We start from the raw sequence: 109,471 nt of genomic DNA on the forward strand, positions 1-109,471 counted from the left end.
TGGCAGCCGCGCGAAGAACGCGCTCCGCGCCAGGACGGCGACGCGCCGCGCAAGCTGTTCTCCAAGCGCGAGGACGGCGAACGCGACAACCGCTTCCGCCGCGACGACAAGCCGCAATGGCAGCCGCGCGAAGACCGCGAGCCGCGCCAGGACGGCGACGCGCCGCGCAAACTGTTCTCCAAACGCGAGGACGGCGAGCGCGACAACCGCTTCAGCCGCGACGACAAGCCGCAATGGCAACCGCGCGAAGACCGCGGCCCGCGCGGCGACCGGCACGAGCATCGCCCGCGCGGCTTGCAGCCCTTCGGCGACACCCACCGCGTCGACCAGCCGCGCCGCGCTTTCGAACAGCGCCCGCATGACGGCGGCCACGGCCACGCGCCGGCCGCCCGCGCCGAAAACGTGATCACCAATCGCCTGGACAGCCGGCTGTCGCTGTTCGCCCCCTGCCCGCGCGGCCTGGAGCAGACCCTGGCCGACGAATTGCTGGCGCTGGGCGCCGGCGACATCGCGCCGACCGACGGCGGCGTGGCCTTCGCCGGCGACGCGCGGTTGATGATGGCAGTCAACCTGCACAGCCGCACCGCCAGCCGCGTGCTGCTGCGCCTGGCCCACGGCGGCTACCACGCCGACCAGGACATCTACCGGCTGGCGATGGGCGTGGACTGGCCGCGCTGGTTCGACGTGTCGCGCACCATCAAACTGAAGGCCGACGGCATCGCCGCCCGCGTCAAGAGCCTGGACTACATCGGCCTGACGGTGAAGGACGCGATCTGCGACCGCTTCCGCCAGACCCATCAGGGCCGCCCCAGCGTCGACACCCGCCACCCGGACGTGCGCGTCAATGTGTTCCTGACCGCCGACGAGGCGACCATCTATCTGGACACCAGCGGCGAGCCGCTGTTCAAGCGCGGCTGGCGCGAGGAAACCGGCGAAGCGCCGCTGCGCGAAAACCTGGCCGCCGGCATCCTGCTGCTGGCCGGCTATGACGGCAGCCAGCCGCTGCTGGACCCGATGTGCGGCAGCGGCACCTTCCTGGTGGAGGCCGCCGACATCGCGCTGAACCGCGCGCCGGGCCGCGCCCGCGGCTTCGGCTTCGAAGCGCTCTCCAACTTCGATTCCGCCGCCTGGGAAAAACTGCAACTCGACGCTCGCAAGGCCGAGCAGCCGGCCGCTTCGCTGGCCATCCGCGGCTCGGACCGCTCGCAAGCCATGATCAACATCGCCCGCGCCAACCTGGAGCGCGCCGGCCTGGCCGACCTGATCGAAGTCGCGGCCGCCGACGTAGCCGACACCCGCCCTCACGCTGAGCACGGCCTGATCGTCAGCAACCCGCCCTACGGCGTGCGGCTGGAAGAACAGGACCAGCTGGCGGCCTGGTACCCGGAGCTGGGCGACTGGCTGAAGGCCCACTTCGCCGGCTGGACCGCCTGCCTGTTCAGCGGCGACCTGCGCCTGGGCAAGCTGATCCACCTGGCGCCGAAGCGCCGCACGCCGCTGTTCAACGGCTCGCTGCAATGCCGCCTGTTCGTCATCAATATGGTGGAAGGCAGCGCGCGCAAGCAGAAGGACGGGGAAAACGGCGAGACCGAGTCCGAAAACGGCGAGCAGTAAACGCCCGCCCGCTCCGGCGACATGCCGCCCCGCCTATGGCCGGGCGGCATTTTTACGGACGTTCGCCGCCAGGAGCTGCGAGAACGGTTAATTTCCAGTCGCATCCCCGCTCGCCGCCATTCGGCCGGCATGAGATAATCGCAGCCGAACCCACCCAAGCCTCAAACCATGCAAACCTCGTTTCTATCCGCCACCATCCTGCTGATCCTGATCACCGACCCGCTCGGCAATATCCCGCTGTTCATCTCCGCGCTGAAGCAAGTGAAGCCCGAGCGCCGCAAGCGCGTGGTCTACCGCGAGTGCCTGATCGCCTTCCTGGTGCTGACCATCTTCATGCTGTTCGGCCGCAACTTCCTCGAGCTGATGCACCTGACCGACGAGTCGATGCGCATCGCCGGCGGCGTGATCCTGTTCCTGATCGCGATCAAGATGATCTTCCCCGGCGAAGGCAGCGTGTTCGGCGGCGACAAGCTGCACGGCGAGCCTTTCATCGTGCCGATCGCCATTCCGCTGATCGCCGGCCCGTCGGCGATGGCCACCGTGCTCTTGCTGTCCACCCGCGAGCCGGGCCGGATGCTGGAATGGATGGGCGCGCTGACCATCTGCATGCTGGTCACCACCGTGGTGTTCCTGTTCTCCGGCAAGCTGCAGAAGCTGCTGGGCGAACAGGCCATCACCGCGCTGGAGCGGCTGATGGGCCTGGTGCTGACCGCGATCTCGGTGGAAATGCTGCTCAGCGGCTTCGCGTCCTATCTGAAGCAGCTGCACTGAATATTCAAATCAGATACGGCATCAGGGTTATCCCCGATAGGGATATCGACAATGCTCCCGGCTGATGGCTGTTGTTAGCATCGGATGCAAATGGACCATCCAAGAGTCCGCATCCGAAGCAACCAACGCCAGTCGGGAGAACCATGCAAACCAAGACCCCCTTCTTTTCGCGCCTGTACGTCCAGGTGCTGATCGCCATCGCGCTGGGCGTCACGCTCGGCGCCCTCGCGCCTGACCTCGGCGCCAAGATGAAACCGCTGGGCGACGCCTTCATCAAGTTGATCAAGATGATGATCGCCCCCATCATTTTCGCCACCGTCGTGGTCGGCATCGCCAAGATGGGCGACATGAAGGAAGTGGGCCGCGTCGGCGTCAAGGCGCTGTTCTACTTCGAAGCCGTCACCACGCTGGCGCTGGTGATCGGCCTGGTCGTGGTCAACCTGCTGCAGCCCGGCTCCGGCCTCAACATCGACCCGCACACGCTGCACGCCAAGGACATCGCCAAATACACCGCCGGCGCCAAGGAAATGAACACCGTCGATTTCCTGCTGCACATCATCCCGGACACCGTCGTCGGCGCTTTCGCCAGCGGCGAGATCCTGCAGGTGCTGACCTTCTCGGTGCTGCTGGGCCTGGCGCTGACCAAGATGGGAGACAACGGCAAGAACATCGTCCACATCCTGGACGAGTTCTCCCACGCGTTGTTCGGCGTGATCAATATGCTGATGAAGCTGGCCCCGATCGGCGCTTTCGGCGCGATGGCCTTCACCATCGGCAAGTACGGCATCGGCTCCTTGAAGCAGTTGGGCTTTTTGATGGCCTGCGTGTATCTGACCTGCTTCGCCTTCGTCTTCATCGTGCTGGGCACCATCGCCCGCTTCTCCGGCTTCAGCCTGTGGCGCTTCCTGGTCTACATCAAGGAAGAAATCCTGCTGGTGCTGGGCACGTCTTCGTCCGAATCGGCGCTGCCGGGCATCATGAAGAAGCTGGAGAACCTGGGCTGCTCCAAGCCGGTGGTCGGCATGGTGGTGCCCACCGGCTACTCGTTCAACCTGGACGGCACTTCCATCTACCTGACCATGGCGGCGATCTTCATCGCCCAGGCCACCAATGTGAACCTGACGCTGGGCGAGGAGCTGGCCATCATCGGCGTGCTGCTCTTGACCTCCAAGGGCGCGGCGGCGGTGACCGGCGGCGGCTTCATCACGCTGGCCGCCACGCTGGCCACGCTGGGCGGCAAGCTGCCGGTGGAAGGCCTGGCGCTGCTGATAGGCATCGACCGCTTCATGTCCGAGGCCCGCGCCATCACCAACCTGATCGGCAACGGCGTCGCCACCGTGGTGATCGCCAAGTGGGAAAAAGCCTTGGATGTCGAACGGATGCGCCAGGTGCTGGAGGGCGCCGAGCCGCCCGCCCCGCCCAGAAGCCGGCAGGAAACCGCTCCGGAGCCGGCGCTGCAGACTTCCTGAGGCGCCCACTCCCGTTTCCGCCAACCCGCCGCCAGGCGGGTTTTTCGTTTCATTTAGGACGAAATTCTTGATTTCGCTGTCCGCTCGTCCACGATGAAAATGCTAGGAGGAGTGGAAATGGAAGACTTTTGGGTGCAATACGGCGATGAAATGCTGCCCGTCATCGGCGATTTCCCACGCCAAGGCAGCTATTTGCCCAGCTTCATGCTGGTGGACGACCAGAAGCGCGACGCCCCGCTGGAGGGCTTCTCCCACACGCCGAAGCTGATCGTCACCCTGTTGTCGGTCGACGAGGAAGAACACGCCGGCCTGTTGCTACTGCGGGAAACCCGGCGCTTTCTGGACAGCTGGCCCCATCTGAAGCTGATTGTGATAACCGTCGACTCGCCGTCGTCGCTGGCGCGCGCGCGGCACGAGCACGGCCTGCCCAATATCGCGCTGCTGTCCACGCTGCGCGGCCGCGACTTCCACAAGCGCTACGGCGTGCTGATCACCGAGTACCCGCTCAGCGGCTATACCTCGCCATCCATCATCCTTGCCGACGCCGCCAACGTGGTCCATTACTCGGAGCGGCTGGCGAATACCCGCGACTTCTTCAATTTCGACGCCATCGACGCCCTGCTGCAGGAAGGCGAGCAACAGGCGATGGCCGCCGAGCGCGAAGCCGCGGAGGCGCGGCAGGAGCAGGAGGCGGAGCGGGAAAAAGGCACCGAGCGGCTGCTGGAAAAGGCCAAGCTGATCCAGGATCAGCTGGGCCGGAACGGCGGCGCCGGAAGCTGAGCTCAGCCAGCGGCAGGCAAAGAAAAACCGCCCGTTTTCGGGCGGTTTCTCACTCACCGATGGATTGCCGTCAGCCTCAGCTGTTCAGTTCCTTGGCCAGGTACAGCCAGGTTTCCACCACGGTGTCCGGGTTCAGCGACACGGTCTCGATGCCTTCTTCCACCAGCCACTTGGCGAAATCCGGATGGTCGGACGGGCCCTGGCCGCAGATGCCCACATACTTGCCCAGCTTGCGGCAAGCCTGGATGGACATGTGCAGCATCGCCTTCACCGCCTCATTGCGCTCGTCGAAGGTGGAGGCGATCGGGCCGCCGGAGTCGCGGTCCACGCCCAGCGTCAGCTGGGTCATGTCGTTGGAGCCGATCGAGAAGCCGTCGAAATGCTGCAGGAACTTCTCGGCCAGCACCGCGTTGGTCGGCAGTTCGCACATCATGATCAGGCGCAGGCCGTTTTCGCCGCGCTTCAGGCCGTTTTCGGCCAGGATCTCGACCACCTTCTCGGCTTCGGCCAGCGTGCGGACGAAGGGGATCATCACTTCCACGTTGGTCAGGCCCATCACGTCGCGCACCTTCTTGATGGCGCGGCATTCCAGCTCGAAACAGTCGCGGAACGATTCGGCCACGTAGCGGGCGGCGCCGCGGAAGCCGATCATCGGGTTTTCTTCGTGCGGTTCGTACAGCTGGCCGCCGATCAGGTTGGCGTACTCGTTGGACTTGAAGTCCGACATGCGCACGATGACCTTCTTCGGGTAGAACGCCGCGGCCAGCGTGGACACGCCTTCGGCGATCTTGTCGACGTAGAAGTCAACCGGGCTGGCGTAGCCGGCGATGCGGTCGGAAATGGTTTCCTTCAGCTCCGGGCTCAGCTTGTCGAATTCCAGCAGCGCCTTCGGGTGGATGCCGATCTGGCGGTTGATGACGAACTCCATCCGCGCCAGGCCCACGCCTTCGTTCGGCAGCTGGGCGAAATCGAACGCCAGTTCCGGGTTGCCGACGTTCATCATGATCTTGACCGGCGCCTTGGGCATCTTGTCCAGTTCCAGATCGATGATTTCCACGTCCAGCAGTCCGTCGTAAATGTTGCCGGTGTCGCCCTCGGCGCAAGACACGGTCACCTGCATGCCTGCCTTCAACACGCGGGTGGCGTCGCCGCAGCCGACCACGGCCGGGATGCCCAATTCGCGCGCGATGATCGCCGCGTGGCAGGTGCGGCCGCCGCGGTTGGTGACGATGGCGGCTGCGCGCTTCATCACCGGTTCCCAATCCGGGTCGGTCATGTCGGTCACCAGCACGTCGCCCGGCTTGACCTGATCCATCTCGGACGCGTCGCGGATGGTGCGCACGGTGCCCTGGCCGATCTTCTGGCCGATGGCGCGGCCTTCGCACAGGATTTCGGACTTGCTGTTCAGGCGGTAGCGGCGCAGGGTGTCCTTGCGGTCTTCCTGCGACTTAACGGTTTCCGGACGCGCCTGCAGGATGTACAGCTTGCCGTCCACGCCGTCGCGGCCCCACTCGATGTCCATCGGACGGCCGTAATGCTTTTCGATGATCAGCGCGTACTCGGCCAGTTCGGCCACTTCTGCGTCGTTGATCGAGAATTCTTTGCGCAGCGCCGGCTCCACATCCACGGTTTTGACCGAACGGCCGGCTTGCGAGGCGTCGGTGAACTCCATCTTGATCAGCTTGGAGCCCATGGTCTTGCGCAGCACCGCCGGACGGCCGGCTTTCAGCGTCGGCTTGTGCACGTAGAACTCGTCCGGGTTCACGGCGCCCTGCACCACGGTCTCGCCCAGGCCATAGGAAGCGGTGATGAACACCACGTCTTCAAAACCGGATTCGGTGTCGATGGTGAACATCACGCCAGCCGCGCCCATGTCGGAACGCACCATGCGCTGCACGCCGGCGGACAAGGCCACCACGTCGTGGGCGAAGCCCTTGTGCACGCGGTAGGAGATGGCGCGGTCGTTGTAGAGGGAGGCGAAAACGTGCTTCATCGCATCCTTGACATTGTCAAGGCCGCGGATATTCAGGAAGGTTTCTTGCTGGCCTGCGAACGAGGCATCGGGAAGGTCCTCGGCGGTGGCGGAAGAGCGGACCGCTACGGAGATGTCGGCGCCGCCGGCGTCGGCCACCATCTTGTCCCAGGCTTCCTTGATGTCTGCATCCAGTTTGGCCGGGAACGGGGTGTCGATGATCCACTGGCGGATTTCCTTGCCCACCCGGGCCAGTTCGCTGACGTCGTCGATATCGAGTTTGGCCAGCGCGGCGCTGATCTTGTCGGCCAGGCCATTGTGCTGCAGGAAATCCCGGTACGCCTGGGCGGTGGTGGCAAAGCCGCCGGGAACACGAACGCCGGAACCCGCCAGCTGACTGATCATTTCGCCGAGGGAGGCGTTCTTGCCGCCTACCTCTTCCACGTCGGTCATACGCAGCTTCTCGAACCAGATGACGTAGTTGTCTGCCATCACTTCACTTCCTGTGTTGGGATTGGGACGATGGGCCGCATTCTAGCCGAATTACGTGCGAATTGCGTAGCATCTTTTGCGCTGCACAAGACTTTTTGCGACAGGCCCATCGACAAAATCAATACAATCAAACAGTTGTTTTGAGGATGACAGTCCTGAATAAGCAAACGTCATGTAATTTTATGATTACATGAAGAAAACGAACCGGCCCTCGCCATATCGCCGCCGCCCGCGCCGGTATACACTTTGCAGCAGGCAAATCCACCATCCGCAAGGTCATCCATGTCGCACCACCGTTCAGCCTTCTTCATCTCAGACCGCACCGGCATCACCGCCGAATCCCTGGGCCACACGCTGCTGACCCAATTCGACGCGCTGGATTTCCACCGCGAAACCGTGCCCTTCGTCGACACCGTGGAAAAGGCGCGGGCGCTGGCCGAGCGCATCAGCGAGGTGGCCGAGCGCGACCATCTGCGCCCGATGGTCTTCACCAGCATCGTCAATCCCGAAGTGCGCGAAGCGCTGCGGCTCAACAACGTGGTGCTGATCGACTTCTTCGAAACCTTCATCGGCCACCTGGAGGGCGAGCTCGGCCAGAAGGCGACGTTGACGGTGGGCAAGGCCCACGGCATGGTCAACGAGGAGAAATACGACCACCGGATCGAAGCGGTGAACTTCTCGCTGAACCACGACGACGGCGTCAAGCTGAAGGATCTGGACGAAGCCGATGTGATTCTGGTTGGCGTGTCCCGCTCCGGCAAGACCCCGACCTGCCTCTACCTGGCGCTGCAATACGGCATCCGCGCCGCCAACTATCCGCTGACGCCGGAAGACCTGGGCAGCCCGACCCTGCCCAAAATCCTGCTGCCGTTCAAGGACAAGATGTTCGGCCTCACCATCGATCCCAACCGGCTGCACCACATCCGCTCGGAGCGCCGGCCGGACTCCAAGTACGCCAGCATGGACAACTGCCGGCGCGAGGTGAATGAGGCGGAATCGATGTTCCGCCATCACGGCGTGCCCTTCATCAGCACCACGCACAAGTCGATCGAGGAGATCGCGTCCACCATCATGCACAAGGCGGCGCTGGGCCGGAAGTTCTGATCCGGCGCGGGCGGCGCCTAGCCGCCCGCCCGCTTGGCCTTGAAGCCCAGCCTGGCCAGCTCCGCGACCACGATCTCGACGTGGTCGCCCTGGATCTCCAACGTCCAGTCTTTCACCGTGCCGCCGCTGCCGCAACGCGCGCGCAGCTGCTTCCCCACCTTGGTCAGTTCGTCGGCCGCCAGTTGCAGCCCCTTCACCACCGTGACCGCCTTGCCGCCGCGGCCCTTGGTTTCCCTGGACACCCGGACCACGCCGTCCCCGGCAGGCGCGGCCAGCGCCTTGCAGCGACATTGCGTCACGGGCTGCCGGCATTCCGGGCACATCCGGCCATGCTCGGTGGAATACACCAGCCCGCCCGTTTTCTCTCTTCCCATTCCTGTTTCGCTCCCGGCATGGCCAACCATGCCATCATGGCAAGGCTAGGATTTGCGCTATGCCATTGTTTATTTGTAAATTTCCTGCAAATCGAAGAACAATAGCAACTATTCGCTCTCAAATAATGTGAATATTACCCAAAGAGAGCGTCATGAATCTGCCCGATCCCCATCTGCCGCCCATCGCGGCGCTGCGGCAGCCCTCCCCGCAACGGGTCGACGGCATCGCCGCCGCCAGCCAGGGACAAACACCGACCCAACGCGAACTGGCGGAAATGCTGTTCCGCCGGCTGCTGAACAGCCAGCAAACCGCGCCCAGTCCGGCGCAATCCCGCTCCGCCCCGTTGGACTCAAGCGCGGGCCTGAGCACGCTGGAATTCGCCCGGCGCCATACCCAGATGGCGACGGAACGCCGCGCCAAACGCGCTCAGGGACTGATAGCCTACCTGTAACGCGGTCTCCCCCACCGCCGCGCCGCCGCTGAGCAGGCGCACCGCCTCCAGCAGCCTGGCTTGTCCCAGCCAATTGCCGAACGACACCCCGGTTTCCCTGGCGAACGCCCGCGTCAGGCTGGCGCGGGAAAACCCATGCGCCGCCGCCAGCTCGTCCAGCAGCCATCCTCGCCCCAAATCCGCCAGCACTCGCCGACACAGCGCGCGCAAGCGGCGCTCGGCCGGCAAAGGCAGTTGCTGCGGCAAGGGCGCCAGTTGCAGCAGCTCGTCGACGATCACCCCGGCCAGCCGTTGCCGGCGGCCGCGCCACGGCTCCGCCTCGTAGCTCAGCTGCCTCTCCAGCAGCATGCCCATCATGCCGCCGGCCGGCACCACTCTCGCCTCGGCAGGGAGATCCGGGTAGGCGGCGCTGTCGGCATAGGCCGTCACGCCAGCCAGCTCCGCCAGCGGTTCGGCGCTGTGCGCCATGCCGGCGGGAATCCAGCCTACCTGCCCCGCCGCCATCAGCCAGCGCATGGTTTCGCTCTGGCACAGCATCGCGCCGCGGCGCAGATAAATCAGCTGGCCGACCTCATGGACATGGCTGGCGACCCCGCCGCGCGACACCCCTTGCACCGCCAGACAGCGAAACGGCAGATTAACGGTATCCATGATTGATCCGATTGAGACAATAATTGATACTTTGCCGCTAACGCATCAAACCGTAAAGCTCCTACAGTGTCGTCATCCACCATCGGCGCGGCGCGCCGCCTCAGGAGACTGCACCATGAGCTCTTCCCTCCGAGCCCCCGACAACCTCGCCATCGTCCGCGGCATGTTCGCCGAGCTGATCGAAGCCGGCCGCATCGACGACGACAGCATCGCCCGCTACATGGCGCCCGGCTACCGCCAGCGCGTCGACGGCCGCGAACTGGACCTCGCCGGCTTCAAGCGCCATCTGCGCATGCAACGTGAAGTTGTGGAAAAAATGGCGGTGCATTTCCTGGCCGTAGCCCAAGATCACGACTGCGTGCTGACCCACCATCAGGTGCATGTCGCCAAGAAAGACGGCAGCGCCGCCCGCTTCCAGGTGCAGGCCCACATTACGCTGCGCGACGGCAAAATCGTCGCCTGCGACGAGCTGACCCGCCTGCTGGCAGGCCCGGCCGCCGACCGCGACCTCGGCTCGCGCCACTGAAGCGCAAGGAGCTTGACGCGGCGCGCGGCGCCGTGTTTTGATGAAAGAATGAAAACCGCACCCGCATTCGCAATCCGATTTTGGTGGTGGCGCCTCTCCTAGGCGGCGCCGGCGAACGCATATGCAATAAAACCCGGAGGCTGCCGACAAGGCGCACCGGGTTTAGTTTTTTGGCGGTCCTTCCCAGTCCACCTTGTCGGCCTCCTCTCCAACCCGATGGAGATCGACATGAATCTGGACACTATCAGCTCGCAAGACATCATCCTCACCGGCGACCGGACCACCGGCCAGCTGCATCTGGGCCATTATGTCGGTTCGCTGCGCAACCGCGTGATCCTGCAGAACCGCTGCGTGCAGTTCCTGCTGCTGGCCGACGCCCAGGCGCTGACCGACAATATGGGCAACTACCTGAAGGTGCGCGACAATGTGCTGCAGGTGGCGCTGGACTACCTGGCCGTCGGCATTGATCCGGCCAAGAGCACCATCTTCATCCAGAGCCTGGTGCCGGAACTGACCGAGCTGGCGTCCTACTATCTGAATCTGGTGACGGTGGCGCGGCTGGAGCGCAACCCGACCATCAAGGACGAGATCAAGCAGCGCGGCTACGAGCGCGACATCCCGGCCGGCTTCCTCACCTATCCAGCCGCCCAGGCCGCCGACATCACCGCTTTCAAGGCCACCATCGTGCCGGTCGGCGACGACCAGATCCCGATGATCGAGCAAACCAACGAGATCGTCCGCCGCTTCAACGCCAGCGTCGAGCGGCCGGTGCTGGTGGAAACCCGGGCCGTGGTGCCGGAGGTGGGCTCCCGCCTGCCCGGCATAGACGGCAAGGCCAAAATGTCCAAATCGCTGGGCAACACCATCACCTTGTCCGCCACGCCGGATGACATCCGCCAGGCGGTGAAGATGATGTACACCGACCCGAACCACCTGCGGGTGGCCGACCCCGGCCAGGTGGAAGGCAATGTGGTGTTCACCTATCTGGATGCCTTCCACCCAGACCAGGAACTGGTGCGGGGCCTGAAGGAGCACTACCGCAGCGGCGGCCTGGGCGACACCGTGATCAAGAAACACCTGGAAGACTGCCTGCAGGAGATGCTGGCGCCGATCCGCGAGCGCCGCGAGCGCTACGCCCAGGATCCCGCAGCCGTGCTGGAAATGCTGAAGACCGGCACCCGCCGCGCCCGCGACGTGGCCGCCCGCACGCTGGCCGAAGTGAAGGCTGCGATGGGACTTAACTACTACTGACGCGCCGCGGGCTGGCGCGCTTCAGGGCTTCGCCAGCCGCTCATGCGCAGGAGACGATTCCGCGCTTTCAAGGAGACCATGAATGGACAGCGTTTTTCAATGCCAAGACCTGGCTGAAGTCAGGGAACAGATAGACCGCGTCGACCGCTCGCTGGTGGCGCTGATCGCCGAGCGCGGCATCTACGTGCGCCAGGCGGCCGCGTTCAAGCACAGCCGGGAAGAAGTGGAAGGCGGCAAGCGGGTGGACCAGGTGATTCGCCGCGTGGAGCGGCTGGCCGGCGAATTGGGCGCCGATCCGGCGCTGACCGCGGCGGTCTATCGCACCATGATAGAGTACTTCGTCGCCGACGAGATGGCCGCTTTCCGCGGCCGGGCCCCCGGAGATTGAGGCGGCGGGCGGCTTTGCCTACAATCGTCCCGTCCTGTGACCCTGTCCGGCCGCTCCAGGCGGCCGTCCCACGCCGGAGAAAACCGATGAAACAAGCCGCCCTGCTGCTGCTCGCCTGCCTGTCCCTGCCGGCCCTGGCCGAAGAGGTGGGCGAAGTGTCCACCACCTTCAAGCTGCTCAGCCCCAACGACAAGGTGGTGGTGGAAGCCTTTGACGATCCCTCGGTGCAAGGCGTTGCCTGCTACGTGTCGCGCGCCAAGACCGGCGGCTACAAGGGCGCGATGGGATTGGCCAAGGATCCGTCCCGCTTCTCCGTCGCCTGCCGCCAGGTGGGCGCGATCCGCTTCAACAAGCCGATCCCGCCGCAAGAACAGGTATTCAAGGAGGGCGCGTCCTTCGTGTTCAAGCACGTGCGCGTGGTGCGCATCGTCGACCCCAAGCGCAATGTGCTGACCTACCTCACCTACTCGGACAAGCTGGTGGACGGCAGTCCGGACAACGCGATCACCGCGGTGGCGGTGCTGGACCAAAAGATCCCGCTCAAGAAGTAAACATCACAAGCCATTGAAAAAGATCATGTTTCTTAACATGACAACCATCATTCCATGGCCACTTCGGCGCGCCAGCCATCGAAACCGACCTCCACGCCGGGCGGGCAGCGCTCGCTGAGATCGAGGTATTCCAGCTTGTGGGTCATGTGGATCAGCACTGTGCGGCGCGCGGCGATGCGTCCCGCCCATTCGAAAGCCTGGTCTACGCACAGGTGGGATGGATAGGGATCCTGGTTCAGGCAATCGAGGAACAACAGCTCCAGCCCTTCCAGCAAAGGCAGGCTGCTGTCGGGAATATGGGACAGATCGGTCAGCCAGGCCACGTCGCCGATGCGCCAGCCCAGACAGGGCCAGCTGCCGTGCAGCAAGGGAATGGGCGTCAGCTCCACGCCCTGGTGCCGGAACGGGCCGCTGACCACTTCCGGCAACAGCACCGGCTTGTCCCACATTTTGGACGGCGGCTGCAGCGCGTAGCCGAAGCGCTCGCGGATGTTGGAAATGGTGAAGTCGTTGCCGTACAGCGAGATCGGTCCCTTGTTCAGGTAACAGAAGGCGCGCAGGTCGTCGATGCCGTTCAGGTGGTCGGCGTGCGGATGGGTGTACAGCACCGCGTCCAGCCGGCTCACGCCCTCGCGCAGCGCCTGCTGGCGCAGATCCGGCCCGGTATCGATCAGGAAGCCCAGCTCTCCCACCCGCACGTAGGCGCTGGCGCGGGTGCGCTGGTTGCGGACATCGTCCGAGCGGCAGGTTGGACAGCCGCAGCCTATCGCCGGCGTGCCGGAGCTGGAGCCGCAGCCCAGGATGGTGACTTCTAGCGTATTCACGACTCTCCTTGCTTGATCACTGGCACAGCTGCGCCCGCGCCGCGGGCACGGCGACGGAGCCGCCTTCGCAAACCGGCTGGCCGCCCGGGCCGATCGCGCAGCTGCCGCCCGGCTGCGCCGCGCAGTTCGGCGCGCCGTCCGGCCCCAGCAAGCACAGGCCGGGCCCGGCGAAAAAGCCGCCCCGGGCGCGGACCACGCCGCCGCCGGGATACGGCGAGCAGAACAGATTGCCAAATTCGTCGGACACGCAGGCGCCGGCGCCGCAGTAGGGCTGGCCCTGGTGCAGCACCGCCTGGCCGCCCGGCGGCGCGCAGTAGCTGCGTCCGCCCAGGCTGACGCAATTGGCCAGCGCCGGCAGCGCGATCAACCATCCGATCAAACCCAATGCGGGCAGCCGCATATCCCTCTCCGTCTCAGCCCGCCGCCTTGGCGAACAGGCGGAAGAAGTTTTCCGTGGTGGCCTGCGCCACCTCCTCGAACGGGATGCCGCGCAAGCCGGCGATGAACTCCGCCACGTGGCGCACATAGGCCGGCTCGTTGGTCTTGCCGCGGAACGGCACCGGCGCTAGATAAGGCGAGTCGGTTTCGATCAGCATCCGCTCCAGCGGCACCTTCTGTGCCACTTCCTGCACCTGCTTGGCGTTCTTGAAGGTGACCACGCCGGAGAAGGAGATGTAGAAGCCCAGCGCCAGCGCGGCCTCGGCCACTTCCCAGGTTTCGGTGAAGCAATGCATCACGCCGCCGCATTGCTCGGCATGCTCTTCCCGCATGATGCGGATGGTGTCGGCTGCCGATTCGCGGGTATGAATCACCAGCGGCAGGCCGACGCGCCGGGCGGCGCGGATATGGGTGCGGAAACGCTCATGCTGCCAGTCCAGCTCGCCCTTGCACCAGTGGTAGTCGAGGCCGGTCTCGCCGATGCCGACCACGCGCGGGTGGGCGGCCAGCTCGACCAGTTCGTCCTCGCTGTATTCCTCTGCCTCCGGGTCATCCGGATGCACGCCCACGGTGGCGTACAGATTGGGATGCTCCTCGGCCAGAGCCAGCACTTGCGGGTACTTGGGGCGGCTGACGCCGATCACCAGCGCGTGCGTCACCTGGTTCTGGCGCATATTGGCCAGCACATCGGGCATGCGCTCGGCGAGGTCGGGAAAATTGATGTGGCAGTGGGAGTCGATCAACATGGTCGGTGGGCAGAAAAACGTGAATCCGGTCCACAGGATATCACGTCCTCTACCCGGACCTCACATGGTATGGGTGGGGCGGCTGGAGTTGAGCACCCCGCCCAGCAGCGTCTCTATCTTGTCCTTGGCCTGCTTGCCGGCCTCGCCGGAAACGAACTCCACGCCGACACCCTGCACGCGGCTGTTGTTGGCGCCCCCCGGCGTGATCCACACCACCTTGGCCTGCACCGCGATGCGCTGGGGATCCTCCATCAGCGTCAGCAGCAGGAACACCTCTTCGCCCAGCTGCATTTCCTTGTTGGTGGGAATGAAAATGCCGCCGTTGCGCAGAAAAGGCATGTAGGCGGCGAACAGCGCGCTGCGCTCCTTGATATGCAGCGACAGCACGCCGGGGCGATTGGGATTGTTCAGATCCGGCTTGGCGGCATCCATTCAGGCCCCTTTTGCTTAGCCGGCCCTGCCGCCGGCGAAGATCTTCAGGTAATCCATCAACACCGCCTCCAGTTGCAGGCGGATGTTCAAGGTATGCTGGGAGAACGGCGCCAGCGCGGTCAACGCCTGCTGGCAAGCCATCAGCAGAACGACGTCGCAGCGCGGCGCCAGCGCGGCGAGCGCCCTCTCCTGATCTGGATAATAGCGGACCCGGCCGGCCAGGCACAGCGCGGCTAGGTCGTGCAGCCATTTCTGCAGCCAGGCCAGCGGCTGCGCCAAAGACAGCTGCTTGTTCTTGTCGATCAACTCCGCCAGTTGCAGCATGCCGGCGAAACTGGGCTGGCCCAGGCCGCGGACGAACTGGGCGCGCAAGGCGGCGAGATCGGGATCGTGGTCGAACAACGGCGCGCCGCCGTTGTGCGCCAGCTCAGCCTCGGCATCGGCGACGCCCTGCTCCTTCAACCAGGCCAGCGCGGCCGGCTCCGACGGACGGGTCAGCGCGAACTGGCGGCAGCGGCTGCGGATGGTGGGCAGCAAGCGCTGCGGCGCGTGCGACACCAGCAGGAACAGCACGGCCTCCGGCGGCTCCTCCAGTATCTTCAGCAAGGCGTTGGCGGCGGCCAGGTTCAGGTTCTCGGCCGGCTCCACCAGGATCACGCGGCGGCCGGCGCGGTGCGCGGTCAGATGGGCGAAATCGATCACCTCGCGCACCGCTTCGATCTTGATCTGCGGCAGCTTGCGCGTGGTCTTGGCTTCCTTGCCCTCCTCCTCCTCGTCGGCGAACGGCGACAGGCGGCGGAAGTCCGGATGGGTGCCGCTGGCGAACCAGCGGCAGCCCTGGCATTGGCCGCAGGGCTGATGGTGGGCCGCGGGGCTCTCGCACAGCAGCGACAGCGACAGGTGTTCGGCGAAGGCCAGCTTGCCGATGCCGGCGCCGCCGGTGAACAGCCAGGCGCCCGGCATCCGCTCGCGTTCGGCGGACAGCCGCGCCCAGTCATCGCTCTGCCACGGATACAGCATCAGCCGCGCTCCAGCAGGCGCTGCAGATGGACGGCGATGTCGGCCTGGATGTCGGCGATGCCGCGGCCGGCGTCCAGCACCACGATGCGCTGCGGCGCTTCCTCGGCCCGGCGCAGGTAGGCCGCTCGCACGCGGCGGTGGAAATCGGCGGCCTCTTGCTCGAAACGGTCCGGTACCCGGGTGCCGGCCATGCGCCCGGCGGCCACTTCTGTAGGCAGGTCGAACAGCAAGGTCAGGTCCGGCTGCAGGCCGCGCTGCACCCAGTCTTCCAGCGCGCGGATGCGTTCGAACGGCACGCCGCGGCCGCCGCCCTGGAAAGCGTAGGTGGAGTCGGTGAAGCGGTCGGACACCAGCCAGCGGCCGGCGGCCAGCGCCGGCTCTATCACTTCGGCGATGTGCTGCTGGCGCGCGGCGAAGGCCAGCAGCGCCTCGGCGTCCAGCGAAGCCACCGTGCCGGGATCCAGCAGCAGGTCGCGTATCTTTTCCGACAGCGGGGTGCCGCCGGGCTCGCGGGTGAACGCGGCGTCGACATCGCGTCCGGACAGCCAGTCGCGGATGAAGGAGAGGTGGGTGCTCTTGCCCGCGCCGTCTATGCCTTCCAGCGTGATGAAACGGCCGCGTCGGACCTGCTGCGTGCTCATTGCTGGCCTTTCTTCAGGATATATTTGCGCACCGCCTGGTTGTGCTCCTCCAGGGTGCTGGAAAACTCGGAACTGCCGTCGCCGCGGGCGACGAAGTACAGCGCGTCGGTTTCGGCCGGCTGGGCCGCCGCGTACAGCGCGGCCTTGCCCGGCATCGAGATCGGCGTCGGCGTCAGGCCGGCGCGGGTATAGGTATTGTAAGGCGTATCGCGCCGCAGGTCGGCCTTGCCGATATTGCCTTGGTAGCTGGCGCCCATGCCGTAGATCACCGAGGGATCGGTCTGCAGCCGCATGCCCTTCTTCAAGCGATTGACGAACACCGCCGCCACCATAGACCGATCCGCCTCGCTGGAGGTTTCCTTCTCGATCAGGCTGGCCATGGTCAACAGCTCGTACGGCGAGGCGTAGGGCAAGCCGGGCTTGCGCGCCGCCCAAGCGGCGTCAAGCTGCTGCCGCATCGTGGCGTAGGCCTGGCGGTACAAGTCCAGATCGGACGTGCCCGGCGTGAACAGATAGGTGCTGGGGAAGAACAGGCCTTCGGGGCTGGCGTCTCCCAGACCGATGCGCGCCACCAGATCCGCATCGCTCAGTTGCCGCCCGTCATGGCGGATGTCCGGGTTGCGCTCCACCGCCTGGCGCACCTGGCGGAAGGTCCAGCCCTCGATCGTGGTCAGGCTCGCCTCGTCCGGATGCCCCTGCACCAGCCGATCGAGCACGTCCAGCATCGACTGGCTGCCGTCCAGACGGTACAGGCCGGCCTTCACCTTGCGGTCCGAGCCGGTGAGCCTGGCCAGCGCGACCATCAGCTGGCCGTCTCGTATCGCGCCGTCCTTCGCCAGCGAATGGGCGATCTGCTTCATCGTGCGGTTGGGGCCGACCAGCAGCTTGTAGCCGCCCGCCGGCATCTCGACCGGCAGCAGCAGCGCCCAGGCCAGCCACCCCGCCGCGCACAGCAGCAGCAACAACAGAACGCGGGAAATTTTCTTCATTTAAACGCTTCGCAAATCCAGATGTGACGGCCGCCACGGCGACGAAGGCGGAATCATACCAGCAAGCGAGGCTGTCCGACATGACAGCTTGCACTGGCCACAAGCCCGGTCGTTTGCGCCAAATCAATAGTCATTTGCCGGTTTTTGCCTATTTTTCAGCCTAGACAACCGGCTTCGCGCCGGGCGCTCCTTCACTTTATTCAACAAGATACGGCCAGGGTAGAACAAACGATGAAACCCTTCTTCAATCTCGGATGCGCGCTGGTCGCCTGGAACGAACTGTGCCGGGTGGCCCGCGGCGGCGACAGCGACCCGCAAACCATCCGCCCCGGCTTCTGCCAGGGCAGGCACAACCGCCAGTTCGTCTACGCCGAGTCCCCCCGGCTGCTCACCCCCTACCACGGCCTGCTGCTGGAGCCGCTGTGGCTGCTCGACACCCGCCGCGACGGGCGCTGGCAACTGGTGGCCACCGCGCTCGGACACAGCCTCAACCTTCGCTTGCAAACGCTGTTGCGCGCCTGGATGCCGGCCATTCCCCAGGTGGCGGAGCCGGCGCCCGGCATCGTCAGGCTGCGGCTGGTGGTCCCCGGCATCGATGCCGGTCCGACCCCCGGCCGGCCGATAGACGGCCAGTCGCCGCTGGTCCGCGGCATCGCGCCTTACCTGGAGCAGGTAGCCAGCGTCGCGCAGTTCGAGGACTCGCGCGACGGCCATCTGCTCGGCGGCGTGGTCAATCTGCAAAGCGCGGCCTCCCACCCCGCCGGCGTCCGCGGCGAAGGCTGGCAGGACCTGCTAGGCTGTGACTGGCAACAGTTGCTCCAGTTCAAGATCGCCGGCCGGGCGGCTGGCTAGCCGCCGGCCTTTGGCAGCATAATGGGCGGATGATCCAGTCCCCGGAGTCCGCCATGCCGCGCCTGCGCCTTGCCCTGCTGTGCCTGATCCTCTCCCCCCTCGCCCTAGCCGACACCGTCAATGTCGCCGTCGCCAGCAATTTCCAGCAGACCCTGGACAAGATCGCCAAATCCTTCAAGGCCGCCACCGGACACGACGTCAAGGCCAGCGCCGGCGCGTCCGGCAAGCTGGCCGCGCAAATCCGCCAGGGCGCGCCGTTCGAGGTGTTCCTGTCCGCCGACGACGAACGCCCGACCGAGTTGGCCAAGGCCGGCGTAGGCCAGGCCTCCAGCCAGTTCACCTATGCTTACGGCCAACTGGCGCTGTGGAGCAAGCAGCGCGACGACGCCGGCGAAGCGGCGCTGCGCCAGGGCAATTTCGCCAAGCTTGCCGTCGCCAACCCGGCCACCGCGCCCTACGGCCGCGCCGCGATGGAAACGCTGGCCGCGCTGAAGCTGGAAGCGGCGGTGAAATCCAGGCTGCTGACCGGCGACAATATCGGCCAGACCATGCAGTTCGCCGATGTCGGCGGCGCCGACTTCGCCTTCGTCGCCTATTCCCAATTGCTGGAGCAAGGCATACACAGCCGCTACTGGCTGGTGCCTGAAAAACTGCATCAGCCGATCCGCCAGGACGCGCTGCTGATCAAGCCCACCCCGGCCGCGACCGCGCTGATGGCCTTCCTCAAAAGCGAGCAGGCGCGCGCGCTGATGGCCCAGGCCGGCTATCGCTTCAAGCCGTGAGTCCCCAGGACTGGAGCGCGATCGCGCTGACATTGCGCCTGGCCGGCATCAGCACCCTGCTGCTGCTGGCCCTGTGCATTCCCTGCGCCTGGTGGCTGGCGCATAGCCGCTCCCGGCTGCGCCCATTCATGGAGGCCGGCGCCATGCTGCCGCTGGTGCTGCCGCCGACGGTGCTGGGCTTCTACCTGCTGCTGGCTTTCGGACCGCACGGGCCGGTCGGGAAGCTAACCTCCTCGCTGGGCCTGTCCGGCCTCGCCTTCACCTTTCCCGGCGTGGTGCTCGCCTCCATCCTGTACTCGCTGCCCTTCGTGCTGCAGCCCTTGCTGGCCAGTTTCCGCGCGGTGCGGCAGGAAGAGCTGGAAAGCGCCCTGCTGCTGGGAGCGGGGCGCTGGCAGCGGATGCGCCACGTGATCCTGCCATCCTGCCGCAGCGGCCTGTTGAGCGCGGCCTGCCTGGGTTTCGCGCATACGGTCGGCGAATTCGGCGTGGTGCTGATGATAGGCGGCAACATCGACGGCGAAACGCGCGTGATATCGATCGCGCTGTACAATCAAGTGGAGCAGGCCAACTATGGCGCGGCCCACCAGCTGGCGCTGATGTTGCTGCTGTTTTCACTGGCGGCGTTGAGCGCCGTTTATTGGCTGAACGCCAGACAAAAACAATCGGAATGACATCCGCCCGCGCCGCGGGCCTTCAATGGAGACCAACCATCATGCGCAAATCCGTGCTGATCGCCGTACTCGCCCTGTTCAGCGCCAATCTGGCGCTGGCCGACGCCGCCTGCGACGCCAAGGCCGCCGAAAAGAAACTGGCCGGCGCCGCCAAGCAAAGCTTCCTGAAAAAATGCGAAAAAGACACCGCCGCCGCCCAGACCAGCTGTGAAGCCAAGGCTGTGGAAAAGAAACTGGCCGGCGCAGCCAAGCAGAGCTTCGCCAAGAAATGCGTGAAGGACGCGATGGCCAAGTAAGCGCCCTCCCCCGCATACGGCATGCCGCCTCGCGCCATGCCGTTTTTTTGTGTCTCGCTTACGCCAAACCCCACATGCGGACACACGGCCAAAATCGACAAAAATACTGAATAAGCAATGACTTGAGCGATTTGATCTACACTTGAACAAGATGTGGCTTGTGAGTGTTGGCAATGAACTCCCTGTCCGGATACAACTCCTCTTTCTCGTCTTTCGACAGCCTGCTGCCAAACTTGAGCAGTTTGTTGTCGAGCGGGCTACTGCTGGGTTCGTCCAGCGCCGCCAGCCAGAGCAGCGCCAGCAGCAGCGCAACCGATCCGATCCAGATCGAGTTGTCCACGCTGGGCCAGCTGATGTCGATTCTCGGCACTTTCCAAAGCAGTCTGCAGCAGATTTACGCGCCGTCGATACAATTCGGCGGCGGCACCGCCAGCAGCAGCAATCCCGCCGTGGCCAGCGTCAGCACCTCCACCGGCGCGCAGAACGCCAGCTACCTGCTCAATGTTTCCCAACTGGCTCAAGCGCACAGCGCGACCACCAGCTTCTCGCTGTCCGACAGCGGCACCACCGTGGTGGGCAGCGGCAGCCTGACCATCGCCACCGGCAGCTATGCCTACACCAGCTCGACCTCGGCCACCAGCTTCACCGCCAACGACACGCCGGTGACCATCAGCATCAGCAACGGCACCCTGTCCAGCATCGCCAGCTCGATCAACGGCGCCAACGCCGGGGTGGTGGCCAACGTGGTGCAGAACGCGTCCGGCGCCTATCAATTGCAGATCAGCCAGGCCAGCACCGGCGCCAGCAACAATTTCAAGATCTCGGTCAGCGACAACGACGGCAACAACACCGACCAAAGCGGCCTGTCGCGGCTGGCCTTCGACCAGACCCTGGCCGTGGGCAGCGGCCAAAACCTGACCCAGACCCAGGCCGCGCTGAACGCCAGCTACACCGTCAACGGGGCATCCGGCTCCAACGCCAGCAATTTCGGCATTCAGCTGGGCAGCGGCGTTTCAGCCAACCTGCTGGCGACCGGCAGCAGCAACATCACGGTCAACGTCGACTTCGGCCAGCTCAATACCAACGCCCAGTCGCTGGCCAGCGCCTTCAATACCGCCCAGGGCTCCATCAACAGCCTGCTGGGCAACCAGGTGCTGCCGAGCAACGATCCGATCGCCGCCATGCTGCCGCGGATGCTGAATCAGCAGGTACAGAACAGCTACAGCAACGGCAGCTCGCTGCTTACCATGCTGAGCCAGGTCGGCCTCAGCTACCAGAGCCCGGCGCAATACGGACTGGGCGGCACGCTGAACCTCAACGTCAATTCGCTGCAGGCGGCGTACAACAGCGACTCCAGCGGCGCCGCCAACCTGCTGTACACGGCGGCGCAATCTCTGAATGCGCTCGCCAACAGCTACACCTCGCAGGGCAGCGGCTCGCTGGTCAATGAAACCCGCGCGCTGCAAGCCCAGCAACGCAACCGGCAACTGGTGATCCACACCCCGCAAACGCCCAATACCTTTCCGTTCAACTTGCAGAACCTGCTCAGTTACCCGTCCGGCAACAGCATGCTGTCCGCCCAGCAGATCAGCGGCCTCGCGATGTACGCGCTGGTGTATTCGATCGGCGCGCCCTACACGCTGAACGCGCTGCTGGTGGGCCAGGGACTGGGCCTGTCCAGCAGCGGTTTCTCCGCCACCGCCTGAACCGCGTTCCCCTTAGCTTTGCCCTTCTCGGCGTTTGCCGGTAAAATTCATCGGATGATTGGATGTTTAAGCCAGGATCTATGAATATTTCCGCCGCGAAACGCTCGCTGGTCGACATCGCCGTCGACAACCTTGGCCGCCAGCTGGAACAAGGCCGCTGGCCGGTGGGGAGCCGCATTCCCACCGAACCCGAACTGGCCGACGAGCTGGGCATCAGCCGCAACACCGTGCGCGAGGCGGTGCGGGTGCTGCTGTACGCCGGTCTGCTGGAAGTGCGCCAGGGCGATGGCACCTATGTGCGGGCCATCGTCAATCCGGGCGAGGCGATGCGCGCGATCAGCCGCGCCAGCCTGCGCGAACACCTGGAAGTGCGCTGCCTGCTGGAAGAAAGCGCCGCGCGGCTGGCCGCCGAGCGCGCCGGCGGCGCCGACATCGCCCGCATCGCCGCCACGCTGGAAGGGCTGCGGCCGCAGGACGGCGAAACGCCGGAAAGCTACGCCGAGCGGGACCTCGCCTTCCATGTCGCCATCGCCGACGCCAGCGGCAACCAGGCGCTGGCCGGCCTCTACCACTTTTTCTCGCGCGCGGTGCGGCAAAGCGTTCAGGACTCGATCCGCGACGAAGCGCTGCCCGACCCGGACTTGGCCGCCCACGCCGCCATCTTCGACGCGATCCGGCAAGGCCGGCCAGACGAAGCCGGCCAAGCTGCCGCCGCCATCACCCGCCCGCTGCTGGCCACGCTGGACCGGCTGCTGGACAAGCAACAATAAGAAGGAAGCACGATGCAAGAAAATACGGGTCGGCCCCAAGCCATCGCCGACGAACTGTTGATCGATGACGACACCCCCTCCGCCATGCCGCAAACCGGCAGCCGCAAGCGCGCGCTGCTGTTGCTGCTGGGACTGGTGCTGGTGGGGCTCAATCTGCGGCCGGCGCTGTCCAGCCTGGCGCCGGTGCTGGCCATGGTCAGCGCCGATACCGGCCTCAGCCCAGCCATGGCCGGCCTGCTGACCACCCTGCCGGTGGCCTGCCTGGGCATCTTCGGTCCGTTGGCGCCGCATCTGGCCCGCCGCCTGGGCAGCGAGAAAACCATCGCCGTCGTCCTGCTGGCCCTGGCCGCCGGCATCCTGCTGCGCACCCAGCTGGGCCTGTTCGGCCTGTTCGCCGGCTCGGCGCTGGCCGGCGCCGCCATCGGCGTGATCGGCGTGCTGTTGCCCGGCATCGTCAAACGCGACTTCGCCAGCCGGGCCGGCCTGATGACCGGCGTCTACACCATGGCGCTGTGCCTGGGCGCGGCGCTGGCCGCGGGCTTCACCGTTCCGGTGGCCGAGCACTTCAGCCACGACTGGCGGCCCGCGCTGGCCTTGTGGGCCTTGCCGGCGGCGCTGGCGCTGGCCGTCTGGTGGCCGCAGCTGAACACCCGCCACGCCGCCGGCCGCGGCCAGTGGCGGGTCAGCGGCCTGCTTCGCGACCCGCTGGCCTGGCAGGTGACGCTGTTCATGGGCCTGCAATCGTCGCTGGCCTACATCGTGTTCGGCTGGCTGCCCTCCATCCTGATGGACCGCGGCCTGACCGCGATGCAGGGCGGACTGATGCTGTCGCTGTCCACCATGGTGCAGGTGCCGGCGTCGCTGCTGGTGCCGATCCTGGCCCACCGCTGCCGCAACCAGCGCCCGCCGATCGCCATCACGCTGCTGGCGGTGATCGCCGGCTTGCTGGGCATGCTGTACGCGCCCACCGGCAGCCTGATGCTGTGGGCGGCGCTGCTGGGCTTCGGCCAGGGCGGCCTGTTCAGCACCGCGCTGAGCCTGCTGGCGCACCGCTCTCCCGACCAGCACGTGGCGGCCAGCCTGTCCGGCATGGCCCAGGGCATAGGCTATATGCTGGCCTCGATGGGCCCGTTCGCCGTCGGCCTGATCCGCGGCCACAGCCACGAAGCCTGGCCGCTGGCGCTGCTGTTCAGCCTGATCGCCGCCGCGGCCTTCTCCGTCGGCATGCTGGCAGGCCGCAAGCGGCTGGTCGGCGTCAAGGCCGAACCAGTCTGATCCTGCCGCGCCATGACAAAGCCCCGCCGTTTCGGCGGGGCTTTTTCTCATCCAGACAAACGACTTACCTGGGCCGGGCGACGATGCCGTAACGCGCCTGCAGCGCCGGCAAGGTCTCGGCCGCCAGCGGCAGGCCGGCGTCGCCCACCTGCAGCACGGCGGGCAGCGACGCCTCGTCGCCGTCCCAGTCCGGCAGCGCCTCCTCCAGCACCGCGGCCAAGTCGCGGTCGTCCACAGCGGCCAGCTCTCCGCCGATCTCCAGCAGCAGCATACCGTCCGGCGTCAGCCAGGCCGCGCGCGCCGGCACGTCGTCGTCGTAAGGCACGGTGCTCCAGCCCTTGGGCGTGCGCCGCGCCGCCAAGGGCGCGGCGTCCAGCTGCACATACACTTTCTGCGGGCCGTTCTGCACATAGCAGCGGCCCTGGCCGTCGCGGCTGTAATTGCGGTTGAAGAACTCCACCATCCCCTCATGCTGCAGCCTGGCGTCCTTGATCCACCACTGGCCCCGGGCATCCAGCCGCAGCCAGCCGAACACCGCCGGCACGTTCGGCCACTTGGCCAGCGCCGCCAACACCATTTCGTCCATCGCTTCTCCTTCCGCGGGTTCGTCCCGCTTGTTCCGCCGCTAGCCTATCGCGCGCAGCACCGTCAGCGGCGGCGTTCTCGTCACCTTGCCCACCAGCGGCCAGCCAGCGAGCGTCACCACCAGCACCCCGCCGGCCATCCCCAGCGGCAGCAGCCACCAGTTGAGCAGCAGGGGCAGGGAAAACAGTTTCACCGCCGCCAGCACGCCGATTCCCATCGCCCCCAGCGCCGCCAGCAGGCCGGACACCGCGCCCAGCCACACCAGCTCGGCCAGCACCACGCTGCGCACCTGCCTGCGCGACGCGCCCAGCGCCCGCATCAAACCCACGTCGGCCAGCCGCTCGTCGCGGGTGGCGGTCAGCGACGCCCACAACACCAGCACCCCGGCCGCCAGCGCCAACAGGAACATCGCCTCGATCGCGCGCGTCAGCTTGTCCACCATCGCCCTGACCTCGGCCAGGATGCTGCCCACGTCGATCACCGTCAGATTGGGGAAGCGCTCCACCAATTGATTGGCGAAGGCCTCGTCCGCCGGCTCCAGGCGGAAGCTGGTGATCCAGCTGGCCGGCTGCCGGCTGAACTGGCCCGGCGTGCCGATCACGAAGAAATTGACGCGGAAGCTGTCCCAGGGCACTTCGCGCAGGCTGGTCACCTTGGCGCGGTAGGCGGTGCCGGCCAAGTCGAAAGCCAGCGTGTCGCCCAGCCGGATGCCCAGGAGATTGGCCAGGCCCTTCTCCACCGAGAATTGCGGCTTCACCCGCTTGCCCTCGTCCCACCACTTGCCGGACACCACCTGGTTGCCCGGCGGCGGCTCGGCGCGCCAGGACAGATTGAACTCGCGTTCCGCCAGCCGCCGCGCCTGCTCGTTGTCGTAAGCAGCCGGGCGCACCGGCTGCTCGTTGATGGCGATCAGCCGGGCGCGCGCCATGGGCGCGAGCTCGGGCTGCGGCCGCCCGGCCGCGGCGAACGCGTCGCGCACGCCGTCCAGCTGGTTGCCCTGGATGTTGATCACGAACTTGTTCGGCGCGTCTGCCGGCACGCTGCGCTGCCAGGCGCCGATCAGGTCGTCGCGCACCACGGTAAGCGTCAGCAGCGCCATCAGCCCCACCGACAGCGAGGCGATCTGCAGCACCGCCAGCCAGCGCCTCCGGGCCAAATTGGCGATGCCGAAGCGCCAGCCCACCTTGCCGCCGCGCGGCAGCCGGCGCAACAGCAGCACCAGGCCCAGCGCCAGCGCGCCGGACACGCCGAGAAAACCCAGCATCGCCGCCAGCAGCCAGCCGGCCAGCGACCACTCGCCCACCTGCCACGAAGCCAGGCCCAGCAGCGTGGCCAGCGCCAGCACCGGCGAGATCACGCCCTGGCGCGTCGGCGGCAGCTCGTTGCGCAGCACCGCCGCCGGCGACACGTCGCGTATGCCCATCAGGGGCGGCAGCGCCAGGCCGGCCAGCAGCAGCTGCGCCGCCAGCGGGCCGATCAGCCACGGCTGCCAGCCCGGATCGGGCAGGATCTCGCCGACGTAGCCGCTGAACAGCCGCATCAGCCCCAGTTGCACGCCGAAGCCGGCCAGCGTGCCCAGCAGACCGGCCAACAGGCCCACCAGCGCGAACAGGCCGACGAACAGCCCCCATACCTCGCCGGAGCCCAGGCCCAGGCAGCGCAGCACCGCCACCTGCTGCCAATGGCGCTGCAGGTAGCGGCGCACCACCAGCGCCACCGCGGAAGCGGCCAGCGCCACGGTCAGCATCGCGGTCAAGCCGAGGAAGCGCCGCGCGCGCTCCAGGCCGGTGCGGATTTCCGGCCGCATCTCTTCCACGTTTTCCAGCCTGGCGCCCTTGGGCTTGTGCGCGCGCAGCCAGGCGCGGAAATCGGCGACCTGGCGGTCTTCGCCGGCGAACAGCAAGCGCCAGCGGATGCGGCTGCCCTCCTGCACCAGGCCGGTGGCCGGCAGGTCGGCGCTGTTGAACATCAGCCGCGGCACGAAATTGTAGATGTCCATGCTGCCGTCCGGCTCGCGGACGATGACGCCGGCCAGCTTCAACTGGGCGTTGCCGACGCCGATCTCGTCGCCCAGCTTCAGCTTGAGCCGGCTGATCAGCCTGGCGTCGGCCCAGGCGGTGCCGGGCGTAGGCTGCAGCCGGCCGCTTTTCTCGCCGCCGCCGATCAGCCGCACCGTAGTCTCGCCGCGCAGCGGGTAGCCCGAGCTCACCGCCTTGTACTGCGCCAGCGTCGCCTGTCCGCCGGCGAACACCATGGACGGGAAGGTGATGTTGTCGGCGGTCTGCAGGCCGCGGCGCTTCGCCTCGGCCCGCACCGCGTCCGGAGCCGTCTCGTTGCCGGAGAGCACCAGGTCTGCCGCCAGCAGCTGGGTGGCCTGAGTGGTCAGCGCCTTTTCCACCCGGTCGGAGAAGAAAGCGACGCTGCTCATCGCCGCCACCGCCACCAGCAGCGCCAGGCCGAGGATGGTCAGCTCCCCCGCCGCCAGCTCGCGGCGGATGAAGCGGGAAACGAAACGGAAACGTCCAAACGGAGTCATTCAGCGCGCGCTCCGTTCAGCTTGCCGTCCACCAGCCGGTAGATGGCGTCGCAGCGGCTGGCCAGCTCGTTGTCGTGGGTGACCAGCACCAGCGCCGTGCCCTGTTCGGCGTTCAGCTGGAACAGCAGGTCTATGATCTGGCGGCCGGTATGCGGATCGAGATTGCCAGTGGGCTCGTCAGCGAACAACAGGCCGGGATGGATGACGAAGGCGCGCGCCAGCGCCACCCGCTGCTGTTCGCCGCCGGACAGGTGGCGCGGGTAATGGCCAAGCCGCGCCGCCAGGCCGACGCGCTCCAGCATCCGCTGCGCCGCCTCTCGCGCGTCGTTGCGCCCGGCCAGCTCCAGTGGCAGCATGACGTTCTCCAGCGCGGTCAATTGCGGCAGCAGCTGGAAGTTCTGGAACACGAAGCCCACCTTGTCGCGCCTGAGCAGCGCGCGGGCGTCTTCGTTCAGCCGCGACAGCGGCTTGCCGAACAGCGCCACCTCGCCGTCGCTGGGGTGGTCGAGGCCGGCCAGCAGCGACAGCAGCGTGGACTTGCCCGAGCCCGAGGTGCCGACGATGGCCACGCTCTCGCCGGAATACAGGGTCAACGACGCGCTGCGCAGGATGTGCAGCACGTCGCCGCGGAAATGCACTTGTTTCGCCAACTCGCTGGCGGCCAATACCGCCTTCTTTTTCTCAGGATGATTCATGCGTTCTATCGTCTGCAAAATGCTGTTCCCCTTGTTGCTGCTGTGGCAGTTGCCCGCCTTGGCCGCCACGGTGCTGGTGTTCGGCGACAGCCTGTCGGCCGGCTACGGCCTGGCGCCGGGCCAGGGCTGGGCGGCGCTGCTGGCGCGCGACCTCGCGCCCAGGCATCTGGTCGTCAACGCCAGCGTCTCCGGCGAAACCAGCGCCGGCGGCCTGTCCAGGCTGCCCGACGCGCTCGCCCGCCACCGGCCCGACGTGCTGGTGCTGGAGCTGGGCGCCAACGACGGCCTGCGCGGCCTGCCGATGGCCGAGATGCGCCGCAACCTGCAGCGGATGATAGACCTGGCCCAGGCCCGCCAGGCCAAGGTGCTGCTGGTGGGCATGGCGCTGCCACCCAACTATGGCCCCCGCTACGGCGCCGAGTTCCGCGGCGTTTATGACGATTTGGCCCGGCGCAATCGCCTGGCCTACGTGCCGCTGCTGATCGAGGGCTTCGCCGGCGATCTGAGCGCCTTCCAGCCCGACGGCCTGCATCCCCGCGCGGAGAAGCAGGCCACCATGATGCGCACGGTCAAGGCAAAACTGCCAGTGAAATAATGCAACAGGGCCATTGACTGGTTATTGTTTTAAATAGAAGAATAAGCATATCGCATAATCATGCAGCGATCCGCCAATCTGCTTCCGCCGCGCAGCCGGAACCAGGCCGAACGGCCGTTGCCCCGCCATGCCCCAAACCGCTTTGCTTGACCGCCTCGCCCGCCCCTACCGCGGCCTGCCGCCCAGCGTCTACATCCAGGTCGTCTGTAGCTTCATCAATAATGTGGGCGGCATCTCCAAGCTGTTCCTGCCGCTTTACCTGCGCGAAAACTACCACCTGCCCTACAGCCAGATCGGCATGTTGATGGCCTTCTACGGCGCCGGCATGCTGGCCGGATCGCTGAAAGGCGGCAGCCTGACCGACCGCTTCGACAGCCGCGCGCTGGCGGTGCTGGCCCTGGCCGTATCCGGCCTGTGCATGGCCTTGCTGGCACTGCAGATTCCGGTGTGGATGTTCATGCCGCTGCTGGTGCTGTCCGGCATGGCCGACGGCGGTTTCCGGCCGATCAATCAGCGACTGGCGCTGGAGCCTTGCACGCCGCAGCAGCGGCCGGTGGCCCAAGGCATGATGCGGGTGGCCTTCAATCTAGGCGTGGCCATCGCCGGGGTCACCAGCGGTTTCCTCGCCGCCTACGGCTACCAATGGGTGTACGCGGCCAACGCCGCCGGCACGCTGCTGGGCGCGTCCTGGATGGCCTGGTCCTACGCCCGCCACGTGGAAAGCACCCGTCCGCAGCAGCGCCAGGCCGGCGACGACGGCTCGCTGGCCGGCCCCTGGCGCGACGCCAGCTTTCTGCGCAGCATCCTGGCCCTGGTGCTGGTCACGCTGGCTTTCGACCAGATGTACGTGACGCTGGCGCTGTTCCTGCGCGAGCACTACCAGCTGGGGCCACAATGGGTGGGCTATCTGTTCACCATCAACGGCCTGATGGTGGTGGCGCTGCAGATCCCGGTCAGCCGCCGCATCCTGCGCTGGGGGCTGGCGCGCAGCACCCAGCTGGGCGTGCTGCTGACCGGCTGTTCCTTCCTGTGGCTGAACGCCGGCCACGGCGCGCAATGGGCGGTGCTGATGATGGTGACGCTGACTTTCGGCGAGCTGTTGCTATCGCCCAGCTACGCGCAACTGGTGATGCACCGCTCGGAGGGCAGGCTGCGCGGCAGCTACCTGGGACTTTACAACGCCGCCTGGAACGGCCGGACGCTGGTGGCGCCGGCGCTGGGCACCGCGCTGTACGGCCAGCTGGGCGGCTCGGCGCTGTGGTGGCTGTGCGCGCTGGCCGCCTGCCTGAGCGTGGCCGTCCAGCACGGCGCGCTGAAAACCATGCTCGATCCCGCGGCGGAAACCCGCTAGACGGCTCGCGCTTCGGCCTTGCGGGAGCCTCGCAGCCATCGTGGGCCGGGACAGCCGATAAAACAACACCCCGCCGGCTTGCGCGGGCGGGGTGCGGAACAGAATCCGGATCAGTCGCGGATTACAGATCCTTGGCGTTCTCGGCCAGGTAGGAAGCCACGCCTTCGGCGGACGGCTTCATGCCCTTCTTGCCCTTGTTCCAGCCAGCCGGGCACACTTCGCCGTGCTCTTCGGTGAATTGCAGCGCGTCGACCATGCGCAGCATTTCGTCGACGTTGCGGCCCAGCGGCAGGTTGTTCACCACTTGGTGCTGCACCACGCCGGACTTGTCGATCAGGAAGGAGCCGCGGAACGCGACGCCGCCGTCGGCTTCAACGTCATAGGCCTTGCACAGCTCGTGCTGGATGTCGGCCACCAGGGTGTAGCCGACTTGGCCGATGCCGCCCTTGTCGACCGGGGTGTTGCGCCATGCGGCGTGGGTGAACTGGCTGTCGATGGACACGCCGATCACTTCCACGTTCTTGGCCTTGAACTCAGCCAGGCGGTGATCGAAGGCGATCAGTTCGGACGGGCAGACGAAGGTGAAGTCCAGCGGGTAGAAGAACACCACGGCGTACTTGCCGGCGGTGGCTTGCTTGAAGGAGTAGTTGTCTACGATCTCGCCATTGCCCAGCACGGCGGAGAAAGTCTTTTCACCAGCGAAGAACGGGGCTTGCTTGCCAACGAGTACGGCCATTTTGATCTCCTTAAGGGTCTTGATATGACGGCGCGTTCCTGATCGGGCATCGGAAAACGCCGTGGATTGCGGAGCTTTATAAAACACTGCGTCCGGACCCGGCAAATTGTAAATCGATATCGTTGCGATAAAGTTTTGCAATTGCCGGCCGCGGGACCGCCCCGGCTGAGCGGGGACTATCCAGTCAGATGGGGATGGCCGGCCGAAGTTTCAAGCCGACGACCGTCGGCAGGGACGGCGCGAAAAAAAACGGACAGCTAGCTGTCCGTTTTTCTACGCGACCCCAAAGGATCAGGCGCTCGGCTCGGCCTTCTGGCGCAGGCGCAGGTTCAGCTCGCGCAGCTGCTTGTCGTCCACAGCGTTCGGCGCGTTGGTCAGCAGGCACTGGGCGCGCTGGGTCTTGGGGAAGGCGATCACATCGCGGATGGACTCCGCGCCGCACATCAGCGTCACCAGACGGTCCAGGCCGAAAGCCAGGCCGCCGTGCGGCGGCGCGCCGAACTTCAGGTTGTCCAGCAGGAAGCCGAACTTGTTCTGCTGCTCTTCCGGGCTGATCTTCAGCGCGCCGAACACCTTCTCCTGGATCTCGGCGCGGTGGATACGGATGGAGCCGCCGCCGATTTCCCAGCCGTTCAGCACCATGTCGTAGGCGCGGGCCAGGCAGGCACCCGGATCGGTGGCCATCAGGTCCTCATGGCCCGGCTTCGGGCTGGTGAACGGATGGTGGCAGGCGGTCCAGCGGTCGGCTTCCTCGTCGTGCTCGAACATTGGGAAGTCCACCACCCACAGCGGGCGCCATTCCTTGACGAAGTAGCCGTTTTCCAGGCCGTGCTCGTGGCCGATCTTGATGCGCAGCGCGCCGATCGCCTCGTTCACCACCTTGGCCTTGTCCGCGCCGAAGAAGACGATGTCGCCGTTTTGCGCGCCGGTGCGCTCGATGATTTCCTTCAGGCCGTTGGCGGACAGGAACTTCACGATCGGGGACTGCAGGCCCTCTTCGTTCAGCTTGGTGACGTCGTTGACCTTGATGTAGGCCAGGCCCTTGGCGCCGTAGATGGATACGAACTGGGTGTAGTCGTCGATTTCCTTACGGCTGAACGACGCGCCGTTCGGCACGCGCAGGGCCACCACGCGACCGTTCGCCATGTCGGCGGCGCCGCGGAACACCTTGAACTCTTCCGACTTCATCACGTCGGTCAGTTCGGTGAATTTCAGCGAAACGCGCATGTCCGGCTTGTCGGAGCCGTAGTAGAACATGGCGTCGCCGTAGGTCATGCGCGGGAAGGTCGGCAGCGTCACGCCCAGCACGTCGCTGAAGATCTCACGGGTCATGGTCTCGGTGATGTCCATGATCTGGTCCTCGTTCAGGAACGAGGTCTCGATATCGATCTGGGTGAATTCAGGCTGGCGATCGGCGCGCAGGTCTTCGTCGCGGAAGCACTTTGTGATCTGGTAGTAGCGGTCGAAGCCGGCCACCATCAGCAGCTGCTTGAACAGCTGCGGCGATTGCGGCAGCGCGAAGAACTCGCCCGGATGCACGCGGGACGGCACCAGGTAGTCGCGGGCGCCTTCCGGGGTGGAGCGGGTCAGCATCGGGGTTTCGATGTCGATGAAGCCCTGCTTGTCCAGGTGGTTGCGCACGCCCATCGCCACCTTGTAGCGCAGGCGCAGGTTCTTCTGCATCGCCGGGCGGCGCAGGTCGATCACGCGGTTGGTCAGGCGGACGTTTTCCGACAGGTTCTCGTCGTCGATCTGGAACGGCGGCGTGGCCGCGGCGTTCAGGATCTCGATTTCCTTGGCCAGGATTTCGATCTCGCCGGAGATCATCTTGCTGTTGGCGGTGCCGGCCGGGCGCTCGCGCACGATGCCGCTGATGGACAGCACGTACTCGCCGCGGCTGCTGTCAGCCAGACGGAACGCTTCCGGGGTGTCCGGATCGATCACCACCTGCACCAGGCCTTCGCGATCGCGCAGGTCGATGAAGATCACGCCGCCATGGTCGCGGCGGCGGTGGGCCCAGCCTTTGACGGTCACGGTTTGACCGAGGTATTTCTTGTCGATGAGTCCGCAATAATCGGTGCGCATTGGGTAAACCTTTTTGATTGAATTCTTCGAAGTTCCCGCTAGGGGACGACATGCTTAGGGGCTAGACAGGGTGACGGCCTAGCCCTGCCGATTATGTTCATCATTCAGCCGCGGGCGTTGAGCCTGCGGCGGCGGGGTCGGAACCACCACGCCCATGGAAATGACGTACTTGAGCGCCTCGTCGACGCTCATGTTCAGCTCGCGGGTGTCGCTGCGCGGCACCACGATGAAATAGCCCGAGGTCGGGTTCGGCGTGGTCGGCACGTAGACGCTGACCAGTTCCTCGCCGTTCTCCGCGTGGCGCAGGATTTCCTGAGCCGGCGTGCCGGTCTGGAAAGCCACGGTCCAGGCATTTTGATGCGGCCAGCGCACCAAAAGCGCGTTCTTGAACGCGTTGCCCGAATCGGACAGCAGCGTGTCGCTGACCTGCTTGACGCTGTTGTAGATGGAATTGACCACCGGCGTGCGCGACAGCAGGCCGTGCCAGAACTCCACCAGGCGGCGGCCCAGCACGTTGGCGGCCAGCATGCCGGTGCCCATCACCACCAATACCGCGAACACCACCCCCAGGCCGGGGATGTGCATGCCGAACAGCTGCTCGGGGCGCCACTCGGCCGGCAGCAGCGTCAGCGTCTGGTCCAGCGAACCGATGATCAGGTTCAACACCCAAAGGGTGATCGCCAGCGGCAGCCAGATCAGCAGGCCGGCGATCAGATAGCCCTTCAGGGTCATTTTTATCTGCGGGGAAACCGACATCAGTCGCAACCGCAGCCAGCGCCGCAGCTATGGCCTCCGGAAGAATCGGAGCCGCTGGAGGAGGACGCGGAGGCTCCGCCCTTGAAGTCGGTGGCGTACCAGCCCGAGCCCTTCAGCTGGAAACCGGCGGCGGACAGCTGCTTGCGGTAGTCGGCGCTGCCGCATTCCGGACAGGCGGCCACCGGCGCGTCGCTCAGTTTCTGCAGGTGTTCCTTGGCGACGCCACAGGCGCCGCAACGATATTCATAGATCGGCATAGCTTTACTTTCCCGCCAATTGACCACGATGGCATAATACGCATGATTGCTGCACTGCACCACATCCGGAACTAAACTCAGGACAGGTCTGACTGTACAGATGCGGCCGCCAGCTTTCAAACACAAGTGCGCCGCCTGCAAACCAACCATTATATCCGACTGAAACGGCAATACAAAAACCACTTTTAATCATTCTGCTGCAACACCGCCCTGCAACGCTATCCCGGAGGTCCAAATGGTTTACCAAGAAGGTCAGATGGAAAGCATACGCAACATCCTCGCCGGCAAGAGAGGGCTCATCGTCGGCATCGCCAACGAAGACAGCATCGCCTACGGCTGCGCCAGCGTGCTGCATCAACTGGGCGCGGAATGCGCGGTCACCTACCTCAACGCCAAGGCCGAGAAATACGTGCGGCCGCTGGCCGAACAGCTGCAGGCCAAGCTGGTGCTGCCGCTGGACGTGGAGCAAGCCGGCCAGTTGGAGCGCGTGTTCGCCGAGATAGAAAAGCACTGGGGCGGGCTGGACTTCATCATCCACTCCATCGCCTATTGCCCGATGGAAGACTTGCACGGCCGCGTCACCGACTGTTCGCTGGCGGGCTTCCAGCAGGCGATGCGGGTATCGTGCTACTCGTTCATCGAGATGGCGCGGCTGGCCGAGCCGCTGATGAAGCGCGGCGGCAGTCTGATCACGATGAGCTATTACGGCGCCGACAAGGTGGTGGAAAACTACAACATCATGGGCCCGGTCAAGGCGGCGCTGGAAAGCGTGTCCCGCTACCTGGCCAACGAGCTCGGCCCCAAACGCATCCGCGTGCACGCGGTGTCGCCCGGCCCGCTGAAAACCCGCGCCGCCTCCGGCATCGCGCACTTCGACCAGTTGATCGAAGACGCCATCTCCCGCGCGCCGCAGAATCGCCTGGTGGAGATAGAAGAAGTGGGCATGACCTGCGCCTTCCTGATTTCCGACGCCGCCAGCGGCCTGACCGGCCAGACCATCTACGTCGACGGCGGACACCACATCAAGGCTTGAGGAGAACGGCATGATTCACGATACCCACGCATTCGACGACATCCTGCAACAGGCGCGCCAACTGGGCGCGCTGCCGATGGCGGTGGCCCACCCCTGCAGCAGGGATGCGCTGCTGGGCGCGGTCGAAGCGGCCGACAACGGCATCGCCACCCCGATCCTGGTGGCGCCGCTGGCCAAGCTGAAGAAGCTGGCGGACGAACTTGAAGTAGACCTCAAACGCTTCGAGTGCATAGACGTGGAACACAGCCACGCCGCCGCCGAACGCGCGGTGCAGCTGGCCCGCGACGGCTACGCCGACATCCTGATGAAGGGCAGCCTGCACACCGACGAGTTCATGAGCGCCGCGCTGGCCCGCGACACCGGCATCCGCACCGACCGCCGCATCAGCCACGTCTGGATCATGAAGGTGGAAAGCTATCCGCGCTACCTGTTCATCACCGACGCGGCGGTCAATATCGAGCCGGATCTGATCACCAAGCGCGACATCTGCCAGAACGCCATCGACCTCACTCACGCGCTGGGCATCGCCTGCCCCAAGGTAGCCATCCTGGCCGCGGTGGAAACCATCAACCCCGACATGCAGGCCACGCTGGACGCCGCCGCGCTGTGCAAAATGGCGGACCGCGGCCAGATCACCGGCGCCATCCTCGACGGCCCGCTGGCCTTCGACAACGCCATCTCCAAGGAAGCGGCCGACAGCAAGGGCATCGTCTCGACAGTGGCCGGCGATCCGGACATTCTGCTGGTTCCCAACCTGGAAGCCGGCAATATGCTGGGCAAACAGCTGACGTATCTGGCGCAGGCCGCCTCCGCCGGCATCGTGATGGGCGCCCGCGTGCCCATGGTGCTGACCAGCCGCTCCGACGACGCCAGCGGCCGCCTGGCCTCCAGCGCCATCGCCAGCCTGCTGGCCCACCAGAAACGCCGCCAGGGAGGACGTCCATGAACCGTTGCCTGCTGGCGATCAACGCTGGTTCCGCCACCCTGAAGTTCCGCGCGTTCTCGCTGGACGGCCAGACGCTGCTGGCGCGCGGCATGGTAGACCGCTTCGGCAGCCGCGAAGCCCTATTCTCGCTGGCCGACGCCAACGGCCAGAAGCTGGCCGAGCGCGGCCTGGCCGACGCCGCCCACGACACCGCGCTGGCGGCGGTGCTGAACGGCCTGGCCGATCAGGGGTTGGAGGCGCGGGCGGTGGCGCACCGGGTGGTGCATGGCGGCAACCGCTTCCGCCAGCCGGCGCGGGTGGATGCCGACACTCGGGCGGCGCTGGACGACTACATCGCGCTGGCGCCGCTGCACCAGCCGGTCAGCCTGGCGGTGATAGACGCCTTCAGCCGGATAGATCCGCAACTGCCGCAAATCGCCTGCTTCGACACCGCCTTCCACGCCACCCAGCCGACGGTGGCCACCCGCTTCGGAATCGCCCGCCACTGGCACGACGAGGGCGTGCGCCGCTACGGCTTCCACGGCCTGTCCTACGCCGCCATCGCGCGGCGGTTGCCGGAAATCGGCCTGGCCCACGGCAAGGTGGTGGTCTGCCATCTGGGCAGCGGCGCCAGCGCCTGCGCGATCGAATCCGGCAAGAGCGTGGCGTCCAGCATGGGGTTTTCGGCGGTGGACGGCCTGATGATGGGCAGCCGGCCCGGCTATATCGACCCGGAAGTGATCCTGTATTGGCAGGAACATGAAGGCATGGGAGTGAAGGACGTGCGGCGCGAGCTGTACAAAAACTCCGGCCTGCTGGGCGTGTCCGGCGTGTCGGCCGACATGCGCGAACTGCTGGACAGCGAACTGCCGGAGGCGCGCGAGGCGGTGGAGCTGTTCTGCTACCGGGCGGCGCGCGAGGCGGCCAGCCTGGCCGGGGCGATGCGCGGCCTGGACGGACTGATCTTCACCGCCGGCATAGGCGAACACTCTGCCGAGGTGAGGGCCAGGATATTGCAGCAGCTGTCCTGGCTGGGATTCGAGCTGGACCACGCGGCCAACCTCGCCCACGCGCGGCGGCTCACCGCAGCCGGCAGCCGTCTGCCGGCCTATATGCTGCCCACCGACGAGGAAGGCGAGATGGCCCGCCAGGCGGCACGGCTGCTGTAGGCCCCCTGGTCAGATGCTAACGCCGCTCAGCCAGCGGCTGAGCATCTGGGCGGCCAGCGCGGGCAAGGCCTCGCCGTGCCGCCGGTTCTGCTCGCGCAGCTCGCGCGGATCGATGCCCGCCGCCGCCAGCTCGCCGCTGTGGCCGATCAGCCAGCGTTCCAGCTGCGCCGGCTCCACCTCCGGATGGAATTGCAAGCCAAGCGCGTAATCCTCGACGGCGAAAGCCTGGTGCGGACACAGCTCGCTGCCCGCCAGGCACTGCGCGCCGTCGGGAATGGCGAACTGGTCGCCATGCCAGTGCAGCACCGGCGCGTCGGCAAGCGGCGCCAGCGGCGACGCCCGCCCGGCATCGGTCAGACGCAGCGACGCGTAGCCGATTTCCTTATGCCCCATCGGCGCCACCCGCGCGCCCAGCGCGCTCGCCATCAATTGCGCCCCCAGACAGATGCCCAGCGTCGGCCGACGCCGCCTCAGCCGCTGCTCCAGCAGCAACCGCTCCTGCTGGAGAAACGGATACAGATCGTCGTCACCGACGCCTATCGGGCCGCCCAGCACCACCAGCAGGTCGGCCTGCTCCAGCGCCGGACTGTCCAGCCGGTCCACGCCGGCCTCGCGGTATTCGATGCGGTAGCCGCGCATTTCCAGCTGGCGGCGCAAGGACCCGAGATCCTCGAATGCGACATGGCGAATCGCAATGGCGGTTTTCATCGGCGGCGCTCCCGTTTCACCGTGCGGATTCATCGAGTATGCATAAGCCCCTTTCCCTTGTCGACGCGGGAAAGGACAACGCCCCCGCCGCATCGCTGCGACGGGGGCGCGGATACACAAAAGGCCCCGCGATGCGGAGCCTTTGCGTATTCTTGCAGCCTGGGCTGTCGATCGATTAGGCCATGGCCTTGATCTGGGCGGACAGACGGCTCTTGTGACGAGCAGCCTTGTTCTTGTGGAACACGCCCTTGTCAGCGATGCGGTCGATGACTTTTTCGGAAGTCTGGAACACCACGCGAGCGGCGGCCTTGTCACCGGCTTCGATAGCCTTGAGCACTTTCTTCACTGCGGTACGGAACGCAGTACGCAGGCTGGCGTTGTGCGCGCGCTGCTTAAGGGCTGTGCGTGCACGCTTGCGAGCTTGTGCGCTGTTAGCCATGAATTTCTCCTGATAGCGGAATCTGAAACCCGCGATTCTAAGCCCTAAACTCAGGTTTTGCAACAATAAACCCGCCAGCGTAAACTAGCGGGCTTGCTCAATCCGCCTAGTATCGGCCGTCAAACCAAAATGAACCTGCTCAAGGCCCTGGCTGCAGTCAGCAGCATGACCATGGTGTCCCGCGTCCTCGGCCTGGTGCGCGACACCCTGGTCGCCCGCATCTTCGGCGCCGGCATGGCCGCCGACGCCTTCAACGCCGCCTTCAAGATTCCCAACATGCTGCGCCGGCTGTTCGCCGAAGGCGCGTTCTCGCAGGCTTTCGTGCCCATCCTCGGCGAGTACAAGCAGAACAAGACCCACGAGGAAACGCGCGAGTTCGTCGCCAAGGTGACCGGCGTGCTGGGCTCGGTGCTGCTGCTGGTGACGGCGATAGGCATGCTGGCCGCGCCGGCCATCATGTGGATCTCTGCCCCCGGCTTCTACCGCGAGCCGGCCAAGGCTGCCCTGTTCGCCGACATCCTGCGGGTGTCTTTCCCCTATATATTCTTCATCTCGCTGTCGTCGATGACCGGCAGCATCCTGAACAGCTGGGGCAAGTTTTCGATTCCGGCGTTCACCCCCACCTTTCTGAACCTCAGCTTCATCGTGTTCGCGCTGTGCTTCACCCACTATTTCCATCCGCCCATCATGGCAATGGCGTGGGCGGTGTTCGTCGGCGGCCTGATCCAGCTGGTGTGGCAGCTGCCCTTCCTGAAGCAGGTCGGCATGCTGGCCCGGCCCATCCTCGCCTTCCGCGACCCGGAGGTGTGGCGGGTGATCAGGCAGATGGGGCCGGCGATCTTCGGCGTGTCGGTGGCGCAGATCTCGCTGCTGATCAACTCCACCTTCGCCTCCTTCCTGCCCACCGGCAGCGTGTCGTGGATGTATTACGCCGACCGGCTGATGGAATTCCCGTCCGGCGTGTTGGGCGTGGCGCTCGGCACCATCCTGCTGCCGTCCTTGTCCAAGCACGCGGCCAGCAAGTCCGACGCCGAGTTCAGCGTGCTGCTGGACTGGGGCATCCGGCTGTCGCTGCTGCTGGCGGTGCCGGCCACCGTCGGCCTGGGCCTGCTGTCCGGCCCGCTGCTGTACACCATGTTCATGTACGGCAAGTTCAGCGCCCACGACGCGCTGATGTCGCAGCAGGCGGTGATCGCCTATTCCTTCGGCCTGCTCGGACTGATTCTGGTCAAGGTGCTGGCGCCGGGCTTTTACGCGCGCCAGGACATCAAGACGCCGGTCCGCATCGCGGTGACCACCTTGATCATCACCCAGGTGATGAACCTGGCCTTCGTGTTTCCGCTGAAGCACGCCGGCCTGGCGCTGTCGATCGGCCTCGCGTCCTGCATCAACGCCGGCCTGTTGATGTACACGCTGCAAAAGCGCGGCATCTACCGGCCCGAGGCGGGCTGGAAATCCTTCCTCGCCAAGCTGTTCATCGCCATCGCGGCGATGGCGGCCGCGCTGCTGGCCTGCCTGCAGTGGCTGCCGATAGACTGGCACGGCCACGCTTGGCAGCGCGCGCTGTGGCTGCTGCTGCTGGTCGGCGTCGGCGCGGCGGTCTACTTCGCCGCCTTGTTCGCGCAGGGCTTCCGCCCGCGCCAGTTCATGCGCCGCGAGCATTGAGCCGCCGGCCTATGATTCATCAGCATTCGGTTAGAAAGTCGCAACCATGAGCCATCTCACCCCCGAACATTCGCCGCTGGGCAAGACCGTCAGCTACCAGGACCAGTACGATCCTTCCCTGCTGTTCCCGATCGCGCGCAAAACCAAGCGCGACGAGATAGGCGTGGATGAAGCCGCGCTGCCCTTCGCCGGCATCGACATCTGGACCGGCTTCGAGCTGTCCTGGCTCAACGCCCGCGGCAAGCCGCAGGTCGGCATCGCCACCTTCCGCATCCCGGCGGCCAGCCCCAGGCTGATCGAGTCCAAATCGTTCAAGCTCTACCTGAACAGCTACAACCAGACGCGGATGGACGGCGTCGACGCCCTCTCAGCCCAACTGGCGCGCGATCTGTCCGCAGCCGCCGGCGCCGAGGTTTCGGTCTCCATCGCGCTGCCGCAGGCCTTCGCCGCCGAACAGGTACGCGAGCTGGCAGGCGAGTACATCGACGAGCTGGACATCGAGGTCGACCACTACTCGCCCTGCCCTGAGATTCTCAAAGCCGACGCCGCCGACATCGTCAGCGAAACCCTGTGCAGCAATCTGTTGAAATCCAACTGCCTGGTCACCGGCCAGCCGGACTGGGGCAGCGTGTCCATCCGCTACACCGGGCCGAAGATCGACCGCGAGGCGCTGTTGCGCTACCTGATCGGCTTCCGCCGGCACAACGAATTCCACGAGCAATGCGTGGAGCGCATCTTCGTCGACGTGCTGCGCGCCTGCGCGCCGGAGAAGCTCACCGTCTACGCCCGCTACACCCGCCGCGGCGGCCTGGACATCAACCCGTGGCGCAGCAATGCGGACGCCGCGCCGACGGACAACGTCCGCGCCGCGCGGCAGTAAGCGGCCCGGCCGGCCAAAACAAAAGGGATGCCAGAGAGCATCCCTTTTTTGCGGACCAGGCCCGGCCTCAGAACGGCGCCGGTGCCTCGAACTCCATCTCCTCGAAAGTCACCGGGTGGCGCAACACCAGCCGCGACGCGTGCAGCAGCAGGCGATCGGCCTTGGCCAGCGCCTCCGGCGGCGCGTAGATGTCGTCGCCGAGGATGGGGTGGCCGGACTCCAGGTGCAGCATGTGCATGCGCAGCTGGTGGGCGCGGCCGGTTTGCGGATCCAGCTCCATCCGGCTGAGGTTGCGGCCGGTGTCGCGCAGAATCACCCGGTAATGGGTGATGGCTTCCTTGCCCTCGTCGAAATCCACCTTCTGCCGCGGCCGGTTCGGCCAATCGATGATCAGCGGCAGATCCACGGTGCCGCTATTGCTTTCCACGATGCCGTCCACCACCGCGATGTAGCGCTTCTTCACCTTGCGGTCCATGAAGGCGATGGACAGCGCGCGCTGCATCTCCGGGCCGCGGCCCATCACCACCAGGCCGGAGGTGTCCATGTCCAGACGGTGCACGGTCAGCGCGTCCGGGTAAACCTTCTGCGCGCGGCTGATCAGGCAGTCGGCCTTGTCCTCGCCCCGCCCCGGCACCGACAACAGGCCGCTGGGCTTGTCCAGCACCAGGAGGCAGCTGTCGGCGTAGATCACGGAAAGGCCGGTGTCCGGCGGCGGGTTGTAGTGTTCCAGATTGTGTCTTTGCATAGCTAACGGCTTTAAAAATCGATTGGAGGCGATTATCGGCGTTAAAGCCTTGCGCCACAAGCTGTTACCGTCTTTTCTCCTCGGCGCTGTCACTTGAAATCCCGCCCGGCAGCCATCACCCTGTCCAGACAAGACGACAAAGGACGCATCATGACGGAACGATTCTATCAAGACCCCTACCAGACCCGCCTGGCCACCCGCGTGCTAAGCCACGACGACGCCGGCCTCGCGCTGGAAGACACGCTGTGCTACCCGCTGGGCGGCGGCCAGCCCGGCGACAGCGCCACGCTGACGCTGGCCGACGGCGCGACGCTGCGCATCGCCGATACCCGCCGCGACCGCGAGACCCGCGCCATCCTGCACCAGACCGAGAGCGATGCCCGCCTCGCGCCGGGAACCGAGGTGACGCTGGAGCTGGACTGGGATCGCCGCTACCGCCACATGCGCATCCACACCTGTCTGCATTTGCTGGGCGTGGTGATCAAGGCCGGCGTCACCGGCGGCAACATGACCGCGGAATCCGGCCGGCTGGACTTCGCGCTGCCGGAAGGCATGGAGCTGGACAAGGAGCGTATCGAGGCCGAGCTGAACCGGCTGGTGGAGGCCGACCTGCCCCTCGCAGTGAAAATGACCAGCGGCGAAGCGCTGAAGGCGCAGCCCGAGCTGATCCGCACCATGTCGGTGACGCCGCCCTTGCACCTGCCGGAGATCCGGCTGATCGAGGTGGAGGGCGTGGATCTGCAGCCCTGCGGCGGCACCCATGTCGCGCGCACCGGCGAAGTGGGCCGGGTGCGGGTGAAAAAGATAGAAAGCAAGGGCGCGCGCAACAAGCGAGTGGTGGTGGAGTTGGCGGAATGAGCCGGGAAACCGTCATCGGCTGCGTGCTGGCGGTATTGACCGGCAAAGCCGTCCCCTTCGTCCGCCCCGACGCGCTCAGCGCCATCGCCAAGCAGCCGCTGGCTGGACGCGCATCCCTGGGCGCGCTGGGCCTGGCTGGCGACGAGCAAGGCGATCCCCGCTACCACGGCGGCCCGCACAAGGCGGTGCATCTGTACGCCTTCGAGCATTACACCCGCTGGCGCGACGAAATCGGCCCGCGTCCGGCGCTGGAGCACCCCGGCGGATTCGGCGAAAACCTGAGCACTCTGGGCATGGACGAGACCACGCTGTGCCTGGGCGACCAGTTGGCTATCGGCTCCGCGGTGCTGGAGATCTCCCAGGGCCGCCAGCCTTGCTGGAAGCTCAATCACCGTTTCGACCAGCGCGACATGGCCAAACGCTTGCAGGACAGCGGCCGCACCGGCTGGTACTGCCGGGTGCTGCGCGAGGGCGATGTCGGCGCCGGCGACGACATCCGCCTGCTAGCGCGCCCGCATCCCGAATGGACGCTGGCGCGGCTGGCCGACGTCTTCTACCGCCGCGGCCTGGAACGGGAGCTGCTGCTGGAGATCGCCCGGCTGCCGCTGGTGGAGTCCTGGCGGCAGCTGATCGAGAAAAGGCTGGAAAGCGGCCAGCTGGAAGACTGGAGCCGCCGGCTGGACGGCTAGGCAAGCAAAACGGGGACCGAACCGGTCCCCGTTGCTATTTGGCGGATGCGGCGCTCAGCGGGCGTCCAACGCCATTTCATGTTCCGGATGCTCCGGCTTCTCGTCCAGCGTCATCCGGTGCAGCCACGGCGCGATGATGATGGTCACGATCGCGATCGCGCCGGTCACCACGCCGATCTGGGTGAACACGCGGCTGTAGATCTCCAGCGTGGCCAGCGGGCTGGTGACGTTGTCCGGCGCGGCGGTCAGGCCCGCCACCCAGCCGGCGATCACCGACGACGCGGCCGAGGTCAGGAACCATGCGCCCATGATGAAGCCCATCAGGCGCTGCGGCACCAATTGCGCCACCATCGCCAGGCCCAGGCCGGAGATCAACAGCTCGCCCACGCTCTGCAGCAGATAGCTCAGCACCATCCAGTTGGACGACACCAGGCCCTGGGCGTTGGCGTACTTGGCGCCCAGCGGCAGCACCAGGAAGGCGCCGGCGCACAACACCATGCCGATCGCGAACTTGTGCGGCATCGGCAGGCGGTTGCCCAGCGTGTTGTAGCAGAGGGCGAGCAGCGGGCTGGCCAGCATGATCCAGAATGGATTCAGCGACTGGAACTGCTCCGGCTGCACCGGGATGCCGAATAGCGTGTGCTCGGTGTTGTGGATGGCGAAGAAGTTCAGCGACAGCGGCATCTGGTTGTACAGCACGAAGAATACCGTCGCCTGCAGCATCAGGATGGCGGCCACGATCATCTTCTTGCGCTCGGCGCCCTTCAGCAGCAGCGTTTCCTTCACATACAGGCCCACCACGCCGATGGACAGCGCGGCCAGCACCACGTTGGCGATGATCTCGTGCTTCAACAGCAGCGCGGCGGCGGCGCAGGCGACCACCACGCCGGCCAGCACCGCCAGCCAGGTGGACAGCTTGGGCGTGCGGAAGTCGGCGTCGGAACCGTATTCCTTCACCCAGCCTTGCATCAGGATGAAGTTGGCGACGGTGATCAGCATGCCCACCACCGACAGCGCGAAAGCGTGGGCGTAGCCGAACTTGTCGGCCAGCCACGGCGTGGCCAGCATCGACAGCAGAGAACCGATATTGATCGCCATGTAGTACATGGTGAACGCGCCGTCCAGGCGAGGATCGTTCTCCTCGTAGCACTTGGACAGCAGCGACGACGGGTTGGCCTTGAACAGGCCGTTGCCCACCGCGATGGTGCCCATGCCCAGGTACAGCAGGCTGATGTGGTCGGCCGACGCGGTGACCATCGCGTAACCGGCGGTCAGCACCAGCGCGCCCAGCAGAATGGTGCGCTTGGTGCCCAGCACCTTGTCGCCCAGCCAGCCGCCGACGGCGATCAGGCCGTACACCAGCGCGATGAAAGACGAAAACAGCGTGAAGGAGTCAGCCTCGCGCAGGCCCAGGGCCTTCACCAGGTAGACGGCCAGGATGCCCTGCAAGCCGTAGAAGCCGAAACGCTCCCAGAATTCGATCGAGAAGATCAGGTAGAACGGCTTGGGCTGGCGCAAGGGATTGAGCGCAGACGACGTCATTATGGGTTCCTTGTAATCAGAACTGCCGCGGACCCGGGAAAAAATCCTGCATGGCGGAATGACGGTAAGACAGGCACCCGCGGCGCCGGCCGTTGCCAGTCACGCCAGGGTGAGACAGACAGTGGTCACTACTGAAAAATAAGGCAAACTCATGCCATCATTCAAAAAAGCATGGCAAATAGCGCTTTTGCTCTATGAAAGATAGCGTCCAGGAACTATTGATGAACGAAGTAGTCGGACCTGTCAATGCGGGGAGAAGAAATCAGGCGCGAATACCCGCATGGCAAGGACGGCATTCGAGAATGCGACAGTATTTTACAAATCAGAATGCTGCCAAACTGGTTAATGCAAGAACAAATGCAGTTCATTGACATATTTAAGCAATATAATTGCTTTTATATCAAGACAACATTCATTCCCCGCCAATTCCCGTCCTCACCCGCGCAAAGCCGCCAGCCTGCTGTCCAGCTCGCTCCCCCGCCGGCGCAAGGCATCCACGAAACGCAGCGGCAACGGCGACACCGGACGGAACTGCGGCAACACCAGCTGCACCGAAAACGGAATGGCTTCGGCCAGCGGCCTTACCGCCACCCCTCTGCCCGCCTCGGCCAGCGCCGTCAAAGGATTGACGATGGCCACCCCCAGGCCCAGCCTCACCATCTCGCAAACCGAAGCCGCGCTATGGCTGGACAGCTGCAGCCGCCGCGCCACGCCTTCGCGCGCGAACCAGGCGTCCACCTGCTGCCGGTAGCTGTCGCTGGCCGCCAGGCTGATGAAGGACAGGCCGTCGAAATCGCGCGCGTCCAACCTGCGCTTTTCCGCCAGCGGATGCGTCGCCGGCAGCACGCACAGCTCGTCCCCCTGCCATAAAGGCTGCGCCAGGCAGCCAGCCGGAGCCTGCTGCTGCTCGGTCAGGCCCAGGTCGAAACGCTGCGCGGCCAGCCATTCCTCCAGCCACGGCGACTCCTGCGGACAGATGTCCACGCCGACATCGGGAAAATCGGCGGCGAAATCGGCGCAAGCCGCCGGCAACAAGGCCTGCGCAAACACTGGCAGGCAGGCGATGGCCAATTGGCCGCCGGCGAACCGGCGGATGGCATCCGCGCTGGCGACGATGCGCTCCAGGCCGACGAAGCTGCGCTCCACCTCGGCGAACAGCTGCAATGCCTGCTGGGTGGGCCGCAACCGGCCGTGGCCGCGCTCGAACAGGGCCAAACCCACCAGCTGCTCGCAGCGCGCCAGCTCGCGGCTGACCGTCGGTTGCGAGGTATGCAGCAAGCGCGCGGCGCCGCTGACGCTGCCGCTGGTCATCACCGCCCGGAATACCTCGACGTGACGCAGATTGATCGACACGGCCACTCCCGTTTCCTGAATTCAATCCATATCATAAATGAAAGGACTGGCAACAAATTGCTATTTTATTTTTGCATCCTGTAGGCGGATCATAGCTTGAAACCCCAACCGGAATAGCCGCCATGCACGCTTTCGACCACCACCAGCTCGCCGACATCGCCCGCCGGCACGGCACCCCGCTATGGGTCTACGATGCCGGGGCCATCCGCCAGCGCATCGCTCAGCTTAAGGCGTTCGATACCATACGCTACGCGCAGAAGGCCAACTCCAACACCCACATCCTGCGGCTGATGCGCGCCGAGGGCGTGAAGGTGGACGCGGTGTCGCTGGGCGAGATCGAACGCGCGCTGGCCGCCGGCTACCGCGCCGGCAGCGAGGACGCCGACATCGTGTTCACCGCCGACGTGCTGGACCGGCCGACGCTGGCCAGGGTGGTGGCCGAGAACATTCCGGTCAACGCCGGCTCCATCGACATGCTGCGCCAGCTGGGCGAAGCCGCGCCCGGCCATCCGGTATGGCTGCGCATCAATCCCGGCTTCGGCCACGGCCACAGCCAGAAAACCAACACCGGCGGCGAAAACAGCAAACACGGCATCTGGCACGGCGACCTGGACGAAGCGCTGCAGGCCATCCGCCAGTTCAAGCTGCGGCTGGTGGGCGTGCACATGCACATCGGCTCCGGCGTCGACTACGGCCACCTGGAGCAGGTGTGCGGCGCCATGGTGGACCTGGTGGCGAAGCTGGACTGCGACATCGCAGCCATCTCCGCCGGCGGCGGCCTGTCCATCCCCTATCGCGACGGCGAGCCGCGCATCGACACCGGGCATTATTTCCAATTATGGGACGCCGCCCGCCGGCGGATCGCCGAGCGCCTCGGCCATCCTGTGCGGCTGGAAATCGAGCCCGGCCGCTTCCTGGTGGCAGAATCCGGCGCGCTGCTCACCGAAGTGCGCGCGGTGAAGAATATGGGGAGCCGCCGCTTCGCGCTGGTGGACGCCGGCTTCAACGACCTGATGCGGCCCTCGCTGTACGGCAGCTACCACCACATCACCGTGCTGGACGCCGACGGCCATGAAAAAACCGGCGCGGAGGATACCGTGGTGGCCGGGCCGCTGTGCGAATCCGGCGACGTGTTCACCCAACAGGAAGGCGGCACCGTGGAAACCCGGCCGCTGCCGCCGGCGGCGGTCGGCGACCTGATGGTGTTCCATGACGCCGGCGCCTATGGCGCATCGATGTCGTCCAATTACAACAGCCGGCCGCTGCTGGCCGAGGTGCTGGTGGATGGCGGCGAGCCCAGGCTGATCCGCCGCCGCCAGACCATGGCCGAGCTGCTGGCGCTCGAAGCCTGAGCGGCCCAACGCAGGACGCAAAAAAGCCGGACGTCGTCCGGCTTTTTCGCACATTCCGTCAAACCCGGGCCGGAATCAGCCCTTCTGTTCCATCTTGTTGATGACGAACTTGACGCCCGGCACCTTCTCGGCGGCCTGGCCGGCCTTGAACATCTGCTGGTCGTCGGTCATCACGCCTTCGATCGTCACTTCGCCCTTCTTGCTGGACACCTTCAGGTCCAGCGGCTTCAGCTCCGGCTCGGCGTCCAAAACCTGTTTGACGCTGATAGCCAACTGTTCGTCGGTCGGCGCGGCCACCGCCGCGTCGTCGGCATAGACTGCATGGGCGGCGAAAGCGCCGGAGCAGGCCAGAGCGGCCAACAGCAGGGTGCGGCTTGCGATTCGTTTCATCGTTTTCTCCAAATTTCTCGCGACGATGGCCGTTCGGCACCCGCGCCGACGGCCATATCCATGGGACCCGTCCATGTTAACGATGAAACTTTTCGGTTTTGTTTCAGCTCCATGACTTCACATCTGCCCGGCATCACGCCGGGCCGTCCATCAGGTTACAATCCAGACCATCTACCACGGGAAGGCCATCCGGCCCCAAGCATGAAGCAGACACTGTTCAAGAAAAGCTGGCCGCTATGGCTGGCCTTGCTGGCGCTGGCCGGCTGCACCACCACCTCGTCCGTCGTTCCCGACCGCCCGGCTCCCGGCATCTCTGCCGGAGCCGACAGCGCCAGCCCGGCCGCCCTTCCCGCCTGGAACGATCAGGCCGTCGGCGACACGATCCAAGGCCTGCGCCAAAGCTGCCGGACCCTGCAGAAGAAACCAGCCTGGAGCGGCGTCTGCCGCGAGGCCGGCGCGCTGGCGGACAATGACGCCGACGCCGCGCGCCGCTTCTTCGAAAACCGCTTCACCGCCTGGAAGCTGCGCGACGGCGGCCGCGACAGCGGCCTGATCACCGGTTACTACGAGCCGCTGCTCAACGGCAGCCTCAACCGCTCCGAACGCACGCCGTGGCCGGTCTACGGCGCGCCGCGCGACATGGTCAGCGTCGACGTGCCGATGAGCCAGCGCAATCGCGGCGTGCTGCGCGCCAAACAGACCGGTCCCGGCCGGCTGGCGCTGGCAGCAGGCGGCAATATCGAAATCAACCCGGCCGACTTCCCCGCCGATCCGCGCGGCATCCGCATGAAGGGCAGACTGTCCGGCTCCCGCCTGCTGCCCTACTTCACCCGCGGCCAGATCAACCAGGGCAGCATCGCCGGCAGCGCGCCGGTGATCGCCTGGGTAGAGGATCCGGTGGAGCTGTTCTTCCTGCAGGTGCAGGGCTCCGGCCGCATCCAGCTGGACGACGGCAGTTTCCTGCACGTCGGCTTCGCCGACCAGAACGGCTATCCCTACCAGTCGATAGGAAAATGGCTGGTGGACAAGGGCGAAATGACGCTGGGGCAGGCATCGATGCAGGGGATCAAGGATTGGCTGGCGAAAAACCCGCAGCGCCGCGACGAGCTGCTGGCGGTCAACCAGAGCTACATCTTCTTCAAGCAATTGCCCGGCGACAACGGCGGGCCGATCGGCGCATTGGGCGTACCGCTGACCGGCGGCTACAGCATCGCGGTGGACCCGCGCTACATCCCGCTGGGCGCGCCGGTCTATCTGTCCACCACCTGGCCCCACTCCAGCGAGCCGCTGACCCGGCTGGTGCATGCCCAGGATACCGGCAGCGCGATCAAGGGCGCGCTGCGCGCCGACCTGTTCTGGGGCTACGGCACCGAGGCCGGCATGTACGCCGGCCGGATGAAGCAGCAAGGCAGCCTGTGGCTGCTGCTGCCCAAGGGCTTGTCACCCGGCGCCGCGCTGTAACGCGCATCCCGGCAAACGGAGTCCACGGGCTCCGTTTTGGTTTTAAAGCCGGCTCAGGCCGCCAGCGCGCGCGGCTGGCGGCGGGCGACGATAATGGGCGGAACAAGCGCGGCCGGCGCAGCCTCGCCGCCTTCCCGCTCCTCCTCGCGGCTCAAGGCGCTCTCCAACGCCCGGCTGGCCAGGAACAGCGCGCGCACCACTTCCGGCTGCCGGAGAACGGCGTGTTGCGACAACAGCTCGCCACTGAGCGGATCCACTCCAATGGCGAGGGCTTCCACTATGCTGCGGGCTTCGGCTGGCGACATCATGCAGGCTCCTCGGACTGATGGAACGACAATCCATGCCGCGAATATCGTGGCTGGACCCCGCATAGGATCGGCATTCCCGGCGAAAAACGCACCTGTCTGTTCAGCCACCTGCACAATGCGCGGCCAGCGCCTGGCGCACCCGCCCCCGCTCGTCCTCCAGCCAGACCGCCGCGCCGCTGGCGCCCGGCCTCTGGCCAACGGCGAAGCGCAAGTGCAATTTCAGCGTCGTTTTGGCGCCGCTCAGCGGAAAAGGACCGGCCAGGGTCCGCGCCACCGCGTCGTGCCTCAACAGCCTGCCCTCGTTCTCTCCCGCGCTCACCCGGCTTTGCAGGCCGTCCTCGAACAGCGCCAGCATCAGACGCAGCGGCGGCTCGCCGGGCCCGAGAACGGCCTCTGCCTCGATGTCCAGGCCATCCCCCGCTTGCCGCCCCCTCACCCGCAGCGCGGCACCCGCCTGCCCGCCGGGAAGGCTAGCCCGCAGGCCATCGTAGCCAGAGAAACGCCAATCGTGTCCATTGACCAGCATCTGCGGAGTGTAAATCAGCGACGATCCGGCCAGCGCCGCGCGCCAGCGTTGGCGCCGCGAATAATCGGGGCTGGCGAAACGGTCGCGCCAGCCCAGGCCATCCCAGTAATCGACATGGAAAGCCAGCGGCACCACCCGCTTCGCGTCCAGCCCCGCCATGGCAAGCCCGGACAGCCAGCTTTCGGCCGGCGGGCAACTGCTGCACCCCTCCGAGGTGTACAGCTCCAGCAGCGACGCCTGCCGGCCGGCCTCCTGCGCCCCGCTCAGGACGCAAGCTCCGGCCGCCTGCGCCGGCTGCGCGAAGATCAACAGCATCCCAGCCCAGCAAATCGTTTTCCAGCACCCCATGGCTCTCTCCCCTGCCGTTTGCAGATTAGTCGCAAACGCCGCGGGTTTCTTGCGTGGGAAGGGTGGATCGTCACCAGGCGGGATACGCCATTCGCTCAAGAAAACGGCGAACGGCCAGCTAGTTTCGGAGAAACAGGAAAAGGGGTTGCGCTTGCGCGCAACCCCTTGTATCTGGTGGGCCCCCCGAGAGTCGAACTCGGCACCAACGGATTATGAGTCCGCTGCTCTAACCAAGCATGAGCTAGAGGCCCTGAAGAGTGGGCGATTATAGCAGGGGAAAAGAAAAATCCCCAAGCCCTTTATTCAAGGAGCTTGGGGATTTCCGGCAATTCAAGCGGTGCGCTTATTGGCCGCCCGGCTCGCTGTCCAGGAAGCTACGCAGACGCTCGGAACGGGTCGGATGACGCAGCTTGCGCAGCGCCTTGGCCTCGATCTGGCGGATCCGCTCACGGGTCACGTCGAACTGCTTGCCCACCTCTTCCAGCGTGTGGTCGGTGTTCATGTCGATGCCGAAACGCATGCGCAGAACCTTGGCCTCGCGCGGGGTCAGCGTGTCCAGCACTTCCTTGGTCGCGTCCTTCAGGCTGGAATACATCGCCGCGTCGGACGGGGCCAGGTTGTTCTGGTCCTCGATGAAGTCGCCGAGATGGGAATCGTCGTCGTCGCCGATCGGGGTTTCCATGGAGATGGGCTCCTTGGAAATCTTCATGATCTTGCGAATCTTCTCTTCCGGCATCTCCATCTTTTCGGCCAGTTCCGCCGGATCCGGCTCGCGGCCGCTTTCCTGCAGGATCTGACGCGAGATGCGATTCATCTTGTTGATGGTCTCGATCATGTGCACCGGGATGCGGATGGTGCGCGCCTGGTCCGCGATGGAGCGGGTGATCGCCTGGCGAATCCACCAGGTGGCGTAAGTCGAGAACTTGTAGCCGCGGCGGTATTCGAACTTGTCCACCGCCTTCATCAGGCCGATGTTGCCTTCCTGGATCAGATCCAGGAACTGCAAGCCTCGGTTGGTGTACTTCTTGGCGATGGAAATCACCAGACGCAGGTTGGCCTCGATCATTTCCTTCTTGGCGCGACGCGCCTTGGACTCGCCGGCCGACATCTGGCGGTTGATTTCCTTCAGCGCCTTGATCGACAGCATCGCCCGGTCCTGCAGATCGGACAGACGGGTCTGCTTCTCGATGATCGCGTGCTTGAAGCGGGTCAGCGCCTCGCTCCAGGCCTTGCCGGAATCGATCTCGCTTTCCACCCAGTCGGTGTTGATCTCGTTGCCCGGGAACACCTTGATGAAGTGGGCGCGGTCCATGCGCACGCGGCTGACGCAGATGTCCTGGATATCGCGCTCGTAAGTGCGGATCTCGTTGACGCGGCCGCGCAGCGACTCACAGAGGCTTTCCACCTGGCGGGTTGCGAAGCGCACCAGCATGAACTCGGTGGTGATCGCGTCCTGCAACTCCTGGTATTCCTTGCTCTGCGGACCCTTGGAGCCCAGCGCCTTGACCATCTTGTCGAACAGCATGCGCACGCCGGCGAAGTGCTCCAGCGCGTGCTGCTTCAGTTCTTCCAGATTGGCCGCGGCGTCGGCGTCGGCGTCGACCTCGCCTTCCTCGTCCTCTTCCTCTTCCTCTTCCTCGTCCAGCAGATCATCGCTGTCCTCGGCTTCGGCGAATTGGGCTTCGTCTTCGGTCGGGGCGTTGAGGTCGATGAAACCGTCCACGACTTCGTCGACGCGGATTTCATCGCGCGACACGCGCTCCATCAGCTCCAGCACCTCGGCGATGGTGCCGGGGCAGGCGGAGATGGCCTGGATCATGTATTTGAGACCGTCTTCGATGCGCTTGGCGATCTCGATCTCACCCTCGCGGGTCAACAGCTCGACCGAGCCCATTTCGCGCATGTACATGCGCACCGGGTCGGTGGTGCGGCCGAATTCGGAATCAACCGAGGACAAGGCCGCCTCGGCCTCTTCCACGGCGTCTTCATCCGCCACCGACGGGGTGGCGTCAGACATCAGCAAGGTTTCGGCGTCAGGCGCTTCCTCGCATACCTGAATGCCCAGACCGGCGATCATCGTGACGATGTTTTCGATCTGCTCGGCGTCGGATACGTCTTCCGGCAGGTGGTCGTTGATTTCGGCGTAGGTCAGATACCCACGCTCTTTGCCCAGGGCGATCAGCTGGCGCAAGCGTTTCCGCTGCTCTTCCAGGCTCATCACCTCTTGTTGGCTGTCCTGCACATCTTTCTGGTTTTCGGGAGAGGCCGCCATTTCGCTTCCTGCTTGAAAAAAAGCCGAAAAAAACAGTTGATTATAACACAACCACTTGAACTTTTCCGCCGAACCCGTTAGTTCGGCAGCGAGAACATTTCCCGCAACAACTGGCCCATCAGAACCTTCTCCTCCGGAGTCAGTCCCTCGTGCCGGTCCTTCAGTTTTAGCCGTTCCAGTTGCTCCGCATGCAGCATTTTGAGCAGCCTGGCGTTGCCATCCTGGAACAGCTGCCGGTCATCGTCGCTGGGGTCGGCGAACTCGTCCGGATCCTGCATCGCCTGTTGCAGCACGCCGTCGATCAAACCCTCGTACGGCGTGCCGCGCAGCCCTTCGATCAATTGCGCGGTATTCGGCGCGTCGCCGTGCTCCAGCACCCGCTCGGCCAGCATCGCGAAGCAGCCCAACTCATCCGACAGCGCCAGGCTGTCCGGCAATTTGACGTCGCCCGCCCATTGCGGATTCATCAGCAGCCACTTGATCAATTTCTTGACCATGGTGGTGTTGACCACCCGCTGCGACTCCGCCGGCAGCCTGTACTCGCGCTTGCCGCCGCCGCGACTGCCGCGCTCGGACCGCTGCGGCTTGCCGCCCCCGGTGAGCATGTCCAGCTCGTCGACATCCACGCCGGCCATTTCGGCCAGCCGCTTGCGTATCATGTAGCCCAGCGCCGGCGCGGCGATCTGGGCCAGCAGCGGCGACGCCTGGCGGATCAGATCCGCCTTGCCTTCCGGCGTGCCGAGATTGACGCCGCGGCACAGCTCGCGGGTGAAATACACCGACAGCGGCAGGCTTTCCTGAACCAACAACTGCTCAAACGCATCGGCGCCGAATTCGCGCACATAGCTGTCCGGATCATGCTCGGTCGGCAGGAACAGGAAGTTCAGCGCCTTGCCGTCCACCAGCTGCGGCAGGCTGTTCTCCAGCGCGCGCCAGGCGGCCTTCTGTCCGGCGGCGTCGCCGTCGAAGCAGAAATACACCTGCTCGGCGTGCTTGAGCAGCTTGCGCACGTGCTCGCCGGTGGTGGCGGTGCCCAATGTGGCCACCGCGTAGCCGATGCCGTACTGCGCCAGCGCCACCACGTCCATATACCCTTCGACCACCAGAACCCGGTTCTTATCCCGTATCGCCTGGCGCCCCTCGTACAGGCCGTACAGCTCGCGGCCCTTCTCGAACAGCGGCGTTTCCGGCGAGTTCAGGTACTTCGGCTCGCCCTTGCCCAACACCCGCCCGCCGAAGCCGACGATGGCGCCGCGCTGGTTGCGGATCGGAAACATCAGCCGGTCGCGGAAACGGTCGTAGCGGCGCCCGCTATCCTCGGCCACGATCACCAGGCCGGCCTCCACCAGCTTGTCGTCCTGGTAGTTGTCGACCGCGGCTTCCAAGTTCTGCCAGCCGTCCGGCGAGTAGCCCAGGCCGAAGCGGGCCGCGACTTCGCCTGACAGCCCCCGCCCCTTGCAATAGGCGACGGCGTTGGCCGCGCCTTTCAGCTCGCGGCGGTAGAAATCGCTGGCCTGCTGCATCAGTTGCTCCAGCGAGACCTGCTTCTCGCGCGCCTTGCGGCTGGCCTCCGGATTGAGGTTGCGCTCGTTCGGCACCTGCATGCCGATGCCCTCGGCCAGCATCTTGACCGCGTCGATGAAGCCGATGCCCTGGTACTCCATCACGAAGCCGATGGCCGAACCGTGCGCGCCGCAGCCGAAGCAGTGGTAGAACTGCTTGCTGGGACTCACCGTAAATGAGGGCGACTTTTCCTTGTGAAAGGGGCAGCAGGCCATATAGTTCTGCCCGCCCCGCTTCAGCGGAACGTAGCGGTCCACCACGTCGACGATGTCGACGCGGGACAGCAGCTGGTCGATGAAATCCTGCGGAATCAAGTCCTGCCGCCTCGGCCTCAGGCGCTCAGCTTGGCTTTGATCAGCGCGGACACCTGCGCCATGTCGGCGCGGCCGGCCAGCTGCGGACGTAGCGCGCCCATCACCTTGCCCATGTCCTGCATGCCGGCGGCGCCGGTATCGGCCACCGCCTTGGCGATCAGCGCCTCGATCTCGGCCTGGGACAGCTGCTGCGGCATATAGCCCATCAGCACGTCCATCTCGGCCTGCTCCTTGTCGACCAGATCCTGGCGCTGGGCGGCCTGGTACTGGGAGATGGAGTCACGACGCTGCTTGATCATCTTGTCCACGACGGCGATGACGCCGGCGTCGTCCAGTTCGATGCGCTCGTCCACCTCTTTCTGCTTGACGGCGGCCAACAGCAGGCGGATCGCGCCCAGCTTGTCGGCTTCCTTGGCTTTCATGGCGGACTTCATGTCGTCGGTGATGCGAACTCTGAGGCTCATGTCGTGCTCACTTGGAAATCAGGCGCTGCGCGGGCAGCGGGGGGAAATTCGGGAGTACAAATGGCAAAACCGCAGGCATGGCCTGCGGTCCTGCTTGATGCCGGAAAAACTCTTAGTAGAGTTTCGGCGGCAGCATTTGGCTGCGGATGCGCTTGTAGTGGCGCTTAACCGCGGCAGCGTGCTTGCGCTTGCGCTCGGTGGTCGGCTTCTCGTAGAACTCGCGAGCGCGCAGTTCGGTCAGCAGGCCAGTTTTTTCCACGGAGCGCTTGAAGCGACGCAGGGCAACTTCAAACGGTTCGTTCTCTTTAACGCGAATAGTCGGCATTTACTTAAGGGTCCTTAGATTTCTTAGGGCGTGGCTAAAGCCGCCGCCTGTAAAAACAGCATTTTAGCAATGTTACTGCATTTGTAAAAGTCTGAAACGACAACGTCAGGTCATCTTGTGGTGTTTTGCGCGGTTTGGCGCGGCCAGCCTGGGCCATGAACATCACGACTTGACGGAAGAAATCACCCCCTCACTAGGAGAACTTGGCACTGCACTATAAAAACGTTTCGGCATCCGGCCGGCGAGATAGGCGGCGCGGCCAGCTTCCACGGCCAATTTCATGGCGTGCGCCATTTGAACCGGATTGCGCGCAGCGGCAATCGCGGTATTCATCAGCACGCCGTCGCAGCCCAATTCCATCGCTATCGCCGCGTCGGACGCGGTGCCGACGCCGGCATCCACGATCACGGGGACATTGGACTGCTCGATGATCAATTGCAGGTTCCACGGATTCAAGATCCCCATGCCCGAGCCGATCAGGCTGGCCAGCGGCATGATCGCGCAGCAGCCGATCTGCTCCAGCTCGCGCGCGACGATGGGGTCGTCCGAGGTATAAACCAAGACATCGAATCCCTCCGCCACCAGCACCTCGGCGGCCTTGAGGGTTTCCTTCACATTGGGGTACAGATTGTTCGGATCCCCCAGCACTTCCAGCTTCACGAAACGATGGTCGTCGAGAAGCTCCCGCGCCAGCCGCAAGGTGCGCACGGCGTCTTCGGCGGAATAGCATCCCGCCGTGTTGGGCAGGAGGTTATACCGGTTTTGCGGCAAAAAGTCCAGCAAATTCGGCTCGTTAGCGTTCTGACCCAGGTTCACGCGCCGTATCGCCGCGGTGACGATTTCGGTGCCGGAGGCATCCAGCGCCGCCGCGGTCTGCTCGAAATCCTTGTATTTGCCGGTCCCCACCAGCAAGCGAGAACCGTACTCTCGGCCGGCTATCACCAGTTTATCGTCCACCTGCATTCCCTTTTCTTCCATTGACGTCAGAACGGCAAGAGCGGACTCAGCCGCCGCCGACCGCTACCACGATTTCCAGTTCGTCGCCGTCGGCCAGCCTCGCCTCGGCGAAGCTGCCGCGGGGCACGATCTCGCCGTTGCGCTCGATCGCGATGCGCTTGCCGGCCAGATCCAGCGCGGCGACCAGCTCCGCGAACGTGGCGATGCCGGCGAAGCTTCTGTCTTCGCCGTTGATGCGTAGATTCATTTGGCTCACTTTCTCTCCACGCGCTGCACCACCGCCAGCTGGCGGACGGCCGCGAGCACGCGCTCCAGGTGCTCCACGCCCTCCACCTGCAGGCGGAAGTGGATATTGAACAGGCTGTCGCCGTCGCGGCTGCTGTCCTGGGTGTCGGCGCTTTCGATATTGGCCGAGGCCTGCGAGATCGCGGTGGCGATGTCGGCCAGCGCGCCGCGCTCGTTGCGCGACAACACGCCGACGGTGACGCCGAACATCCGGTCGCGCTGCGCCTCCCAGTTGACCTCCAGCAGCTTGTCCGGATCGGCGCGGCGCGCGTTCGGACAGCTGACCCGGTGTATCACCAGGCCCTGGCCCTTGGTGATCACGCCCAGGATGTCGTCGCCGGGCAGCGGATTGCAGCAGCTGGACAGCTGCACCATGCCGGCTTCGTTGCCACGAATGGTGATCGGACCGACGCGCACGCCCTCGCCCAGCCGCTCGCCGGCCAGCTCCAGCATCCTGCGCGCCACCACGATGGGCAGCAGCTTGCCGGCGCCGATCTCGGCCAGCGCGTCGTCGAAACCGTGCATCTTTTCGCCGTAGGCGGCGAGATACTCGGCGCGCAGCTCGTCGCTGACCGCCAGCGGCGTCGACGCCAGCGCGCCCACCGCCTGCCTGAGCAGCTTCTCGCCCAGCGCCACCGCCTCCTCGCGCTGCAGGCTCTTCAGATAGTTGCGGATGCCGGAGCGGGCGCGGCCGCTCTGCACGAAGGCCAGCCAGGACGGATTGGGCTTGGCCTGGGTGGAGGTGATGATCTCGACGGTGTCGCCGTTGCGCAAGGCGGAGCGCAGCGGCACCAGCGCGTGGTTGACGCGGGCGGCGATGCAGCGGTGGCCGACGTCGGTGTGCACCGCGTAGGCGAAGTCCACCGGGGTGGAGCCCTGCGGCAGCACCATGATCTTGCCCTTGGGCGTGAACACGTAGACTTCGTCCGGAAACAGGTCGATCTTGATGTGCTCGAGGAATTCGACGGCGTCGTCGCTCTCCTCCTGCATGTCCAACAGCTTCTGCAGCCACTGGTGGGTGCGCTGCTGGGCCGTGTTGACGCCCTCGCCGCTCTTGTACATCCAGTGCGAGGCCACGCCGGCCTCGGCCACGTTGTGCATCTCGCGGGTGCGGATCTGCATCTCCACCGGGGTGCCGTAAGGGCCGAACAGCGTGGTGTGCAGGCTCTGGTAGCCATTGCCCTTGGGAATGGCGATGTAATCCTTGAATTTGCCGGGAATCGGCTTGTACAGGCTGTGCAGCGCGCCCAGCGCCAGATAGCAGGCCGGGATGTCGTTGACGACGACGCGGAAGCCGTAGATGTCCAGCACCTCGGAGAAGGACAGGTGCTTCTCCTGCATCTTCTTGTAGATGCTGTAGAGGTTTTTCTCGCGGCCCTTGATCGTAGCCTCGATATTGCTTTGCACCAGCCGCTGGCTGACGGCCAGCAGTATCTTGTTGACCACTTCGCGGCGGTTGCCGCGCGCCGCGCGCACCGCCTTGGACAGCACGCTGTAGCGGTGCGGGTGCAGATGCTTGAACGCCAAGTCCTGCAGCTCGCGGTAGACCTTGTTCAGGCCGATGCGGTTGGCGATCGGCGCGTAGATTTCCAGCGTTTCCAGCGCGATGCGGCGGCGCTTGTCCTCGCGCATCGAGTCCAGCGTGCGCATATTGTGCAGCCGGTCGGCCAGCTTGACGATGATGACGCGGATGTCGCGCGCCATCGCCAGCACCATCTTGCGGAAGCTTTCGGCCTGGGCGTCTTCCTTGGTCTGGTATTCCAGCCTTTCCAGCTTGGACAGGCCGTCCACCAGATCGGCGACGATCTTGCCGAACTTCTCGATCAGCGTCGGCTTGGTGACGCCGGTGTCTTCCAGCACGTCGTGAAGCAGCGCGGCGGCCAGGCCCTGCACGTCCAGCCGCCAGTCGGTGAGCATGGTGGCCACCGCCAGCGGATGGGTGATGTAGGGCTCGCCGCTCTTGCGGGTCTGCCCCTCGTGCGCCTCGCGGCTGACCTGAAAGGCCAGCCTGAGCATCTCGACGTCTTCCGGCTTGAGATAGCGCGCGGCGCTCTCCAGGAACGCCGCGGCTTCGGAGTCGATCAGGGCGTTGTAGTCGATGCCTGTCTCAATGCCGGTGCCCATCTTCACGCTCCGCGCTGCGTCAATCAGGCCTTGCCGCGGTTCAGGAGTTCTTTGCCTACGTGGCCGGCGGCGATTTCACGCAGGGCGATCACGGTCGGCTTGTGGCGGCCCGGCTCCACGAAGGAGCTGGCGCCGGAAGCCACTTGGCGGGCGCGGTAGGCGGCGGCCAGGGTCAGGTCAAAACGGTTCTGGATGCGGTCCAGGCAGTCGTCAACAGTAATACGGGCCATGATCTCTCTCAGCTAAATGACGGTTACAGGGTTCACTATATCGATTTTCGTCCCGTCCGACACAGCGGGACGGAACTATTTTCATTTCGCGCCGGCGGTGCCCATGCGGCGGAACATGTCGGCCAGGCGGCGGCGCTGCGGGCCGCTCTTCAGGCGCTGCGCGCGGACGATGCTGATCAGGTCCAGCTTGGCGCGCTCGAAATCGTCGTTGACCACGATGTAGTCGTATTCATCGATCTTGTCGATCTCGGCGCGGGCCGAGGCGAGTCGGCGCAGAATCACCTCTTCGGTGTCGGTGTCGCGGCCGCGCAGGCGGCGCTCCAGCTCCTCGATCGACGGCGGCGCGATGAAAATGCCGATGGCGTCGGGGAACACTGCGCGCACTTGTTCGGCGCCCTGCCAGTCGATTTCCAGCAGGATGTCCTGGCCGGCTTCCAGACGGCTTCGTATCCACGGCGCGCTGGTGCCGTAGCAGTTGCCATACACCTCGGCGTGCTCGAGGAAGTCTCCGCGCTCCACCATGGCGTCGAACGCCGAGCGGTCGACGAAGTGATAGTGCTTGCCGTCGACCTCGCCCTTGCGCGCCGCGCGGGTGCTGTAGGACACCGACAGCTCGACGCTGGGCTCAGCCTGCAGCAAGGCGGCCACCAGCGAAGTCTTGCCGGCGCCGGACGGAGCGACCACGATGTAAATGTTCCCGATAAGCTGGCTCATAAATACAAACGTTTGCCGAAGAGTAATTTTTCAGGATATCACAGCGGGGCAGCCATTGTTAAGCGATGACATATTTTCACGTCAAGATTTAGGTGTTTGAGCGCCTAGAGGCCGATAATGCCGCGTTTTCCGAACTCTCGCGATCCGCCCGGAGTCATTCTTCATGCAACTGCTGGAAAGCTTTTTCAAGCTCAAGGAGCACGGCACCACGGTCAAAACCGAGGTGATCGCCGGCTTCACCACCTTCCTGACCATGGCCTACATCATCCTGGTCAACCCGCTGATCCTGTCGTCCACCGGCATGGACCTGAACGCGGTCTTCGTCGCCACCTGCCTGGCCGCAGCCCTCGGCACCGCCATCATGGGCCTGGTGGCCAACTACCCGATCGCGCTGGCGCCCGGCATGGGCCTGAACGCCTACTTCACCTTCAGCGTGGTCAAGGGCATGGGCCTGTCGTGGGAAACCGCACTGGGCGCGGTGTTCATTTCCGGCATCGTGTTCCTGGCGGTCAGCCTGTTCAAGGTGCGGGAGGCCATCGTCAACGCGATTCCGCAGTCGTTGAAATTCGCCATCTCGGCCGGCGTCGGCATGTTCCTCGCCATCATCGCGCTGAAGAACGCCGGCGTGATCGCGCCGCATCCGGAAACCTATCTGACGCTGGGCGACATCCACAAGCCCACCGCGCTGCTGGCCATTTTCGGCTTCTTCCTGATCGTGGCGCTGGAATACCGCAAGGTGCCCGGCTCCATCATCATCGGCATCCTGGTGGTGACCGTGCTGTCGATCGCGCTCGGCCTGTCGCCATTCAAGGGCATCGTCGCCCCGGTGCCGAGCATGGCGCCCACCTTCATGGCCATGGACATCCAGGGCGCGCTGCATGCAGGCCTGATCGGCGTGATCTTCGTGTTCTTCTTCGTCGACCTGTTCGACACCACCGGCACCCTGGTCGGCGTGTCGCACCGCGCTGGCCTTTTGGACAAGGACGGCAAGCTGCCGCGACTGAAGCGCGCGTTGATGGCCGACTCCATCGCCATCACCGCCGGCGCGGCGATGGGCACCTCGTCCACCACCGCCTACATCGAATCCGCCGCGGGCACCGCCGTCGGCGGCCGCACCGGCCTGACCGCCGTGGTGGTGGCGCTGCTGTTCCTGGCCGCGCTGTGGCTGTCGCCGCTGGCCGCCACCGTGCCGGCCTACGCCACCGCGCCGGCGCTGTGCTACGTCGCCGTGCTGATGGCGCGGGGCCTGGCCGAGATCGAATGGAACGACCTGACCGAATCCGCCCCGGCGGTGATGACCGCGCTGGCAATGCCGTTCACCTTCTCGATCGCCGACGGCATCGCCTTCGGCTTCATCAGCTACGCGGTGATCAAGATCCTGGCCGGCCGCTTCTCCGACCTGCGCCCGGCGGTGGTGATCATCGCCGCGCTGTGGATCTTCAAGCTGGCTTTCTTCCACTGAACGCACAATAATCGGCTCATCCGACGGCCTGCCGCTCGCGGCGGGCCGTTTTTTCTGAACGACGCCAGCCGGCACAGTCTTTTGATTTCGAAGTACAATAGGCCCATGGAAAACCTCAGCAATCTCGACTACTCCAGCTATCTGAAGGGCTGGATCCGCACCGTGCCCAACTGGCCGCAACAGGGCGTGATGTTCCGCGACATCACCCCGCTGCTGCAGAATCCGAAAACCTTCCGCATGCTGATCGACATCTACGTCCATCGCTACATGATGGAAAAGGTGGATCTGGTGGCGGGCCTGGACGCGCGCGGCTTCATCATCGGCTCGGTGCTGGCCTACGAGCTGAATGTCGGCTTCGTGCCGATCCGCAAGAAGGGCAAGCTGCCATTCACCACGGTGGAAGAAGAGTACGAACTGGAATACGGCAACGCCGCGGTGGAAATGCACACCGACGCCTGCAAGCCGGGCGACCGCGTGATCCTGATCGACGACCTGGTGGCCACCGGCGGCACCATGATGGCCGGCTACAAGCTGCTCAAGCGCATGGGCGCCGACGTGCTGGAAGCCGCGGCCATCATCGAGCTGCCCGAACTGGGCGGCGGCCAGCTGGTGCGCGACGGCGGCCTGGACCTGTTCACCGTCTGCAGCTACGAAGGCCATTGAGCGCGGCGAGCGCGATTCCCGCCTGCGCATGCTGAAAACGGAGCCGATGGCTCCGTTTTTCATGGCGAAACGAAAAAAGCCCGGCGGGCTTGCCGGGCAAAGGGACACGGAGCCATACCGTAATCAGTTGCGTTCCAGCGACACCTTCACCGCCGAACCGCCCACTCTCAGCTTCAGCGGCGCGCCGGGCGTGTTGGCCCAGTCGCCGCTGACCTTGCTGGCCTGCCCGCTGACCTGGTAATCCAGCTTGGCCTGCCGGTCGGCATGGAAATCCAGATTCACCATCTGGCCTTTGACGTCGACGCCGGCCGCCGGCTGCGCGCCGCGCAGCTTGAGGTCGGCCTTCACCGCCTGCCCTTCCAGCGCCACGCCGCGGGTCGTACCGTCGAATTCCAGGTTCACCGCCTGGCCCTTGGCCTTCAGGTCATCGACGCTGGCATCCACCTCGGCCTTGACCGCGTCGCCACTCAGCGCCACCGCGCCGTAAGCGCCTTTCAGATCCACTTTCAACGCCTGTCCGCGCATCTGCACCGAGGAGAATCGTCCGTTCAGGTCGCCGTCGAACGCCCGCATATCCACGCCCACCTGCTTGCCGGGCTTGACGTTGCCGCGGACTGTCAGCTTGCAACGGTCGCCGACCGGCTTGTTCAGCTTGACCTGGAAGGTCAGATCCCCGCCCATCCGGGTCACCGTCAGCTTGCAGTCGGCGTCGGACCAATTGCGCTTCTCCACATCCAGCTTATAGGGCCTGGCGGCGTCGGCGCTCAGCTCCAGCTTGAGCGCGTCGCCGTTGAAATTCAGCCTGTCGATGCCGGCGGCGTCCTCCGCCCGCGCGGCCGCGCTGCCCAGCAGCAACAGCCCGCAGCCAATCTTGACGATGTTCATCTCGGTTTTCCTCAGCAAGCGTTTCAATTCAGGAACAGCCAGTAGCCGGCCAACGTGGCCGCCAGCGCGGCGGCCAGCGCCAGGCCATGGATGGCCAGCCTCTCTCGGCCGGATCGGCGGGAAAGGCCCGCGGCCAGCTGGCGGGTATCGGCCAGCGCGGCCAGCAAGCGGCTTTCGCTGGCGCGGTCGGCCACCGCGCCGCGGATATAGCCGCGATAATCGCGGAGGATCTTGCGCAATTCGGCTTCCGGCAATTCGACCAGGGTCAGTTGCAACTGTTGCAGGCAGGCATCGTTCTTCATGATCCATACTCCCATCGCAAGTTTAAGGTTCAGGCCGCGGCGTTTTCGCCGCCCTTGCCGGACACCAGTTCAATCTGATACTTCACGTAAGCCACCAGCGCGCGCCAAGTCAGCCGGGTCAGCCACACGCAGAACACCAGCCCCAGCGAGCCGCCGAGCAGCAGCATCAGCCCCACCGCCAGCGCGCTCATGCCTACCGACAGGCCCGGCAGCGCATCGATCTGGATGTGGTCCATCCCGTCCTTCAACTCGATGCTGCGCTCGGAAATCTCCAGCGTGCTGTCGCCATCCTTCAGCGAGATGCTGCCGTTCGGCCCGCTGGCCACCAGTTTCAGCACAGTTCCGCCGGCGGACGCATCCAGCGTCTCCAGGCGTTTGCCGTCGTCGACCCGGGCGGTGAACACGTCCCCGCTGTCCTCGCGCAGCTTCAATTCGCGGATCGCGCCGCCGTCGATGCTTACCTGGCCGTCATCGATCCGGGCCAGCTCGCGCACCGCCGGCTGGCTGGCGTCGACCGCCAGCTTGCCGCCAGACTTGGACACCAGCAGCAGCGCGCCCTGGCTGGTCTTGAGTTCGAAGCGGTCGCCATCGTCCGGCTCCAGCATCAGCAAGCCCTTGTCGAGCCAGACCTGCCCGGAGTGGTCGTCCATCTCGCTGCGCCAGGCCATTTCGGCGCCGCTGTCGCCATAGCGGCCGATATACCAGCCGGAGCCGTCGCTGGTGAACTGCGGCCAGCCGAACAGGCTGTGGCTGCCCCAGGCCAGCACCACCGCCAACCCCGACAGCAGGAAGCCGACCGACGCGATGTAGCCCATGGTCAGAAACAGCAGATAGACCAGCAAGGGGATGGCCAGAATGAAATTCAGCACGCCCAGTCCCGCGATCGACGCCACCACCCGCGTCAGGTTGGCGAAGGAGCGATGCTCCTGCCATTGCCGGTAATGGGTTTGCGCCTTCAGCTCCCGCGCCAGCTTCTGCGGACTGCCCAGCGCCTCCACCACCTCGGCCTCGTCGCGGCCATCGGCCTGCGCGTCGCTGAAATACTCGTCGTAATCGGCGAGGATCTCGCGCACCGCTTCCGGCTTCAGGCCGGACAGCGCTTGCTCCAGCTGCCTCAGGAATTCCTTGCGTGTCATTGTTGCGCTCCCTCTGTCGCTGCCGCCGGGCCACCCCGCAGCACGTTTTCCACTTCGGCCACAAACTCCTGCCATTCCCGTCGCATCGTCTCCAGCTCGCGCCTGCCCGCCTCGGTCAGCTTGTAGTACTTGCGCGATGGGCCCGACGACGACTCCACCAGATAGGTGCTCACCCACGATTCGTTCTGCAGCCTGCGCATCAAGGGGTAGATGGTGCCTTCGCTGATGTCCATGCCCTGCGACAGCTTGCTGACCAGCTCGTAGGCATAGCTGTCGGCCTGGGACAGCGCCGCCAGCACGCACATGTCCAGCGTGCCTTTTTTCAATTGCGTCTTCATTGTTGCCTTCCTCACCGACTGGCAATACACGATACCTTGCATTACAAGGAACATCGGTAAACTGCTGCACCCGGATGTCTGACTGAACTGTATGGCAAGATACCTTGTGTCGCAAGGTATCTTTCATTGTTCTGCGCCATGACATCAGGGATGCGTCTTTTCCGCCACAGCGGCGCGGCTGCATGCTGCGTTGCAAAACGCGGTTTTCCGGCCATACTTCAGCCATGCATTTGTATTTTCCAGCGGCATTTCCCTATGGCAATCCACGATGGAGAAGCATGCGATGGCACAATTCAAACGTCCCTCGATCGCGCTGGTGCTGGGCGGCGGCGCGCCCAACGCCACGCTGATGGCCGGCGCCCTGGTCGCGCTGACCGAAGCCGGCGTCAAGTTCGACATCATTTCCGCCTCCGGCGCCGGCGCCATCGTCGGCCTGCTGTACGCGGCCCCGCGCCAGGGCGATGCCCTGGCGGCGCTGTCCCGGCTGGCCGACATGGGCGTGTCCGACCGGATCTATAGCCTGTTCCCGGTCAACTACAAGGTATTCAACAAGCCCGGCCCGCTGGCCGACGCCTGGCGCTCGCTGCTGTCGAACAACCCCTTTCTGCAGGCGATACAGCAGCAGGCCGACAGCAGCCCGGCCCACCGCCTGTTCGCCGACTGGACCTCGCTCGCGCTGGCCGCGCTGTGCCCCAGCGGCCTCACCTCAGATAGCCAGGGCCTGTGCGCGCACGTGCCCTTCATCGATCAGGTGGTGGATTTCTCCAAGCTGCAGTCGCTGCCGGGCGAGTTCTACCTGAACGCCTACAACGTCAGCCGGGGGGAAATGCGCTGCTGGGACAAGAGCGAAGTCACCCACGAGCATTTCCTCGCGGCGCTGTCCTTTCCCTTCATCTACCCGCCGTACAAGCTGGGAGACGACTATTACATCGAGGGTGCGGCGATAGACACGCTGAACTTCAAGCGGCTGTTCGAGCTGCACCCCCATATCGACTACACCATCGTGTTCGACGTGCTGGGCAGCAGCAAACTGCTGCATCCGCCGCGCAATCTGTACGACGCCTGGGTGCAGTCCATCATCGCGCCGCTGACGGAAATCGCCCGCGACGACCTGCGCCTGTTCGAGGCGCTGCACAACCGCGACGAGCAGGGCCACCCGCGCACCGAGGTGCTGAAGATCAATTTCGACGCCCACATCCGCCGGGAGGGATTCAACGAGGAGCTGGACTGGTCTTACTCCAACCTGTCGCGGCTGTACGATGCCGGCTATCACGCCGGCCAGGACCTGGCGCGGCGCCACGCGCGCGAACTGGGCCTGACGGAGGCATTGCAAATGACTGCGTAGTTGCAACGATTCCAGTCCGCCGGACAGACGGCTAATCTGGACTTCCGCCCACCACTTGAACCAAGGAGACCGGCCATGGCGCATCCCACAGCAGTGAACGACCAGATCACCGACGCCGTCGCGCAGGGCAATGCCAAAGCGCCAGGCGCCGATCCCGAGCCGGAGCGCGACGGCCTGCCGCCCGATCCGGCCGAGCTGGAGGATCTGATCCGTCAGTTGAAGTCGGAATAAGCCGGCCTGCCGCCGGCATGAAAAAGGGCTGCCGTCGGCAGCCCTTTCGCTTGGCGCGGAATCTCTATCCGCTCAGTACCACTCGATGCCAGGCTTGCCGGTGGAGATCACGGTGCCGGCCTCGCCCTTGACGATCTTCTCGATGTCTTCCAGCGCGCCGATCACCGCCTTCTTGCCGGTCAGGCGGGCAAACTCGCAAGCGGCCTCCACTTTCGGCCCCATCGAACCGGCGGCGAAGCCCAGCTTATCCATCTCGTCCGGGTGCGCCTGGCGAATGGCCTTGGCCTCCGGCGTGCCCCAGCCGACGAACACGCTCTTCACGTCGGTGGCGATCACGAAGTAATCGGCATCGATCTCGCGCGCCAGCAGCGCGGACGCCAGATCCTTGTCGATCACAGCCTCCACGCCCACCAGCTTGTCGCCCTGATACATGGTGGGAATGCCGCCGCCGCCGGCCGCGATCACCACCGCGCCCTTTTCGATCAGCCACTTGATCGGCCGCATTTCGAAAATGCGCTTCGGTTTCGGGCTCGGCACCACCCGGCGATAGTACTGGCCGTCGGCCTTCACCGCCCAGCCCTTGTCGGCGGCCAGCTTCTCGGCCTCTTCCTTGGAGTAAACCGGGCCGACGAATTTGGTCGGGTTCTGGAAGGCCGGATCGTTGGCGTCCACTTCGGTCTGGGTCAGGATGGTGGCGATCGGCACCTCGAACGGCAGCACATTGCCCAGCTCCTGCTCTACCATGTAGCCGATCATGCCCTCGGTCTGCGCGCCCAGCACGTCCAGCGGATACGGGGTGACTTTCTCGTCCACGTGGCGGGCGTAGGCATCGTTCTGCAGACCCAGCAGGCCCACTTGCGGGCCGTTGCCGTGGCACATCACCAGGTTGTGGCCCAGCCGGGTCACGGCGGCCAGTTGCTCGGCGGCCACCTTGACGTTGGCGCGCTGATTGTCGGCGGTCATGGCCTCGCCACGACGCTGCAGGGCATTGCCGCCCAAAGCTACGACGACTCGCATAATTCTTCCTTCCTCATTCTTTCAACGACGCCGGCCAAGGCTCCCGGTCAGGAGGCCTTGGCCGGTTGATGTGTGATCGGGCCGGACTGCGCCGGCCCAAGCCCAGGCTTAATCGCCCAGCGTAGCCACCAGGATGGCCTTGATGGTGTGCATGCGGTTCTCGGCCTGCTCGAAGGCGATGCAAGCTTCGGACTCAAACACGTCCTCGGTCACTTCGATGCCGTTGGCCAGTTCCGGATACTGCGCGGCGATTTCCTTGCCCACCTTGGTTTCGCTGTTGTGGTAGGCCGGCAGGCAGTGCATGAATTTCACCTGCGGGTTTTCCGCGGCGGCCATCAGCGCGCTGTTGACCTGGAACGGCTTCAGCAGACGGATGCGCTCGGCCCACACTTCGGCCGGCTCGCCCATCGACACCCAGACGTCGGTGTGGATGAAGTCGGTGCCCTTGACCGCTACCTTGGCGTCTTCGGTCAGCGTGATGCGCGCGCCGGTCTTGACGGCGATCTCGCGGCACTCGGCCACCAGCTCGTCGGTCGGCCACAGGTGCTTGGGCGCGCCGATGCGCACGTCCATGCCCAGCTTGGCGCCGATCACCAGCAGCGAGTTGCCCATATTGTTGCGGGCGTCGCCCAGGTAGGTGTAGCTGATCTGCGAGATCGGCTTGTCGCTGTTTTCCCACATGGTCAACACGTCGGCCAGCATCTGGGTCGGATGCCATTCGTCGGTCAGGCCGTTGTACACCGGCACGCCGGCGAACTTGGCCAGCTCGGTTTCCACCATGTGCTGGTCGAAGCCGCGGTATTCGATGGCGTCGTACATGCGGCCCAGCACGCGGGCGGTATCCTTCATCGATTCCTTGATGCCGATCTGCGAGCCGGACGGTCCGAGGTAGGTGACGTTGGCGCCCTGGTCGTAGCAAGCCACTTCGAAGGCGCAGCGGGTGCGGGTGGAAGTCTTTTCAAAGATCAGGGCGATGTTCTTGCCCTTCAGGTGCTGCTGTTCGGTGCCGGAATACTTGGCGCGCTTCAGGTCGCGGGCCAGGTCGAGCATGTAGCGGATTTCGCGCGGGGTGAAGTCCAGCATGCGGAGGAAGTTACGGTTGCGCAGATTGAAAGCCATGATGTTGCTCCTGATTAGAGTCTGGGCAAGCGGGCCGCCGTCCCCGTGGAGGCAGCGGTCAACCTGTCTTTTTGCAAACAAACTAGATGAGTATTTTCAGCTCCCGGCCGGACTAGCCGGCCGGGTCAAACAGCCTTACACCTTCACTTCGTCGCGGATGATCGGGCAGGTCATGCAGTGGCCGCCGCCGCGGCCGCGGCCCAGTTCGGAGGCCGGGATCTCGATCACTTCCACGCCGTGCTCGCGCATCAGGCGGTTGGTATAGGTGTTGCGGTCGTAGGCCACCACCACGCGGCGGTCCAGCGCCACCACGTTGTTGCCGTCGTCCCATTGCTCGCGTTCGCGCTGGTAGGCGTCGCCGCCGGTCTGGATCACGCGGATTTCCTTCAGGTTCAGCGCCTCGCGCACCACGTCCACCAGCTTCACGCCCTCGTGGCGTTCGAAGACGACCTCGCCTTCGCGGTCGCCGGCGTACATGCTGGTGCAAGTGATTTCATCCACCACGTCCGGGAATACCGACAGCAGGTCGATGTCGAGGAAGCTGAAGACGGTGTCCAGGTGCATCGCGGCGCGGGACTTGGGCATCTGGCAGGCGATCACGCGTTTGGCGCCGCCCTCGCGGTGCAGCACGCGCTTGGCAACCTGCACCACCGCCTGCGGGCTGGTGCGCTCGCCCATGCCGATCAGCACCACGCCGTTGCCGATGGGCATCACGTCGCCGCCTTCCAGTGTGGCCGCGCCGTGATCGCTGTCGCAGCCGCCCCACCAGATATTGACCTTGCCCGCGAAGTACGGGTGGAACTGGTAGATCGATTGCAGGATCAGCGTTTCCTGCCGACGGGCCGGCCAGTACATCGGGTTCAGCGTCACGCCTTCATAGATCCAGCAAGACGGGTCGCGCTGGAACAGGCTGTTCGGCACCGGAGGCAGCACGAAGTCGGAGCGGTCCAGGTAGCCGCCGAACAGGCCTTTCGGGTCGAACGGCAGCTCGAACTTGGCGATGCCGCCCACCAGGTGGTCGGCCAGCTGCGACGACGGCATTTCGTTCAGCCAGCTGCGCAGGTCGGACAGCATGCCGATGCCCACGTTGTCGGCCTTGACCTTGCGGTCCAGGACCCAGTTGCGGGCGGCCTTGTCGTCCAGAACCTTGGCCAGCGCGTCGTGCACCTCGATCACTTCGATGCCGCGGGCGCGCATCTGCTCGACCATGTAGGCATGGTCCTTCTGCGCGCGCTCCACCCAGATCACGTCGTCGAACAGCAGGTCATGGCAATTGTCGGGGGTCAGGCGCTTGTGGGCGAGGCCGGGACGGCACACCATCACGGTGCGCAACTTGCCGCATTCAGAATGAACACCAAACTTGGTCATAACGCTACTCCTTGAGTCTTGTCTGACTTCGGGGGCGGGCATCCGCCCCCACTGGTTTCAAAATCTTTCGCTTACAGGCCGATCTGACCGGTCGCCAGCATGTAGACCGCGATCAGGGCCATCACCACCACGATGGCGGCCAGCACGGCTTCGATCAGGTTGAACGGCTTGCGGCCTTGCTCTTTCTTGGCCCACAGGTAGAACAGCAGGCCCGGCGCGTACAGCACCATGGACAGGAACAGATACTTGGGACCCGCGGCGTAGATCAGCCAGGCGCCATACAGTGTGGCCAGCGCGGCGGTCCAAAATTCCTTGGCGGTGCTTTCGCCCTGGGCGTAGCCCTCGCCGCGCTTGGCCACCAGCAAGGAGTAGCCGGCGCACAACAGGTAGGGAATCAGAATCATCGAGGTGGCCAGCGACAGCAGCGCCAGGTAGCCGGCCGAGCTCTTCAGCGTGATCAGCAGGAACAGCTGGATCAGGCCATTGGTCAGCCACAGCGAGGCGGCCGGGGTGTCGTTGCCGTTGACGGTGCCGAACACCTTGGGCATCACGCCGTCCTTGCCGGCGAGGTAAGGCGCTTCGGCGGCCAGCAAGGTCCAGGCCAAGAGCGCGCCGCCGACGGAGATCACCAGGCCCGCGTTCATCAGGTTGGCGCCGAAGGTGCCGAAGGCTTTCTGCAGCACGTAGGCGGTGGACGGATTCTTCAGCGCGGCCAGTTCAGCCTGGGTCATCACGCCCAGCGACAGCACCGATACGGCGACCAAGAGCGCGATGGTCAGCAGGAAGCCGATCACGGTGGCCTTGCCCACATCCTTCATGCTCTCGGCGCGGCCGGAGAACATCGACGCGCCCTCGATGCCGATGAACACCCACACCGTCACCAGCATGGTGCTCTTCACCTGGTCGACGATGGAGCCGAGCTTGGCGCTGCCCCAGAAGTCCAGGTTGAAGGTATCGACCTTGAATGCGAACACGATCAATAGAATGAACAGGGCCAGCGGCACCAGCTTGGCGATGGTGGTGACGGTATTGATGAAGGCCGCGCCGTGCACGCCGCGCAGCACCAGGAAGTGCAGGCCCCACAGCACCACAGACGCGCAAGCAATGGCGATGGGCGTATTGCCGTCGCCGAAGGCCGGCACCCAGAAGCCCAGCGCCGAGAACATCACCACGAAATAGGAGACGTTGCCGATCCAGGCCGAGATCCAGTAACCCCAGGCCGAGTTGAAGCCCATGTAGTCGCCGAAACCGGCCTTGGCGTAGCCGTACACGCCGCCGGACACTTCCGGCTTGCGCGAAGCTAGCATCTGGAACACGAAGGCCAGCGCCAGCATGCCGACAAAGGTGATGGCCCAGCCGATCAGGATGGCGCCGGCGCCGGCTCCAGCCGCCATGTTCTGCGGCAAGGAAAAGATGCCGCCGCCTATCATGGAGCCGACGACCAGCGCCGTCAGCGCGCCCAGCTTCAGCCTGGGCGACGCGCCCTCGGCCAAGCCGGCTTGGGTTGCAGTTTCAGTGGACATTTTCGTTCTCCGATCTGGTATGTAAACCGAGCATTACATTATTAAATTCTTATCATCTGAAATTATGGTATACCCCGAAAAACAAGGCTTTCCAGCGGTGTCGGTTGTTAGGTTGATTTGCATCAAGCAGGCCCAGCCATCAATCCGGCGACTTCCGGGGAATGCGACCAAGGCTTGCATTAAGGCGTCATGGACAGCTGAATCCGGAACGGCGGAAATGCGCGCTCAGCGCCTGTTCAAAGTCTCTACCGGCAGAAAGCGGCAGCCTGGCCAACCGGCTATCTGCCGCGTTGCCGGATGGACAGGGTCTGCCCTTCGTCGTGCGCCTCGCCTGTCGACAGCGCCCAGCGGTTCGCAACAAGGCTTTGAACAGGAGCCATGCGTGACAGAACGCCTGGCCCCGCATCGCGCCCTCTTGCCGCGCGACTGGCGCCGTCTGCGCGAACGCGCCTTGGTTCAGATCCGTTGCGGGCTTGCGCCAGCGACTCTTAAGCATAGAAAGGGAATGCCGGGCGAAAAGCCCGAAACGGAAATAGTCTGATACAGAACAAATTCGCGACGCGGCGGACAAAAAAAACGGATACGGCCCACCACCGTATCCGCCAACACACACATCAAGAGGAAATACTGAAAACGACAGGGGTAATCCTTACTTGCCCGGCTTGTTCATGTTCCGGAAAATCACCCACAAAGCCCCGAAAGCCACCACGGTGGCGACCACGATAGTCAACAGGCTCAAACGGCCGACATCGTCGGCCAACAATAGGGTCAGCAACTCCATGGTTCCCTCCTACCGGCATGCGGTTTCAATTGACTTGCCAGCGACATAATAACCACTCGACAAACCATGGAATTGACCCAGGTCAAACCGGCCATCCCGGCGATTTGATGCAGGACAAATAAAAAGCCCCCGGCGCGAGCAGAGGGCTTTTTATATACAGATCAAAGGCTTGTGCTGCTTATTTGCCTCCGCCCATATCCTTGGCCAGGAAGAAGGCGTCGGAGAAGAACTCGTTTTCCGGCAGGCCGCGCTCGCGGGTGAAGGTGCCGTGGGCCGCCTCCACCATCACCGGCGCGCCGCAGGCGTAGACCTGGTAATCCGACAGATCGGCGAAATCTTCCAGCACCGCCTGGTGCACGAATCCGGCACGGCCGGTCCAATTGTCTTCCGGCAACGCCTCGGACAGCACCGGGACATAGCTGATGTGCGGATGCGCGGCGGCCCAGCCTTCGGCCAGCTCCGCCATGTACAGGTCGGCCTTGGTGCGGGCGCCCCAGTAGAACTTCATCGGCCGGGTGATACCATGATGGATCGCATGCTCGATGATGCCCTTGACCGGCGCGAAGCCGGTGCCGCTGGCGATCAGCACGATGGGTTTGTCCGACTCCTCGCGCAGGAAGAAGGAACCCATCGGGCCCTTGAAGCGCATGATCTCGCGCTCCTTCATCTGATGGAACACATACTCGGAGAACGAGCCGCCCGGCTGATGGCGGATGTGCAGTTCCAGGAAGGAATCGTCATGCGGCGCGTTGGCGATCGAGAAGCTGCGCTTTTTGCCGTCCTTCATCAGGATGTCGATATACTGGCCGGCGCGGAACTGCAAACGCTCGGACACCGGGAGCTTCAGCTTCAGCACAGCCACGTCGTGGATCTTTTCTATCGTTTCGACCCGGCACGGCAGCGTCTTGATCTGGATGTCGCCGATGCCGGTCACTTCGCGCGCCTCGATGCTGATGTCGCCTTGCGGCTTCGCACAGCAGAACAAGGCCATGCCCTGCGCGCGCTCGGCGGCGGACAACGCCTTTTCCTGGAAGCCGTCCTGGCTCACCTCGCCCTCCAGCACCTTGCCCTTGCAGGCGCCGCAAGCGCCGTCGCGGCAGCCGTAGGGCAGGCCCACGCCCTGGCGCAGCGCCGCTTCAAGAATGGTTTCGTGCGCTTCAACACTGAATGCATGCCCGCTGGGGAGCACTTTCACCTGGCAAGTCATAATCGTTTCTCAATCCCGAATTCTGGCTAAAATGCACACCATGCGTACTTTACTTGTCATCGGCGCCGGCGATGTCGCCCGGCGCGCCCTGCCGCAGCTTCGCCGGAGTTGGCGGATATTGACCCTGTGTCGCACCGAAGAGGCCGCCGCCCGCTGGCGCGCGCTGGGCGCCTTGCCGCTGATAGGCGATCTGGACCATGCCCCCAGTCTGGCGCGCCTCGCCGGGCTGGCCGACGCCGCGCTGCTGACCGCGCCGCCGCCGGCCCATGGCCGGACAGACTCGAGAATGCGCAAGTTGTTGTACGCGCTGGCAAAAGCGAACAGCATACCACAGCAATTGATCTACATCAGCACAAGCGGCGTGTATGGCGACGCAGGCGGCGCCGTGCTGGACGAAGCCGCGGCGGTCCGCCCGCGCAACGATCGCGCGCAGCGGCGCGCCGACGCCGAATCCCAGCTGCGCCGCTTCGCCATCGCCCGCGGCTGCGCGTTGACCATCCTGCGCGCGCCGGGCATCTATGCCGATGAACGGCTGCCGCTGTCGCGCTTCGCCGCCGCCGCTCCCTTGATCATCGATGCCGAAGACAGCTGGAGCAACCACATCCACGCCGACGACCTGGCGCAGCTGTGCGCGGCGGCCTTGCGCCGCAGAAGCGGCATCCGCGTCTACAACGCCTGCGACGACCAACCGCTGCCAGTCGGCATGTGGTATCGGCGCCTGGGAGAAACCCTTGGCCTGCCGGTGCCGCCGCAATTGCCGCGCGACGAGGTGAAGGCCCGCGTCACGCCGCAGCAATGGTCATTCCTGGCCGAATCGCGCCGCCTGGACAACGGCCGGATACGACGCGAACTGGCCGTCCGTCTGCGCTGGCCCAGCGTGCTCGATTATCTGGACGCGCTGCGGCGGGACGAGCCGCGGCGGGCGGCAATACTCGCAAGCTACGCCGAGATTCGGTAACATCGCGGTTTTTTTGAGTTTTCAGCAGGCCAGCAAAATGGAAAATCCGGCTTTCAAACGCGCGATCCGCAGCTTTGTGCTGCGCCAGGGCCATCTGTCCGCAGGCCAGCAGCGGGCGATGGACGAAGGCATGCCCAAGTGGGGCATAGAGTACCGTCCGGAAACGATAGACCTGGAACAGGCTTTCGGCCGCGCCGCGCCCAAGATCCTGGAAATCGGCTTCGGCATGGGCGGCGCCACCGCCGAGATCGCCGCCGCCAATCCGGGCAATGATTACCTCGGCATCGAAGTGCACAGCCCCGGCGTCGGCAATCTGTGCAAGCTGATCGCCGAGAAGGAACTGAGCAATCTGCGGCTGATGCGCCACGACGCGGTGGAAGTGCTGGACAACATGCTGGCCGACGGCAGCCTGGACGGCGTGCACATTTTCTTCCCGGACCCGTGGCACAAGAAACGCCACAACAAGCGCCGCCTGATCCAGGCGCCGCTGGTGGAGAAACTGGCCAAAAAGCTCAAGCCGGGCGGCTATTTCCACGCCGCCACCGACTGGGAAGACTACGCGGTCCAGATTCTGGAAGTGCTGAGCGGCAACGCCGATCTGGAGAATACCGCGGACGGCTACGCGCCGCGCCCGGACTACCGGCCGCTGACCAAGTTCGAAGCCCGCGGCATCAAGCTCGGCCACGGCGTATGGGATCTGGTCTTCCGCCGCAAGTAAGCCATCCGCGGCTCCCTCCACGGCCCGCCTGCGCGGGCCGTTCGCTTTTCACCTCGCCAGCAGCGCCTTGACGTCGTCGACCAGTTCGTGCGGCTCCACCGCGGGCTCGTAGCGCTTCACCACCCTCCCCCGGCCGTCGACCAGAAACTTGGTGAAATTCCACTTGATGGGATGCGGACGCTCGGAATCGGCCTGGGTCAGCCAACGCCACAACGGATGCGCGCCGTCGCCGTTCACCTGCAGCTTGGCGAACAAAGGAAAGGTCACGCCGAAACGGCCCTGGCAAAAGGCGACGATCTCATCTTCGCCGCCCGGCTCCTGCCCGCCGAACTGATTGCAGGGAAACCCGAGCACGACGAAATCCTGCCCGGCGAAATAGTCCTGCAGCTCCTGCAGGCCGGCGTACTGCCGGGTATAGCCGCATTCGCTGGCGGTGTTCACCAGCAGCGCCACCCTGCCCTCGTAGGCCGAGAGCGCCTGTTCGGCGCCGTCGGTCCGCTTCGCGCTAAAATCGTAGAGCGTGGTCATGGCTAGCTCCCTCCCGTATAATGCCGCAGCCCGGAATGGCAGCCGCCTGCGACCCAGATACCCTGTTGCGTTCAAGCGGCGCGCCCGCGCCGAGCCCCGCCAGCAATCGCCCGAGGTCTTTATCGATGTTGTTCAGCCCCAGCCGCCAGGATGCCCGCCGCTTCTTCTTCGACACCTGGCACAAATCCAAATCCGGCGAGACCTTGTCCGACCTGGAACAGATCGTCCTCTCCATTCTTATAGACCACCCTGAGTATCATCCCATCCTGGAAAACCCGGAGGCGTTCATGGAGCAGGAGTGGACCCCGGACATGGGCGAGACCAACCCCTTCCTGCACCTGGGCCTGCATGTGGCCATCGCCGAGCAGCGCTCCATCGACCAGCCCTTCGGCATCCGCGCGCTTTACGCGCAGCTGGCGCTGCGCCACGGCGACGAGCATCGCGCCCAGCACGAGATCATGGAATGCCTGGGCGAGATGATCTGGCATGCCCAGCGCTACGGCGGCGGGCCCGACGTCAACCGCTACATCACCTGCGTGCGCGGCAAGCTGGGCATGGGCGAAGAAGACGCGCCGCGCGTCAATCCCAACGATATCGGCGACTGATTCCGGCCGATGGACAAAAAAACACCGTGGCAGGCGTACTGTCCACGGTGCAACAAGCGGGGTAGCTCAAGCCGGCGAGCCGGCAGAGCCCTTGAAAAATAGTCAACTTTATAAGCACAATCCAATTCTTTTTAAACAAAAACAACAAAATCTATCGCGGCATGACAGGAGAAGCCGGCTATCCGGTAAAGAATGCCAAGCGACATCATAAAATTTCTTCGCGCTGATTAAATCAACCGGTTCATTTTTTCGCCGCGCGCAAACGCCTCGATATTGGCAACCAACTGCGCGGCCAAGCGGCCCATCGCCTCGCCGCTGGCCCACCCCACATGCGGGGTGACGATCAGATTGGGCAAGCGCGCCTTCAGCAGCGAATTGTCCGGCGACGGCGGCTCGCTGCTCAGCACATCGAAACCCGCGCCCCCCAGCTGCCCATATTTCAGCGCCGCCACCAGATCGGCCTCGTCGACCAGGCCGCCGCGCGCGGTATTGATCAGGATGGCGCCCGGCTTCATCGCCATCAGCTCCGGCTGGGCGATCATGCCGCGGGTCTCGTCGGTCAGCGGGCAGTGCAGCGACACCACGTCGGCCCGCGCCAGCGCCTCGGCGAACGGCATCCGCCCCTCCCTGGCTTCCTCCGCGCCCTTGCGCTCGGCGAACACCACCTCCATGCCGAAGGCGCGCGCCATCTCGGCCAGCCGGCCGCCGATGCCGCCGCTGCCGACGATGGCCAGCACCGCGCCGCGCACCTCGCGTATCGGCGCGCCGAAATGGCAAAACTGCCGGGACTGGCTCCAGACGCCGGCGGCGACGTCGCGCTGATAGGCCGGCAGATTTTTCATCAGCGCCATCATCAGCATGAACGCGTGCTCGGCGACGGTGTGATCGCCGTAATGGCGGATATTGCACACCGCGACGCCGCGCTCGCGGCAGGCCTCCAAATCGACATGGTTGTAGCCGGTGGCGGCGATGGCGATCAGCTTGAGGTTCGGCAGCCCTGCGATCGTGTCGCGCGACAGGGGCACCTTGTTGCTGATCACCACGTCGGCCTCGGCGGCATGGGCCGCGACCTCATGAGCGGCGGTCGCCGGATATTCGCGGTAATGGACGGGAAAGCCAAAAACGGGAACCGGGACAGGCAAGCTGTCCCGGTCAAGGAATACGACGTTATGAGTCATTGCTTGGCGGTCATCTCTCGAAGGTGATCAAATCCCGATAGGCATGCCAGCTGGCCAGCGCCAGCACCGGCATGATGATGATCAGGCCCAGGTAATAGGTGACGAAGCCCACCACCGTCATCACGACAATGATAGCGGCCCAGATGCCCATCGTCAGCAGATTGCGGTACACCGCCTGCACGCTGGCGATCATCGCGGTGATGGTGTCCACTTCCTTGTCCAGCAGCAACGGAATCGCGACGACGCTGACCGAGAACACGAGTTGGGCGAACAGGAAGCCGACGGCGAAGTAGGCGATCAGGAATTCCAGATTGCCCGGATTGAACGCGTCGGCGACTATCTCATTCAGATTGGGCAGCGCCGCGGTATCGTAAAACAGCGCGAACATCAGCAGCGACACGCGGAACCAGCCGAACACCAGCACCGCCAACAGCACCGCGTACAGGCTGAAGCCCGGCATATTGACGCGCCAGGCGGCCATGCTGTGCAACAGCTTGACCCGGCCGTGGCCATCGAAGGCCTCCATCTGCTTGGCGATGTCGTAAAGGCCGATCGCCAGGAAGGGGCCGGACAGCAGGAAGATGGTGGCGAAGGTGATGACCAGCTCCGGCGCCTGCTCGACATAAGCGCCCAGCAGATAACCCATCAGCACGAAAACCGCGCCGTAGAACAGGCAGTCGGCCGGCGCTTTCTGAAAGTCCCGAAAGCCCCTTTTCAGCCATTGCAGCGGCTGTCGCAACTCCACCTTGCGCGCCACCGGGCGCACGGGCGGAACATCGTGGTGAGTGACATCCATGGCACACCCCCTTGCATCGCGTGGAAAATAGAGACGAACGCTCTGTTTTTCGTTATATGCCACACAGGGGAAAACACAAATCGGCCGGCCGGCTGCTACAATCGCGCGGTCAACACCATACTCCCGGAAGGAAATAGCATGAGCGAACTGATCATCGAGGAATTGCTGGTCGGCGAAGGCGCCGAAGCCGCCGCGGGCCAGGAAGTCACCGTTCACTACACCGGCTGGCTGACCGACGGCACCAAATTCGACTCCAGCAAGGACCGCATGCAGCCGTTCAGCTTCGAGCTGGGCGCCGGCTACGTGATCAAGGGCTGGGATCAAGGCGTGCAAGGCATGAAGGTGGGCGGCAAGCGCAAGCTGACCATTCCGTCCGAACTGGGCTACGGCGCGCGCGGCGCCGGCGGCGTGATCCCACCGCATGCGACGCTGGTATTCGAAGTGGAGCTGCTGCAGGTGGGCTGATCATTCCGCCATCCAGCAAAAAGGCCATCCTGAGGATGGCCTTTTTCATGCGTCCGCGCGCTTATTTTTTCGCGCAGGACAGGCGGCGGCGCTTGAACCATACGAAGCCGACCACCAACAACAGCACCGCCACCACGGTGAGGATGCCCGCCTGGCCGCGATGCACCATCATCATCAGCCAGTCGCGGTTGGCCGCGCCGTAATAGCCGAGATACACCCAGACCGGCACCGAGATCAGCGCGGCGAAGCCGTCCATCATCAGGAAGCGCCAGTAGGACACGCGCCGGGTCATGCCGGCGGTGATGAAGATCGGAGAGCGCAGCCCTGGCAGGAAGCGGGCGACGAACAGCACCCAGTTGCCGTATTTCTCGAACTTCTCCTGCACCGCCTCGAAGCGCTCTTTGGTCAGGATGCGGGCGATGGGCTTGAAGCGCAGCACCTTGTGACCGAAGATGCGTCCGGCCAGGAACATGATGCCGTCGCCGACCAGCACGCCCGCCATGCCGACCACGAACATGTAGTGCACATTGGCGTAGCCCAGGCCGGAAATCACGCCGCCGGCCACCAAAGTGATGTCCTCCGGAATCGGCACGCCGAAACCGCAAATCAACAGCACCGCAAACACGGCCACGTAGCCGTAACCAGCGAAAAAGTCGAGAAGTATCTGCAGAGTATCCATCTAGTATTCCGTCCGCCGGCTTTATTCCAAATCGTCGCAATCAAGCGGCTGGGCGGCTAATGTCCATGCACGGAGGTGTATAATAGCACACCTCTCGTACACGCTTTCTTGACATGACACGCCCTATCCGGCTGGAGATTTCCCTCCCGGCCATCCGCCACAATTTCCTGCTTACCCGCCAGCACTCCCAGGCCCGCAGCCTGTTCGCCGTGATCAAGGCCAATGCCTACGGCCACGGCGTATTGGACACTGCAAAGGCGTTGGCCGATCTGGCCGACGGTTTTGCCCTGCTCAATATCGAAGACGCGGTGCTGCTGCGCGAGGCGGGCATCGATCGCCCGATCGCGCTGCTGGAAGGTCCGTTCGACGCGGCCGAGGCCGCCGCGATGGCCGACTACCGCCTCGGCGGCGCCGTCCACTCACAACAACAGATGGACTGGCTGGCCAAAGGTTCCGCCGACCGGCCGGTGGAGGTCTGGCTGAAGGTCAACAGCGGCATGAATCGGCTGGGCTTCCGCCCGGAAGACGCCGCCGCCGCCCAAGCCCGGCTGCAAACGCTGCCGGGCGCGCGGCTGACCGCCATCATGACCCATTTCGCCACCGCCGACGAAGACTACGGCGTGGCCGAGCAATGGAGCCGCTTCGAACCGACGGCCGCCGCCAGCGGCCTGAAGGTCTGCGCCGCCAACTCCGCGGCGCTGCTGCGCCACCCGCACACCCATGGCGACATCGGCCGGCCCGGCATCGTGCTGTACGGCGCGTCGCCGTTCGAGAGCGAAACCGGCGCCGACCTCGGCCTGCAACCCTCGATGACGCTGTCGGCCGACATCATCGCCGTGCAGCAGCTGCAGCCCGGCGATGCCATCGGCTACGGCCGCCGCTTCGTCGCCGACCGCCCGATGCGCATCGGCGTGGTTGCCTGCGGCTACGCCGACGGCTATCCGCGGGTGGCCGCCAACGGCGCGCCGGCAGCGATAGACGGCCGACCGTGCCAACTGGCTGGCCGGGTGTCGATGGACATGCTGACCGTGGACATCAGCTATCTGCCCCAGGCCGGCGTCGGCAGCCGAGTGGAGCTGTGGGGACCGAACGCGCCGATCGAAAGGGTGGCCGCCGCCGCCGGCACCATCAGCTATGAGCTGATGAGCGCGGTCATGCCGCGGGTGCCGCGCGTCGCGCTCGGCTGAAGCCGGCCAGCAGCAGCGGCGCCAGCAAGGCGCCGCCGACATGGGCGGACCAGAGCACCGGTTCGCCGCCCGGCCCCAGGTTAGGCCACAGCCCCTGCCACGCCAGGCGCAGCAGCAGCGCTGCCGCCAGCCAAAGTCCAGCGGTCTCGCGCCGCTTCAGCCAGGCGACCGCCGCCCACCAGCCGTAGACTACGCCCGACGCGCCGAGAAACGGCTGAGGCTCGGGCAAGGCCAGCTGCTGCAGCGCGATCAGCCAGGGCAGCAACAGCGCCAGCGCGCACAGCGGCCAGGCCGCGCGCCGGCCGCCCAGGCCTGCCAGCAACAGCAGGCTGGCGCTGTTCAACGCCGCGTGCCGCCAGTCGGCGTGCACCCAGCTGGCGGTGAAGGCCCGCCACCACTCGCCGCCGGCAACGGGATCGAACAACCAGCGCCGCGCCGCTTCGCCCCAAGGCGTCAGCAGCGGCAGCAGCGCAGGCAGCAGGCTGGCCGGCGGCAGCCTCACTTGCGGCGTCGCCAGGCCAGCAGGCTCGCCAATCCCAGCATGCCCAGCGCCAGCGCATCCGCGCCGGCGATCGGCACCAGTTGCAGGTCGACATACAAGGGGTCGTGATCGGACGAGCGGTAGGCGTCGGGCGCGTAGTAATTCTGCCGCTGGGCGGAGGACTTGAACTCGCTGCTGTATTCCAGCGCGGTCGGCTCGTCGGCGTTGATGTGCCATTCGCCGGCGGCGGCCACCCACTTCGTCAGCGCGGCGTCGGCCAGCGCGTGATCGAGGTTGCCGGACTCGCCCTGGTACACATAGGAATAAGCATCCTTCTGGAAGCGCGCCAGCAGGTTGGACAAGCCGCCATCCTCGAAGACGCGGATCGGATCTTCCTTGGCGTAGGCGTTCATGTCGCCCATCACCAGCAAGCCATCCTTGGCGGATGCGCCACGCTGCTTCGCCCACCGCACGAGGTCCTGCGCCGCCTGCACGCGGGTCAGATTGCAATTGCCCTGGCCATCCCCGGTATCCGCGTCGGGCGCGCCGTTCACCTTGACCTGCTCGCAGCTGCTGCCCTTGGACTTCAAATGATTGACCACCAGCGTCAACTTCTTGCCGTCGGCGGCGAAAGTCTGCGCCAGGCTGAGGCGGTTCTTGGCCGGATCGCCCACCGTCAGCGCCTTGGCGGCGCCATCGGGCCTCACCCGCGACGGGCGGTAGAGCATGCCGGTGGTGATGGCGTCGGTGCCGATCCTGGGCAGGCCGGGATCGACGAAGCGGTACTGCTTGTCCGCGTCCTGTCCCGCGTTCAGCGCGTCGACCAGTTCCTTGACCGCCGATTGCGGCCCGAAACCGTCGTTTTCCAACTCCATCAGGCCCAGCACGTCGGCATCCAGCTGGCGGATGGCGCTGACTATCTTGGCCTTCTGCCGCAGGAAATCGTCGCGGGTCTTGGCGCCGCGCTCGGTCGGAAAGCCGCCGCCCAGGCCGTCGCCGTTGAAGAAATTGAGCACGTTGAAGCTGGCCACCCGCAGCTGGCCGGCCTTGCGCGCCGGAGCCGCCGCGCGGGGATTGGCGGCGGAAACCTGCGGCAGATACAACGGCTGGACGCGGTAGGCGCCGTTGCTGAACGACACCACGCCGGTCAGGCCGTCCAGGCGGTCCCCCACCCGCAGGGTGTTGGCGGCGGACAGGCCGCCCGGCCCCGGCAGCCAGGCGTCGGCGTTCTGCCAGGTCTTGCCGTCGTCCAGCAGCAGGCGGTCGCGCGGATTGGCCGCGCGCAGCGCCTGAGCCTCAGCGCTGCCGGGGCGGTATAGCTGGGTCGGCACCCACTGGCGCGCCTGGCTGGACAGCGCCAGCTCGCCGTAGCGGCCGTAGTTGTAGCTGTCGACGACGAACAGCGGCTGCTCGAACTTGACGACCATGCCGGCCAGCGACTCCAGCTGGGCCGCGCCGCCGCTCAAGGGCAGCCGCAGGCTCACCGGAGCCAGCTCTCCCTGGTAGCCGCACAGCTGCACATCGGCCGCGGCCGACGGCTGCAGCTGGGTCTCGGTGCGCGCGTCGCCCTTGCGGCCGAACTCCAGCACCTTGCCGCGCACGCCGACCGCGTCGCCGGCCCTCAACGCCGGCAACGCCAGCTTGCCGGTGTAGACATAGATGCCCTCGGAAGTAGCCGGATCAGCGTCCTGATTCTGCGGCACTTCCTGGATGAAGAAGCCCACCGGGCCGTCCTTGCCGTACAGCAGGCTGCTGACCACGCCCTGCACGGCGACGGTCTTGCCCTGCATCGGGTTCTGCGGACCGTTGCCCTGAACCTGGTGGATGCGCGCGTCGGGCAAGCTGCAGGCTGCCTGCGCCTGCAGGCCGGCCAGCGCCAGCGCCAGCGAAGCGGCGATGGCGGCGCGGGAAAGGGGGAATGCGGGTATTGTTCTCATCCTTTTGTCATCCTGAGTAGAGGTGCGGCAATTTTATCCACAGATTGATGACATTCAAGTTTATTATTATCGGATAGCAAATTTTTGACACAAAAAATGCCAACCTGTACAGGTTGGCATTTTTGTCGGTCCGCTGCACGGAACGATCAGGAAGCGATCTTCTCGATCGCCGAGGCGATGGCTTTGGCCCAGGTGTCGGCCAGCGCCTTGTCGTCGGCCTCCACCATCACCCTCACCACCGGCTCGGTGCCGGACGGACGCAGCACCACGCGGCCGCGGCCGCTCAGCGCGACTTCAGCCTCGGACAGCGGCGCGGCGGAAGCGCCTTTCCAGTCGCAACCGTTGTGACGGACATTGATCAGCGTCTGCGGGAAAGGCTGCCAGTCGGCGCAGATGTCGGCCAGGCCCGTGCCCAGCTGCTGCACCGCAGCCAACACCTGCAGGCTGGAGATGATGCCGTCGCCAGTGCTGTGCTTGTCCAGGCACAGGATGTGGCCGGAGGCTTCGCCGCCCACCTGCCAGCCATCGGCATGCAGCATTTCCAGCACGTAGCGATCGCCAACCTTGGCGCGGCCGAAGGGCACATCCTGCTTTTGCAGCGCCAGCTCCATCGCCATATTGGTCATCACGGTGCCGACCACGCCGCCCTTCAGCTCGCCGCGCGCCGCGCGCGCCTTGGCGATCACGTAGATCAGCTGGTCGCCATCGTAGATGCGGCCGGCGGCGTCCACCATGATCAGGCGGTCGCCGTCGCCGTCCAGCGCGATGCCGAAGTCGGCCTGGTGTTCCAGCACCGCCACCTGCAGCGTCTTGGGATAGGTGGCGCCCACCTTGTCGTTGATGTTGTAGCCATTGGGCTCGCAGCCGATTTCCACCAACTCGGCGCCCAGCTCGTGAAACACCTTGGGCGCGATATGGTAAGTGGCGCCGTTGGCGCAATCGACCACCAGCTTCAGCCCCTTCAGGCTGAGCTCGTTGGGGAAAGTGCTCTTGCAGAATTCGATGTAGCGCTCGGCCGCGCCGTCGATGCGGCGGGCCCGGCCCAGCTCCAGCGACGGGTTGGTGGCCATAGGCTGTTCCAGCATCGCCTCGATCTCCAGCTCCAGCCCGTCGTCCAGCTTGTTGCCGCCTTCGGCGAAGAACTTGATGCCGTTATCCTGGAACGGATTGTGGGAAGCGGAAATCATCACCCCGGCTTCCAGCCGCAGCGCGCGGGTCAGATAGGCGATGCCCGGCGTCGGCAGCGGGCCGGTCAGCAGCACGTTGACGCCGGCGGCGGTGAAGCCCGCCTGCAGCGCCGCTTCCAGCATATAGCCGGAAATGCGCGTGTCCTTGCCGATCAGCACCGTGGGGCGGCTGTCCTTGTCATGGTTGACCAGCACGCGGCCGGCCGCGTAACCCAGCTTCATCACGAATTCCGGCGTGATCGGAAATTTGCCGACCTCGCCGCGCACGCCATCGGTGCCGAAATATTTGCGACTCATTCAGTATTCTCTGTATCGGTTCAGGGCCTTGGCAGGCGCGATGCCCGCCATTTTGCCACTACCGCCGGGGGGAAAACCAGCGTCAAATCAACAATCCCGCAGCGCCTGCCACAGCTGCAGCGCCTGGCGCGTCGCCTTGACGTCGTGCACGCGTATCACCGCCGCGCCGCGCCGCGCCGACTCCAGCGCCGCGGCGACGCTGGCGCCCAGCCTTTCCGACGGCGCGTCCTCGCCGGTGATCGCGCCCAGCATCGACTTGCGCGACAAGCCCACCAGCAGCGGAGCCCCGGCGATGCGCTCGATCTCGTCCAGCCGCTTGAGCAAAGCCAGATTGTGCTCCAACGTCTTGCCGAAACCAAAGCCGGGATCGACCAGCAGCCGCTCGCGGGCGATGCCGGCGTCCAGGCACAGCTGGAGACGGCGTTTCAGGTAATCGGCCACCTCGGCCACCACGTCGGCGTACTCGGGCCGATTCTGCATCGTGTCCGGATTGCCCTGCTTGTGCATCAGGCAGACCGCGGCGCGGCTGGCGGCGGCCAGCGGCAGCGCGCCCTCGTCCTCCAGCGCCGACACGTCGTTGATCAGATCCACCGCGCCAAGCCGCAGCGCTTCCCGCATCACCTCGGCGCGGCGGGTATCCAGCGACAGCGGCGCGCCGATGCCGCGCAGTTTCTCCAGCACCGGCATCACCCGCGCCATCTCTTCCTCCGGGCTGACGAAGGGCGCGCCGGGCCGCGTCGATTCGCCGCCGATGTCGAGGATATCCGCGCCCTCGGCCAGCATCGCCTCGGCGCGCGCGAGCGCATCGTCGACGCGGTTGAAGCGGCCGCCATCGGAGAAGGAATCCGGCGTGACGTTGAGAATGCCCATCACCAAGGGGCGGGACAGATCGAGCGAGAAACGCCCGCAAAGCAAGGTTTTCATCATGATTCTCGTTCCTGACGCTCCTGGCCAACACAACGAGGAGCGGAAAGAAAACCGGGCAAGCCCGCGAAGGCTTGCCCGGTTATGGCGGATGCGGCGATCAGACTTCCTGGGCCGGATCGGAAGTCGCCTCGACAGGAGCGGTCGGCTCGGCCGGCTTGTCTTCCGGCTTGGCGGCGAAACTGCTGCCCGGCTTGGGCGGACGCGGCGGCTTGCCTTCCATGATGTCGTTGATCTGGTCGGCGTCTATGGTTTCCAGCTCCAGAAGCGCGGCGGTCATCGCCTCCACCTTGTCGCGGTTCTCTTCCAGCAGACGGCGCGCCAGCGCGTATTGCTCGTCGATGATGCGGCGGATTTCCTGGTCCACTTGCTGCATCGTCGCTTCCGACAGGTTCTTGTGCGTGGTGATCGAGCGGCCGAGGAACACTTCGCCCTCGTTCTCGCCGTACACCATCGGACCCAGCTTGTCGGACATGCCGTAGCGGGTGACCATGTCGCGCGCCATTTGCGTCGCGCGCTCGAAGTCGTTGCTGGCGCCGGTGGTCATCTGGTTCATGAACAGCTCTTCGGCGATGCGGCCGCCGAACAGGATGGCCAGCCTATCCATCAGGTAACCGCGGTCATAGGCGAAGCGGTCCTGCTCCGGCAGTTGCATAGTGACGCCCAGTGCGCGGCCGCGCGGAATGATGGTGACCTTGTGCACCGGGTCGGACTTCGGCAGCAGCTTGGCGACGACGGCGTGGCCGGACTCATGGTAGGCGGTGTTGCGCTTCTCCTCCTCGGTCATCACCATGCTGCGGCGCTCGGCGCCCATCATGATCTTGTCCTTGGCGGATTCCAGGTCTTCCATGTCCACCAGGCGCTTGTTGCGGCGGGCGGCGAACAGGGCGGCCTCGTTGATCAGGTTGGCGAGGTCGGCGCCGGAGAAGCCCGGCGTGCCGCGCGCGATCACCTCGGCGTTGACGTCGGCGGCGATCGGCACCTTGCGCATGTGCACGTTCAGGATCTGCTCGCGACCGCGGATGTCCGGCAACGGCACCACCACCTGGCGGTCGAAGCGGCCCGGACGCTGCAGCGCCGGGTCCAGCACGTCCGGACGGTTGGTCGCGGCGATCACAATCACGGTGGAATTGGTGTCGAAGCCGTCCATCTCAACCAGAAGCTGGTTCAGCGTCTGCTCGCGCTCATCGTTGCCGCCGCCGAGACCGGCGCCGCGCTGACGGCCGACCGCGTCGATCTCATCGATGAAGATGATGCAGGGCGAGTTCTTCTTCGCCTGCTCGAACATGTCGCGCACGCGGGCCGCGCCCACGCCGACGAACATTTCGACGAAGTCGGAGCCGGAGATGCTGAAGAACGGCACCTTGGCCTCGCCGGCGATGGCCTTGGCCAGCAGCGTCTTGCCGGTGCCGGGAGAGCCGGCCAGCAGGATGCCGCGCGGGATGCGGCCGCCCAGGCTCTGGTAGCGGGAAGGATCGCGCAGGTAATCGACGATCTCCTTCACCTCCTCCTTGGCCTCGTCGCAGCCCGCCACGTCGGCGAACACCACGGTGTTGGCGTCCTGGTCCAGCATGCGCGCCTTGCTCTTGCCGAACGAGAACGCGCCGCCCTTGCCGCCGCCCTGCATCTGGCGCATGAAGAACACCCACACGCCGATCAAGAGCAGCATCGGGAACCAGCTGATGAAGATGCTCATCAGCATCGACGGCTCTTCCTCCGGCTTGGCGGAGAAGCGCACGTTGTTCTTGATCAGGTCGTCGACCAGCTGCGGGTCATACGGCGCGAAAGTGGAGAACGCGGTGCCGTCGGTCAGTTTGCCCTTCAACCACTGGCCGCGCAGAGGATGCCCCTCGATGGTCAGGGATTGCACCTTGCCCGACTCGACATCGCTGACGAACTGCGAGTACTCGAGCTGGTTCTGGGTGTCCTGGCGCTTATTGAACTGATTGAAGACGGTCATCAGAACCAAGCCGATGATCACCCAGATGGCGATGTTTTTGCCGATATTGTTCACGAGTGGCGGACTCCTCTGTGCCCTGACTTTTTGGTTGCTTGTATTGAATGGCTACGATTGTACGCTGCGCGCCCTTTTATGTCAGCGGCGCCCCTTGCCCAGCAGATAGATTTCACTGGAACGGTCCCGCGACGCCTTGGGCTTGCGCGTCACCACCTCGTCGAACAGCTCTCGCATGGCCTTGAGATAGGACTGGAAATCGCTTCCCTGGAACACTTTGACGAGAAAATGTCCGCCGGGTTTCAAATGATCGCGCGCAAATTCCAACGCCAGCTCGCATAGCAGGAAACTCCTGGCCTGGTCGATGGCGCTCATGCCTGACATATTGGGCGCCATATCTGAAATTACAAGATCAAGCTCGCGTCCGCCCAACAATTGCTCGAATTCGCGCAAAACCTCTTCCTCGCGGAAGTCGCCCTGGATGAAATCGACGCCGGGCACAGGATCCATCTCCAGGATGTCCAGCGCGAACACCTTGCCCGAATCGCCGACGATGCGCGCCGCCACCTGCGACCAGCTGCCCGGCGTGGAGCCCAGATCGGCCAGCACGGTGCCGGGACGGATCAGCTTGTCCTTATCGTTGATTTCCAGCAGCTTGTAGGCTGCGCGGGCGCGGTAGCCGTCCTTTTGCGCCATGTTCACATAGGGATCGTTGACGTGCTCCTGCAACCAGCTGTTGCTGCTCTTGCTTCTTGCCATACGCGGCGGTGCTTTCTGTCGGTTCAATCGTCAGGATAGCCGATGCGCGCCGGACGGCGCGCTATCCTGTTGTTTTTCGGTTATTTCAGCCCCAAACTTTGGGCCTGGAGCCAAATTCTAGTAGAATCGCGTTTTGCTTTGAATTCCATGTTTCCATGAAAATTGACATCAAGCCGTTTCAGCGCAAGTACCTGCAGGGTCTGGCGCACGGCATCGACCCGGTGGTGATGGTAGGCAACAACGGCCTGACCGAGTCCGTGGTGCGCGAAATCGCCATCAGCCTGGACGCCCACGAACTGATCAAGGTGCGCGTGCAAGGCGACGACCGCGAAGCCCGCATCGCCATGTTCGAGCAGATCTGCGAAGAACTGGGTTGCGCCCCGGTGCAGCACATCGGCAAGCTGCTGGTGCTGTGGCGCCCCAGCGACAAGGCTCGCATCGCGCTGCCGAAGAACAAGCAGGCGATGAAGGGCTGAGCCCTCCCGCCCGGCAGATGAAAAAAGCGGTGGCCTTGCCACCGCTTTTTTATTGTTCCGTCACTCGCTGCGCCAGATATAGGCGAGGCCGAGCACGCTCTGCACCAGGTAAATCAGGCTGGAAATCGCGTGCCAGGTGGCGAAGCCGCCGCCGAACAGCCCTTCGGCCGCGTGGTTCATCTGCTGCTTCAAGGTGACGATGATGGGCGCGACGCCGAACTGGTTGATCAACGTGCACGCCAGCATCCCTACGATCAGCCAGAACGCGCCCTGCTTCAGGCCCGCCACCCCGTTGCGCCATACCTGGTCGACCAGCAGGAACACCCCGCACACCAGTCCAACCCAGGCGATGGCCGCGAACAGGCGCCCCGCCACCATGCCGGCGGTCGCCGCGTCCAGAGACTTGAACAGCACCGGCGCCACGATCAGGCCGATCACCCACAAACCGCCAATCCACAAGGTCTTGGCCACTGCACGCAAGCCGTCCATTTTCACCCCCATGCTCGGCAACAGACGCGGCCGATGAAAAACGCGCGGTCAAGGCCGCGCGGTCCGGATCAGATGTATTTGACGTCGAGCACTTCGTACTCGCGGATGCCGCCCGGGGCCACCACTTCGGCCACGTCGCCGGCTTCCTTGCCGATCAGCGCGCGCGAGATCGGAGAATTGACCGACACCTTGCACACCTTGATGTCGGCCTCGTCGTCGCCGACGATCTGGTAGGTGACGCTCTCTTCGGTTTCCAGGTCCATCAGATCGACCGTGGCGCCGAATACCACGCGGCCGTCGGCGTCCAGCTCGGACGGATCGATGATCACGGCATTGGACAGCTTGCCTTCCAGCTCGGCGATGCGGCCTTCCACGAAGGCCTGGCGTTCCTTGGCCGCGTCGTACTCGGCATTTTCCGACAGGTCGCCATGCGAGCGAGCCTCGGCGATCGCCTCGATCACCGACGGGCGCTCCACGCTCTTCAAGCGTTGCAGCTCTTCCTTCAGAAGCTCGGCGCCGCGTACAGTCAACGGGACTTTGATCATTACAGTATTCTCCACAGGCGGTTGTCCGCCTTCATCAAAAGCACAAGCCGCCGTACGGGACGGCGGCTTGCGCGAGCGGGTTTGAGCGGAATTGTAACGGCAAATCGCTTCCGCATCAAAGCCTACCAGCGGCCACTCCCTTTCAGCCGGCGATCTGCGCGTGCAGCTGCTGCACGCTGTACACATCGAAGGATTCGGCGTGCTTCAGGCCCACGCACACCGCCTTGGCGGCGGACAGCGTGGTGTACTGCGGCACGCGCGCCTGCAGCGCGGAGCGGCGGATCGAATGGCTGTCCTGGATCGCGGTGCGCTGCTCGTCCACGGTATTGATCACCAGATCCACCTCGCCGTTCTTGATCATGTCGACGATGTGCGGACGGCCCTCGTTCACCTTGTTGACCACTTGCACGATCAGGCCGGCATCGGTCAGGTGCTTGGCGGTGCCCCGCGTCGCGCAGACGCCGAAGCCCAGCCGCTGCAGCTCGCGCGCCACGTCGACGACGCCATTCTTGTCGGAGTCGCGCACCGACAGGAACACCTTGCCGGTCTTGGGCAGGCGGTCGCCCGCGCCCAGCTGCGCCTTGACGTAGGCTTCGGCGAAAGTCTTGCCGACACCCATCACCTCGCCGGTGGACTTCATTTCCGGTCCCAGGATGGTGTCCACGCCGGGGAACTTGATGAAGGGGAACACCGCTTCCTTCACCGCGTAGAACGGCGGGATCACCTCCTTGGTGAAACCCTGCTCGACCAGGCTGATGCCAGCCATCGCGCGGGCGGCGATCTTGGCCAGCGGCGCGGAGGTCACCTTGGAGACGAAGGGCACGGTGCGCGAAGCGCGCGGGTTCACTTCCAGCACGTAGATGGTGTCGCCCTGAATGGCGAACTGCACGTTCATCAGGCCGACCACGTTCAGCGCGCGGGCCATCGCCTCGGTCTGGCGGCGGATTTCGTCCTGCAGCGCCGGGAACAGACTGTAGGCCGGCAGCGAGCAGGCGGAGTCGCCGGAGTGGACGCCGGCCTGCTCCACGTGCTGCATGATGCCGCCGATCACCACGGTCTCGCCGTCGGACACGCAGTCGACGTCCACTTCGATGGCGTCGTTGAGGAAGCGGTCCAGCAGCACCGGGCTGTCGTTCGACACCTTCACCGCCTCGCGCATGTAGCGTTCCAGGTCGGCCGGCTCATGGACGATCTCCATCGCGCGGCCGCCCAATACGTAAGACGGGCGCACCACCAGCGGGTAGCCGATTTCGTCAGCCAGCTTCATCGCTTCGGCCGGCGCGCGCGCGGTGCGGTTCGGCGGCTGCTTCAGGCCCAGCTCGTTCAACAGCTTCTGGAAGCGCTCGCGGTCCTCGGCGGCATCGATCATGTCAGGCGTGGTGCCGATGATGGGCACACCGTTGGCTTCCAGCGCGCGCGCCAGTTTCAGCGGGGTCTGGCCGCCGTACTGGACGATGACGCCGAACGGCTTCTCGATGCGGCAGATCTCCAGCACGTCTTCCAGCGTCAGCGGCTCGAAATACAGGCGGTCGGAGGTGTCGTAGTCGGTGGACACGGTTTCCGGGTTGCAGTTGACCATGATGGTCTCGAAGCCGGATTCGCGCAGGCTCAATGCCGCATGCACGCAGCAGTAGTCGAACTCGATGCCCTGGCCGATGCGGTTGGGCCCGCCGCCCAGCACCATCACCTTCTTGCGGTCGGACGGATTGGACTCGCACTCTTCCTCGTAGCTGGAGTACATGTAGGCGGTGTTGGTGGCGAACTCGGCGGCGCAGGTGTCTACGCGCTTGTACACCGGGTGCAGGTTCAGCGCCCAGCGCTTGGCGCGCACCGCGGCCTGGTCGGAGCCCAACAGCTCGCCCAAACGGCGGTCGGAGAAGCCCTTGCGCTTCAGGCGACGCAGCTCGGCGTAGTCCATGTCCTCGATCTGGCGGCCGGCCAGCGCCTGTTCCTCACCGATGATGTCCTCGATCTGGGCCAGGAACCACGGATCGATCTTGCTGACCGCGTGGATGTCGTCGCGGCTCATGCCGATGCGGAAGCCGTCGGCCACGTACAGGATGCGCTCCGGTCCCGGCGCGCCCAGCTCGTGGCGGATGGCGGCTTCGTCGGAGGTCACCGAGTCGAAGCCGGCCAGGCCGGTTTCCAAACCGCGCAGGGCTTTTTGCATCGATTCCTGCAGCGTGCGGCCCATGGCCATCACCTCGCCCACCGACTTCATCTGGGTGGTCAGGCGGTCGTCGGCCTGCGGGAATTTCTCGAAGGCGAAGCGCGGAATCTTGGTGACCACGTAGTCGATCGACGGTTCGAACGAAGCCGGGGTGGCGCCGCCGGTGATATCGTTCTTCAGTTCGTCCAGCGTGAAGCCCACCGCCAGCTTGGCGGCGATCTTGGCGATCGGGAAGCCGGTGGCCTTGGACGCCAGCGCGGAGGAACGGCTGACGCGCGGGTTCATCTCGATGACGATCATCTCGCCGGTGGCCGGATTGGTGGCGAACTGCACGTTGGAGCCGCCGGTGTCCACGCCGATCTCGCGCAGCACCGCCAAGGAGGCGTTGCGCATGATCTGGTATTCCTTGTCGGTCAGCGTCTGCGCCGGCGCCACGGTGATGGAGTCGCCGGTGTGCACGCCCATCGGGTCGAAGTTTTCGATCGAACAGATGATGATGCAGTTGTCGTTCTTGTCGCGAACGACTTCCATCTCGTATTCCTTCCAGCCCAGCACCGACTGCTCGATCAGCAGCTCATGAGTGGGGGAAGCTTCGAAGCCGCGCTCGCAGATCGCCAGGAACTCTTCCTTGTTGTAGGCGATGCCGCCGCCGGAGCCGCCCATGGTGAAGGACGGGCGGATCAGCGTGGGGAAACCCACCTTGGCCTGCGCCTCCAGCGACTCTTCCATGGTGTGGCAGACGAAGGACAGCGGGCAGGACAGGCCGATCTTGGCCATCGCTTCCTTGAAACGGCCGCGGTCCTCCGCCTTGTCGATGGCGTCTTCGGTGGCGCCGATCAGCTCCACTTTATATTTTTCGAGCACGCCGTGCTTGGCCAGGTCCAGCGCGCAATTCAGCGCGGTCTGGCCGCCCATGGTCGGCAGGATGGCGTCCGGACGCTCCTTGGCGATGATCTTTTCCACCACAGCCCAGCTGATGGGCTCGATGTAGGTGACATCGGCCATGTCCGGGTCGGTCATGATGGTAGCCGGGTTGGAGTTGACCAGGATGACTTTGTAGCCCTCCTCGCGCAGCGCCTTGCAAGCCTGGGCGCCGGAATAGTCGAACTCGCAGGCCTGGCCGATGACGATCGGGCCGGCGCCAATGATCAGAATGCTTTTGATGTCGGTACGCTTTGGCATGGCTTCTACTCTTTGATGACTTGTATTTTTCCGGCCGCGCCCCCTCCCCGGCGGCGCGGCATGTTTACTTTCGACCTTACAGGCTGGCCGCCGCCAGCTTGGCGCCGAACCCGACGAACACCGCGCCCACCGAGCCTCCCAGCGCCGCCGTCAGCTTGCGGCGGCGGCGGAAGGCCGCGGCCAGCTTGTCGCCCAGCAGGATCAGCATCGACAGGTTGGCGATGCTGCAGCACTGGACGATGGCGCCCAGCGCGGCGAAGGTGACCGCCGGGTGCGGGTAGGCCGGATCGACGAACTGCACGAAGAAGGACACGAAGAACAGGATGGCCTTCGGGTTCATCAGGCTGATCAGCAGCGCCTTGCGGTACGGGTGGCCGCCGGACAGCGCCGACGCCTTGGCCGGCGACTCGTCGCCGCGGCGCGCGCGGCGCCAGGCCAGGATGCCGGACTTCAGCATATTGACGCCCAGCCAGGCCAGATAGCCGCCGCCGATGTACTTGACCACCGCGAACAGCGCCGGGTTGGCCTGCAGCAGGCCGGCCGCGCCGGTGGCCGCCAGCGTCATCAGGATGAAGTCGCCGCTGACCACGCCGCCCGCCGCGGCGAAACCGGCGCGCTTGCCGCGTTGCGCCGCCACCGACAGCACATACATGGCGTTCGGCCCCGGCAACAGGATGACGATCAGCGTGCCGATCAGGTAGGTGGTAAGGTCGGTAATGCCCAACATGATTCGACTCCGCCCTTACTGCCGCGCGGCCATCGCGTCGATGAAACGGTCGAACAGATAAGCCACGTCCTCCGGCCCCGGGCTGGCTTCCGGGTGGCCCTGGAACGAGAAGGCCGGGCGGTCGGTCAGCGCGATGCCCTGCACCGTGCCGTCGAAAAGCGAGCGGTGGGTGACACGGACATTGGCCGGCAGGCTGGTCTCATCCACCTGGAAGCCGTGGTTCTGGCTGGTGATCATCACGCGGCCGCTGTCCAGATCCTGCACCGGATGGTTGGCGCCGTGGTGGCCGAATTTCATCTTGGAAGTGGCGGCGCCGGTGGCCAGGCCCAAGAGCTGGTGGCCCAGACAGATGCCGAACACCGGCAGTTTGGTCTCCAGGATGTCGCGGATCGCGGCAATCGCGTAGTCGCACGGCTCCGGATCGCCGGGGCCGTTGGACAGGAATACGCCATGCGGATTCATCGCCAGCACATCGGCGGCCGGCGTTTGCGCCGGCACGATGGTCAGCTGGCAACCGCGCTCGGCCAGCATGCGCAGGATGTTGTGCTTGACGCCGAAGTCGTAGGCCACGACGTGGTAGCGGGTGGACGACTGCACTTGGTAGCCCGCGCCCAGCTTCCATTGCTTCTCGGTCCAGGCGTACGGTTTCTGGCAGCTGACGACCTTGGCCAGATCCTGGCCGGCCATGCTGCCGAAGCCGCGCGCCAGTTCCAGGGCCTTGGCCTCGTCGATGTCCCCGGCCATGATGCAGCCAGCCTGGGCGCCCTTCTCGCGCAGGATGCGCGTCAGCTTGCGGGTGTCGATGTCGGCGATCGCCACCAGCTTGTGCTTCTTCAGATAATCGGACAGCGAATCTTCGGCGCGGAAGTTGCTGTGCAAGAGCGGCAGATCGCGAATGATCAGCCCTGATGCAAAAACGGCGCGGGATTCGGTGTCTTCCGAATTCGCGCCGACATTGCCGATGTGCGGATAAGTGAGTGTGACGATCTGCCTGGTATAGGAGGGATCCGTCAGGATCTCCTGGTAACCGGTGATGGCGGTATTGAATACCACCTCGCCGACCGTGTGGCCGGCGGCACCGATAGCACTACCTCTGAAAAGCGTGCCGTCAGCCAAGACAAGGATTGCGGGGAGGTTTGACACTGGCTGGCTCCTGTTGCATTGCTCGGGCGCTTACACAAAAACCGGCTGAGCCGGTTTCGTTTGCACACCCTGGGATTTTCAAAATTCTTATGTGAATAACGGGACTCGGCGCCTGCGCCTGTCCCGTTTGGTTAAACCTTTCTATAATACCGCGCATTTTGCACTTGCACAATACGACAGGCGCCATTTTTCAAAAAAACGTCACATACCCGGCTTCACCTGCCAGCTGACGCTGGTCGGGCCGGCCGGTTGGCCCAGCATCAGCATCAAGGGCTTCAACGCATCGTACTTGTCCTGCGGGCTGTCGGCTGTGCCTGCCATGTGGAAAGCGCCGCCGGCCGGCAACGCGCCCTGGCCGCTGAGCATCAGCGGCCCTTCCAGCGTCGACAGATTCAGGTTCAGCCCCTGGCCCGTGCCGGCGACATCCAGCTGGTAGCTGCCGAAGGGCAGCACCGTGGTCAACGGCGACGACGCGCCGCGCCAAGCGATCTGCACGGCGCCGCTGACGTCCTTGCCCTGGCGCGCCAGCTGCGGAATGTTCAGCTGCAGCTCGCCGCCCAGCCGCGCCGCCTGCCAAGTCTTGGACAGATCGGCCAGCGCCGCCACCGGCAGCGACAGCGCGAGCCCCCTGACCTCCTGCTTGCCGAAGCCCAGCTGCAGCATGCCCGGCTGGCCGGCGCTGTCCAGATGCCAGACCAGCAGGCCGGACAGCAAGGCCTTGGGCTGCCATTTCCACGCCAGCGGACTCATGCTGCGCACCTCGCCGGCCTGCCCTAGGTAGACCAGCTTCGCGCCGCCGTCCCAGACCGTGCCCCTGGCTTCGCTGACGCCCCAACGCCCATCGCTGTAGCGCGACACCGGCCAGGACAGCCAGCTGGCCGGCAGCGACGACAACAAGCCGGCCAACAGCAGCGCGGCCACGCCCAGCCATTTCAAGATCCGCTGTCTCATGCCGCCGCCCCCGCGTGCGCCAGCAGCGCCTTGATCTTCACCTGCCCCGGCACCGGCTGCGCCTCCGCCTTGACGTTGACCACCCGCACCTGTTGCTGCGCGGCCAGGATGCCGACGAAGCGCACCCAGTCGTCGAAGCCGACCACGCCATCCATCGACACGCCGGAATCGCCGTCGGCGTTGAATTGCAGCCCGGCCACCGACAGGCCCTGGCTCTTGGCCGTCTGCTGCAGCAGCGGGATCAGCTCCTTGGCCGGCAGCGGCGTCTGCGCCGGTTGGCGCTTGAGCTTGGCGGCCTCATCGGCCAATGCGCTCACCGCGCCCAATTCGGCCTGCAGCCGCGCGACCGAGGCCCGGTTGCGCTGCAGGGACGAGCTGGCCGGCTCCCATACCGCCAGATACAGCAGCGTCGCGCCCAGCACCGCGGCCATCGCCGCCAGCAGCCGCTGTTCCCGCGGGCTGCGCTGGCTCCAGTATTCGAGAAATTGTTGCTTGTAGGCTTTCATCGTCACGGCTCCCGCGCCACCACCAGTTGCTTGCTGCCGGGCTGGCTGCTCGTCGCGTCCAGCATGATCTGCCGCGCCGCCAGCAGCTTGCGCCAGCGCGCCAGGCTTTCCGCCGGCACCTCGCCCACCTGCAGCTTGAGCCTGCCGGCTTCGTACTCCAGCGTCCGCACTTGCAGCTCGCGCCCGCTGACAGCCGCCAGCGCGCCCATCAGCTCCACCAGATCGTCGCGCGCCGGCTGGCCGTGACTGAGCCTGAGCTTGTCCACCGCCCGCGTCATCGCCAGCGCGCTGCTGCCGGGCTGCGCCTGGCCGCCTATCCACGGCGTGGCCGCCGCGCGGATCTGCTGCGACAGGCTGTGCTTCCGCCACGCGTACCAACCGGACTGGCCCAGCGTCAGCGCGATCTGCGCGATCAGCAGCCCGCCCAGCAGCCAGCCGGTCTTCTTCAGCGACGGCGCCCAGTCGCGCCAGTAGCGGTTGGCGGCCAGATCGCCCTGGGCGAAGTCGTAGCCGCCGTGGCGGCGGCCCCTGCGCCAGTCGTGCGCGTCGCCGCGCGCGGCCTCGCCCTGCCAGCCGGGCAGATGGGCCAGCACCTCGTCGGCGCTGTCCACCCCGTGCAAGCGCAGCCGCGCCGGCTGCGCCGCCGCCAGCAGCGAGGCGAACAGGGCGCGCTCCATTTGCCCCCCCGCCCGCGGCAGGCTGGCCGCGTACGGCGCGGCGGCGCGCACCAGCCAGCGGTCGGCCAGGCGGGTCACGCTCCAGCCGTCGGCCGGCGGCGGCGAGAGCAGGCACTCCTCGGGCACGATGCGGTCGCACAGCCGGCCCAGGTTCTTGAGCATGGCCACCGCGCGCCGCAGGCCGGCCGCCTCGGTGACCGCCACCGCGCGCCGGCCGCCGGCCAGCGCCTCGCCCAGCGCGTAAAGATTGGCGCCGGGATCGTTGGCCAGTCCCTCTTCCAGCGCGAAGCCGATCACGGCCGGCGTCGGCTGCTTGACCGCGTCGGGCAGCTTCACGTCGGTGAACAGCGTGCGGCCCGCCGGCAGCACCAGCTCGCACTGCTCGGCCTTGGGCCAGCCGCCGGGCGCGCTGTCTCCCTGGGCGGAGAGCTCGCCGCGGGCGTTCAGCAGGGCCCAGGGCAGGCCGGGCTCGCTATCGGGCCAGCCCGGACGCAGATAGAGTCGCAGCGTCGTCATGTTTGTCTCCACCTGGCCGCGCCTGCTGGCTGCGGCCATTGTTGCCTTCTTGTCGCCAAACCAGTTTGACGATGTTCTGATTGCTGTAAATCATCGCCCGCATCGACAGCCTGGCCTTGCCGTAGCCCGCCCGGCTGTTCAACAGGAAATAAGAGGATCCGGCGCCGATGTCCACGTCCGGAAAGACGAAGCCGCCGCCCGGCAGCCTCGCCTTGAAATCGTTGGCGTCCTTGAAGTAATTGGTCTGCCGCTGCTTCATCAGCACCATCAGATTGCCGTCGCCCATGCCGGGCAGCATCGCCTTCAGCACCTCGCCGGTCGCGGTGTTGACGTTGATCTGCGTCACCGACGGCGGCAGCGCCGCGATATGCGGCGAAAGCTTTTCCATCACCTCGGTCGTGTAGCCCGGCAGCCAGCGCAGCATCTCCACCCGCGTCAGCGGGCGATTGGGCTGCGGCGCAGCGGCCGCGCCGTCCCCGCTCGGCTTGTCGTCTTCGTCCTTGCCGCCGCGCAGCTCCTTCAGCAGCGGTTCCGACAGTTTGCCCGGCAAGCCCAGCGAACTGAGCAGCCTCTTGTAGAATTTCAGCTGCTTGGCGTTGGTCTGGCCATTGAGCACCAGCGAATTGATGTTGAAGCGGCCCTGCAGGTCTTCCAGCGCGCCGCTCACCTTCACGCCCTGCGCCTCGGTCTGCGGCAAGGGCTGCGCCCACAGCTGGGACAGCGCCACCACGCCGTTGCCGGCCGGGCCGTTGTTGAAGCGCAGGATTTCCATCGCCCAGCCCAGGCCGGCGTCGGCCACCAGCCGCAGCTGGGCTCGGCTCTTGTCGTTCTCCAGCTGGTGCCACCACAAGCCCTGCTGCCACAGCACCAGGCTGGCCGCGGTGGTGGCCAGCGCGACGATCAGCAGCGCCATGATCACCGCCATGCCGGATTGCCGCCGCCTCATGGCAACACCCATATCCGCCGCGCCTGCTGCTTGCCCGGCATTCTCACCCGCATTTCCAGCGCCCGGGGCACGCGCCCCTGGGCCGCGTCGCCCATGGGCCACGCCTCCTGCCAGCTGCCGTCGTTGAGCAGCACCCGCCAATCGACGCGCATGTCGCGCCCCAGCAGCGCGTAAACGATGGGCGACGCGCCGCCGGCGTCTCCAGCCGACCAGCTGACGCCGCCCTCGCCGCTCTGGTAGACGATGCGCTCCCGTCCGCTGGGGTAGCGGGTGGACACCGCCTCCAGCATCAGCGCCTGGCCCTTGCCGTCCGGCTGCAGAACCAGGCTGCTGACGCCCAGCGTCAGCCCCTGCTGCTGCTCGGCCGCGTTGGCCGCCGGCTGCAGGCCTCCCAGATCGCTCTCCAGCCGGCGGAAGGCGCGCGCCACGTCCACCCACTGCTCGCCGGTCTGCATCAGCCGCTCGCGGGCGATCAGCAGCGAGCCGAAAGCCTTGTAGCCCATCACCGACAGGATGGCCAACAGGCTCATCGCCACCAGGATTTCCAGCAGCGTCATGCCGCCCTGCCGCCGCGCGCTCAACCGCCGCCTCCCGCCTGCTGCCGTAGGTAGCCGGTCATCTCGGCCAGCACGTAATGCCCGGCGCCGGGCGCCAGGATGCGCACCGTCACCTTGCGGAAATTGGGATTGGGCGTCGGCGAGATTTCGCGCTCCCAGCGCCATTCGACGCCATCTTCCTTGCTTTCTCCGGCCTGCTGGCCCGGCTCCGGAAACTGCCGCAGCGCCTGCAGCATCGCGATCTGGTTCTGCGCCTCCCAGTTGGCCTGCATCCGGCGCTCCATGCCTTCCGCGTTATCGGCGGCGAGGCCGGTGGCGCGCAGCAGCGCGCCCAGCGCCACCGCGATGATGGCCAGCGCGACCAATACCTCGAACAGGGTGAAGCCTTGCTGCCGCCTCATGAGCCGTCCGCCACCGTCACCCGGCCCAGCGGCGACTGCAGCACGCTCAGCCGCCGGCCGGCGCCGTCCAGCCTGAGCGCCAGCACCGCCGCCCGGCCGTCCTGCCACAGCAGCAGCGGCCGATCGCCCTTCCAGGGCTTGCCGTCCTGCAGCGCGCCCTCGCCCGATATGCCGTCCGGCCATTCGTGCGCGGCCAGCAGCTCCTCGGTCACCGGCCGCCATTCGCCGTCGTCGTCCTGCCGGCTGAAGGCATAGCCCTTGCCATTCCAGCTGAGCGCCAGCGTGTCGCCCATCTCGGCCAGATCGCCGGCCTGCTCCAGCACGCGCGCGAAGCGGTAGCCCTCGTCATTCAGCTGGCGATGGGTGTCCGGCCTCAAGCTGAGCGTGACGGTGGTGGCGAGCACGCCGATGATCAGCATCACCACCATCACCTCGATCAGCGTGAAGCCGCGCGCGCGCGCGGCGGAGGTCACGTTGCCTCTTCCCGGACCCGGCTTACTTGCCGCTGTCCCAGTTGCCGATGTCGGCATCGTTGTTCTCGCCGCCCGGCTCGCCGTCGGCGCCGAAGCTCCAGATGTCGATCTCGCCGTGAGTGCCCGGATTGGCGTACTGGTAGGCGTTGCCCCACGGATCCTTGGGCAGGCGCTCCAGGTAGCCGCCCGGCTTCCAGTTCTTGGGCTCCGGCGCGGCGGTCGGCTTCTGCACCAGCGCCGACAGGCCCTGGTCGGTGCTGGGGTAGCGGCCGTTGTCCAGCCGGTACAGCTTCAGCGCCTGGCTGATGGCGCCGATGTCCTGCTTGGCGGCGACGATGCGCGCCTCGTCCGGGCGGCTCATCACCTTGGGCACCACCAGCGCGGCCAGCACGCCGAGGATGACGATCACGACCATAATCTCGATCAGGGTGAAACCGCGTTGAGCGGCGCGACGAACTGCTTTCATGTTTTCTCCCGAATGCATGCCGGGAATGCTTCCCGGCGTCTCTTCCAAATCATTGCGCCCGCCGCGGCGGGCCCATTCTCTATCCATGCGAACACTCAATGCACCATCTGGTTCATGTCGATGATGGGCATCATGATGGCCAACACGATCAACAGCACCATGCCGCCCATCACCAGGATCAGCAGCGGCTCCATCAGCGTGGTGAAGGTGGCCAGCTTGCGCTCCACCTCCTGCTCCTGCTGCTGGGCGGCGCGGTCCAGCATGTGGGACAGCGTGCCGCTGGCCTCGCCGCTGGAAATCAGGTGGATCAATACCGGCGGAAACTGGCGGGTGGCGTTCAGCGCGCGCGACAGCGACACGCCCTCGCGCACCTTGGCCATCGCGTCGGCCACCGCGTCCTGCATCGGCAGCATCGTCATCAGGCCGCGCGCGGTTTCCAGCGCGGTCAGCAACGGCACGCCGGACCCGACCAGAATCGACAAGGTGCTGGCCATCCGCGCGGTGTTCAGCGCGCGGAACAGCCGGCCGAACACCGGCAGCTTCAGCACCCGGGCGTGGAAACGGCGCTTCAGCGCCGGCGCGCGCAAGGCGCGGACGATCAGGAAAGCCGCCGCGACAATGCCGATCAGCATGACCACGCCCCACTGGCGCAGGAAATCGCTGCAGGCCACCAGCGCGCGGGTCAGGAAAGGCAAGGTCTGCTTGGTCTGGGCGAACACGCTGACCACCTGCGGCACCACGTAGCTCATCAGGCCGCCCACCACCAGAATGGCGACCAGCGTCACCACCGCCGGGTAGGCCAGCGCCAGCGTCACTTTCTGCTGGGTGTTCTGCCGTTTGTCCAGGTATTCCGCCAGCCGCGACATCACCATGTCCAGGTGGCCGGACTGCTCGCCGGCCTGCACCAGCGAGCGGTACAGCGGCGAGAACACCCCTGGCGCCGACGACAGCGCCTGGGCAAAGCCCTTGCCCTCCAGAATGTCGCTGCGCAGGGCCGCCAGCACGGTGCGGCTGCGGGCGTTTTCCGATTGCTCGGTGACGGCGGTCAGCGCCTTCTCCAGCGTCAGGCCGGCGTTGAGCAGCGTCGACAGCTGCTCGGTGATCATCACCAATTCGGCGCGCGGCAGGCCGCGGCGCAGCACATTGCTGCCGGCGCCGCCGGTCTTGGCGTTGACGCTGTCCACCGACACCGGCAGCAGGCCGCGCTCCCTGAGCTGCCCGCGCGCCGCGCGGGCGGAATCCGCCTCCAGCAGGCCGCTCTGCTCCTTGCCCGCCGCGTCGTAGGCGGTGTACTTGAAGGCCGCCATCAGCTCCTCGTCACCCGCAGGATTTCTTCCAGGCTGGTCTCGCCGGCCTTGACCCAGCGCATGCCGTCATCGCGCAGGCTGCGCATGCCATGGCGGCCGGCGTGGTCGCGCAGCCGGTGCTCGGAGGCACGGTCGTGGATCAGCCGCTGCATGGTGTCGTCGATCAGCATCAGCTCATAGATGCCGTAACGGCCCTTGTAGCCGGACTGGCTGCAGGCCGGGCAACCGACCGGACGGTAATGCACCGTCTCCGGCGCGTCGTCCAGCGGCACCGGATGCGGCGCCTTGCATTGCGGGCAGACGCGCCGCACCAGCCGCTGCGCCATCACGCCCAGCAAGCTGGAGGCCAGCAGGAAGGGCTCGACGCCCATGTCGGTGAGCCGGGTCACCGCGCTGGCGGCGTCGTTGGTGTGCAGCGTGGCCAGCACCAGGTGGCCGGTCAACGATGCCTGCACCGCGATCTGCGCGGTTTCCAGGTCGCGGATCTCGCCTATCATCACCACGTCCGGGTCCTGCCGCAGGATTGCGCGCAGCGCCTTGGCGAAAGTCATGTCGATGCGGGCGTTGACCTGGGTCTGGCCGACGCCGTCCAGGTGGTACTCCACCGGGTCTTCCACCGTCATGATGTTGGTGTGGGCCGAGTCCAGCCGCGACAGCGCCGCGTACAGCGTGGTGGTCTTGCCGGAGCCGGTGGGGCCGGTGACCAGCAGGATGCCGTGCGGCTGGCGGATCAAGGTATCCACCGAGGCCAGCGTGTCGGCGGCCATGCCCAGCGTGGCCAGGTCCAGCTTGGCGTTTTCCTTGTCCAGAAGACGCAGCACCACCCGCTCGCCGTGGCTGGTGGGCAGCGTCGACACCCGCACGTCCACCGGCCGGCCGCCCAGGCGCAGCGAGATGCGGCCGTCCTGCGGAATGCGCTTCTCGGCGATGTCGAGATTGGCCATGATCTTGATCCGCGACACCATCGCCGCGTGCAGCGCGCGATGCGGGCTGACCACGTCGCGCAGCGTGCCGTCCAGGCGGAAGCGAACGGTGGAGCGATCCTCGAAGGCCTCGATGTGGATGTCGGACGCGCCGTCGCGCAGCGCCTGGGTGAGCAGCGCGTTGATCATGCGGATGATGGGCGCGTCGCCCTCGCTTTCCAGCAGGTCCTCCACCGTCGGCAAGGACTCGACCATCTGGTTCAGGTCCATGTCCTGGCCGATGTCGTCCACCATCTCCGCCGCCGCGCCGTCGCGGCTGGCGTAGTGCTCGGACAGGCGCTTCTCGAATTGGGAGGCCGTCAGCGTCTCCACGCCCGACAGCTCGCCGCCGTGCACCCGCAGCGCCTCGGCCCAGGCCGCCGGCCTGGCGTCCTCGCGCAGCAGCAGCACCCGGCCGACTTCGCCGTCCAGCAGGATGACCCCGTTGGCGCGGGCGAAGGGAAAGGGCAGCAGCGTCGCGAACTTGGCTTGCATCATTGCTTGGCCTTGGCGTTGTCTTCCGACTTGTTCAGCGTATCCAGCGCATTCAGCGCGCCGTGTATGCTGCCGGCCGCCGGCGCCTTCAACTGGTCGTTCAGGCTTAGCGGCAACTTACGGTCTGCATTCCGCATCGCGTCTTCCATCACATAGCCGTAGCGCTCGCCGGCCACGGCGCGATTGCCGATCTCGTCGCGAATGATGGTGGGGCGGATGAAGATCATCAGATTGCTCTTCTTGCGCTCCTTGCCCTGATACTTGAACAGATTGCCGATGACGGGGATATCGCCCAGCAGCGGCACCTTGTCCTCGGCGTTGGTCGTGGTTTCCTGGGTCAAGCCGCCCAGCGCCACCAGCCCGCCGTCGCCGACCGTCACCACCGTGTCCAGCGTGCGGCGGTTGAAGGTCGGGCCGGCGGCCGCGTTCAGCGTGGTGGCGTCGATGGAGTCGGCCGCTTGGCTGATCTTCATGCGGATGGTGCCGCCCTCGGATATCTGCGGGGTGATCTTCAGGCCGAAACCCACCGTCTTGCGGTCATAAGTATTGTAAGGCGCGTTGGAGGTGCCGCTGGAACCCGCCGGGTAAGAGGCGCTGAGCACCCCGATCTCCTGGCCGATCACGATCTTGGCTTCCTCGTTGTCCATCGTCACCAACTGCGGGCTGGCCACCAGATTGCCTTGCGCCTCCTGCTCCAATGCCTGGGCCAGCAGGCCCAGCGTCGGGATCTGCACGCCGCCCACGGTGATGGTGTTGACGATGGCTGCGGTCAGGCCGCCTCCGGTCAGGCTGCTGACCAGCGAGCTCAGCGGCGTGCTAGGCGTACCGGAGGCGCCGCCGCTGCCGCTCGGCAGCAGGGAAGGCGAAGCCGGGCCGGGCAAGCTGTTGCCGATCAGTCCGTTGCCATGCACATTGGCCGCCCACTGCACCCCAATCTTGGTGGCGCGGCTGGCCGTCACTTCCATCACCAGCGCTTCGACGTAAACCTGGGCGCGGCGCTTGTCCAGCAGGTCGATCACGTTGCGCAGGTTCTGATACATCGGGTCCGGCACGTTGAGGATCAGCGCGTTGCTGTTGCTGTCGGCCTGGATCATCGTGCCGATGCCGGCGCCCGACGGCGCGGAGGACGAAGACGCGGCAGAGGCCGCGGCGCCCGCGCCGGCGTCGGGCGAGGACACCGGGTTCTGCGCCGAGGCGCCGTTCCCCGTGCCGGCGCTGGTGGCGGAAGACATCAGGCTCGCGCCGCCGCCAGTGGTGGTCGCGGTATTGATCGTGCTGCGCGCCTGAACCGGACTGCCCTCGCTGGCCAGCAGCAGGCGCAGCGTCTTGGCCACCTCGGACGCCTGGGCGTTTTTCAAGTACACCACGCGGACATTCGAGCCGGCCTGGCTGGGCTGGTCCAGCACCTTGAGCAGGCTCTTGACCTTGCCGATCTTGCCCGGGGTGTCGGCGCGCACCATCAGCACGTTGGCGCGGGCGTCGGCCAGGATGGTGGTCTTGCCGCCGTCGGCGCCGCCCTCCTGCATCAGCTTGTTCAGCGAATTGGCCAGCTCCACCGCGGAGCCGAACAGCACCGGGATCACCACGGTGTCGCCCGCCGCCGCCGATTCCACCGATTCGATGATGGATTCGATGCGCTGGATGTTGTCGGCGTAGTCGGTGACGATCAGCGCGTTGGACTGCGGATAGGCGGCCACCGTGTTGTTGGGCGACACCAGCGGCCGTATCACCGGCACCAGCTGGTTGGCGTTGCTGTTTTTCAGCGCGAACACCTTGGTGATCAGACGGTCGCCGTCGCCGCGCGGAATGTTCTTGCTGGCCTTGGCGTGCAGTTTGGCGTCCGCTTCCGGCACGATCTTGATCACGCCGTTGCCCTCCACCGCGGAGAAGCCCTGCAGACGCAGGGACGACAACAGCACCTGGTAGGACAGCGCGCGCGGCACCGGCCGGCTGGAAACGATGTTGACCGTGCCCTTGACGCGCGGATCGATGATGAAGTTCTTGCCGCTGATCTCGCCTATCGCCTTGACCACGGTCTCGATGTCGGCATTGACGAAGTTGAGCATGACCGTATCGTTTTGCGGCGCGGCGAGCAGATTGCAACTGTAAACCAGGGCCAGGGCGGCGACGAGCTTGGAAATTCGCATTGCACTCTCTTATTGGCGAATCATCGCGGCGGGATCCACCGCGGGTTGAGGCTGGGCATCGGGTACGGCGTTCTGGCCCGGAATCGGAATGGGTACGGCGCCGGGCATGGGCTGGGCCGGCTGCATCGCGGGAGGCTGCGACGGCGCGGATTGCGGCATGTCGCCGCCGCCTCCGCCGCTCTGCCGCTGCAGCGGAACGAACTGCTCGTTGCCGCCTGAGCGCAAGGTGACGCCATTGGGCGCGACCTTGACCAGCTCCCAGCCGTCAGGCGTCTGCTTGCCCTGCAACAGCGGCTCGGGGTGGCCGTTGCTGTCGATGATGGCGAAGCCCTGCACGCCGTCGCGGCTGGGCGCGTACACGCCCAACAGCCGGACCGGCGGCAAAGCCGCCACCGGCTGCTGCGGCGCCTCGCCGAACCAATGTCCCTGCGCGGCCGCGGCCGCGGCGGCCTGCGGCTGGGCCTGAGCCAGATCACGGTAGTTTGGCGCGGAAGGCGCGAGCAGCGCGCTCAACTGCTGGCCCAGCCAGAAAGCGGCCAGTCCCAGCGCCGCGGCCGGCAGGGCCTTGTGCCACTGCCGGCCCGGCAGCCGCCAGCGGCTGAAGTCCAGCTTGCGGCGCATGATTGTCTTGTCCCCTGAAACCATCGGCCTTCCGTATCGTAAATTTGCTGAGCGACTATCACAGCAGGCACGCTAGATTAAGCAGCAAGAGCACGATTTTGCAATAGGCCGCCTGAATATTTGATGACAGATAAAAATTTAGTCATCGTTAATATTTACAGCCAACTCGCTTGCCGCTTGATTCTTATCGCATCCGAACAAGAAATTCACATCGGGAAAAAGCAAACTTTCGGCATTTTCGCATAAAAAAACGCCGCGGCGAGGCCGCGGCGTCCGCATGTCGGATCTAGCCGGTCAAAACTGGCTGTCATCCAGAGCAAGCGCGCTATCGGCGCCATTCAGGATCGCCGCCGCCAGGCCGGAAACCTGCGGCAGCAAGTGCTCGGCGAAGAAACGCGCGGTGATGATCTTGGCGTTCAGGAAATCGCTGTCCGCATCGGCGTCCTGCAGCTTCTCCTTGGCGATCAGCGCGGCGCGGCCCAGCTGCCAGCCGCCCAGCACGATGCCCATCAGTTTCAGGAACGGCACCGAACCGGCGGCGGCCAGCTGCGGCTGGGCGCCGAAGGTTTCCAGGATGAAGGCGACGCAGCGCTCGGCGTCGGCGATCGCTGCGGAGAGGTTGCCGGCGGCGGAATCGAACCCCGCGGCCTGCAGCTTGTTCGCCGCAGACTGCGCCTCGGCCAGCAGCGCGCGGGCGACCGCGCCTTGATCCATCGCCGTCTTGCGGCCGATCAGGTCCAGCGCCTGGATGCCTGTGGTGCCTTCGTAGATGGCGGTGATGCGGGCGTCGCGGTAGTACTGGGCGACGCCGGTCTCCTCGATGTAGCCCATGCCGCCGTGCACCTGGACGGCCAGGCTGGTGATCTCGTTGGCCTGCTCGGTGTTCCAGCCCTTGACGATGGGAATCAGGAAATTCAGCAGCGCCTGGTTGCGGGCGGCTTCGTCCGCCACCGGATGGCGCGCGGCGCGGTCCAGCGCGGCCGCGGCGTAGAAGGTCAGCGCGCGCTGCGCTTCGATCTGGGCGCGCATCGTCATCAACATGCGGCGCACGTCCGGGTGCCGGATGATGGCCACCCCGGCCGGATCGGGCGAACCCACCGCGCGGCTCTGCACCCGATCGCGCGCGTACTCCACCGCTTTCTGGTAGGCGCGCTCGGACACCGCCACGCCCTCGATGCCCACGCCCAGGCGGGCGTGGTTCATCATGGTGAACATGTAGTTCAGGCCCTTGTTCGGCTCGCCGACCAGGTAGCCGACCGCGCCGTCGTTGTCCCCGAAGCTCATCACCGCTGTCGGGCTGCCGTGGATGCCCAGCTTGTGCTCCAGCGACACGCAGCGCACGTCGTTGCGCGCGCCGAGCGAGCCGTCGGCTTTCACCAGGAACTTGGGCACGATGAACAGCGAGATGCCCTTCACCCCGGCCGGCGCGTCCGGCAGGCGCGCCAGCACCAAGTGGACGATGTTCTCGGCCATGTCGTGCTCGCCCCAGGTGATGAAGATCTTCTGGCCGCTGACGCGATAGCTGCCGTCGGCGGCCGGCGTCGCCTTGGAGCGCACTTGGGCCAGGTCGGAGCCGGCCTGCGGCTCGGTCAGGTTCATGGTGCCGGTCCACTGGCCGCTGGCCATCATCGGCAGATAGACGCTCTTCAGCTCATCCGATGCGTGATGATGGATAGCCTCAACCGCGCCCAGCGTCAGCAGCGGCGCCAGCGAGAACGCCAGATTGGACGAACACCACATTTCCTCCACCGCCGCCGCCACCAGCGCCGGCATGCCCTGGCCGCCATATTCCTCCGGCGCGCGCAGACCCACCCAGCCGGATTCGACGTACTGCCGCCAGGCATCCTTGAAGCCCGGCGCGGCAGTCACTTCGCCGTCCTTCCACTTGGCGCCCTGGTCGCCCTGCTTGTTGATCGGCGCCAGCACGCCCTCGGCGAACTTGGCGCCCTCTTCCAGCACCGCGTCGGTGAGTTCCACCGAGCACTCGCCGTAGCCCGGCAGCCCGCAGATCGCCGCCAGATCGGCCAGCTCGTTCAATGCAAATCGGATGTCTTTGATTGGGGCGTGATAAATCATCGCGCTTCTCCTCTGCTTCTCTCGCGTCGGCCCGCGCCGCGGGCCATAAAAAAAACCGGCGCTCCCTGATTGGGCGCCGGCTGCTGTTGTTGGTTCCGGCGGCTATGCTGCCTGCTCGGTCGGGGGCGCTTGCGGCCGCGCCCCCGGCTGTCGCTTACTTCGACAGTTCGGCGATCAGTTCCGGCACCACGGCGAACAGGTCGCCGACGATGCCGTAGTCGGCCACCTGGAAGATCGGGGCCTCCTCGTCCTTGTTGATCGCGACGATCACCTTGGAATCCTTCATGCCCGCCAGGTGCTGAATCGCGCCGGAGATGCCGACGGCGAAGTACAGCTGCGGCGCCACCACCTTGCCGGTCTGGCCGACCTGATAGTCGTTCGGCGCGTAGCCGGCGTCCACCGCGGCGCGCGAGGCGCCGACGGCGGCGGACAGCTTGTCGGCCAGCGGGCCGATCACGGCCTTGAACTGCTCTTCCGAACCCAGCGCGCGGCCGCCGGACACGATGACCTTGGCCGAGCCCAGCTCCGGACGGTCGGACTTGGTCAGTTCCTGGCCTACGAAGGCGGACAACTGGCTGTCGGCGCCGGCGGCGATGGTTTCCACCGCGGCCGAACCGCCCTGGCCTGCCGCGTCGAAAGCGGTGGTGCGCACGGTGATCACCTTGATCGCGTCAGCCGACTGCACGGTGGCCAGCACGTTGCCGGCGTAGACCGGCCGCACGAAGGTGTCGGCCGACTCGATGGCGACGATTTCGGAAATCTGGGCGACGTCCAGCAGCGCGGCGACGCGCGGCAGCAGGTTCTTGCCGAAGGACGAGGCCGGAGCCAGCACGTGGCTGTAGTCCTTGGCCAGGCCGACAACCAGCGCGGACAGGCTTTCGGCCAGGCCATGCGCGTAGTGGGCGGCGTCGGCCAGCAGCACCTTGGCCACGCCGGCCACGCACTTGGCGGCATCGGCTGCGGCGGCGGCGTTGTGGCCGGCCACCAGCACGTGCACTTCGCCCAGCTTGGCCGCGGCGGTGATGGTGTTCAGGGTGCCTGTCTTCAGGCTCTGGTTGTCGTGTTCAGCGATAACGAGAATAGCCATGTCTTACAGCACCTTTGCTTCGTTCTTGAGTTTGGCGACCAGTTCGGCGGCGTTGGCCACCTTGATGCCGGCGGAACGCTTGGCCGGTTCGGCCACTTTCAGCGTTTTCAGGCGCGGAGCGGCGTCAACGCCCAGATCGGCCGGCGTGGTCTTGTCCAGCGGCTTCTTCTTGGCGGCCATGATGTTGGGCAACTTGATGAAGCGCGGCTCGTTCAGGCGCAGGTCGGCGGTGACCACGGCCGGCAGGCGCAGCTTGACGGTCTCCAGGCCGCCGTCGATCTCGCGGATCACGTCCACGGTCTCGGCCGCCAGGTCCACCTTGGAGGCGAAAGTGCCCTGGGACCAGCCCAGCAGCGCGGAAGTCATCTGGCCGGTCTGGTTGGCGTCGTCGTCGATCGCCTGCTTGCCCAGGATCACCAGTTGCGGCTGCTCCTTGTCGGCGACGGCCTTCAGCAGCTTGGCCACCGCCAGCGGCTGCAGCTCGACATCGGTTTCCACCAGGATGGCGCGGTCGGCTCCCATCGCCAGCGCGGTGCGCAGGGTTTCCTCGCACTGCTTGACGCCCATGGACACGGCGATGATCTCGCTCACTTTGCCGGCTTCCTTCAGACGCACCGCCTCTTCCACGGCGATCTCGTCGAAGGGGTTCATCGACATCTTGACGTTGGCGATATCAACGTCGCTGCCGTCGGCTTTGACGCGGACTTTCACGTTGTAATCGACAACGCGTTTCACTGCGACTAGAACTTTCATATTCCTCCAGCAAACTTCTGTGGGTTAATCGAACGCGGAAGGCAACGACGGCCAGCAGAGCCTGATTATGCCCCAAGCAAAATTCAAACGAGCGTTTGGTTTGTACGCGCCGGCGCGGCGCGTGGTGAAAATGCAACTCGGCGTCGATAGTACGTCATTTCCCTGCGGTTTGCATTTCAGGCCAAAGCTGTCACAATGCACTGCAACATTTCCCCGTCATAAATCTCACAGGGAGTTGTCATGACCGTCTATTTCGAGGATCTGGCCGTCGGCGCCAGCGCCGAAACCGGCAAAACCATCACCGAGGCCGACGTATTGCTGTTCTCCGCCGTCAGCGGCGACAACAATCCCGTGCATCTGGACCAGACCTACGCCGCCACCACGCCTTTCGAGACCCGCATCGCCCACGGCATGCTGACCGCCAGCCTGATCTCCGGCGTGATCGGCACCCGCCTCCCCGGCTACGGCACCGTCTACCTGTCGCAGTCCACCCGCTTCAAGGCGCCGGTGCGCATCGGCGAAACCGTCACCACCCGCGTCACCGTCGAAGAGCTGATCCCGGAAAAGAAACGGGTGCGCCTCTCCACGCAATGCCGCGTCGGCGACAAGGTGGTGCTGGAAGGGGAATCGCTGGTGATCGCGCCGTCCCGCAGCTGAAATCAACAGGACTGGCCGTGCCGGGCCAGCGCCCAGCGC

114 protein-coding genes and 1 tRNA gene (1 of these 115 running past the window's edge) are annotated in these 109,471 nt (G+C 65.4%); 39 read left to right on the forward strand and 76 right to left on the reverse strand.

The window, feature by feature from the left end; genetic code table 11:
* The first annotated feature begins 417 nt into the window (after positions 1-417).
* The 4 genes from BKX93_RS23655 to BKX93_RS09385 all read left to right on the forward strand — a co-directional run bounded on the left by BKX93_RS23655 (position 418) and on the right by BKX93_RS09385 (position 4,634).
* A complete protein-coding gene (locus tag BKX93_RS23655) occupies positions 418-1,614 on the forward strand; it encodes a THUMP domain-containing class I SAM-dependent RNA methyltransferase (protein WP_083340679.1) in 1,197 nt (398 codons plus the stop codon).
* A gap of 168 nt (positions 1,615-1,782) precedes the next feature.
* Positions 1,783-2,385, forward strand: a complete 603-nt coding sequence (locus tag BKX93_RS09375; protein WP_021478811.1) for a MarC family protein — start codon at positions 1,783-1,785, stop codon at positions 2,383-2,385.
* 143 nt (positions 2,386-2,528) lie between these two features.
* Positions 2,529-3,854 carry a dicarboxylate/amino acid:cation symporter gene (locus tag BKX93_RS09380; protein ID WP_046155503.1) on the forward strand — a complete coding sequence of 442 codons (1,326 nt, stop codon included), beginning with the start codon at positions 2,529-2,531 and terminating at the stop codon, positions 3,852-3,854.
* A 117-nt stretch (positions 3,855-3,971) separates the two neighbouring features.
* Positions 3,972-4,634, forward strand: coding sequence for a redoxin family protein (locus BKX93_RS09385; RefSeq protein WP_046166420.1), 663 nt, complete (start codon positions 3,972-3,974; stop codon positions 4,632-4,634).
* 76 nt (positions 4,635-4,710) lie between these two features.
* Here BKX93_RS09385 and ppsA read toward each other — a convergent pair whose 3' ends face one another.
* Entirely contained in the window at positions 4,711-7,098 is a 2,388-nt protein-coding gene (gene ppsA, locus BKX93_RS09390; RefSeq protein ID WP_070979606.1) for a phosphoenolpyruvate synthase, read from the reverse strand.
* 282 nt (positions 7,099-7,380) lie between these two features.
* Here ppsA and ppsR point away from each other — a divergent pair, with 282 nt between their 5' ends.
* Positions 7,381-8,202, forward strand: coding sequence for a posphoenolpyruvate synthetase regulatory kinase/phosphorylase PpsR (ppsR, locus tag BKX93_RS09395; RefSeq protein WP_046155506.1), 822 nt, complete (start codon positions 7,381-7,383; stop codon positions 8,200-8,202).
* A 17-nt stretch (positions 8,203-8,219) separates the two neighbouring features.
* Here the strand turns inward: ppsR and BKX93_RS09400 are convergent, their stop codons facing one another.
* The gene (locus BKX93_RS09400) at positions 8,220-8,576 is read right to left on the reverse strand and encodes a translation initiation factor Sui1 (RefSeq protein WP_046166422.1); all 357 of its coding nucleotides are present in this window, start codon (positions 8,574-8,576) and stop codon (positions 8,220-8,222) included.
* Between the two features lie 152 nt (positions 8,577-8,728).
* On the opposite strand from BKX93_RS09400, the gene BKX93_RS24630 reads away from it, so the two are divergent.
* Positions 8,729-9,028 (forward strand): hypothetical protein, encoded by a 300-nt coding sequence (locus BKX93_RS24630; RefSeq protein WP_145929290.1) that lies wholly within the window; start codon positions 8,729-8,731, stop codon positions 9,026-9,028.
* Here BKX93_RS24630 and BKX93_RS09405 read toward each other — a convergent pair.
* Positions 8,927-9,679 (reverse strand): AraC family transcriptional regulator, encoded by a 753-nt coding sequence (locus BKX93_RS09405; protein WP_070979608.1) that lies wholly within the window; start codon positions 9,677-9,679, stop codon positions 8,927-8,929. The genes BKX93_RS24630 and BKX93_RS09405 overlap by 102 nt on opposite strands.
* Positions 9,680-9,794: 115 nt before the next feature.
* Between BKX93_RS09405 and BKX93_RS09410 the strand changes: the two genes are divergently transcribed.
* The 4 genes from BKX93_RS09410 (at position 9,795) to BKX93_RS09425 (ending at position 12,395) form a co-directional block, all read left to right on the forward strand.
* Positions 9,795-10,205 (forward strand): nuclear transport factor 2 family protein, encoded by a 411-nt coding sequence (locus tag BKX93_RS09410; RefSeq protein ID WP_052717294.1) that lies wholly within the window; start codon positions 9,795-9,797, stop codon positions 10,203-10,205.
* 228 nt (positions 10,206-10,433) lie between these two features.
* Positions 10,434-11,456 (forward strand): tryptophan--tRNA ligase, encoded by a 1,023-nt coding sequence (gene trpS / locus BKX93_RS09415; RefSeq protein ID WP_046155508.1) that lies wholly within the window; start codon positions 10,434-10,436, stop codon positions 11,454-11,456.
* An 82-nt stretch (positions 11,457-11,538) separates the two neighbouring features.
* Complete coding sequence (locus BKX93_RS09420) at positions 11,539-11,844, forward strand: chorismate mutase (RefSeq protein ID WP_070979609.1); 306 nt, start codon at positions 11,539-11,541, stop codon at positions 11,842-11,844.
* An 86-nt stretch (positions 11,845-11,930) separates the two neighbouring features.
* Positions 11,931-12,395, forward strand: a complete 465-nt coding sequence (locus BKX93_RS09425) for a CreA family protein (protein WP_046155510.1) — start codon at positions 11,931-11,933, stop codon at positions 12,393-12,395.
* Positions 12,396-12,442: 47 nt separating this feature from the next.
* Here BKX93_RS09425 and BKX93_RS09430 read toward each other — a convergent pair whose 3' ends face one another.
* From BKX93_RS09430 to mltG, 7 genes are read right to left on the reverse strand one after another with little or no spacing between them, the layout of a single operon-like run.
* Entirely contained in the window at positions 12,443-13,219 is a 777-nt protein-coding gene (locus BKX93_RS09430; protein WP_046166424.1) for an MBL fold metallo-hydrolase, read from the reverse strand.
* Between the two features lie 16 nt (positions 13,220-13,235).
* Positions 13,236-13,619, reverse strand: a complete 384-nt coding sequence (locus BKX93_RS09435; RefSeq protein ID WP_046155512.1) for a hypothetical protein — start codon at positions 13,617-13,619, stop codon at positions 13,236-13,238.
* A gap of 13 nt (positions 13,620-13,632) precedes the next feature.
* Positions 13,633-14,403: a TatD family hydrolase gene (locus BKX93_RS09440; RefSeq protein WP_070979611.1), complete on the reverse strand. Its 771-nt coding sequence runs from the start codon at positions 14,401-14,403 to the stop codon at positions 13,633-13,635.
* 60 nt (positions 14,404-14,463) lie between these two features.
* Positions 14,464-14,835: a PilZ domain-containing protein gene (locus BKX93_RS09445; RefSeq protein WP_021478797.1), complete on the reverse strand. Its 372-nt coding sequence runs from the start codon at positions 14,833-14,835 to the stop codon at positions 14,464-14,466.
* A gap of 15 nt (positions 14,836-14,850) precedes the next feature.
* The gene (locus BKX93_RS09450; protein WP_046155514.1) at positions 14,851-15,855 is read right to left on the reverse strand and encodes a DNA polymerase III subunit delta'; all 1,005 of its coding nucleotides are present in this window, start codon (positions 15,853-15,855) and stop codon (positions 14,851-14,853) included.
* Positions 15,855-16,496 (reverse strand): dTMP kinase, encoded by a 642-nt coding sequence (gene tmk, locus BKX93_RS09455; protein WP_021478795.1) that lies wholly within the window; start codon positions 16,494-16,496, stop codon positions 15,855-15,857. Before tmk ends, BKX93_RS09450 begins: the two co-directional genes overlap by 1 nt.
* Positions 16,493-17,485, reverse strand: coding sequence for an endolytic transglycosylase MltG (mltG, locus tag BKX93_RS09460; RefSeq protein WP_046166427.1), 993 nt, complete (start codon positions 17,483-17,485; stop codon positions 16,493-16,495). Before mltG ends, tmk begins: the two co-directional genes overlap by 4 nt.
* Positions 17,486-17,716: 231 nt before the next feature.
* On the opposite strand from mltG, the gene BKX93_RS09465 reads away from it, so the two are divergent.
* The 7 genes from BKX93_RS09465 to BKX93_RS09495 all read left to right on the forward strand — a co-directional run bounded on the left by BKX93_RS09465 (position 17,717) and on the right by BKX93_RS09495 (position 23,837).
* Positions 17,717-18,337 carry a DUF3313 domain-containing protein gene (locus BKX93_RS09465; protein WP_046155517.1) on the forward strand — a complete coding sequence of 207 codons (621 nt, stop codon included), beginning with the start codon at positions 17,717-17,719 and terminating at the stop codon, positions 18,335-18,337.
* A 53-nt stretch (positions 18,338-18,390) separates the two neighbouring features.
* The gene (gene modA / locus BKX93_RS09470) at positions 18,391-19,119 is read left to right on the forward strand and encodes a molybdate ABC transporter substrate-binding protein (RefSeq protein WP_070981761.1); all 729 of its coding nucleotides are present in this window, start codon (positions 18,391-18,393) and stop codon (positions 19,117-19,119) included.
* On the forward strand, positions 19,116-19,790 hold the full coding sequence (modB, locus tag BKX93_RS09475; protein ID WP_046155518.1) for a molybdate ABC transporter permease subunit: 675 nt from the start codon (positions 19,116-19,118) through the stop codon (positions 19,788-19,790). The genes modA and modB overlap by 4 nt, the downstream gene beginning before the upstream one ends.
* A 41-nt stretch (positions 19,791-19,831) precedes the next feature.
* Positions 19,832-20,086 carry a hypothetical protein gene (locus BKX93_RS09480; RefSeq protein ID WP_046166429.1) on the forward strand — a complete coding sequence of 85 codons (255 nt, stop codon included), beginning with the start codon at positions 19,832-19,834 and terminating at the stop codon, positions 20,084-20,086.
* Between the two features lie 173 nt (positions 20,087-20,259).
* Positions 20,260-21,792, forward strand: a complete 1,533-nt coding sequence (fliD, locus tag BKX93_RS09485; RefSeq protein WP_070979613.1) for a flagellar filament capping protein FliD — start codon at positions 20,260-20,262, stop codon at positions 21,790-21,792.
* Between the two features lie 80 nt (positions 21,793-21,872).
* Positions 21,873-22,562, forward strand: a complete 690-nt coding sequence (locus BKX93_RS09490; protein ID WP_046155521.1) for a FadR/GntR family transcriptional regulator — start codon at positions 21,873-21,875, stop codon at positions 22,560-22,562.
* Between the two features lie 12 nt (positions 22,563-22,574).
* Positions 22,575-23,837 (forward strand): CynX/NimT family MFS transporter, encoded by a 1,263-nt coding sequence (locus BKX93_RS09495; RefSeq protein ID WP_046166431.1) that lies wholly within the window; start codon positions 22,575-22,577, stop codon positions 23,835-23,837.
* A gap of 64 nt (positions 23,838-23,901) precedes the next feature.
* Here BKX93_RS09495 and BKX93_RS09500 read toward each other — a convergent pair whose 3' ends face one another.
* From BKX93_RS09500 to BKX93_RS09510, 3 genes are read right to left on the reverse strand one after another with little or no spacing between them, the layout of a single operon-like run.
* A complete protein-coding gene (locus tag BKX93_RS09500) occupies positions 23,902-24,423 on the reverse strand; it encodes a DUF2946 family protein (protein ID WP_070979615.1) in 522 nt (173 codons plus the stop codon).
* 39 nt (positions 24,424-24,462) lie between these two features.
* Positions 24,463-26,958: an ABC transporter permease gene (locus BKX93_RS09505; protein ID WP_070979617.1), complete on the reverse strand. Its 2,496-nt coding sequence runs from the start codon at positions 26,956-26,958 to the stop codon at positions 24,463-24,465.
* On the reverse strand, positions 26,955-27,653 hold the full coding sequence (locus BKX93_RS09510) for an ABC transporter ATP-binding protein (RefSeq protein WP_046155525.1): 699 nt from the start codon (positions 27,651-27,653) through the stop codon (positions 26,955-26,957). The genes BKX93_RS09505 and BKX93_RS09510 overlap by 4 nt, the downstream gene beginning before the upstream one ends.
* On the opposite strand from BKX93_RS09510, the gene BKX93_RS09515 reads away from it, so the two are divergent.
* Both BKX93_RS09515 and BKX93_RS09520 read left to right on the forward strand, forming a co-directional pair.
* Positions 27,652-28,248: an arylesterase gene (locus BKX93_RS09515; RefSeq protein ID WP_046155526.1), complete on the forward strand. Its 597-nt coding sequence runs from the start codon at positions 27,652-27,654 to the stop codon at positions 28,246-28,248. The genes BKX93_RS09510 and BKX93_RS09515 overlap by 2 nt on opposite strands.
* Before the next feature lie 127 nt (positions 28,249-28,375).
* A complete protein-coding gene (locus tag BKX93_RS09520; protein WP_070979618.1) occupies positions 28,376-29,599 on the forward strand; it encodes an MFS transporter in 1,224 nt (407 codons plus the stop codon).
* 121 nt (positions 29,600-29,720) lie between these two features.
* On the opposite strand, the gene BKX93_RS09525 is transcribed toward BKX93_RS09520, so the two are convergent.
* The 4 genes from BKX93_RS09525 to BKX93_RS09540 all read right to left on the reverse strand — a co-directional run bounded on the left by BKX93_RS09525 (position 29,721) and on the right by BKX93_RS09540 (position 33,433).
* Positions 29,721-30,335, reverse strand: coding sequence for a peroxiredoxin (locus BKX93_RS09525; protein WP_046155528.1), 615 nt, complete (start codon positions 30,333-30,335; stop codon positions 29,721-29,723).
* A 291-nt stretch (positions 30,336-30,626) separates the two neighbouring features.
* Positions 30,627-32,420 carry an aspartate--tRNA ligase gene (gene aspS, locus BKX93_RS09530; RefSeq protein WP_070979620.1) on the reverse strand — a complete coding sequence of 598 codons (1,794 nt, stop codon included), beginning with the start codon at positions 32,418-32,420 and terminating at the stop codon, positions 30,627-30,629.
* A 78-nt stretch (positions 32,421-32,498) separates the two neighbouring features.
* Positions 32,499-33,152: a DUF502 domain-containing protein gene (locus BKX93_RS09535; protein WP_235429177.1), complete on the reverse strand. Its 654-nt coding sequence runs from the start codon at positions 33,150-33,152 to the stop codon at positions 32,499-32,501.
* Between the two features lie 23 nt (positions 33,153-33,175).
* Positions 33,176-33,433 carry an FmdB family zinc ribbon protein gene (locus tag BKX93_RS09540; RefSeq protein WP_046155530.1) on the reverse strand — a complete coding sequence of 86 codons (258 nt, stop codon included), beginning with the start codon at positions 33,431-33,433 and terminating at the stop codon, positions 33,176-33,178.
* A gap of 235 nt (positions 33,434-33,668) precedes the next feature.
* Here BKX93_RS09540 and fabI point away from each other — a divergent pair, with 235 nt between their 5' ends.
* The 3 genes from fabI to BKX93_RS09555 are packed head-to-tail and all read left to right on the forward strand — an operon-like array spanning position 33,669 to position 36,560.
* Positions 33,669-34,466 (forward strand): enoyl-ACP reductase FabI, encoded by a 798-nt coding sequence (fabI, locus tag BKX93_RS09545; protein ID WP_235429180.1) that lies wholly within the window; start codon positions 33,669-33,671, stop codon positions 34,464-34,466.
* A gap of 10 nt (positions 34,467-34,476) precedes the next feature.
* Positions 34,477-35,412, forward strand: a complete 936-nt coding sequence (locus BKX93_RS09550) for a phosphate acetyltransferase (protein WP_046155531.1) — start codon at positions 34,477-34,479, stop codon at positions 35,410-35,412.
* The gene (locus BKX93_RS09555) at positions 35,409-36,560 is read left to right on the forward strand and encodes an acetate/propionate family kinase (protein WP_046155532.1); all 1,152 of its coding nucleotides are present in this window, start codon (positions 35,409-35,411) and stop codon (positions 36,558-36,560) included. Before BKX93_RS09550 ends, BKX93_RS09555 begins: the two co-directional genes overlap by 4 nt.
* Before the next feature lie 9 nt (positions 36,561-36,569).
* Here BKX93_RS09555 and BKX93_RS09560 read toward each other — a convergent pair whose 3' ends face one another.
* The gene (locus BKX93_RS09560) at positions 36,570-37,268 is read right to left on the reverse strand and encodes a glutamine amidotransferase (RefSeq protein WP_046155533.1); all 699 of its coding nucleotides are present in this window, start codon (positions 37,266-37,268) and stop codon (positions 36,570-36,572) included.
* Positions 37,269-37,443: 175 nt separating this feature from the next.
* Positions 37,444-37,707, reverse strand: a complete 264-nt coding sequence (rpsT, locus tag BKX93_RS09565; RefSeq protein ID WP_046155534.1) for a 30S ribosomal protein S20 — start codon at positions 37,705-37,707, stop codon at positions 37,444-37,446.
* Between the two features lie 129 nt (positions 37,708-37,836).
* Here rpsT and murJ point away from each other — a divergent pair, with 129 nt between their 5' ends.
* Complete coding sequence (gene murJ, locus BKX93_RS09570; RefSeq protein ID WP_070979622.1) at positions 37,837-39,372, forward strand: murein biosynthesis integral membrane protein MurJ; 1,536 nt, start codon at positions 37,837-37,839, stop codon at positions 39,370-39,372.
* Positions 39,373-39,418: 46 nt separating this feature from the next.
* Positions 39,419-40,252: an NADPH-dependent 7-cyano-7-deazaguanine reductase QueF gene (gene queF / locus BKX93_RS09575; RefSeq protein WP_070979624.1), complete on the forward strand. Its 834-nt coding sequence runs from the start codon at positions 39,419-39,421 to the stop codon at positions 40,250-40,252.
* Positions 40,253-40,319: 67 nt separating this feature from the next.
* On the opposite strand, the gene BKX93_RS09580 is transcribed toward queF, so the two are convergent.
* Positions 40,320-40,997: a pseudouridine synthase gene (locus BKX93_RS09580; protein ID WP_046155537.1), complete on the reverse strand. Its 678-nt coding sequence runs from the start codon at positions 40,995-40,997 to the stop codon at positions 40,320-40,322.
* Between the two features lie 150 nt (positions 40,998-41,147).
* Between BKX93_RS09580 and BKX93_RS09585 the strand changes: the two genes are divergently transcribed.
* Both BKX93_RS09585 and BKX93_RS09590 read left to right on the forward strand, forming a co-directional pair.
* Positions 41,148-41,855, forward strand: a complete 708-nt coding sequence (locus tag BKX93_RS09585) for an alanyl-tRNA editing protein (RefSeq protein WP_046155608.1) — start codon at positions 41,148-41,150, stop codon at positions 41,853-41,855.
* Positions 41,852-42,544: an MOSC domain-containing protein gene (locus BKX93_RS09590; protein WP_046155538.1), complete on the forward strand. Its 693-nt coding sequence runs from the start codon at positions 41,852-41,854 to the stop codon at positions 42,542-42,544. Before BKX93_RS09585 ends, BKX93_RS09590 begins: the two co-directional genes overlap by 4 nt.
* Positions 42,545-42,598: 54 nt before the next feature.
* Here BKX93_RS09590 and dtpA read toward each other — a convergent pair whose 3' ends face one another.
* On the reverse strand, positions 42,599-44,086 hold the full coding sequence (gene dtpA / locus BKX93_RS09595; protein ID WP_046166439.1) for a dipeptide/tripeptide permease DtpA: 1,488 nt from the start codon (positions 44,084-44,086) through the stop codon (positions 42,599-42,601).
* A 435-nt stretch (positions 44,087-44,521) separates the two neighbouring features.
* On the reverse strand, positions 44,522-45,439 hold the full coding sequence (locus tag BKX93_RS09600; RefSeq protein ID WP_052729065.1) for a LysR family transcriptional regulator: 918 nt from the start codon (positions 45,437-45,439) through the stop codon (positions 44,522-44,524).
* 122 nt (positions 45,440-45,561) lie between these two features.
* Between BKX93_RS09600 and lysA the strand changes: the two genes are divergently transcribed.
* On the forward strand, positions 45,562-46,791 hold the full coding sequence (gene lysA, locus BKX93_RS09605; protein ID WP_070979626.1) for a diaminopimelate decarboxylase: 1,230 nt from the start codon (positions 45,562-45,564) through the stop codon (positions 46,789-46,791).
* A gap of 75 nt (positions 46,792-46,866) precedes the next feature.
* Here lysA and BKX93_RS09610 read toward each other — a convergent pair whose 3' ends face one another.
* The gene (locus BKX93_RS09610; protein ID WP_070979628.1) at positions 46,867-47,181 is read right to left on the reverse strand and encodes a BON domain-containing protein; all 315 of its coding nucleotides are present in this window, start codon (positions 47,179-47,181) and stop codon (positions 46,867-46,869) included.
* 201 nt (positions 47,182-47,382) lie between these two features.
* Here BKX93_RS09610 and mltA point away from each other — a divergent pair, with 201 nt between their 5' ends.
* A complete protein-coding gene (mltA, locus tag BKX93_RS09615) occupies positions 47,383-48,642 on the forward strand; it encodes a murein transglycosylase A (protein ID WP_046166442.1) in 1,260 nt (419 codons plus the stop codon).
* A 53-nt stretch (positions 48,643-48,695) separates the two neighbouring features.
* Here the strand turns inward: mltA and BKX93_RS09620 are convergent, their stop codons facing one another.
* From BKX93_RS09620 to gmk, 12 genes are all read right to left on the reverse strand, one after another.
* On the reverse strand, positions 48,696-48,950 hold the full coding sequence (locus tag BKX93_RS09620) for a hypothetical protein (protein ID WP_070979630.1): 255 nt from the start codon (positions 48,948-48,950) through the stop codon (positions 48,696-48,698).
* Positions 48,951-49,050: 100 nt separating this feature from the next.
* Positions 49,051-49,791, reverse strand: a complete 741-nt coding sequence (locus BKX93_RS09625) for a DUF1223 domain-containing protein (protein WP_070979631.1) — start codon at positions 49,789-49,791, stop codon at positions 49,051-49,053.
* A gap of 205 nt (positions 49,792-49,996) precedes the next feature.
* Positions 49,997-50,075 (reverse strand) — tRNA-Ile (locus BKX93_RS09630).
* Between the two features lie 92 nt (positions 50,076-50,167).
* Positions 50,168-52,096: an RNA polymerase sigma factor RpoD gene (gene rpoD / locus BKX93_RS09635; RefSeq protein ID WP_046155545.1), complete on the reverse strand. Its 1,929-nt coding sequence runs from the start codon at positions 52,094-52,096 to the stop codon at positions 50,168-50,170.
* A gap of 77 nt (positions 52,097-52,173) precedes the next feature.
* A complete protein-coding gene (gene dnaG, locus BKX93_RS09640; RefSeq protein ID WP_070979632.1) occupies positions 52,174-53,973 on the reverse strand; it encodes a DNA primase in 1,800 nt (599 codons plus the stop codon).
* A gap of 17 nt (positions 53,974-53,990) precedes the next feature.
* Positions 53,991-54,437 (reverse strand): GatB/YqeY domain-containing protein, encoded by a 447-nt coding sequence (locus BKX93_RS09645; RefSeq protein WP_021478759.1) that lies wholly within the window; start codon positions 54,435-54,437, stop codon positions 53,991-53,993.
* 112 nt (positions 54,438-54,549) lie between these two features.
* Entirely contained in the window at positions 54,550-54,762 is a 213-nt protein-coding gene (rpsU, locus tag BKX93_RS09650; protein WP_021478758.1) for a 30S ribosomal protein S21, read from the reverse strand.
* A gap of 162 nt (positions 54,763-54,924) precedes the next feature.
* Positions 54,925-55,725, reverse strand: coding sequence for a thiazole synthase (locus BKX93_RS09655; RefSeq protein ID WP_046155547.1), 801 nt, complete (start codon positions 55,723-55,725; stop codon positions 54,925-54,927).
* 40 nt (positions 55,726-55,765) lie between these two features.
* Complete coding sequence (gene thiS / locus BKX93_RS09660; protein WP_021478756.1) at positions 55,766-55,966, reverse strand: sulfur carrier protein ThiS; 201 nt, start codon at positions 55,964-55,966, stop codon at positions 55,766-55,768.
* A 5-nt stretch (positions 55,967-55,971) separates the two neighbouring features.
* A complete protein-coding gene (locus tag BKX93_RS09665) occupies positions 55,972-58,128 on the reverse strand; it encodes a RelA/SpoT family protein (protein ID WP_046155548.1) in 2,157 nt (718 codons plus the stop codon).
* Between the two features lie 23 nt (positions 58,129-58,151).
* Positions 58,152-58,358: a DNA-directed RNA polymerase subunit omega gene (gene rpoZ, locus BKX93_RS09670; RefSeq protein ID WP_021478754.1), complete on the reverse strand. Its 207-nt coding sequence runs from the start codon at positions 58,356-58,358 to the stop codon at positions 58,152-58,154.
* An 81-nt stretch (positions 58,359-58,439) separates the two neighbouring features.
* Positions 58,440-59,072 carry a guanylate kinase gene (gene gmk / locus BKX93_RS09675; RefSeq protein WP_046155549.1) on the reverse strand — a complete coding sequence of 211 codons (633 nt, stop codon included), beginning with the start codon at positions 59,070-59,072 and terminating at the stop codon, positions 58,440-58,442.
* A gap of 163 nt (positions 59,073-59,235) precedes the next feature.
* On the opposite strand from gmk, the gene BKX93_RS09680 reads away from it, so the two are divergent.
* Entirely contained in the window at positions 59,236-60,534 is a 1,299-nt protein-coding gene (locus BKX93_RS09680; RefSeq protein WP_021478752.1) for an NCS2 family permease, read from the forward strand.
* 105 nt (positions 60,535-60,639) lie between these two features.
* Positions 60,640-61,197, forward strand: coding sequence for an adenine phosphoribosyltransferase (locus BKX93_RS09685; protein WP_021478751.1), 558 nt, complete (start codon positions 60,640-60,642; stop codon positions 61,195-61,197).
* 123 nt (positions 61,198-61,320) lie between these two features.
* Here BKX93_RS09685 and BKX93_RS09690 read toward each other — a convergent pair whose 3' ends face one another.
* The 4 genes from BKX93_RS09690 to BKX93_RS09705 are packed head-to-tail and all read right to left on the reverse strand — an operon-like array spanning position 61,321 to position 63,858.
* A complete protein-coding gene (locus BKX93_RS09690; RefSeq protein ID WP_070979634.1) occupies positions 61,321-62,082 on the reverse strand; it encodes a hypothetical protein in 762 nt (253 codons plus the stop codon).
* A gap of 23 nt (positions 62,083-62,105) precedes the next feature.
* A complete protein-coding gene (locus tag BKX93_RS09695; protein ID WP_070979636.1) occupies positions 62,106-62,384 on the reverse strand; it encodes an HAAS signaling domain-containing protein in 279 nt (92 codons plus the stop codon).
* A gap of 29 nt (positions 62,385-62,413) precedes the next feature.
* Entirely contained in the window at positions 62,414-63,520 is a 1,107-nt protein-coding gene (locus BKX93_RS09700) for a DUF1700 domain-containing protein (protein ID WP_052717296.1), read from the reverse strand.
* Positions 63,517-63,858, reverse strand: coding sequence for a PadR family transcriptional regulator (locus BKX93_RS09705; protein WP_021478747.1), 342 nt, complete (start codon positions 63,856-63,858; stop codon positions 63,517-63,519). Before BKX93_RS09705 ends, BKX93_RS09700 begins: the two co-directional genes overlap by 4 nt.
* A 283-nt stretch (positions 63,859-64,141) precedes the next feature.
* On the opposite strand from BKX93_RS09705, the gene BKX93_RS09710 reads away from it, so the two are divergent.
* Together BKX93_RS09710 and BKX93_RS25110 are read left to right on the forward strand one after the other, a co-directional pair.
* Positions 64,142-65,203 (forward strand): patatin-like phospholipase family protein, encoded by a 1,062-nt coding sequence (locus BKX93_RS09710; protein ID WP_046155611.1) that lies wholly within the window; start codon positions 64,142-64,144, stop codon positions 65,201-65,203.
* A gap of 75 nt (positions 65,204-65,278) precedes the next feature.
* Positions 65,279-65,434 carry a hypothetical protein gene (locus tag BKX93_RS25110; RefSeq protein ID WP_160298904.1) on the forward strand — a complete coding sequence of 52 codons (156 nt, stop codon included), beginning with the start codon at positions 65,279-65,281 and terminating at the stop codon, positions 65,432-65,434.
* Between the two features lie 72 nt (positions 65,435-65,506).
* On the opposite strand, the gene arcC is transcribed toward BKX93_RS25110, so the two are convergent.
* The 6 genes from arcC to BKX93_RS09735 all read right to left on the reverse strand — a co-directional run bounded on the left by arcC (position 65,507) and on the right by BKX93_RS09735 (position 72,449).
* Complete coding sequence (arcC, locus tag BKX93_RS09715) at positions 65,507-66,451, reverse strand: carbamate kinase (protein WP_031296900.1); 945 nt, start codon at positions 66,449-66,451, stop codon at positions 65,507-65,509.
* A gap of 108 nt (positions 66,452-66,559) precedes the next feature.
* Entirely contained in the window at positions 66,560-67,570 is a 1,011-nt protein-coding gene (locus BKX93_RS09720) for an ornithine carbamoyltransferase (RefSeq protein WP_046155552.1), read from the reverse strand.
* Between the two features lie 135 nt (positions 67,571-67,705).
* Complete coding sequence (locus BKX93_RS09725) at positions 67,706-68,938, reverse strand: arginine deiminase (protein ID WP_046155553.1); 1,233 nt, start codon at positions 68,936-68,938, stop codon at positions 67,706-67,708.
* Between the two features lie 71 nt (positions 68,939-69,009).
* Complete coding sequence (gene arcD, locus BKX93_RS09730) at positions 69,010-70,461, reverse strand: arginine-ornithine antiporter (protein ID WP_021478741.1); 1,452 nt, start codon at positions 70,459-70,461, stop codon at positions 69,010-69,012.
* 649 nt (positions 70,462-71,110) lie between these two features.
* A complete protein-coding gene (locus BKX93_RS23660) occupies positions 71,111-71,242 on the reverse strand; it encodes a DUF3149 domain-containing protein (RefSeq protein WP_021478740.1) in 132 nt (43 codons plus the stop codon).
* 178 nt (positions 71,243-71,420) lie between these two features.
* Positions 71,421-72,449, reverse strand: coding sequence for a CDP-6-deoxy-delta-3,4-glucoseen reductase (locus tag BKX93_RS09735; protein WP_046166452.1), 1,029 nt, complete (start codon positions 72,447-72,449; stop codon positions 71,421-71,423).
* A gap of 40 nt (positions 72,450-72,489) precedes the next feature.
* Between BKX93_RS09735 and BKX93_RS09740 the strand changes: the two genes are divergently transcribed.
* Both BKX93_RS09740 and trmB read left to right on the forward strand, forming a co-directional pair.
* Complete coding sequence (locus BKX93_RS09740) at positions 72,490-73,407, forward strand: SDR family oxidoreductase (RefSeq protein WP_046155612.1); 918 nt, start codon at positions 72,490-72,492, stop codon at positions 73,405-73,407.
* Between the two features lie 37 nt (positions 73,408-73,444).
* Positions 73,445-74,125, forward strand: coding sequence for a tRNA (guanosine(46)-N7)-methyltransferase TrmB (gene trmB / locus BKX93_RS09745; protein WP_046155555.1), 681 nt, complete (start codon positions 73,445-73,447; stop codon positions 74,123-74,125).
* Positions 74,126-74,173: 48 nt separating this feature from the next.
* Here the strand turns inward: trmB and BKX93_RS09750 are convergent, their stop codons facing one another.
* Positions 74,174-74,653, reverse strand: coding sequence for a glutathione peroxidase (locus tag BKX93_RS09750; RefSeq protein WP_046155556.1), 480 nt, complete (start codon positions 74,651-74,653; stop codon positions 74,174-74,176).
* A gap of 125 nt (positions 74,654-74,778) precedes the next feature.
* On the opposite strand from BKX93_RS09750, the gene BKX93_RS09755 reads away from it, so the two are divergent.
* Complete coding sequence (locus BKX93_RS09755) at positions 74,779-75,258, forward strand: DUF1841 family protein (RefSeq protein WP_021478735.1); 480 nt, start codon at positions 74,779-74,781, stop codon at positions 75,256-75,258.
* A gap of 227 nt (positions 75,259-75,485) precedes the next feature.
* Here BKX93_RS09755 and BKX93_RS09760 read toward each other — a convergent pair whose 3' ends face one another.
* Together BKX93_RS09760 and BKX93_RS09765 are read right to left on the reverse strand one after the other, a co-directional pair.
* Positions 75,486-76,436 carry a D-2-hydroxyacid dehydrogenase gene (locus BKX93_RS09760; protein ID WP_070979638.1) on the reverse strand — a complete coding sequence of 317 codons (951 nt, stop codon included), beginning with the start codon at positions 76,434-76,436 and terminating at the stop codon, positions 75,486-75,488.
* 10 nt (positions 76,437-76,446) lie between these two features.
* Positions 76,447-77,232, reverse strand: a complete 786-nt coding sequence (locus BKX93_RS09765; RefSeq protein WP_070979640.1) for a DUF2189 domain-containing protein — start codon at positions 77,230-77,232, stop codon at positions 76,447-76,449.
* A 138-nt stretch (positions 77,233-77,370) separates the two neighbouring features.
* Here BKX93_RS09765 and BKX93_RS09770 point away from each other — a divergent pair, with 138 nt between their 5' ends.
* On the forward strand, positions 77,371-77,697 hold the full coding sequence (locus tag BKX93_RS09770) for an FKBP-type peptidyl-prolyl cis-trans isomerase (RefSeq protein ID WP_046155559.1): 327 nt from the start codon (positions 77,371-77,373) through the stop codon (positions 77,695-77,697).
* A gap of 61 nt (positions 77,698-77,758) precedes the next feature.
* Here BKX93_RS09770 and BKX93_RS09775 read toward each other — a convergent pair whose 3' ends face one another.
* Positions 77,759-78,376 (reverse strand): DedA family protein, encoded by a 618-nt coding sequence (locus BKX93_RS09775; RefSeq protein ID WP_021478731.1) that lies wholly within the window; start codon positions 78,374-78,376, stop codon positions 77,759-77,761.
* Between the two features lie 113 nt (positions 78,377-78,489).
* Here BKX93_RS09775 and alr point away from each other — a divergent pair, with 113 nt between their 5' ends.
* Positions 78,490-79,563: an alanine racemase gene (alr, locus tag BKX93_RS09780; RefSeq protein ID WP_070979641.1), complete on the forward strand. Its 1,074-nt coding sequence runs from the start codon at positions 78,490-78,492 to the stop codon at positions 79,561-79,563.
* On the opposite strand, the gene BKX93_RS09785 is transcribed toward alr, so the two are convergent.
* The 6 genes from BKX93_RS09785 to rlmE form a co-directional block, all read right to left on the reverse strand.
* Positions 79,529-80,065 carry a rhomboid family intramembrane serine protease gene (locus tag BKX93_RS09785; RefSeq protein ID WP_052717297.1) on the reverse strand — a complete coding sequence of 179 codons (537 nt, stop codon included), beginning with the start codon at positions 80,063-80,065 and terminating at the stop codon, positions 79,529-79,531. The two genes, alr and BKX93_RS09785, sit on opposite strands and share 35 nt — an antisense overlap.
* Positions 80,062-81,981, reverse strand: coding sequence for an ExeM/NucH family extracellular endonuclease (locus BKX93_RS09790; RefSeq protein WP_070979643.1), 1,920 nt, complete (start codon positions 81,979-81,981; stop codon positions 80,062-80,064). Before BKX93_RS09790 ends, BKX93_RS09785 begins: the two co-directional genes overlap by 4 nt.
* 146 nt (positions 81,982-82,127) lie before the next feature.
* Positions 82,128-83,465: a phosphoglucosamine mutase gene (gene glmM / locus BKX93_RS09795; RefSeq protein ID WP_070979645.1), complete on the reverse strand. Its 1,338-nt coding sequence runs from the start codon at positions 83,463-83,465 to the stop codon at positions 82,128-82,130.
* Between the two features lie 87 nt (positions 83,466-83,552).
* Positions 83,553-84,389 (reverse strand): dihydropteroate synthase, encoded by an 837-nt coding sequence (gene folP, locus BKX93_RS09800; protein WP_046155615.1) that lies wholly within the window; start codon positions 84,387-84,389, stop codon positions 83,553-83,555.
* Positions 84,390-84,489: 100 nt separating this feature from the next.
* Positions 84,490-86,403 (reverse strand): ATP-dependent zinc metalloprotease FtsH, encoded by a 1,914-nt coding sequence (gene ftsH / locus BKX93_RS09805; RefSeq protein WP_046155562.1) that lies wholly within the window; start codon positions 86,401-86,403, stop codon positions 84,490-84,492.
* A gap of 81 nt (positions 86,404-86,484) precedes the next feature.
* Complete coding sequence (gene rlmE / locus BKX93_RS09810; protein WP_046155563.1) at positions 86,485-87,102, reverse strand: 23S rRNA (uridine(2552)-2'-O)-methyltransferase RlmE; 618 nt, start codon at positions 87,100-87,102, stop codon at positions 86,485-86,487.
* Positions 87,103-87,257: 155 nt separating this feature from the next.
* Between rlmE and yhbY the strand changes: the two genes are divergently transcribed.
* Positions 87,258-87,578, forward strand: coding sequence for a ribosome assembly RNA-binding protein YhbY (yhbY, locus tag BKX93_RS09815; RefSeq protein ID WP_021478723.1), 321 nt, complete (start codon positions 87,258-87,260; stop codon positions 87,576-87,578).
* A 60-nt stretch (positions 87,579-87,638) separates the two neighbouring features.
* Here the strand turns inward: yhbY and BKX93_RS09820 are convergent, their stop codons facing one another.
* From BKX93_RS09820 to BKX93_RS09915, 20 genes are all read right to left on the reverse strand, one after another.
* The gene (locus BKX93_RS09820; protein ID WP_021478722.1) at positions 87,639-88,067 is read right to left on the reverse strand and encodes a DUF4149 domain-containing protein; all 429 of its coding nucleotides are present in this window, start codon (positions 88,065-88,067) and stop codon (positions 87,639-87,641) included.
* A gap of 68 nt (positions 88,068-88,135) precedes the next feature.
* Complete coding sequence (gene greA, locus BKX93_RS09825) at positions 88,136-88,612, reverse strand: transcription elongation factor GreA (RefSeq protein WP_046155565.1); 477 nt, start codon at positions 88,610-88,612, stop codon at positions 88,136-88,138.
* Between the two features lie 142 nt (positions 88,613-88,754).
* Positions 88,755-91,964, reverse strand: coding sequence for a carbamoyl-phosphate synthase large subunit (carB, locus tag BKX93_RS09830; RefSeq protein ID WP_046155566.1), 3,210 nt, complete (start codon positions 91,962-91,964; stop codon positions 88,755-88,757).
* Between the two features lie 76 nt (positions 91,965-92,040).
* The gene (leuE, locus tag BKX93_RS09835; protein ID WP_046155567.1) at positions 92,041-92,691 is read right to left on the reverse strand and encodes a leucine efflux protein LeuE; all 651 of its coding nucleotides are present in this window, start codon (positions 92,689-92,691) and stop codon (positions 92,041-92,043) included.
* Between the two features lie 15 nt (positions 92,692-92,706).
* The gene (carA, locus tag BKX93_RS09840; protein WP_046155568.1) at positions 92,707-93,834 is read right to left on the reverse strand and encodes a glutamine-hydrolyzing carbamoyl-phosphate synthase small subunit; all 1,128 of its coding nucleotides are present in this window, start codon (positions 93,832-93,834) and stop codon (positions 92,707-92,709) included.
* Between the two features lie 201 nt (positions 93,835-94,035).
* Entirely contained in the window at positions 94,036-94,785 is a 750-nt protein-coding gene (locus BKX93_RS09845) for a type II secretion system protein N (protein ID WP_083340490.1), read from the reverse strand.
* Positions 94,782-95,291 (reverse strand): type II secretion system protein GspM, encoded by a 510-nt coding sequence (gene gspM / locus BKX93_RS09850; RefSeq protein WP_070979648.1) that lies wholly within the window; start codon positions 95,289-95,291, stop codon positions 94,782-94,784. Before gspM ends, BKX93_RS09845 begins: the two co-directional genes overlap by 4 nt.
* A 2-nt stretch (positions 95,292-95,293) precedes the next feature.
* Positions 95,294-96,484, reverse strand: a complete 1,191-nt coding sequence (gene gspL, locus BKX93_RS09855; protein ID WP_070979649.1) for a type II secretion system protein GspL — start codon at positions 96,482-96,484, stop codon at positions 95,294-95,296.
* Positions 96,441-97,430: a type II secretion system minor pseudopilin GspK gene (gspK, locus tag BKX93_RS09860; RefSeq protein WP_186009517.1), complete on the reverse strand. Its 990-nt coding sequence runs from the start codon at positions 97,428-97,430 to the stop codon at positions 96,441-96,443. The genes gspL and gspK overlap by 44 nt, the downstream gene beginning before the upstream one ends.
* Positions 97,427-98,011, reverse strand: coding sequence for a type II secretion system protein GspJ (locus BKX93_RS09865; protein ID WP_046155572.1), 585 nt, complete (start codon positions 98,009-98,011; stop codon positions 97,427-97,429). The genes gspK and BKX93_RS09865 overlap by 4 nt, the downstream gene beginning before the upstream one ends.
* Complete coding sequence (gene gspI, locus BKX93_RS09870) at positions 98,008-98,388, reverse strand: type II secretion system minor pseudopilin GspI (RefSeq protein ID WP_046155573.1); 381 nt, start codon at positions 98,386-98,388, stop codon at positions 98,008-98,010. The genes BKX93_RS09865 and gspI overlap by 4 nt, the downstream gene beginning before the upstream one ends.
* Positions 98,385-98,861, reverse strand: coding sequence for a prepilin-type N-terminal cleavage/methylation domain-containing protein (locus BKX93_RS09875; protein WP_145929291.1), 477 nt, complete (start codon positions 98,859-98,861; stop codon positions 98,385-98,387). Before BKX93_RS09875 ends, gspI begins: the two co-directional genes overlap by 4 nt.
* 22 nt (positions 98,862-98,883) lie before the next feature.
* Entirely contained in the window at positions 98,884-99,327 is a 444-nt protein-coding gene (gene gspG, locus BKX93_RS09880; protein ID WP_160300405.1) for a type II secretion system major pseudopilin GspG, read from the reverse strand.
* A 95-nt stretch (positions 99,328-99,422) separates the two neighbouring features.
* Entirely contained in the window at positions 99,423-100,634 is a 1,212-nt protein-coding gene (gene gspF / locus BKX93_RS09885) for a type II secretion system inner membrane protein GspF (RefSeq protein WP_070979653.1), read from the reverse strand.
* The gene (gene gspE, locus BKX93_RS09890) at positions 100,634-102,094 is read right to left on the reverse strand and encodes a type II secretion system ATPase GspE (protein ID WP_046155575.1); all 1,461 of its coding nucleotides are present in this window, start codon (positions 102,092-102,094) and stop codon (positions 100,634-100,636) included. Before gspE ends, gspF begins: the two co-directional genes overlap by 1 nt.
* Positions 102,091-104,238: a type II secretion system secretin GspD gene (gene gspD, locus BKX93_RS09895; protein WP_070979654.1), complete on the reverse strand. Its 2,148-nt coding sequence runs from the start codon at positions 104,236-104,238 to the stop codon at positions 102,091-102,093. The genes gspE and gspD overlap by 4 nt, the downstream gene beginning before the upstream one ends.
* A gap of 9 nt (positions 104,239-104,247) precedes the next feature.
* Positions 104,248-104,859: a type II secretion system protein N gene (locus BKX93_RS09900; RefSeq protein WP_070979656.1), complete on the reverse strand. Its 612-nt coding sequence runs from the start codon at positions 104,857-104,859 to the stop codon at positions 104,248-104,250.
* Positions 104,860-105,153: 294 nt separating this feature from the next.
* On the reverse strand, positions 105,154-106,935 hold the full coding sequence (locus tag BKX93_RS09905; protein ID WP_070979658.1) for an acyl-CoA dehydrogenase: 1,782 nt from the start codon (positions 106,933-106,935) through the stop codon (positions 105,154-105,156).
* A gap of 154 nt (positions 106,936-107,089) precedes the next feature.
* Positions 107,090-108,022: an electron transfer flavoprotein subunit alpha/FixB family protein gene (locus tag BKX93_RS09910; RefSeq protein ID WP_070979660.1), complete on the reverse strand. Its 933-nt coding sequence runs from the start codon at positions 108,020-108,022 to the stop codon at positions 107,090-107,092.
* 3 nt (positions 108,023-108,025) lie between these two features.
* Entirely contained in the window at positions 108,026-108,775 is a 750-nt protein-coding gene (locus BKX93_RS09915; RefSeq protein WP_021479161.1) for an electron transfer flavoprotein subunit beta/FixA family protein, read from the reverse strand.
* A 240-nt stretch (positions 108,776-109,015) separates the two neighbouring features.
* Here BKX93_RS09915 and BKX93_RS09920 point away from each other — a divergent pair, with 240 nt between their 5' ends.
* The gene (locus BKX93_RS09920) at positions 109,016-109,432 is read left to right on the forward strand and encodes a MaoC family dehydratase (RefSeq protein ID WP_046155580.1); all 417 of its coding nucleotides are present in this window, start codon (positions 109,016-109,018) and stop codon (positions 109,430-109,432) included.
* 2 nt (positions 109,433-109,434) lie between these two features.
* On the opposite strand, the gene queG is transcribed toward BKX93_RS09920, so the two are convergent.
* Positions 109,435-109,471: the 3' portion of a tRNA epoxyqueuosine(34) reductase QueG gene (gene queG / locus BKX93_RS09925; RefSeq protein WP_326980815.1), read on the reverse strand. The gene runs 1,001 nt beyond the window's last position; the window shows 37 of its 1,038 coding nt (coding positions 1,002-1,038); the start codon falls outside the window, past its right edge; its stop codon occupies positions 109,435-109,437.

This window comes from Chromobacterium vaccinii (assembly GCF_001855275.1).
GTDB lineage: Bacteria > Pseudomonadota > Gammaproteobacteria > Burkholderiales > Chromobacteriaceae > Chromobacterium > Chromobacterium vaccinii.

What these genes read in the sequence shown, in the direction of transcription:
- BKX93_RS09375 (WP_021478811.1), top strand. Translation starts at nt 1,783, where the DNA reads ATGCAAACCTCGTTTCTATCCGCCACCATCCTGCTGATCCTGATCACC.
- BKX93_RS09380 (WP_046155503.1), top strand. Translation starts at nt 2,529, where the DNA reads ATGCAAACCAAGACCCCCTTCTTTTCGCGCCTGTACGTCCAGGTGCTG.
- BKX93_RS09385 (WP_046166420.1), top strand. Translation starts at nt 3,972, where the DNA reads ATGGAAGACTTTTGGGTGCAATACGGCGATGAAATGCTGCCCGTCATC.
- ppsA (WP_070979606.1), bottom strand. Translation starts at nt 7,098, where the DNA reads ATGGCAGACAACTACGTCATCTGGTTCGAGAAGCTGCGTATGACCGAC.
- ppsR (WP_046155506.1), top strand. Translation starts at nt 7,381, where the DNA reads ATGTCGCACCACCGTTCAGCCTTCTTCATCTCAGACCGCACCGGCATC.
- BKX93_RS09400 (WP_046166422.1), bottom strand. Translation starts at nt 8,576, where the DNA reads ATGGGAAGAGAGAAAACGGGCGGGCTGGTGTATTCCACCGAGCATGGC.
- BKX93_RS24630 (WP_145929290.1), top strand. Translation starts at nt 8,729, where the DNA reads ATGAATCTGCCCGATCCCCATCTGCCGCCCATCGCGGCGCTGCGGCAG.
- BKX93_RS09405 (WP_070979608.1), bottom strand. Translation starts at nt 9,679, where the DNA reads ATGGATACCGTTAATCTGCCGTTTCGCTGTCTGGCGGTGCAAGGGGTG.
- BKX93_RS09410 (WP_052717294.1), top strand. Translation starts at nt 9,795, where the DNA reads ATGAGCTCTTCCCTCCGAGCCCCCGACAACCTCGCCATCGTCCGCGGC.
- trpS (WP_046155508.1), top strand. Translation starts at nt 10,434, where the DNA reads ATGAATCTGGACACTATCAGCTCGCAAGACATCATCCTCACCGGCGAC.
- BKX93_RS09420 (WP_070979609.1), top strand. Translation starts at nt 11,539, where the DNA reads ATGGACAGCGTTTTTCAATGCCAAGACCTGGCTGAAGTCAGGGAACAG.
- BKX93_RS09425 (WP_046155510.1), top strand. Translation starts at nt 11,931, where the DNA reads ATGAAACAAGCCGCCCTGCTGCTGCTCGCCTGCCTGTCCCTGCCGGCC.
- BKX93_RS09435 (WP_046155512.1), bottom strand. Translation starts at nt 13,619, where the DNA reads ATGCGGCTGCCCGCATTGGGTTTGATCGGATGGTTGATCGCGCTGCCG.
- BKX93_RS09440 (WP_070979611.1), bottom strand. Translation starts at nt 14,403, where the DNA reads ATGTTGATCGACTCCCACTGCCACATCAATTTTCCCGACCTCGCCGAG.
- BKX93_RS09445 (WP_021478797.1), bottom strand. Translation starts at nt 14,835, where the DNA reads ATGGATGCCGCCAAGCCGGATCTGAACAATCCCAATCGCCCCGGCGTG.
- BKX93_RS09450 (WP_046155514.1), bottom strand. Translation starts at nt 15,855, where the DNA reads ATGCTGTATCCGTGGCAGAGCGATGACTGGGCGCGGCTGTCCGCCGAA.
- tmk (WP_021478795.1), bottom strand. Translation starts at nt 16,496, where the DNA reads ATGAGCACGCAGCAGGTCCGACGCGGCCGTTTCATCACGCTGGAAGGC.
- mltG (WP_046166427.1), bottom strand. Translation starts at nt 17,485, where the DNA reads ATGAAGAAAATTTCCCGCGTTCTGTTGTTGCTGCTGCTGTGCGCGGCG.
- BKX93_RS09465 (WP_046155517.1), top strand. Translation starts at nt 17,717, where the DNA reads ATGAAACCCTTCTTCAATCTCGGATGCGCGCTGGTCGCCTGGAACGAA.
- modA (WP_070981761.1), top strand. Translation starts at nt 18,391, where the DNA reads ATGCCGCGCCTGCGCCTTGCCCTGCTGTGCCTGATCCTCTCCCCCCTC.
- BKX93_RS09480 (WP_046166429.1), top strand. Translation starts at nt 19,832, where the DNA reads ATGCGCAAATCCGTGCTGATCGCCGTACTCGCCCTGTTCAGCGCCAAT.
- fliD (WP_070979613.1), top strand. Translation starts at nt 20,260, where the DNA reads ATGAACTCCCTGTCCGGATACAACTCCTCTTTCTCGTCTTTCGACAGC.
- BKX93_RS09490 (WP_046155521.1), top strand. Translation starts at nt 21,873, where the DNA reads ATGAATATTTCCGCCGCGAAACGCTCGCTGGTCGACATCGCCGTCGAC.
- BKX93_RS09495 (WP_046166431.1), top strand. Translation starts at nt 22,575, where the DNA reads ATGCAAGAAAATACGGGTCGGCCCCAAGCCATCGCCGACGAACTGTTG.
- BKX93_RS09500 (WP_070979615.1), bottom strand. Translation starts at nt 24,423, where the DNA reads ATGGACGAAATGGTGTTGGCGGCGCTGGCCAAGTGGCCGAACGTGCCG.
- BKX93_RS09505 (WP_070979617.1), bottom strand. Translation starts at nt 26,958, where the DNA reads ATGACTCCGTTTGGACGTTTCCGTTTCGTTTCCCGCTTCATCCGCCGC.
- BKX93_RS09515 (WP_046155526.1), top strand. Translation starts at nt 27,652, where the DNA reads ATGCGTTCTATCGTCTGCAAAATGCTGTTCCCCTTGTTGCTGCTGTGG.
- BKX93_RS09510 (WP_046155525.1), bottom strand. Translation starts at nt 27,653, where the DNA reads ATGAATCATCCTGAGAAAAAGAAGGCGGTATTGGCCGCCAGCGAGTTG.
- BKX93_RS09520 (WP_070979618.1), top strand. Translation starts at nt 28,376, where the DNA reads ATGCCCCAAACCGCTTTGCTTGACCGCCTCGCCCGCCCCTACCGCGGC.
- BKX93_RS09525 (WP_046155528.1), bottom strand. Translation starts at nt 30,335, where the DNA reads ATGGCCGTACTCGTTGGCAAGCAAGCCCCGTTCTTCGCTGGTGAAAAG.
- aspS (WP_070979620.1), bottom strand. Translation starts at nt 32,420, where the DNA reads ATGCGCACCGATTATTGCGGACTCATCGACAAGAAATACCTCGGTCAA.
- BKX93_RS09535 (WP_235429177.1), bottom strand. Translation starts at nt 33,152, where the DNA reads ATGACCCTGAAGGGCTATCTGATCGCCGGCCTGCTGATCTGGCTGCCG.
- BKX93_RS09540 (WP_046155530.1), bottom strand. Translation starts at nt 33,433, where the DNA reads ATGCCGATCTATGAATATCGTTGCGGCGCCTGTGGCGTCGCCAAGGAA.
- fabI (WP_235429180.1), top strand. Translation starts at nt 33,669, where the DNA reads ATGGTTTACCAAGAAGGTCAGATGGAAAGCATACGCAACATCCTCGCC.
- BKX93_RS09550 (WP_046155531.1), top strand. Translation starts at nt 34,477, where the DNA reads ATGATTCACGATACCCACGCATTCGACGACATCCTGCAACAGGCGCGC.
- BKX93_RS09555 (WP_046155532.1), top strand. Translation starts at nt 35,409, where the DNA reads ATGAACCGTTGCCTGCTGGCGATCAACGCTGGTTCCGCCACCCTGAAG.
- BKX93_RS09560 (WP_046155533.1), bottom strand. Translation starts at nt 37,268, where the DNA reads ATGAAAACCGCCATTGCGATTCGCCATGTCGCATTCGAGGATCTCGGG.
- rpsT (WP_046155534.1), bottom strand. Translation starts at nt 37,707, where the DNA reads ATGGCTAACAGCGCACAAGCTCGCAAGCGTGCACGCACAGCCCTTAAG.
- murJ (WP_070979622.1), top strand. Translation starts at nt 37,837, where the DNA reads ATGAACCTGCTCAAGGCCCTGGCTGCAGTCAGCAGCATGACCATGGTG.
- queF (WP_070979624.1), top strand. Translation starts at nt 39,419, where the DNA reads ATGAGCCATCTCACCCCCGAACATTCGCCGCTGGGCAAGACCGTCAGC.
- BKX93_RS09580 (WP_046155537.1), bottom strand. Translation starts at nt 40,997, where the DNA reads ATGCAAAGACACAATCTGGAACACTACAACCCGCCGCCGGACACCGGC.
- BKX93_RS09585 (WP_046155608.1), top strand. Translation starts at nt 41,148, where the DNA reads ATGACGGAACGATTCTATCAAGACCCCTACCAGACCCGCCTGGCCACC.
- BKX93_RS09590 (WP_046155538.1), top strand. Translation starts at nt 41,852, where the DNA reads ATGAGCCGGGAAACCGTCATCGGCTGCGTGCTGGCGGTATTGACCGGC.
- dtpA (WP_046166439.1), bottom strand. Translation starts at nt 44,086, where the DNA reads ATGACGTCGTCTGCGCTCAATCCCTTGCGCCAGCCCAAGCCGTTCTAC.
- lysA (WP_070979626.1), top strand. Translation starts at nt 45,562, where the DNA reads ATGCACGCTTTCGACCACCACCAGCTCGCCGACATCGCCCGCCGGCAC.
- BKX93_RS09610 (WP_070979628.1), bottom strand. Translation starts at nt 47,181, where the DNA reads ATGAAACGAATCGCAAGCCGCACCCTGCTGTTGGCCGCTCTGGCCTGC.
- mltA (WP_046166442.1), top strand. Translation starts at nt 47,383, where the DNA reads ATGAAGCAGACACTGTTCAAGAAAAGCTGGCCGCTATGGCTGGCCTTG.
- BKX93_RS09620 (WP_070979630.1), bottom strand. Translation starts at nt 48,950, where the DNA reads ATGATGTCGCCAGCCGAAGCCCGCAGCATAGTGGAAGCCCTCGCCATT.
- BKX93_RS09625 (WP_070979631.1), bottom strand. Translation starts at nt 49,791, where the DNA reads ATGCTGTTGATCTTCGCGCAGCCGGCGCAGGCGGCCGGAGCTTGCGTC.
- rpoD (WP_046155545.1), bottom strand. Translation starts at nt 52,096, where the DNA reads ATGGCGGCCTCTCCCGAAAACCAGAAAGATGTGCAGGACAGCCAACAA.
- BKX93_RS09645 (WP_021478759.1), bottom strand. Translation starts at nt 54,437, where the DNA reads ATGAGCCTCAGAGTTCGCATCACCGACGACATGAAGTCCGCCATGAAA.
- rpsU (WP_021478758.1), bottom strand. Translation starts at nt 54,762, where the DNA reads ATGCCGACTATTCGCGTTAAAGAGAACGAACCGTTTGAAGTTGCCCTG.
- BKX93_RS09655 (WP_046155547.1), bottom strand. Translation starts at nt 55,725, where the DNA reads ATGCAGGTGGACGATAAACTGGTGATAGCCGGCCGAGAGTACGGTTCT.
- thiS (WP_021478756.1), bottom strand. Translation starts at nt 55,966, where the DNA reads ATGAATCTACGCATCAACGGCGAAGACAGAAGCTTCGCCGGCATCGCC.
- BKX93_RS09665 (WP_046155548.1), bottom strand. Translation starts at nt 58,128, where the DNA reads ATGGGCACCGGCATTGAGACAGGCATCGACTACAACGCCCTGATCGAC.
- rpoZ (WP_021478754.1), bottom strand. Translation starts at nt 58,358, where the DNA reads ATGGCCCGTATTACTGTTGACGACTGCCTGGACCGCATCCAGAACCGT.
- gmk (WP_046155549.1), bottom strand. Translation starts at nt 59,072, where the DNA reads ATGAGCCAGCTTATCGGGAACATTTACATCGTGGTCGCTCCGTCCGGC.
- BKX93_RS09680 (WP_021478752.1), top strand. Translation starts at nt 59,236, where the DNA reads ATGCAACTGCTGGAAAGCTTTTTCAAGCTCAAGGAGCACGGCACCACG.
- BKX93_RS09685 (WP_021478751.1), top strand. Translation starts at nt 60,640, where the DNA reads ATGGAAAACCTCAGCAATCTCGACTACTCCAGCTATCTGAAGGGCTGG.
- BKX93_RS09690 (WP_070979634.1), bottom strand. Translation starts at nt 62,082, where the DNA reads ATGAACATCGTCAAGATTGGCTGCGGGCTGTTGCTGCTGGGCAGCGCG.
- BKX93_RS09695 (WP_070979636.1), bottom strand. Translation starts at nt 62,384, where the DNA reads ATGAAGAACGATGCCTGCCTGCAACAGTTGCAACTGACCCTGGTCGAA.
- BKX93_RS09700 (WP_052717296.1), bottom strand. Translation starts at nt 63,520, where the DNA reads ATGACACGCAAGGAATTCCTGAGGCAGCTGGAGCAAGCGCTGTCCGGC.
- BKX93_RS09705 (WP_021478747.1), bottom strand. Translation starts at nt 63,858, where the DNA reads ATGAAGACGCAATTGAAAAAAGGCACGCTGGACATGTGCGTGCTGGCG.
- BKX93_RS09710 (WP_046155611.1), top strand. Translation starts at nt 64,142, where the DNA reads ATGGCACAATTCAAACGTCCCTCGATCGCGCTGGTGCTGGGCGGCGGC.
- BKX93_RS25110 (WP_160298904.1), top strand. Translation starts at nt 65,279, where the DNA reads ATGGCGCATCCCACAGCAGTGAACGACCAGATCACCGACGCCGTCGCG.
- arcC (WP_031296900.1), bottom strand. Translation starts at nt 66,451, where the DNA reads ATGCGAGTCGTCGTAGCTTTGGGCGGCAATGCCCTGCAGCGTCGTGGC.
- BKX93_RS09720 (WP_046155552.1), bottom strand. Translation starts at nt 67,570, where the DNA reads ATGGCTTTCAATCTGCGCAACCGTAACTTCCTCCGCATGCTGGACTTC.
- BKX93_RS09725 (WP_046155553.1), bottom strand. Translation starts at nt 68,938, where the DNA reads ATGACCAAGTTTGGTGTTCATTCTGAATGCGGCAAGTTGCGCACCGTG.
- arcD (WP_021478741.1), bottom strand. Translation starts at nt 70,461, where the DNA reads ATGTCCACTGAAACTGCAACCCAAGCCGGCTTGGCCGAGGGCGCGTCG.
- BKX93_RS23660 (WP_021478740.1), bottom strand. Translation starts at nt 71,242, where the DNA reads ATGGAGTTGCTGACCCTATTGTTGGCCGACGATGTCGGCCGTTTGAGC.
- BKX93_RS09735 (WP_046166452.1), bottom strand. Translation starts at nt 72,449, where the DNA reads ATGACTTGCCAGGTGAAAGTGCTCCCCAGCGGGCATGCATTCAGTGTT.
- BKX93_RS09740 (WP_046155612.1), top strand. Translation starts at nt 72,490, where the DNA reads ATGCGTACTTTACTTGTCATCGGCGCCGGCGATGTCGCCCGGCGCGCC.
- trmB (WP_046155555.1), top strand. Translation starts at nt 73,445, where the DNA reads ATGGAAAATCCGGCTTTCAAACGCGCGATCCGCAGCTTTGTGCTGCGC.
- BKX93_RS09750 (WP_046155556.1), bottom strand. Translation starts at nt 74,653, where the DNA reads ATGACCACGCTCTACGATTTTAGCGCGAAGCGGACCGACGGCGCCGAA.
- BKX93_RS09755 (WP_021478735.1), top strand. Translation starts at nt 74,779, where the DNA reads ATGTTGTTCAGCCCCAGCCGCCAGGATGCCCGCCGCTTCTTCTTCGAC.
- BKX93_RS09760 (WP_070979638.1), bottom strand. Translation starts at nt 76,436, where the DNA reads ATGACTCATAACGTCGTATTCCTTGACCGGGACAGCTTGCCTGTCCCG.
- BKX93_RS09765 (WP_070979640.1), bottom strand. Translation starts at nt 77,232, where the DNA reads ATGGATGTCACTCACCACGATGTTCCGCCCGTGCGCCCGGTGGCGCGC.
- BKX93_RS09770 (WP_046155559.1), top strand. Translation starts at nt 77,371, where the DNA reads ATGAGCGAACTGATCATCGAGGAATTGCTGGTCGGCGAAGGCGCCGAA.
- BKX93_RS09775 (WP_021478731.1), bottom strand. Translation starts at nt 78,376, where the DNA reads ATGGATACTCTGCAGATACTTCTCGACTTTTTCGCTGGTTACGGCTAC.
- alr (WP_070979641.1), top strand. Translation starts at nt 78,490, where the DNA reads ATGACACGCCCTATCCGGCTGGAGATTTCCCTCCCGGCCATCCGCCAC.
- BKX93_RS09790 (WP_070979643.1), bottom strand. Translation starts at nt 81,981, where the DNA reads ATGAGAACAATACCCGCATTCCCCCTTTCCCGCGCCGCCATCGCCGCT.
- glmM (WP_070979645.1), bottom strand. Translation starts at nt 83,465, where the DNA reads ATGAGTCGCAAATATTTCGGCACCGATGGCGTGCGCGGCGAGGTCGGC.
- folP (WP_046155615.1), bottom strand. Translation starts at nt 84,389, where the DNA reads ATGAAAACCTTGCTTTGCGGGCGTTTCTCGCTCGATCTGTCCCGCCCC.
- rlmE (WP_046155563.1), bottom strand. Translation starts at nt 87,102, where the DNA reads ATGGCAAGAAGCAAGAGCAGCAACAGCTGGTTGCAGGAGCACGTCAAC.
- yhbY (WP_021478723.1), top strand. Translation starts at nt 87,258, where the DNA reads ATGAAAATTGACATCAAGCCGTTTCAGCGCAAGTACCTGCAGGGTCTG.
- BKX93_RS09820 (WP_021478722.1), bottom strand. Translation starts at nt 88,067, where the DNA reads ATGGACGGCTTGCGTGCAGTGGCCAAGACCTTGTGGATTGGCGGTTTG.
- greA (WP_046155565.1), bottom strand. Translation starts at nt 88,612, where the DNA reads ATGATCAAAGTCCCGTTGACTGTACGCGGCGCCGAGCTTCTGAAGGAA.
- carB (WP_046155566.1), bottom strand. Translation starts at nt 91,964, where the DNA reads ATGCCAAAGCGTACCGACATCAAAAGCATTCTGATCATTGGCGCCGGC.
- leuE (WP_046155567.1), bottom strand. Translation starts at nt 92,691, where the DNA reads ATGTTGGGCATTACCGACCTTACCACCTACCTGATCGGCACGCTGATC.
- BKX93_RS09845 (WP_083340490.1), bottom strand. Translation starts at nt 94,785, where the DNA reads ATGAGACAGCGGATCTTGAAATGGCTGGGCGTGGCCGCGCTGCTGTTG.
- gspM (WP_070979648.1), bottom strand. Translation starts at nt 95,291, where the DNA reads ATGAAAGCCTACAAGCAACAATTTCTCGAATACTGGAGCCAGCGCAGC.
- gspL (WP_070979649.1), bottom strand. Translation starts at nt 96,484, where the DNA reads ATGACGACGCTGCGACTCTATCTGCGTCCGGGCTGGCCCGATAGCGAG.
- gspK (WP_186009517.1), bottom strand. Translation starts at nt 97,430, where the DNA reads ATGAGGCGGCGGCAATCCGGCATGGCGGTGATCATGGCGCTGCTGATC.
- gspI (WP_046155573.1), bottom strand. Translation starts at nt 98,388, where the DNA reads ATGAGGCGGCAGCAAGGCTTCACCCTGTTCGAGGTATTGGTCGCGCTG.
- gspG (WP_160300405.1), bottom strand. Translation starts at nt 99,327, where the DNA reads ATGAAAGCAGTTCGTCGCGCCGCTCAACGCGGTTTCACCCTGATCGAG.
- gspF (WP_070979653.1), bottom strand. Translation starts at nt 100,634, where the DNA reads ATGGCGGCCTTCAAGTACACCGCCTACGACGCGGCGGGCAAGGAGCAG.
- gspE (WP_046155575.1), bottom strand. Translation starts at nt 102,094, where the DNA reads ATGATGCAAGCCAAGTTCGCGACGCTGCTGCCCTTTCCCTTCGCCCGC.
- gspD (WP_070979654.1), bottom strand. Translation starts at nt 104,238, where the DNA reads ATGCGAATTTCCAAGCTCGTCGCCGCCCTGGCCCTGGTTTACAGTTGC.
- BKX93_RS09900 (WP_070979656.1), bottom strand. Translation starts at nt 104,859, where the DNA reads ATGCGCCGCAAGCTGGACTTCAGCCGCTGGCGGCTGCCGGGCCGGCAG.
- BKX93_RS09905 (WP_070979658.1), bottom strand. Translation starts at nt 106,935, where the DNA reads ATGATTTATCACGCCCCAATCAAAGACATCCGATTTGCATTGAACGAG.
- BKX93_RS09910 (WP_070979660.1), bottom strand. Translation starts at nt 108,022, where the DNA reads ATGGCTATTCTCGTTATCGCTGAACACGACAACCAGAGCCTGAAGACA.
- BKX93_RS09915 (WP_021479161.1), bottom strand. Translation starts at nt 108,775, where the DNA reads ATGAAAGTTCTAGTCGCAGTGAAACGCGTTGTCGATTACAACGTGAAA.
- BKX93_RS09920 (WP_046155580.1), top strand. Translation starts at nt 109,016, where the DNA reads ATGACCGTCTATTTCGAGGATCTGGCCGTCGGCGCCAGCGCCGAAACC.